Raw genomic sequence first — 106,202 nt, forward strand, 5'->3', positions numbered from 1 at the left:
GATTGTGCTGACGGTCTGGGGTTGCTTGTCAAGGCGGGAAAGATGCCTTGACAAGCAACCCCAGACCGCAGGGAGGCTTCGTATCGGGGTGCAGGCCAGGGTCTGGGTGCCTGGTGAGTGGGGTGCGTCGGCTGCGGTTGGGTGGGTGGCTGAAAGGCCGTGAGGGGAACCCTGAGGGAATCTGATTCCCTCAAGGTTCCCCTTCACGGACAAGTGGGTCAGACGGTGCGGAGTGCGTGGATGGGGCGGCCGCCCAGAGCGGAGCGGCCGGTTAGGGCTGCCAGTTCCAGGACTACTGAGATGCCGGTGACGCTCGCGCCTGCGTCTTCCAGGAGTTTTGCGGTCGCTGCCACTGTGCCGCCGGTGGCCAGGACGTCGTCCATGATGGCGATGCGTTGGCCTGGCTTGACTACGTTTGCGGGTAGTTCGACGCTGGCGGTGCCGTACTCAAGGGAGTAGTCGACTCGGCCCGCGATGGACGGGAGTTTGCCTGGTTTCCGGACCAGGACTACGCCCATGCCGCGGGAGTAGCCGACCGCCGCCGCGAGGAGGAAGCCGCGGGCCTCGACGCCGGCGACCGCGTCGGCCGCCGGGTCGAGGGTGTCCGCCAGTGCGTCGGCGACGGCGGCGAAGCCGGGGCCGTCGGCGAACAGCGGGCTGAGATCGCGGAACAGGACGCCTGGTTCCGGGAAGTCCGGGACTTCGGCGATCAGGTCCAGTGCCTCGTCGAGCTTCATCGGGCTCAGCGCTTCTTCTTCCCCGACGGACGCTGCTTTGGGTGCCGCGCGGGGACGCCGGCCGCTGCGGCCATTGCCTTTTCCTTGCGGAGTTCGGCGGCCAGCTGGTCCTCGTCGTTGGCGTCGAAGTCGTCGTCGGCTGCTTCGCGCTTCGCGGCCTTCGCCCGGCGGGCGGCGACTCGGTCGGCCTGCTGGCGATACTGCGGGTCGCGCATCTTGAAGTCGACCAGCAGCGGCGTCGCCAGCGCGACCGACGACAGGACGCCGACCAAGGTACCGGTGAGCTGCACCAGCGCCAGGTCTTGCAGCGTGCCCGAGCCGAGCAGGATGTAGCCGACGATCAGCAGGCCCAGGATCGGCAACAGGGCGATGAACGCCGTGTTGAACGATCGCATCAGGGTCTGGTTCAGCGCCAGGTTCGCCGCTTCGGCGTACGTGCGCCGCGAAAGGCCGAGCAGTCCCCGGGTGTTTTCCCGGACCTTGTCGAACACCACCACGGTGTCGTACAGCGAGAAGCCGAGAATCGTCAGCAAGCCGATCACCGTCGCGGGCGTGACCTCGAAGCCCACGAGCGAGTACACGCCCGCGGTCACCACGATGTCGTGCAGCAGCGAGACGAGCGCCGCGAGCGCCATCCGGGTGTCGAAGTAGATCGCCAGGAAGATCACGACGGCGACCAGGAACACGGCGAGCGCGATCAGGGCCTGGCGCGAGATCTCGTCGCCCCACGACGCGCTGACGGCGCTGTCGCTGATCGCCTGCTCGCTCGACTTGCCGTTGCTGCCGACCGGGCCCAGGTCCTCGAAGATCTGCTTCTTGACCTTCGCCACCTGGTCGGCGGTGAGGGCCTCGGAGCGGGTCTGGATGGTCGCCGCGTTGCCGGTGCCGACCGTCTGGGTCTCCGCCGGGGCCTCGCCGAGCGCGGTGTTGAACGACTTGATCACCTGGTCCTGGGTGATCTGGCCGTGCGAACCGTGCGCGGGCAGCTGGATCTGCGTGCCGCCCTCGAATTCGATGCCGACATTGAAGCCGCGGAAGATCATCGAGCCGATGCAGACCAGCAGCAGCAGCGCGAAGAACGTGTACCAGCGCTTGCGCGAGCCGACGATGTCGACCGCGCCGGTGCCGACGTAGAGCCGGTGGAAGAAGCTTTCCTTCTTGCCGGGCTTGGCCGCGGCGGCTCCGTTTTCCGGGCTGTCCGGGCTTTCCGAGGTGACGCCCGAGGTTTCGTCGCTCACGTCAGGCCTCCTTCACGTTCGCGCGGCGGCCGGGAGCGGGGCGCGAGGCTTTGCGCTGCGCGCCGAGCTTCTGGACGGCGCCGAGGCCGAGATTCCGGGGATTGGACAGGAACTTCGACTTCGAGGTGGACACCATCGCCACGAGCGGATGCGTGACCAGGTAGACGACCACCAGGTCGAGCACCGTCGACATGCCGAGGGTGAACGCGAAGCCCTGCACGTCGCCGACGGCGATGATGTACAGGATCGCGGCGGCCAGGAAGCTGACCGCGTCCGAGGCCAGAATCGTGCGCCGCGCCCGTGCCCAGCCGCGCGGCACCGCGGACCGGAAGGTCCGGCCCTCCCGGATCTCGTCTTTCAGCCGTTCGAAGTAGATGACGAACGAGTCCGCCGTGATGCCGATCGCGATGATCAGGCCGGCGACGCCCGCGAGGTCGAGCGTGTACCCGATCCACCGCCCGAGCAGCACCAGCACCGCGTACACGAGCAGGCCGGACAGCACCAGCGACCAGATCGTGAGGATGCCGAGCAACCGGTAGTAGAAGAGGCAGTAGACGAACACGACGGCGAGGCCGATGGCGCCGGCGATGAGGCCGGCCTGCAGCGAGGCGTAGCCCAGCGTCGCGGACACCGTGGTGGCGTCCGAGGAGTCGAACGACAGCGGCAGCGAACCGTACTTGAGGATGTCCGCCAGGTTCTTCGCGTCGGTCTGGGTGAACTTGCCGGTGATCTGCGTGTTGCCGCCGAGGATGGCGTTCTGCACGGTCGGCGCGGACACGACGTCCGTGTCGAGCACGAACGCCGCCTGCTTGCCGATGTTGGCCGACGTGAAGTCGCCCCAGGTCTTGCCGCCCGCGCCCTTGAAGCTCAGGTCGACGATCCACTGGCCGCGCTGCTGGTCGTAGCCGGAGTTCGCGCTGGAGATCTCGGTGCCGGGGATGAACTCCGGGCCGAGCACGTACTTGGTGGCGTTCTTGTCGCCGCACGTGACCAGCGGCTGCTTCGGCAGGTCGTTGCCCTCCAGCGGGTCGGCTGCGTTGGGGGCGCAGGTGAGGGCGGCGAGCGCCTTCTGCTGCGCGGCCTGCGCGGCGGCGGCCTCCTGCTGGTTCTTCGGGTCCTTCGGCATCAGCGCGGGAGCCTGGCGCACCGCGCGGGCCGCCTCGATCGGGTTCTTGCCCGCGTCGCCGCTGCCCGTCGCCGGGGCCGACGGCGTCGTGCTCGGCGGCTGCTGCGCCGGGGCGCCTTCCGCTCCCCCGCCGCCGGCGGGCTTGCTCGGCGCGGTCGCCGGAGCGCTCGGGGCGCCCGAAGCGGGAGCCGAGGGCGGCGCGGCCGGGGTGTTCGGGACCGAGGTGATCACCTCGCGGATCCCGAGCTTGGCGGTCCGGCCCAGGTTCTTCGCCTCGTCGCCCTGCTCGCCCGGCACGGTGATCACGATGTTGTTGCCGTCGAGCACCACCTCGGTGCCGCCGACGCCGATCCCGTTGACCCGGGTCTCGATGATCTGGCGCGCCTGGTTCAGCGAATCGCGGGTGGGCTGGCCGCCGTCGGGCGTGCGCGCGGTGAGCGTGACCCGGGTGCCGCCCTGGAGGTCGATGCCGAGTTTCGGCGTCGCTTTGCCGCTGCCGGTGAAGAACACCAAGGCGTACAGCACGACCACGATCAGGGCGAAGAAGGCGAGATAGCGTCCCGGGCGGAGATGCCCGGCCGATGGTGCCACGGTGCTTCGGTCTCCTCGAACTGGCACGGACTGGATGGACCCCAAGTGGTTCGGGTGCGCGAGCCGGAAGGGGGTCCCCCGGACGCGGCTGGGCGTGAACTATGACGGCGGACACGCACGCAGCACCGAGACAGTACTCGGTGCTGCGTGAGCCCGGCGTTCGCCCGTACCGACTTTCGTAGGCTGTGGGCGGATCACTGCCCGGTGAAGCCCGGAGGCTACTTCTTCCCGTGCTCCAGCGGGGGCGCCACCTGCGCACCGGAGGTCTGGCTCTCCTCCGCGGAGATCGACTCCTGGGCCGGGGCCTCCGAAGACGCCGCGGTCGCCGGGGCCGGCTCGACGGCCTCGGTCTCGGCCGAGTCCTCGTTCTCCTCGGTCTCGACGACCGGCTCGACCTTCTCGCGCACCGCGAGCCGCAGCCAGGTGGTGACGACGCCCGGCGCGATCTCGATGTCGATCGTGGTGTCGCTGCTGGTGTCGGCCACCGTGCCGTACATGCCCGACGTGGTCATCACGCGGTCGCCGGCGGCGATGCTGTTCTGCATCTCCTGCTGAGCCGCCTGCTGCTTCTTCTGCTTGCGGGTGCCCATGACGAGCGGCACGGCCACTACGAGCAGCAGCAGCAACGGCAGCAGTAACTGGTTCATGACTCTCCTCGACGGACGCCTTTCTCGGCTGCCCGCGTCCGGTTTCGACGGATGTGCTGTGTTCGAGTGTGCCAGGTACCGGCGGAAACGCCACCACCCGGGCCGCTGTCCGCCCTTGTCAGGCCTGGTCGAACAGCGTCGGACCGCCCGCGTCGGGCCGTCCGGCCTCCGGCGGCGGCACCAGTCCGAGGTGCAGCCACGCGGCCGCGGTCGCGACCCTGCCGCGCGGAGTGCGGGCGAGCATACCGGCCCTGACCAGGTACGGCTCGCACACCTCCTCGACTGTAGTGGCCTCCTCGCCGACAGCGACCGCGAGCGTCGAAATGCCCACCGGCCCCCCGCCGAACGAGCGGGTCAGCGCGCCGAGCACGGCCCGGTCCAGCCGGTCCAGGCCCAGCTCGTCGACGTCGTAGACCTTCAGCGCGGCTTGCGCGACCTCCAGCGTGACCTTGCCGTCGGCGCGCACCTCGGCGTAGTCGCGGACCCGGCGCAGCAGCCGGTTCGCGATCCGGGGCGTGCCGCGCGAACGGCCGGCGATCTCGGCGCAGCCGTCGCGGTCGATCTCGATGCCGAGGATCTTCGCCGCGCGGCGCACCACCAGCTCCAGCTCGGCCGCGGAGTAGAACTCCATCTGGCCGGTGAAGCCGAACCGGTCGCGCAGCGGACCGGTCAGCGAACCGGACCGGGTGGTCGCCCCGACCAGCGTGAACGGCGCGATCTCGAGCGGGATGCTGGTCGCCCCCGGCCCCTTGCCGACCACGACGTCGACCCGGAAGTCCTCCATCGCGAGGTACAGCATTTCTTCTGCGGGGCGGGCGATGCGGTGGATCTCGTCGATGAACAGGACATCGCCGGGCGCCAGGTTGGACAGCATCGCGGCCAGATCGCCCGCGCGTTCCAGAGCGGGCCCGGACGTGATCCGGATGGCCGCGCCCAGTTCGGCCGCGACGATCATCGCCATGCTCGTCTTGCCGAGGCCGGGCGGGCCGGACAGCAGCACGTGGTCCGGCGGCACCTCGCGCCGCCGGGCGCTCTCCAGCACCAGTTCCAGCTGCTCCCGGACGCGTTCCTGGCCGACGAACTCGTCCAGTTTCCGCGGCCGGAGCGAGGTCTCCAGGTCGCGTTCGCCGGTCTGGGCGAGCGCGGACAGCGTTTCGTCGTCCGCCTCGTAGCCGCCGGTGTCGAACTCGGTCACTTCGTGGTTCATCGGCGGCTACCGCTTGCGGCCCAGCGCGGCCAGCGCCGCGCGCAGCACCGAGGACGTGGTGTGCCCGTCGCCCTCGGACAGCACGCGGTCCACCGCCTGCTCGGCTTGTTTGGCCGGGAAACCCAGTCCGGCCAGCGCTTCCACGACCTCGCCGCGCAGCGCTCCGGGCGCGGTGACGACCGGAGCGTCGGCGGTTCCGCCGAGCGCGGTGACCTTGTCCCGCAGTTCGAGGCTGAGCCGCTCGGCCCCCTTGCGGCCGATGCCGGGCACCTGGGTGAGCACGGTGATGTTGCCTTCGACGAGCGCCGCGCGCAGCTTGTCCGGCTCCAGCACGGCCAGCGTCGCCAGCGCGAGCCGAGGCCCGATCCCGGACACCGTCTGGAGCAGGCCGAACAGCTCCCGCGCGTCCTCCTCGGCGAACCCGAAAAGGGTCAGCGAGTCCTCGCGCACGACCAGCGCGGTGTGCAGCCGCGTCTGCTCGCCGCGGCGCAGCGTGGCCAGCGTCGCCGGGGTGGCCTGCACGGCGAGGCCGACGCCGCCGACCTCGACCACCACGTGGTCGAGCCCGACGGACAGCACTTCGCCGCGTACCGAGGAGATCATCGTCGTGCTCCTGTTTCGTTCTGCTTCGTGGTGGTTCCGGCCGCTTTGGCCGCGGCCGCCAGCCGGGCCTTGTGGGCGCGGACCAGTTCGGCCGCGCGGGCCTCGGCCTCGGCGAGCCGGACCCGCATCGGCTCGCGCCAGAGGTGGCAGATGGCGAGCGCGAGCGCGTCGGCCGCGTCCGCCGGATGCGGTTTGACCTCGAGCCCGAGCAGCCGCATCACCATAGTGGTGACCTGCGCTTTGTCCGCCCGGCCGGACCCGGTGACCGCGGCCTTGACCTCGCTGGGCGTGTGGAAGACGACCGGCAGCCCGCGCCGCGCCGCCGACAGCGCCACGACCCCGCCCGCCTGCGCGGTGCCCATCGCGGTGCGGACGTTGTGCTGCGCGAAAACCCGCTCGACGGCGACCGCTTCGGGCCGGTACTTGTCGAGCCAGCGCTCCACCTCGTCGGCGACGCCGAGCAGCCGCTGCGCGAGATCCTGGTCGGCGGGCGTGCGCACGACCCCGACCGCGACCGGGCGCACCGACCGGCCCTTGCCGCCGTCGACCACGCCGAGGCCGCACCTGGTCAGACCGGGGTCGACCCCGAGCACCCGCACCGTTTCTCCTTCGCCCGCGCGAACATCAGTTCGAGATGCAGGCTAACGGTCGCGGCGCGCGGCTCGGCGGACGGACACGCGAAAACGACGACTGACGTGGACGCCGGACCCGTCCGTGAGCACGATGGAGGCATGCCGGGACCGGAGGACTACGTCGCGCACCTGGGTCTGGAGCCGCTCCCGGTGGAGGGCGGCCGGTTCGTGCAGAGCTGGCGCGCGGACGAGGGTTCGGCGATCTATTACCTGCTCACCGCGCCCGAGATCTCCGCGCCGCGCCGCCTCGACCGGGTCGAAGTGTTCGTGCACCACGCGGGTTCGCCCGCGCGGATGCTCCTGCTGCATCCCGGCGGCGAGGTGACGCGGCCGGTGCTGGGCAGCGATGTCGCCGCCGGAGAACGTCCACAGGTGGTCGTGCCTGCCGGGACATGGCAGGCGACCGTGCCACTGGGCGCGTGGAGCCTGCTCGGCACCGTGGTGGTGCCGCCTTATGCCGACGACTGCGTGGAGTTCGCGGATCCGGCGACGCTGGCCGCCCGGTTCCCGGACGCCGCCGACGACCTGGCCGCACTGAGCGGCTGAACGAAAGCCCTGGTCAGGGACCGTCGACGCCGGGCGTCCAGCTTTCCGGGTCGCCGCTTTCGGTGAGCACCGGCTGCCATTCGGCGAAGCCCTCGGGCGCGTCGGCGTGCCACGGGAAGTATCCCTCCGGCGTCGCGACGATCATCTGCAGCGCCGGGAAGTCGCCGTCCGGGTAGACGAGGAACGCGGACCCGAAGTACTCCGGGTAGTGACCTTTCGCCACGCGTTCGAAGATCACCGGCGCGCCGTCGAAGAAATCGTCGTAGCGTTTGCCGACCTCGAAGATCTCGCCGTTGGCGGACCGGTCGACGTACGCGTCGAGCAGCACCGGGGCCATGTGGTCGGGCAGGCCGATCACGACGGCCTCGGGCACGTTGTGCAACGCCCACGCGCACGCGGTGAAGCAGTAGCCGGCCCCTTGGTCGTCGGCGGGCACGGCGATGACCGCGTTCCCTCGTTCCCTCGCCTGGGTTTCGATCCAGGCGATGAGGCTCTGCTCTTGCTCGGTGAGGGCGGAGGTCGTCACGGCGGACATTCTGCCCCACCCGCGCGCCCGAGCCCAGTCCCCGCGCCGGTCATTTTCCCGCCGCCCCAAGGATTTTCGCGTTTTCCCTTGCGCGCCAACGGAAATCGGAACGAAAACGGCCGCGCCCCCGGGAGTGCCGGGGGCGCGGCCGTGTCGCGGGGATTGGATCAGTCCACCGCGGCCATGACCTCGTCGGACACGTCGAAGTTCGCGTAGACGTTCTGCACGTCGTCGCAGTCCTCGAGCGCGTCGATCAGCTTGAAGACCTTCTTCGCGCCGTCGACGTCGAGCGGCACGCTCACCGACGGCAGGAAGGTCAGCTCGGCCGATTCGTACTCGAACCCGGCCTCCTGCAGCGCCTTGCGCACCGGCACCAGGTCGCCGCCCTCGGAGACGATCTCGAAGCTCTCGTCGAGGTCGTTGACCTCCTCGGCGCCCGCGTCGAGGACCGCCATGAGGACGTCGTCCTCGGTCGCGTCCGCCTTGGGCATGATCACGACGCCCTTGCGGTTGAACATGTAGGCGACCGAGCCCGGGTCGGCGAGCGAGCCGTTGTTGCGCGTGAGCGCGGTCCGGACCTCCATCGCGGCGCGGTTCTTGTTGTCGGTCAGGCACTCGATCAGCACCGCCACGCCGTTCGGGCCGTAGCCCTCGTACGTGATGTTCTGCCAGTCGGCGCCGCCCGCTTCCTCGCCGGCGCCGCGCTTGCGCGCGCGTTCGATGTTGTCCTGCGGGACGGAGTTCTTCTTCGCCTTCTGGATCGCGTCGTACAGCGTGGGGTTGCCGTCCGGGTCCCCTCCCCCGGTCCCGGTGCGGGCGGCGACCTCGATGTTCTTGATCAGCCGCGCGAAGAGCTTGCCCCGCTTGGCGTCGAGGTTCGCCTTCTTGTGCTTCGTCGTGGCCCACTTGGAGTGGCCGCTCATCTTTCCTCCATCTGTTCCCGCGGCCGCGTGCCTCCCGGCGCGGCCGCCGCAATCCTTTGCTCAGGCTTTCCGCACGAGCTCGACGAACAGCCGGTGCACGCGCTCGTCCCGGGTGATTTCCGGGTGGAACGCCGTGGCCACCACCGCCCCCTGCCGGACGGCGACGATCCTATCCGCCCTCGGCCCGTCCGGCGGGTCCTCCGGGTCGGGCACGGTGGCCAGCACCTCGACGCCGTCTCCCGCCTTCTCCACCCACGGGGCCCGGATGAACACCGCGTGCAGCGGCCCGCCGAGCACGCCGGCGAACGGGAGGTCGGCTTCGAAGGAGTCGACCTGCCTGCCGAACGCGTTGCGCCGCACGACCACGTCGAGGCCGCCGAGCTGCTGCTGGTCCGGGCGCCCGTCGAGCACCTGGCGGGCCAGCAGGATCATCCCGGCGCACGAGCCGAAGGCGGGCAGGCCGCCCGCGATCGCCTCGCGCAGCGGTTCGAGCAGCTCGAAGGTCTCGAGCAGCCGCGACATCGTGGTGGACTCCCCGCCGGGCAGCACCAGGCCGTCTATTTCGGACAGCTCGGCGGGGCGGCGCACCGGAACCGCGCGGGCGCCCGCGCTTTCCAGCATCGCGACGTGCTCGCGCACGGCGCCTTGCAGGGCGAGCACGCCGACCGCCGGCCGTGCTCCCGTAGCTGTCGCCACCCGACCTCCCGTGAGACGTTCGCACCAGCTTAGGGGGACCGCCCGAAGCGCAACCGGGCAGGTCAGGCGGGCAGCACCGGGGCCGCCGCCCACCCGGAGGACGCTCCGGCGGCCGGTCCCGCGCCGGCGTGAAGTGGACTGCTGAAATCTGTCGCCAGTGGCCACCTCGAAGGTGGTCTCCACCGGCACCGGTCCAGTGTGCCGTTCCCGGCCTAGACCTGTTCTTCCATGGTAGGCCGATCCGGAAGCCCCAGGTCAACGCATCCCGGAGGAAAAGTGACCGAGCCCAAGTGGATCTTTCCGCGCGCAGAGTGGCCTTCTGAGATACCCGGGCAATGGCCTGCCTCAGCGGTCCACCGCCGCCTTACGCTGGAGGGCAAGAAAGCTTCCGCTCCCCCGAGAAAGGCCCGAAGGTGTCGCAGCAGCAGAACGCCGAACCCCAGACCGTCACCGGCACCGCCAAGGTGAAGCGCGGCATGGCGGAGATGCTCAAGGGCGGCGTCATCATGGACGTCGTCACCGCCGACCAGGCCAAGATCGCCGAGGACGCGGGCGCGGTCGCCGTCATGGCGCTGGAGCGCGTCCCCGCGGACATCCGCGCCCAGGGCGGTGTCGCCCGGATGAGCGACCCGGACCTGATCGACGGCATCATCGAAGCGGTGTCGATCCCGGTGATGGCGAAGGCGCGGATCGGCCACTTCGTCGAGGCGCAGGTGCTGCAGTCGCTCGGCGTCGACTACATCGACGAGTCCGAGGTGCTCACCCCCGCCGACTACGCGAACCACATCGACAAGTGGGCGTTCACCGTCCCGTTCGTGTGCGGCGCGACCAACCTCGGCGAGGCACTGCGCCGGATCACCGAGGGCGCGGCGATGATCCGTTCGAAGGGCGAGGCCGGCACCGGCGACGTCTCCAACGCGACCACGCACATGCGCAAGATCCGCGGCGAGATCCGCCGCCTGCAGAACCTGCCCGAGGACGAACTGTTCGTCGCGGCCAAGGAACTGCAGGCGCCGTACGAGCTGGTCCGCGAGGTGGCCGAGGCGGGCAAGCTGCCGGTCGTGCTGTTCACCGCGGGCGGCATCGCGACCCCGGCCGACGCGGCGATGATGATGCAGCTGGGCGCGGAGGGCGTGTTCGTGGGTTCGGGCATCTTCAAGTCCGGGAACCCGGCGCAGCGCGCGGAGGCGATCGTGAAGGCGACGACGTTCCACGACGACCCGGACGTGCTGGCGAAGGTGTCGCGCGGACTCGGCGAGGCGATGGTGGGGATCAACGTCGAGGACGTGCCGGAGCCGCACCGTCTCGCTGAGCGCGGCTGGTGATGGTTCGGCGTTTAGTCTGATTCAGCTTCTACTGCGAACGGCGAGGGCATGGTGCCCTCGCCGTTCGCGTTGAACCGGCCGGTTCGCCGAGTGTCTATTGTGGACCATCGCGGCAAAGACCGGCCTCGATCGACGGGGTCCGCTCCCCCTGGCTCGACCCGCCGGTCGCGTTCTTCACTGGCCTCGCCCCGGCCGGCGGCTCAGCTGTCCGCCGACTCGGAGGCAACGGCGTCCCATCCGGCCATCGCACAGGTGATCACCGCTTCCAGTTCGGCGCGGTCGGCGCCGTCGCGGGCTTGTACGGAGAGGCCTTGCACCACCGTCGTGTAGTAGCGAGCGGCGGCGTCCAGGCCGGTCTCCGACAGGGCGAGATCGCCGTCGGCGACACCGCGCGCTAGCCGGTCCCTGACGGCCGTGAACTGCGAGCGCCGGATGTCGGCCAGGAATTCGCGGACAGCGTGGTTCTCCACCGCTCCAGTGGGTGCGGCGAGGATCAGCATGCAGTAGTGCGGCGCGTCGGAGAGAGTGATCTGGTCCGCGGTGGCCCGCAGCATGGCGTGGATCGCGGCGCGGGCGGTCAGGTGCTCGACCAGGGCGCGCCTGGGCGGTCCGCCGTATGTCGTGCCGTAGAGCTCCATGACCTGGCGGAACAGGTCCGCTTTGCTGCCGAAGCAGGCATAGATGCTGGCCGAGGCGACCCCGGTCGCCTCGGCCAGGTCGCTGAGCGAGGTGCCCTCGTAGCCCCGTTCCCAGAACAGATCGAGCGCTTGCCGCAGGGCGGTGCCGGGGTCGAACGTGCGCGGCCGGCCGCGAGTGGTCATCCGGATGCGCCTCCGTAATTGTTTGTCGGTCGACCAAGTTTATGTTGACCCGCCGGAACGGCCGTGACAAGGTTTGTTTATCGATCGACAAACAAATCGAAGGGGCAGCCATGGCCATGACTCTCGAGGACGCCGCCGTGCTGGTGACCGGAGCGAACCGCGGCATCGGCAAAGCGCTCGCCGAGGAAGCTCTCGCGCGAGGCGCCAGAAAGGTCTACGCGGGCACCCGGCAACCCTTGAGCCACCCCGATCCGCGGGTGAGACCTGTCCTCTTGGACGTCACCGACCCCGCGCAGATCCGGGCGGCCGCCGGCGAGGTCGAGGCGCTCGACATCCTGATCAACAACGCCGGCGTCATGCTGCCCGACGCCCCGTTCGACCCCGCGGTGCTCGACCGTCACCTCGCGGTGAACCTCTACGGCTCCAACGCCGTGACCCAGGCCTTCCTGCCCGCGCTGATCAGCTCGCGCGGGGCAGTCGTCAACCTTTTGTCCTGCGTCGCGCTAGCCCCGTTGCCGATGTTCACGTCGTACTCGGTCTCGAAGGCGGCGGCGTTCTCCTTGACCAAAACCCTTCGCGCCGCGCACGCGGAACAGGGCGTCAGGTTCCATGCCGTGCTCGCCGGCCCGGTCGACACTGACATGACACGGGAACTCCCCGTCCCCAAAGCTTCGCCGGAAGCGACGGCGCGAGCCGTCTTCGATGCGGTGGAGAAGGGGGACGAGGACATTTTCCCCGATCCCGCAACGACTTTCCTGACGGAAGCCTGGGCCGCCGGCGCCGACAAGATCCTCGAACGCCAGTTCGCGCAGCTCGTGCCGGCGAGGGCCGCCCGGCCCTGAGCCGCCGGGACGGCGGCGATCCCGCGCCGCAACCGTCGCCGTCCCCGTGCCCCGCTTTCGACGACCTGGCAAGGAGAACAAGGACATGCCGAGCAAGGAATGGTCCGAGTTGCGCGAGACGTTCGCGGCGTGCGCGCCCAAGGCCGTCGCCGCGGCCACGGCGGCCGTCACCGCGATCGACCCGGGCATCGACCTGGGCGGCGCCGACCGGTTCCACGGCCTCGCCAAGGAGCCGACCGACGTCACTTACGAAGAGGTCACCGCGGCGGGCTTGCCCGCGCTCTGGGCGAACCCGCTGGGCAGCGACAACGGGTGCGTGCTGGTCTATTTCCACGGCGGTGGCTTCGTCAGCGGCTCGAAGGACAGCTACCGGAAAATCGCCGCGCATCTGGCCAAGGCGGCCGGCGTCCGCACTTTGATCCCGGACTACCGGCTGGCGCCGGCGAACCCGTTCCCCGCGCAACTCGAGGACGCGCGCTCGCTGTATGACTGGCTGCTCGCCCAGGGCTGCCCGCCGTCGAAGATCGCGTTCGCCGGCGACTCGGCCGGCGGCAACATCGCCACCAGCGCGGCGCTCGCGCTCCACCAGGACGGCGCGGTCCCGCTCGCGGCGATCGTCGCGTTCTCGCCGTGGTACGACATGGAGGCGAACGGGCCGACGTTCGACTCCAACGCGGACGTCGACGTGGCGATCTCCCGGCAGTTGGTGCACGCCTTCGCGCCGCTGTTCCTCGGCGGGCAGTCCCCGGCCCATCCACTGGCCAATCCGACGCACGCCGATCTGGCCGGGCTTCCTCCGCTGTTGCTGACCTGCGGCGGCGACGAGACGCTGCGCGACAGCGTGGAGCGGTTCGCCGCGAAGGCCGAACAGGCCGGCGTCGAGGTCGCCTTGCACGTTACGGACGGCATGCCGCACGTCTACCAGCTGCTGGCCGGACGGATGCCCGAAGCCGACGCCAGCATCGCCGCGGCAGGCAAGTGGCTGCGCGGCAAACTCGGCGACTGAACAGGTCCCCCGTCATGCGATTCGCGATCTCCATCCCGCAAACCGTCGCCGGCGGCTCGTTCGATCCGGCCGCGACGGACGCCTTCCTGGCGCACGCCGAAGAACTCGGGTTCGAGAGCGCCTGGACCGGCGAGCAAGTGCTCGGCACGCAGCCCCTGCTCAGTCCGCTGGAGACGCTGGCCTACGCGGCGGCTCGCACCCGGCGGATCCGGTTGGGGTGCGCGATGCTGGCCAATCCCCTGCACAATCCGGTGCACCTGGCCAAAACCATCGCGAGCGTGGACCAGCTCAGCCAGGGCCGCCTCGAGATCGGGCTGGTCACCGGCGGCCCGGGCCGCATGTTCTCCGCGTTCGGCGTCGACCAGTCCGGCTACGTGGCCCGGTTCGGCGAAGGGCTGCGGCTGATGCGACAGCTGTGGACCCTGCCGCGCGTCGATTTCGACGGCCGGTTCTGGCAGTTGCGCGACGCCGCGATGGAACCCAAACCAGTCCAGCGACCGCATCCGCCGATCTGGTTCGGCGGCATCCACCCCCACGCGCTGGCCCGTGCCGTCCGGTTCGCGCACGGCTTCATCGGAGCCGGATCGTCCGCCACCGCGGCGTTCGCCCGGCACGCCGGGATCGCCGGGGAACAGCTTCGCCGGCAACGACGCGACCCCGGCAGTTTCACTCTCGCCAAGCGGGTCTACATCGCCGTCGACAACGACCGCGACAAGGCCCGCCAGCGGATCGCCGACGCCCTCGAACACCGGTACGGCTACTTCGGGATGACCGGCCTCGCCGCCGTCCCGGTCGCCGGCACGGTCGACGACTGCGCGGCCGGCCTGCGCGAGGTCGTCGCGGCCGGAGCGCAGATGATCCTGCTCAACCCGCTCTTCGACGAGGTCGGCCAGATGCACCGGCTCGCCGCCGAGGTGATCCCGAAGCTGGCTTAGAGGGCCTCTCGGACCGCGTCAACGGCGAGGATCAGCGAGGCGAAACACCAGACCATCGCATCGGACTTCACTCATCGTCTTCGTCGTCGGGAACCGGGTCGCCGATCCGGTGCAGATCGATCCACAAGGCCTGGACCGGCCGGGCTGAGCCGTTTCCGGTGACCGTCATGCGGTAGATGCCAGGGCCTTCGGGGAGGGTGTACGGGCCATGGGCGCCGCCGGTGATCTGGCTGATGAGCACGTCGTCGACGGGGAGTTCGATGGTGACGGCGCCGAGCACGCCCAGGCCCTCCGGGGCGGTGGCGGTGGTGAAATGGAGGGTGACCGGGCCGACGGTCTGGCCGGTGCGCAGATAAGCCGCGTACTCGGTCGCGACCACGACTGCGGCGGGGTCGGCGGACGCCGGGAAATCCAAGACCTCGAATTGGCTGCCGAAGACGGCGATCATCCCGTAGTCGGGATACACCTCGAGGGACCCGAGCAGTGGTGTCATGAGGAGAATTGTGCCCGCGCACGTCCCCGCCAGGACCAAGCGCAGACGGCGAGGGCATCGTCCCCTCGCCGTCTGCGCGACGCCTCGCGAATCATTCGCTGTGCCGCCCCCTGGCATAGCTGTACGACTCCAGCACCACCCGCCACACGACCTCGATCTCCTCCCGGTCCCGAGGTCCGTACACGAGCTGCGTGTTCTGGATCGGGTGCGGCACGCCCCAACCAGCCTCGGTCACCAGTTTCTTCGCGATCGGCGGGAGCGTCATGTGCAGGCTGCCGTCCTGCTGCGGGTGCAGGTGGGCGAATTCGCGGCTGTGCTTGATGAACGCGTCGTCGGGGCCGGTGCCGAATTCCGGGGCCAGGTGGATCGCCCTTGCCTCCGGGTAGGGCACGTGCGTCGGCGCCAGGTAGACGCCTGCCAGCGAGCGCATCCGCTGCCACAGTTCTTCCTGCAGCGTCGTCGGAGCGATCTGGTTGAGCTGGCCGTGCGGGATCGGGCCGCGGGTGCGCGGGGCGGGGCCGGGGCGGTCGGGGATGTCGAACATGGTTCCTCCAGAGTGAGTGGTTCAGACCGGCCGGGTGCGCTGGTAGCGCCTGCCGTGGTAGACGAGGGGGTCGCCGGGCCGGGTGGTGGCCGCGCGGACTTCGCCCAGCAGGAGGCCGTGGTCGCCGGCGTCGACGGTGTCCCGGCGGCGGCACTCGATGGCGGCCAGTGCGTCCGGGTGCAGGAGGGTGCCTTCCTCGCCCGGTTCGAAGCCGGTGCCGCCGAATCGGTCGGCTCCGGGCGTCGCGAACAGCGCGGCCAGTTCGGTTTGTTCCGCGGCCAGGACGTTCACGCCGAATCGCGAGCAGCGCGAGAAAACGTCGTAGGAGCTTGACGTTTTCGCCTGGCAGACGAGCAGCAACGGCGGGCGCATCGACACTGAGGTCACCGAGGTCGCGGCGTATCCGCGCGGCGTGCCGTCGTCGTCGAGCGCGGTCACCACGCACACTCCGCCGGCCAGTGCCGACATCGCGTCCTTGAACTCGTCGAGCAGCGCCGCGGTCATCGGGCATCACCTGCCGGGGCGGGGACGGCGGCGGGCTTGAGCCATTCGCCGTCCGGGGCGCCGAAGCCGTGTTCCCGGCGGAAAACCGTGCGGCCCCTTCGGATCGTGCGCGCGACGCGGCCGGTGAACATCCAGCCGGCGTAGGCTGTCCAGCCGCATTTCGCCTGGACGTCGCCGGGGCCGAACGACCAGTTCTCCGCCGGGTCGAACAGCACGAGGTCGGCGTCGAGGCCGGGGGCGATCGCGCCCTTGCGGTCGGCGACCCCGAACAACCGGGCGGGTTCGGCGGCCAGTACGCGAGTCACGATCGGCAGCAGTTCGTCCGGCGTGGCGTCCGGGGCCTGGCGGCACAGGCCGGTGTACAGGGCGGGGAAGAGTTCCTGCACGCCGGGCAGCCCGGGCGGGGCGTCGGGAGCCGCGACCGTCTTGTCCGCGAAAGCGTGCGGCGCGTGGTCACTGCCCACAGTGGACACTTCGCCGCGGAACACCGCGTCCCACAACCGGTCTTGGTCGGCCTGCTCCCGGATGGCGGGGCTGAGCCGGATGCGCGAACCGCAGCGAGCGGTGTCGGCCGCGGTGAAGGACAGGTGGTGCCCGGTGGCCTCCCAGGTGACCGGCAGCCCGGCCGCGCCCGCCGCGGTGAGCAGGTCGGCCTCCTCCCGGCTGGACACGTGCAGCACGTGCGCCGCGGTGCCGTGCCGGCGCGCCAGCTCGATCAGCTTGGCCACGGCGACGATCCCGCCCGAGCGCGGCCGGTACCGTTCGTAGTCGCGGTAGGTCTCCGGGGCGCCCTGCCACTGGTCGAGCAGCGCGAAGACGTCGTCGTCCTCGGCGTGGAAGAGCAGCCGCAGGCCCTGCCGTTTCGCGACGGCGAACAGGTCGTCGAGCCGTCCGGGGTCGCGCAGCACGTGCGGTGCGGTGTGGTGCCCGGTGAGGAACGCCTTCGCGGTCATCGCCTCGGCCGGTTCGAACGCCTCCAGCGTTTCGACGGCCTCCGGGTCGACGCCGGCGTGGAAGCGGTAGTCGACCAGGCTGGTGCCGCGGATTTCCGCGTCCTTGGCCCGCGCGTCGGCCGGCGTGAACGTCGCCGGGCGGGTGTTGGGCATGTCGAACACCGTCGTGACGCCTCCCGCCACGGCGGCGCGCGACGCGTGCGCCCAGTCCTCCTTGTCGGTCAGGCCCGGCGTGCGGAAGTGCACGTGGGAATCGATCAGGCCGGGCAGGACGTGCCGCCCGGCGGCGTCGATCTCCTCGGCTCCGGACACGGTGCTCCCGGCGGGGAGCACGTCGGCGACCTTCCCGTCGGCGACGGCGATGTCGGCGACGCGGACGCCTTCGGGTCCGGTCACCCGGCCGCCCCGGACGACGAGGTCGCAGTTCTTCACGCGGCCCATGGCAAACTCACCAGCTCTCGGCTCAGGTCGTTGGTCGGGCCCATCAGCGCGACGGCGCGGGCGTCGCGGGCCATCCGGTTGATCGGGTTCGTCACCACGTATCCGGCGCTGCCGAGCAGCCGGGCGATCGCGGCGACGACTTCCTCTGCCGTCTGCGAGGCATGGATTTTGCTGTGCAGCGTCACTTCGCCGGGGTCGGCTCCGTCGCGGCGTCCGGCCCGTTCGACCAGCGCGCGGGCGGATTCCACCTGCCCGCGCAGGTCCACCAGCCGGTGCCGGACGGCCTGCAGACCGAGCAGGGATTTCCGTTGTGCCGCTTGGAAACCGAGGTCCCAAGCGGCTTCGGCGATCCCGGCCGAGACCGCGCCGAGGGTCGCCCCGGACTGCCTGACTCCCGCGATGATCGTGCTCGCGGTGTCGCGCGGCCCGAGCAGCGCTTCCGGCCCGAGACGGCAGTCCTTGAGTTCCACGAACCCGGTCGCCGAGGCGCGCATGCCGACCAGGTCCAGGCTCAGGTCCGGTTCGATGCCCGGGTTGTCGGCGGGCACCAGGAAAAAGCTCTGCCCGCCGGATCCGTACGCGGCATCGTCGGACTCCCCCACCGGAGTGCTCTGCGCGAGCACCAGATAGACGTCGGTGATCCCGGCGCCGGTGGTGAAAGCCTTGCCGCCGCTGACTGTCCAGCTGCCGTCAGGCATTTCGTCGGCGACGGTCGAGAGGTTCTTCTTCGCCGCGCCGGCCCCGGACTCGCTCCACGCGGACGCGGCCAGCCACTCGCCGGAAGCGAGTTTCGGCAGCAGTTCCTCGCGCTGGGCGTCGCTGCCCCATTCGGCGATCCGGCTGCACACGGCCATGTGCTGGAACGCGATGATCGCGGTGGACGGGTCGTGCCGCGCGATCCGCGCGATCATCCGGTTGCCTTCGAGGGCGTCCGCCCCGGCTCCGCCGTACCGGCGCGGGACGACGAGGCCGGGCAACGGCGAGTCCCGCAGCGCGGCCAGCACCTCGGGGGCCGGGCGGCCGGCTTCGTCGGCCGCCGCGGCGTGCTCCGCGAGGACGTCGACCAGTTCGTCGACGCCGAGGCGGACGGGGGTGGTCAGGTCGACAGCAGACACGAATCCTCCTTCAGGGCATGGGGATCGAACGAATCGATGGTCACCGCGCCGGTGAACGACACCGCCTTTTCCGGGACGCTGACCCAGGACAGCTCGCTGTCCCGGTCGTGGCCGGACACCGCGGCGTCCGAAGTGGTGCAGCCACCGGCAGTGCGGATCCGCAGCGACGCGGTGCGCCGCGTCTCGCCTCCAGCAAGCTGGAACGGGATGGTGCCGCGGATTCGGCGGGCCGCGCCGAGACAGACGGCACCGGTCAGCGCGAGCGTCGGATGCCAGGACGGCACGGAGACCGCACGCGCAGCCAGTCCGTTCTCGCCGTCCGGCAGGACCGCGGCCACCTTCGGGAACGCGCCGTCGACGGGATAGCCGTACTGCCGCGCGGCCGAGCGTCGGATCGCGCTCATAGTGCGGAACAGCGGCTGCCCCGCGGCGAAGAGCTCCTCCGGGGTGTCGACGCCGAGGTCGTGGCCGGACAGGAACAGGTACGGGTTCCCGACCGAGACCGCGGAGACCCGGATCGCGCCGTCGTCGAAGGGCAGGTCCGTGGTGGTCTCGCCGAACGGCAGCAGCTCCCCGAGCGGCACCGCGGGGTGGTTGAGGAAGTGCGCGGTGAACGTCGTCCGGTCGCGGACGCATTCGTCGACCTCGCACACCACGTGGTCGTCGTTGTTGAGCACGCGCACCCGGACGCGGTGTCCGGGCGCGAGCCTGCCGATCCAGCCGAGCCTGCTGGCGACGACCACCGACGAGAGCACCGAATGCCCGCAGCTGCCGCGGAAGTCGAACCGCGCCGGGTCGCCGGGAATGACCTGCACGAACCGGTAGTCGAGATCGAACAGCGGATGCTCGGAGACCGACACGAGCGCGATCTTCGTGACCGCGGCGAGGCCGTGCTCGGCGAGCCAGGCGACGCCGTCGGACAGCGCGCCGGCGAGCGCTTCCTCGGACGTCGGCAGCCGCTCGGCGGGCAGCACCAGCGTGGAACTCGGGCTGCCGTGGGCATGGGCGATGTGGGCGAGCATCAGGCCGCGCTCCTTTCCCTGGCGCCGCCGGCCACCAGCTGTTCGCTCCAGATCCGGTGGATGAGCAGCGACCAGATGGCCAGCGCCGATTCGTCGTTCGGCCGGGCGGCCTGCGCGTCGAACAGCCCGGCCACGGCCTTCGGATCGAGCTGCCCGCGGTCGGCGAGCGAAGGGCCGGAAAGCAGGTCGCGGGCATAGCTGTGCAGCGGCTGCCCGGCCGCGAGCATCGAGGTGATCGGCAGCGTGAACGGCTGTTTCGGCCGCTCCAGCACCGAATCCGGCACGAGGCCCCTGGCTGCCGCGTACAGCGCGCGCTTCACCTCCTGGCCGCGCACGCGCTGCTCGGCGGGCAGCCTCCGGGCCAGGCGAGTCACCGAGCGCTGGCAGAACGGCAGCCGCACCTCGACCGAATGCGCCATGCTCAGGTGGTCGACGCGGCGCAAGTGATAGGCGGGCAGGCGTTCGTCCACTTCGAACTCGGTGATCGCCGACAGCCGGTCCGGCCCGGCGCCGCGCAGCCGCCGCGTGATCCGGTCGGCCTCGGTTCCGTTGCGCCGCAACAGGTCCCGGTATTCGTCGGTGTACAGCCGGTTCCGCAGCGCGGCGGGCACTGCCGCGAGTGCTTCGACGTATCCGTTCGGCCAGTCCTCGGCCCCGGCCACCGCGTCGCTGATCCGGCGGTAGCCGCCGAAGATCTCGTCCGCGGCGTCGCCGGAGAGCGTCACCTTGAACCCGGCGTCGTGCACGCCCTGGAACAACAAGTAGGTGCTCAGCGTGATCGGGTCGGCGTTGGGCTGGCCGAGGTGCCACACGACTTCGCCGAGCAGGTCCGGGAACGTCGCCGGGTCCGCTTCGATCTGGTGATACGTCGCGCCGCTGCGGGCGGCGACCTCGCGGGCGTAGGCCTTCTCGTCGAACGGCCAGTCCCCGGTGTAGGCGATGTTGAACGCGTGCACGTGCGGGACCTTCTCCGCCAGCAACGCCGTCACCAGGCTGGAATCGAGCCCGCCGCTGGTGATCGTCGAGATCGGGACGTCGGCCAGCGCGAGCCGGTGGGTTTCGGCGCGCAGGGTGTCCCGCACGCGGCCGCCCGCCGCGGCGAGGTCGCCCTCCTCGACCGGGAACGCGCTTTCCGCGCGCCGCGAGATCTTCAGCCCGCCCGAGCGCGTGTAGACGGCGGTGGCCGCCCGCGGCAGCACCCGGACGCGGTCGAACATCGTCCGCTCCCCGAAGGGCGTTTTCGTGGTGAGGTAGCTGTCGAGCCCCTCGTCCCGCTGGTCCCACCCGACACCGGGGACGCTCAGCAGGGCTGGCAGCTCCGAGGAGAAATACAGCTCCCGGCGTTCCGGGTTTTCGTGGTGGTACAGCGGTTTCATGCCCGAGTCGTCGGTCACGAGCACGAGCTTCGGCTCGGCACGCAGGTCCAGCACCGCGATGGCGTACATCCCGTCGAGGTGGTCGACGAAGTCCAGGCCGTACTTGTGGTACAGCGCCGGGAGCACGTTGCCGTCGCAGTGGTCGTGGAAGACGTAGCCCGCCGCGTGCAGGTCGCGGCGAAGCACGTCGTGGTTGTAGATCTCGCCGTTGAAGACGACCTGGATCTCGCGGCCGAGCCGGTAGGGCTGTTCGCCGCCGTCGAGGTCCACAATGGCCAGCCGGTTGTTGCCCAGCGCCCAGCCTTCGCCGGCCGCGCTGAACCGGGCATCCGGGCCGCCGTGCCGCTGCAGCGCCGAAACCGCGCGCAGATGGTGGTGCGCGAGGCTCCCGCCCAAGTGTCCGTATATCCGGCACATGACGACTACTTCACCTCCGCGGAAACGCCCGCACGGGCGTAGAGGACAGGGTCGAACGGCGTCGGGCCGCCGCACGTGGCGAACCGCTGCGCGGCCGACTCCGGATTGCGCGTGCCGTGCGGCACGCCGGGAGCGGCGAACAGGACGTCGCCGGGAGAGACGTCGTGCCAGCGGTCGATCAGGTACATCTGGCCGTCGCCCTCGAAAGCGATGAAAGCCTCTTCGCTCTCCGGGTGGTGATGGACGTTGAAGGTCTGGCCCGGGTCCTGGATCCCGCAGTGCAGGCACAGCCGCGCGCTGCCGGTTCCGGGCCAGAAAAGGAAATTCATGACGGCGGTCTTCTCGTCGGCGGCGATCTCGCCGGTGCCGCTGAAGCCGTGCAACTGCGTCTCGGTGTTCCACAGTTCGTTTTCCAGCCGCGGAGCGGAGCCGGTGGGTTCGTTGCCCGCCAAGCGGGTTCGCCATACATACGCGGTCAAGCCGTCGTCGCCTGCCTCGAGTTCGAGCGTCCGCCCGGTCGGCGAGTGCAGGGCGGAACCGCGGGCGATTTCCGTGCGGTGGCCGGTGACGTCGCCGTGGCCGGAGCCCGCGAAGACGACCGCGACGTTCTCTTCCTCCAGCGCCCAGCCGAGGCGCCACGCCTTCCCCGGCGCGACCTCCACGACGAGCAAGGTCACCTGCTGCGCCCCCATGGCCGGGCCCACGGGCTCGGCGACGCGGCCCCAGTCGAACGGCGAGAAGACGAAGTCCGCCGCGCGGACGATCGTTCCCTGAATCTGGTCGACAAGCATCCTATGTCCCATCAGGTTGCCGATAATTCCCCATTGACGGAAGCTGAATTGATCAACGCGATTCGATTCCGCGTTTCGCTTCCGGTGGCGACCGTACTGCCGACCGCAGCGCGCCGCAAAGCCGTCAACGGGCCGGTCGAATCGGCGCAAATTACGCAGCAGTCATTGACTGTATCGATCCAGTAAATTTCCCGCTCCGCCGAATGCCGCAACCGCGGCGTCCACTAGTGCCCGGAGGGCAATCGAAAAGTCGGCGCAGATTTTCCTGTGAGCGTCGCCACAGTTTGAAGCGGCGAAACATTGGCATTGCCATCACGACTTCGCGAACTCCCGTGCGATATAAGCGAAAAAGTCAACCACTGACCACATAAGACAGTCGGAATTTACCTTGAAGACGACGTGACGCCGAGAGCGGAGCCAACACTTTCCGACATGGCGGAACATGATCGACAAGGGAACTCGCGGAGCGCCGGAGACCGTCTTTTCGGCATGAAAAAGAGGCGACCATCCTTGAGATGATCGCCTCCGGGAACGGAAATGGAACTATTCCGGAATAGCGTTCAGCGCGGTGTCGACAACCTGGCCCAGCAACGTCTTGTCGCGGCAGACCGCACTCATCACGCGCAGCCCCTGAATCATCGTCACCAGGAAATTCGACAACGCCGGGATATCGGCTCCGGGCGGCAGCTCGCCCATGCTGCGGGCCAGGTGCAGCGTTCCGTAGAAGGAATCCTGCAGCGCGGCGATCGCGTCGCACACGATCCGGTTGGCCGCGTCGTCGTGCGGCACGCGCTCGGTGATCGCCATGACGAGCAGGCACCCCGGCCGGCCGGGCTCCTTCATCGCGTCGTCGATCCGGCCGAGCAGCAGGTCGCGCATCACCTGCCGGATCGGCACCCGCTGCATCAGCGATTCCCGGGTGGCGTCGGTGGTCTGCCGGACGTACCGCTGCAGCGCTCGTTCGTAGAGGCCGTGCTTGCTGTCGAACGCGGCGTAGAGCGAACCGCGGCCGAGCCCGGTCGCCTCGGCGAGGTCCTGGATCGAGGTGGCTTCGTAGCCCTTGCGCCAGAAGACCTCCATGGCCTTCTGGATCACCTCGTCGGTGTCGAACTCGCGAACTCGGGGCATGCCTCCAGGGTAAGGAAGCTGGAACGACAGGTCAACAATAGAGCGCGCTATCTGGACTGATCAGTCAACTATAAGCACCTCAAATTTCTTCTTTTGCTTGCCGCACAAGGTATCGAGCGCTTCAGGATGGTCCCGATACTCGGATATTATTTGCCGATCGTTCCAGATTTGGTACCGTCGAGGCGACCGCCGGATGCGGTCCGTGTGCGACCGGTCCCGGTGCGCACCCTCCTGTGGCCGGCGGCACCGAAGAAGACAACCGCACTCGCCAGACAAGGAGAGTTCTCATGCCTCACGTGCAGCGCCGGTCGTCCGTCAGCGACGAATTGGCCTGGCAGATCGTCCGCGCCGCCGACGAGGCCGCGAAGGCGACCGACAAGCGGTTCGCCCTCGCGGTGGTGGACGAAGGCGGCAACCTGAAGGCGTTCCTGCGCCAGGACGGCGCGAAGCTCAACGCCGTGCAGGTCGCGCAGGACAAGGCCTACACCGCGGCGTCCTCGGCGATGCCGACGGAGAAGTGGTCCGAGGTGCTCGACGCCGACCCGGTGCTGCGGACCGCCGCGCCCACGGCGATCGACCGCCTGGTCGGCATGGGCGGCGGCCTCCCGATCGTGGTCGGCGGCGAGCTGGTCGGCGCGATCGGCGTCTCCGGCGCGCATTGGACCGACGACGTCAAGATCGCCGAGGCCGGCCTGTCGGCGCTCGAGTCCTGATCATCGCCCGAACCCTCCGGGAGTAACGATGCCCATCGCCCTGTTCGTGCTCGGGCTGACGGTGTTCAGCCTGGGCACGACCGAGTTCATGATCGCCGGCCTGCTGCCGGAGCTGTCCGGCGCGTTCGGCGTCTCCCTGCCGCAGGCCGGGCTGCTCATCTCGCTGTTCGCGGTCGGCGTCGTCATCGGCGCTCCGCTGATCACCGCCGCGACGACCAAGGTGCCGCGCAAAACGGCGCTGGTCGCGCTGCTCGCGGTGTTCATCGCGGGCGAGGTGCTCGCCGCCGCCGCGCCGTCGTTCGGCGTGCTGATGGCCGCCCGCGTGGTCACCGCCGTCGCGCACGGCTCGTTCTTCGGCATCGGCGCGGTGGTGGCCTCGAACCTGGTCGAACCGGGCAAGCGCGCCCGGGCCATCGCGATCATGTTCGGCGGCCTGACCATCGCCACCATCGCCGGGGTTCCGCTCGGCACGTTCGTCGGCCAGCACTTCGGCTGGCGCGCGACGTTCCTCGCGGTCGCGATCCTCGGCGTGATCGACCTGGTCGGCGTCCTCGCGCTGGTGCCGCACCAGCCGCGGGCGGGCCACCTCGGCCTGCGGCACGAACTGGCCGCGTTCCGCAATCCCAAGGTGTGGCTGGCGCTGGGCACCACCACGCTCAGCCAGGCGGCGCTCTACACCGCCTACACCTACATCGCGCCGTTGCTGACCGACCTCACCGGGTTCTCCGCCGGGATGGTGCCTTTGCTGCTGGCGCTGTTCGGTGTCGGCACGTTCCTCGGCAGCGTGCTCGGCGGCAAGCTCGCCGACCGCTCGCTGATGGGCACGCTGTGCGCGGGCCTGCTGCTGCTCGCGGTGATGCTCGGCGTGTTTTCCCTTACCGCGCACAGCAAACCGGCCATGGTCGTGACGCTGTTCCTGTTCGGGATCGGCAGCTTCCTGATCAACCCGGCGCTGCAGACCCGGGTGATGAACGAGACCGAAGGCGCGCCGACGCTGGCGAGCACGAGCAACATCTCGGCGTTCAACGTCGGCAACGCGCTCGGCCCGTGGCTCGGCGGCATCGGCCTCAGCGCGGGAGCCGGGCTGCTGTCGCCGAGCTGGATCGGCGCCGGGCTGGCCGTGGCGTCGCTGGCCGTCGCGCTCGCCGCGGCCGGCCTGGACCGCCGGACGGGAAAGGAGGTGAACGACGATGCCGGTCGTGCACGTGAACTGGTGGAAGGGAGCCGGTGAGGCCGAGCGCCGCCAGCTCGTCGAGGAAGTGACGGGCACCGTTTCGCGGCTCGCGAAGTGCCCCGAAACCGCGGTCACGGTCATCATCACCGACGTCGAAAAGGACCACTGGGGCCTCGGCGGGAAGCTCGCCGGAGACCTCTGAGCGGAGGCCGGGGCGGGCTTGCCGTCCCGGCCTCCCCTTCCGGGAGGAGCCATGAGCGGACGCGTGATCGGTCCGGAAGACCCGCGCTACGCGGACTTCACCGCCGGGATCAACCAGCGCTACACCGCGAAACCGGCGGCGGTGCACCTGCCGCGGACCGCCGACGAGGTCGCTTCAGCGGTCTCCGGCGCGAGCGGACGGCTCTCGATCCGCAGCGGCGGCCACTGCTTCGAGGATTTCGTCCACCACGAGGGGGTCGACGAAATCCTCGACCTCAGCGAACTGTCCGAAGTGGACTACACGGACGGCCTCTACTCGGTCGGAGCCGGGGCGCGGCTGCAAGATGTCTACGAGCGGCTGTACCGAGGCTGGGGCGTGACGATCCCCGGCGGGATCTGCTATTCGGTCGGCACGGGAGGACACGTCACAGGCGGCGGCTACGGCATGCTGTCGCGGCGGGACGGTCTCACCGTCGACCACTTGCACGGCGTCGAGGTCGTACTGGCCGACGGCCGGACGGTCGTGGCCACCCGCGATTCGTCCGGTCCGGAGGCCGATCTTTTCTGGGCGCACACTGGGGGTGGCGGCGGCTCGTTCGGCGTGGTGACACGGTTCCTGTTCCGTGCGCCGCTCGTCCGACCGCCGTCCGAAGTGCTCGTCGCGGCGTTGTCGGTGCCGTGGGCCGATCTCGACGAACGACGGTTCGCCCGCCTGCTCGGCGGTTACGCCCGCTGGCACCACGAGCACCGCGCGCCGGACTCGCCGGGCACGGCGCTGTCGAGCCTGCTGATGCTGAACCACCGCTGCAACGGGACAGTCGGCCTGGTCGCGCAAATCGACGCCGACGCCCCGGACGCGGAGCGGGTGCTCCATGAGTACCTTTCGCAGGTCCTCGGCGACCTCGCGACGACCGGGTTCGCGCGAGCCGGCGAGTTCGGCCCGATGCCCGGACTCGCCCCTCCGCGGCGACTCCCCTGGCTGCAGGCGACGCGGCTCCTCGGCACCAACACGCCGGTGCTCACCGACCCGACGCTGCGTGCCGAGCACAAGTCGGCCTATGTCCGGAGCACTCTGCCGGAATCGCAGCTGCGCACCGCCTACGAGTACCTGACCCGGCCGGACGTGACGAACCCGGAGACGATGCTGGTCGCGTTTTCCTACGGCGGCGCGATTTCGGCGGTCGCCCCGGCCGCGACCGCGGTGGCCCAGCGCGACAGCACGTTCAAGCTGCTGTACCAGGCCTTCTGGTCCACAGTGGACGCGGATGCGGCGAATATCGGGTGGGTGCGGGATTTTTACCGCTCGATGTACGCGGAGACCGGCGGAGTGCCGGTGCCGGGCGAGGTCGCCGACGGGTGCTATGTCAACTATCCGGACGCCGATCTGTCCGATCCGGACTGGAACACGTCCGGAGTTCCGTGGCATGACTTGTACTTCAAGGGTAATTACGCGCGGCTGCGGCGGGCGAAGACGCGGTGGGATCCGGGGGGCGTGTTCCGGCACCGGCAGTCGGTGCGGCCTGCCTAGCGCGGGGCGGACTTCGCGGCGAGGGCCGCGGCTAGCCGCATTCTGCCAGCGGGCGTTTTCCGGCACCGCCCGTCAGTCCCGGCCCGCCAAAATACCCGGCGAGAGCCGCGATGAGCCGCTCCCCGCCCTACCCTGCGGATGTGTCCCGGCGCCGCCCATCAGTCCGGCCGCCGAGCCCAGCCCGAACCGCCGCCCACGCCTCCCGGCACCGCCCCTCAGTCCAGCCCGCCTAACGCGGACCGAACCACCGAGCCAGCGCCGCAGCGAGCCGCTCCGCATCCTGCCCGGCCCAAGCGACATACCCGTCCGGGCGCAGCAGGACCGCCGGTTCGCCGAGGTCCCCGTCGTGCGCGACGACGTCAACGCCGTCTTTCCACTTCGCCGCCACGTCTTCAGCCCCGGCCGCACCGGAGCCGAGCAGCAGCACCGGGCGGCCCGGATGCAGCAGTTCGGCGACAGTCCGCCCGCCGAGCGGGAGGTTCGGCAGGAACTCCCCCGCCATGCCGCGGCCGTGGCCGTAGCGCACGCCCTGCGCGCTCACCCGGTCGCTGAGCAGCCGGTTGCCGTCCGAAGTGGACAGAAGGTCGGCGACCAGCGCGCGCAGCGGTTCGAACTCCGGGCCCGGCCGCATCAGCGCGGCCTGGGCCCGGGTGTTCTCGATGACGGCTTCGGCCACCGGATGCCGTTCCGCGTGGTAGGTGTCCAGCAGTTCGTCCGGAGCCGCGCCCGCGACGACCATCGCGAGCTTCCAGCCGAGGTTGAACGCGTCCTGCAGGCCGAGGTTGAGCCCCTGCCCGCCGAGCGGGGCGTGCACGTGGGCCGCGTCGCCGGCGAGGAAAAGCCTGCCGCGGCGGTAGGAATCGGCCAGTCGCGTGAAATCGCTGAACCGGCCGACGAACGTCGCATCGGACATCGGCACGTCGTGGCCGAGGATGCGCGAAGCCGCGGCCCGCAGCTCCTCAAGCCCTGCCGGGGCGCCGCGTTCCGGGAGCGGCTCGGTGAACTCGTGCGTGAGGATCCGGCTGTGCCCGGACGGGTTGACGTTGATCAGCGTCCAGCCGGTCGGTCCCTGCGTCCAGCCGCCGGGCACCCGCGCGGGGTCGCCCAGCCTGGCCAGGCCGAGGAGCCCGGCGAATGTGGCCGGGTGGGTGGTCCCGGTGAACCCCGCCGCTTCACGGACGATGCTGCGAGCCCCGTCGCAGCCCACGACGTAGTCGGCGGTGAGTTCGCCGTGGTCGGTGGAGACGCTGACCTGCCCGCCGTCGTCCCGGACCCCGGTCACCCGGTGGCCGCGCAGGATCGTGACGCCGAGCGAACGAGCCTTCGCCTCAAAGAAACGCTCGATGTCGGACTGCGCCTGCCCGACCATCGGCGCGCCTTCGAGAGCAGGCGATTCCAGCGTCAGCACCGGACGGCCGCCGAAGTGGAACGGCGTCTCGACGATGGCGCGCGGGTCGCGTGGCGGCTGCGGCACGGGAAGATAACCGCGCCGCAGCAACGACTGTGCGGTACGCGCGTGCAACGTCCCCGCGCGCGGTTCGTCGTGGGTGGCAGTGAGTTTCTCGACGACTGTCGTGGGTATGCCGTGCCTGCCGAGTTCGGTGGCCAGCAGCATGCCGACCGGCCCGCCGCCGACGACGATCACTCCGGGCATCTTCCCTCTCCTTCGCTGCGGAGCCGAAAGGTACGGGGTCGTAATATCCGTCATTGTATAGTACGAGGATGGAGCGTGACTTCGTCGACGACGTCCTGGACCAATGGCGCGCGCAACGCCCGGACCTCGACCCGGCCCCGTTGTCGGTGCTGGCCCGCCTGACGCGGATCGCGCGCCGGGTGACCCGCCGCCTCGACGAAACGCTGAAGGACTACGGCGTTCTCCACGCGGACCTGGACATCCTCGCCACCCTGCGGCGCGCGGGGGCGCCGTACGAGCTGACCCTGTCCGAGATCGCGCGCTGGATGCTGGCCGGCAACAGCACCATGACCAGCAGGCTGGACCGGCTGGTGGCCGCGGGCCTGGTCGACCGCAAGCAAAACCCGGCGAACCGCCGCACCGCGCTGATCCGGCTCACCCCCGCCGGACTGGCCCTCGTCGACGAGGCGGTCGCCGTGGAACTGGCCGAGCAGGAGAAGCTGGTGAGCGGTTTGAGCGGCGAGGACCGGCGAGAACTGGCCGATCTGCTGCGCCGCCTGTGCCGTTCGATGGGCGAAATCCCGGGCTGAGGGAGCCGCGGATCAGGGCTGCCGCTCGGCGAGGTTGACCATCCACGTGATCCCGAACTTGTCCACGAGCGAACCAGCCTCGTCGCCCCACGACTGTTTCTCCAAAGGCAACGTCACGGTGCCGCCGGCGGACAGCTTCTCGAAGGAGTGCCGGAGTTCGGTGTCGTCGCCCGCGAGGAAGAGCGCGACGTTGGTGCCCGGGCGGAAAGGCACCCGCTCCGGGACGTCCCAGGCCATCACCGTGCAACCGGCCGCCGTGGTGAGCACGGAGTGCATGATCTTCCCCGCGTCGCCGCCGGGAGCCTCCGGCGAGCCGAAATCGCCGTACGTGCCCAGGTCCAGCTCGCCGCCGAGGACCTCCCGGTAGAACTCCATCGCCTGGCGCGCGTTCCCGTCGAAAGCGAGGCACGGGTTGAGCTGGGTTCCCATCTGGTACTCCTTTGGTGCGAGCGGATTGCGGAAGCCAAGGCTCCCAGGCGAATCACGACACCCTGTGTCGTGTATTCCGCGAAGTCCACTGTGGACCGAAAGCAACCCCTATCGCGCCCCCTGAACCCCGGGAACCACCGGTGTCCTGTCAGTTACCAGCAGTAACGTCGGCCGCATGAAGATCGGACTCAACATCGGTTATTGGGGCGCGGGCAACGATTCGACGAACCTGCAGCTCGCCCAGGAGGCCGACCGGCTCGGGTTTTCCGTCGTGTGGGTGGCCGAGGCCTACGGTTCGGACGCCGCGACAGTGCTGGGCTGGCTCGCCGCCCGCACCGAACGCGTCGACCTCGGCAGCGCCATCCTGCAGATCCCGGCCCGCCGCCCGACCATGACCGCGATGACCGCGGCGACCCTGGACAACCTCTCCGGCGGCAGATTCCGGCTCGGGCTCGGCGTTTCCGGCCCGCAGGTGTCCGAGGGCTGGTACGGCGTCCCGTTCGGGAAACCGGTGCAGCGGACCCGCGAATACGTCGACATCGTCGGCAAAGCGCTGCGCTACGAACGGGTCCGCCACAACGGCGCGCACTTCCAGCTTCCGCTTCCCGGCGGCCCCGGCAAAGCGCTGCCGCTGGCCGTGCCGCCCGCCCGCGAGCACATCCCGCTCTACCTCGCCGCCCTCGGCCCGCAGAACCTCGAGCTCACCGGCGAAATCGCCGACGGCTGGCTCGGCCTGTTCTTCTCCCCCGACCACAGCGCCGAATCCCTCGACCGGATCCGGGCCGGACGCGAGAAAACCGGCGCGACGCTCGACGGGTTCGACGTGGCGATCACCGCCCCGCTCGCCGTCGGCGACGACTGGCGCGACGCCGCCGACCACGCCCGCCCCTACGTCGCCGGATTCGTCGGCGGAGCGGGCAGCCGCGAGAAGAACTTCTACCGCGACCTCATGGCCCGGATGGGATACGAGGCCGCTGCCGACGAGGTCCGCGAGCGGTACCTGACCATGGACTACGCCGGTGCGATGGCCGCTATCCCCGACGAATTCCTCGATGCGACGTCGCTGCTCGGCCCGAAACAGCGCATCGCCGACCGGATGCGAGCCCTCGCCCAAGCCGGCGTCACCACTCTCGCGCTCTCCCCCACCCATCCGGACCCGGAGGCCAGCAAAGCCGCGCTGCGCGTCGCGGCCGAAGCTCTCGACGCGTCCGGCGTCGGCGATTGATCCACAGTGGACAGAACTCTGAAATAAGTCCCCAGGACGGCCGGACCTTGACATACTCGGCCGCATGGCCGTGACCCAGCAGCTCGCCCGCATCCCCGCCGCGCAGCTCGCCGCCTGCCGGCGGTCGGCGGACGCGCTGAACGAACTCTGTTCCTTCGCCGCGGCTCCGGAGGAGGACCACCTCGATCTGAATTGGTGGCCGACCACCCTGAAATCCGCTTGGCGGCTGGCCGGAGCTGACGAGCGGACTTTCTCCCTGCTGCGGCGCGGGTTCGACGGCGACGAAGAAGTCAATCCGGCTTACCGGGACAATCCCTGCGGGATCTGGGACCACCCGGTGACCGCGCTGGAGCCGCCGGAGGTCGGAGCTGTCGCCGAAGCGCTGCGTTCCCTGACGCCCGAGGCGATCTACACCGTCGTGCCGTCGGACCCGGACCAGATCGAGGCGAAACTGGGCGCGACCGCGCGCGAGGTGATCGGTGATCTGCCTCAGCTAGTGGCCGAGCAGCACACCATCGTGCGCGACTTCTACGAAGAGGCCGCGCGTCGGCAGCTGGCCGTCGTGCTGTGGTGGGACTGACCCGTCAGAAACCCTTCAGCACCCGGTCCAGCGCCGCCCGGCCCGCGGGCCCCCAGTGCGGTTTGCCGCCGGGAAGGCCGCGATCCCCGTTCTGCCCCATGAGCATCAGGAAAAGGCTCTTCATCGCGGCGAGCCCGCGGGCTCGCCGGATCGCGGACTCATCCGCCTGCGCGTAGCTGTCGAAGAACCGCGAAGCCATCCCCTCCGGCAGCAACACCCAGGCAGCGGCGAGATCCCACGCCGGATCGCCTGCGAACAGGTCCCCGAAATCGACGATGCCCGAGAACGTTCCTTCCGAGACAACGACATTCGCGGGATGGAGATCGCCGTGCACCCACACGGGCGGGCCTTCCCACGCACCGGCCGCGACGGCGTCGTCCCAGACGGCCCGGACGTCGGCAGCGAGATCATCGAGGACCACCGCCTGGAGGAATTCCTTGAACCCGTCCGTGCAATCCCGGGGATGGGCTCCGCGATCCGTGGCGACCGGTGCCTCGGCGGGGGCCGCCACGTGAAGCGCCCGAAGGAAATCCGCCAAGATGTCGGCCGCGTGGGCGCCCCGGCTGATCGTGCTGTAGTCCAGCGGTTCGCCGGGCACCCACGTCATCACGGTCCAGTGCTTGGGGAAACGCCCGGACGGTTCGCCGAACCGCACCGGTGTCGGCACCGGGAGCGGCAGGCTCGGGGCCAGCACGGGCAGCCACCGCCGCTCCTTGAGCTGGAATGCCGGGGTCGGGTCCATGCGCTGCACGCGCACGGCCAATTCGTCCCCGAGACGCCACATCTGGTTGCCCCAGCCGCCCGGCACTTCGCGGATCGCCAGTCCGGCGAGGTCTGGATGCTGCTCTCGCAGGAGGTCGCGGACCAGGTCCGCGGTGATCACGATCTCGGCGCCGGTCATGGGAAGCGACAGTACCGAGACGGCCGTCTCCACCTCCGCCCGGCAGGCAATCCCGGTGCGGCACAAGGGAATTTTTCGCGAATCGCCGCGGCAGTCACCGGTCGCCGAGCCGGGCGCTGACGGCGGGAGCAGCGGCGATGCCCGCCGCCGGAGCGTTCCGGCCGCGGCGTCAAGCCCGGCCATGCGCACCTCTTCTCCGGGAATGGCCGAGATTATCTCTCCCCGATGCTTGACACAATCTGCAGTCCGCGCTATAGAAATTGCTGGACGCGGTAGCTGACCTGGGTGCTGAGACGACGTAGCCGGGGAGGGATCGACGATGTCGGACACCATCAGCCGCCGGGGCGCGACCGCCGGCGAATTCGCCGAGCTGGTCTGCGCCGATCCGGCCTGGCTGCACGCCGAGTTCGAGGCGATCGTGGCCGCGAGCTTCGGCGAGGTGCCGTTGCGCGGCGACCAGCCCCGTCCGCGGAGCACCCCACGCGCCGAGCGACACGGTACGACGAGCGTTTGGCGGGCCTGGCCGCCGGAACACCGGGAACGATCCCCTCCGATGCCGAGCGGAAGCACGACAGCGGCGACCTCGTGAGGGAGGTGATAAAGCGACGCCACACGCACAGAGCAGCACAATCGCTTTTCACCCGAACTGGTTCCGGCCCTGCCGCCCTGTCCGGCGACGGGGCCGGATCTCCGCGGCGGCCCCGGTCCGGCAGCCGCCGGAAACCACGCGACAGCCCGCCTCCGGCCGAGCGCGCCGGACAGCGGGATCAGGAAGGAGAATGGAGGCGCATGGTCATGTTGATGCGAACTGACCCGTTCCGGGAGCTCGATCGGCTGACCCAGCAGTTCTTCGGCGGCAACGGCACCACGACCCGCCCCGCGGTGATGCCGATGGACGCCTACCGGTCCGGCAACGACTACGTCGTGCAGTTCGACCTGCCCGGGGTCGCGCCGGAGTCGATCGATCTGGACGTCGAGCGCAACGTGCTGACCGTGAGGGCCGAACGCCGGCCCGAGTACGGCGAGGACGCGGAAGTCCAAGTCTCCGAACGGCCGCGCGGGGTGTTCTCCCGGCAGCTGTTCCTGGGCGACACCCTGGACGCGGACCGCATCAAAGCCGACTACGACGCGGGCGTGCTCACCCTGCGGGTGCCGATCGCCGAACAGGCCAAACCCCGCAAGATCGCCATCGGCGGCACCAGCGAAGCCAAGCAGATCAACGCCTGACTGTCCCGGAACCGGCCCCGCCCGCGACGGGCGGGGCCGCGAACCCCGGCGATTCCATTGCCGCCCACCGCTTCCGGGAGCTGGCTCGGCGGCGCGCGCAGAGCCGTCACTCCCCCACCGCGGCACGGCCGCTCGTACCGGACTGTGCCGGAAGGACTAGTACCTTCACGGCTTCCCCGACCGCGAGCTCGCCCGCATGATCCGCTTCTCCCTCTCCAGACGGGCTCGCCGCTGGTCGATCGCCGTGGCCGTGGTGGTGATCGTGCTCGGCGTCATCCTGCTGGACCTCTATCTCCCGGGCCTGGACGGAATCGAAGTCCTGCACCGGATCCTGCAGCGAGAGGGACCGAAATCCGGCGCGCACTGGCCGCGGGAGCGAGCGGATTCGTCCTCAAGGACAGCACCGGAACGGAACTCGCAGCCGCGGTCCGCACGGCGCACGAAGGCATCACGGCCATGAGCCCGGCGGTGGCCGCGACGCTCCGTGCACCGACCGTCGAGAGAGTCACCCCACGGGAACGCGACGTCCTGCTCCTGCGCGGCCGAGGCCTGTCCACTCGCGACATCGCCGCTGAGCTGGGCCTGGCCGAGCGCACGGTGAAGGTCCATGTCGGCCACCTGCTGGCGAAGCTTCAGGTGAGCAGCCGGACGCTGGCCGCGCTGCTGGCCGAGGACATCCTGGGAAACCCGGCCCGGCTGGGCGATTCCCGCTGGCCAGAGATTCCGAGTGTGATCTGCGGCGATCGGGACGCTTTCGGGAACGGGGGCGCCGAGGTTCGGGTGCAAAGCAGCGGATACCCGCTGTCGCCAAGAATCTCTTCCCGGCAGTGAACGGCCGTTATCCGACAGTCATTTTCCGCGCTCTCCAGCCATTCTCAACGAAGGTCGTACTGGATGTCGATCCCCGCGCCCGGGCCGCCGTTGCTGTTGACCGTCAGCCATCCGTGGTCGTACACGTCCGCCAGTTTGTACTCGAATCCGAAGTCGTACTTCTTGTCCCGCCCGAACGTCCCCGGCATCTCCCCCAACTGCATCGCCCCGTGCGGCGACTTGCTTTCCCCGCTGTCCGGATCCGTCACGTAGACCACCGGACCCAATGCCTGGCTCAACTCGCTGTTCAACTCGGAGTCGGTGCTGGTCTCCGCGTGCACCATTACGGCCATTACCTGTTCGGAGCCGTACTTCGACCGCTGCTTGGCGATCTTGATGACCGCGAACGACGGATCAGTCGGCGCGGCAGCCGAAGACCGCGAGAAGCGCACGACCTCGCCCACCTTCTTCACCGGGTTTCCGCGCGGACCCGTCGGCCCCGCGGCCTGCGCTGTCTCCGATGTAACCGGAGCGGAGGACGATGCCTCCGTGGTTACAGTCACGGTGACTGTCGTCGGCGCGCTCGCGGCAGCCGCATCGCCGTTCCCGGAACAGCCAGCAGAAAACACCGCTGCGGTCGCCAGGGCGCAAAGCAACAGCGGCGAACTCGTTCTCATCAAGGAACTCCTGATCGATCAGCATCACAACGCGATCTCACCGAAGACACCGTTCGACTGCCCAAAGAAACCGTTACGCCACGCGGCTGCTTCTTGATCGCAACACACACGTCGTCCTGATCCGACCGGCTGTTACGGAGACAAAGTCGAAACGCGAACGCCGATACCATCTCGTCACCAATCACATCGCGCACCCGACCCCGAGGTCCCATCCGAACCGTCCGCACCGGACACCAACCAAGCACGGCTGTCCGCACACTCGCCCCCAATGCCCCGACTGCCACCCCTCCGCTCGGCGGTAGCGCCCCAAGCCACTCTCCGCCACCCTGAGTCAATCGACGACAGGGAGGTTCGCGGTGAAGGTCGTGATCGTCGGAGCGGGGATCGGCGGGCTGACCGCAGCCCTGCGGCTGCACCGCGAAGGCGTCGAATGCGCCGTCTACGAACAAAGCGCACGCAACGGCGAACTCGGCGTCGGCATCAACGCCCTGCCGCACGCCGTCAAGGAACTGGCCGCGCTCGGGCTGCTCGACCAGCTGGACGAGATCGGGATCCGCACCCGCGAGCTGTCCTACACCCACCGCCTCGGGCAGGTGATCCTCCGCAAGCCCTGCGGTCTCGACGCGGGCTTCACCCTCCCCCAGTACTGCCTGCACCGAGGCAGGCTGCGCGACATGCTGCTGCGGGCAGTCCAAACGCGGCTCGGCCCCGACGCGGTGCGGACCGGATACCGGCTGACCGGGTTCGACCAGAGCGCGCAGGGGGTCCGAGCGCACTTCGCCGAACGGGACAGCGGCACCCCGGTCACCGCGTCCGGCGACGTCCTCGTGGCGGCCGACGGGATTCACTCGGCCGCGCGAGCCTTGTTGTTCCCCGACGAGGGACCGCCCCGCTGGAACGGCGTCCTGATGTGGCGCGGGGCCACGGACTGGCCGGAGTTCGGCGGCGGCGCTTCGATGATCGTCTCCGGCGGCACCGCGGCCAAGCTGGTGATCTACCCGATCGGGCCGGGCAAAACCGCGGGCAGCAGGCTCACGAACTGGGCGGTCTGCATCCGGACCGGGCAGCCCGGCTCCCCGCCCCCGGACCGGCAGGACTGGGCCAAACCCGGCGACCGGGCGGAGCTGGCCCGGCATCTCGGGCGGTTCCGGTGCCCGGCGGTCGATCACGCGGCGCTGGCCGGGGCCACCGAAGAGATCTTCGAATTCCCGATGTGCGACCGGGATCCGCTGCCCGCGTGGTCGCGCGGACGCGTGACGCTCCTGGGCGACGCCGCCCATCCGATGTACCCGATGGGTTCCAACGGAGCCGGCCAGGCGATCCTCGACGCGTCCAGTCTCGCCTGGCACCTGACGCGGCGCTCCGATCCCGTCGAGGCGCTTCGCGCGTACGAAGCCGACCGCCTTCCGGCTACCAGCGACATCGTGCTTCGCAACCGCCGGGGCGGGCCGGAAAACGTCATCGACGAAGTCGAACGGCGCGCCCCGGACGGCTTCACCCGCCTCGAAGACGTGATCGACGCGGCGACGCTCGAGGCGATGGTCGCCGGCTACGCCCAGGCTTCCGGCGCGTCCCAGCAGCAGGTGAACCGCGCCTGAGCCGGTTCAGGCGCCCTCCACCGAACCGGGCGGCAGAAATTCGACGTCGTGCAGCGCCGACACCCGGACCACCTCGGCCGGGTCCGTCAGGTTGTGCAGCTTGTCGAACAGCGTCGCGAGCTGCCCGGCCGGGCTCACCCAGAACAGTCCGCGGGTCAGGCCTTCGCTGCGGTTGTAATACGCGTGCGGGAGCCCCTTCGGCATCCGCACGGTGTCGCCGGGGCCCGCGGTCTCCCACTTGCCGTCGAGGTAGAGCGTGAACACGCCTTCCAGGATGTAGATGTGCTCGTCCTGGGTCGGATGGACATGCGGCGGCACCCCGGTCCCTGGCGGGTCGAGAGTCTCGAACGCGAAGCTCGACTCGCTGGCCGCCTTCATCGAGTAGGTGTGGCCGAGCACGTTCCACACCTTGTTCCGCATGCCCTCGCGGGCGGGCGTGATCCCCTTGGGCAGGGGACCGAGCACGATTTCCTCGCCGGTCATCACACCTCCTGGCCGATGGTTTCCCTCCGCCAGGGACTCTGCGCCATCCGGCCGCCGGTGTACAGCCGCCATTGACGAGAACGCGAGAAGGCCGTCCGCGAGGACTGGTGTCCCGTCCGTCGTGCGCACGTCGAAGGCGACGGCGCCGGGAAGTGTCCGGCCCGCGTGGACCGACAGCGTCGTCCCGGGGAAAACCGGGTTGGTGAAGCGGCATTCGACCCCGGCGAGGTCGCCTGGGTAAGCGCGGGTCACGGCGGACACTGCTCGCGCGAGTGTTTCCGTGCCGTGCAGGACCGTGTCGGCCAGGCCTGCCGCACGCGCGACCCGGATGTCGGTGTGGATGGGATTCCAGATCCTCGCGCATTCGCTGTAGACGACCGCGTTGGTCGCGCCGGCCTCGAACGTCTCGATGCAGGTGAGGTCAGCAGCCGAGGCTCGGGATTTTGGCGCTGGGGCGGCAAGTTCGCCGCCTTCGAGCCGAACGCCGCGGTACAGCGTGCTCACCTGCGAAGTGACGAGAAGCGTTCCGTCGGACGCGGTGGTGCGGAACTCCGTGACGATGAGCGCTGCGCCGGTCCGCGCCTCGGCACGGTGCAGCCGGGCCTCGGTCCGCACCCGCTCGCCGGGACGCAACGGCGCCCGCAACCGGATCCGGTGCCCGACGTGCAGCCCCAGCCTCAGGGTGTCCTCGGACAGCTCGATCCCCGGAGCCCCCTGTTCGATGAGCGGCCATTCGACGCAGACCGGGAACACCGGGTGGCCGACGATGCCGCGGTCGAGATCGAAGAACTCGTCGCGGGTGTCGCCGACGGCGGCCGCGAAGGCGCGCAGCCAGCGCTCGTCGATGCGGCTCTCGGCCGTCCGGACCAGCCCGGGGCTGTCGGTCGGCAGTACTCGGATCACGTGCTCGGTCGCCATCGGCCGTCCGTCCTCGCTTGCCAAAAACTGAACAGTCGGTACAGTAACAGAACCTCGCCGAGCCCGGTCCGCCCTTTTCCGCGGACCGGCCGGCCGCAATCCGATTTGAGGGAGCACAGTGCGCGCGATCCAGATTTCCTCGCTCGACGGACCCGCCGCGGTGGAGCTGGTCGAGGTGGCCGAGCCCGAGGCCGCCGCCGGCGACATCGTCATCGACGTGAAAGCCGTCGGCGTCAGCTTCGTCGACGCCCTGATGACCCGGGGCCAGTACCAGGTGCGGCCCGAACTCCCGTTCGTTCCCGGCGTCGAGGTGGCCGGGATCGTCCGGTCCGCCCCCGCGGGCGCGGCGGTGAAGACCGGAGACCGGTGCGCCGCCTACGTCCCGCGCGGCGGATACGCCGAGGTGGTCGCCGCCAAGCCCGCTGTGACGTTCCCGCTTCCCGGCGAACTCTCGTTCGAGCAAGGCGCGGCCTTCGCGATGAACTTCCAGACCGTCCACTTCGCCCTGGTCCGGCGCGGCCGGCTGCGAGCGGGCGAGCACGTGCTGGTGCACGGCGCGGCGGGCGGAGTCGGCACGGCGGCGATCCAGGTGGCCAAGGGTCTCGGCGCGACCGTCGTCGCGGTGGTCGACTCCCCGGGCACAGTCACTGTCGCCGAGACCGCGGGCGCGGATCACGTCGTGGTCGCCCAAGAAGGCTGGGCCGGCGAGGTGCGCGCCGCTGCCCCGCAGGGAATCGACGTCACGGTGGATCCGGTCGGGGGCGAGTATTTCGCGGACTCCATCCGGCTGCTGCGCCCGGAGGGACGGCACCTGGTGATCGGGTTCGCAGCGGGCGGGATCCCGGAGATCGCGGTGAACCGGTTGCTGCTCAAGAACATCGAGGTCGTCGGCGTGTACTGGGGCGGTTTCGTCGAGCGGGACGACACCGTCGCCGCCGCTTCCGCCGCGGAGCTGACCCGGCTCGCCCGCGAGGGATTCGTGCGGCCGGTGGTGGGCCACGTCTTCCCGCTCGCCGACGCCGCGAAGGCGCTGCAGGCCATCGAAGACCGCGCCACGTCCGGGAAGGTCGTTCTCGACGCCGCGGCGATCGGCTAGCCTCGTCTCCTCTCCTCGACCAGCGAAGGAAGCGTTCTATGCCTGTGAAGCCCGGCGGCACCGCACGACGCACGAACCGGGCGGGGACGGAAGCCAGGCAGCGCATCATGACGTCCGCTGTCCGGCTGTTCGCCGAGAACGGCTACCACGCCACCGGGATCGAGATGATCTCCCACGACACGGGGATCGGCCGGGGGGCGCTGTACCACCACATCGGCAGCAAAGAGACGCTGCTGTTCGAAATCTGCCACACGCGGCTGTCGGATCTGCTCGAACAGTCGGGCTGGATCGTCGCGACCGAGACGACGTACCGGGAACGGTTCCGGCAGCTGATGCGGTCCACCATGCGCAATCTCGCGGAGCACGCGCTGGAGTGGACCGTCGCGTTCCAGGAGTTCAAGGCCCTCACCGGGCAACGGCACGCGGTCATCCAGGACGCGCGCGACCGGTACGAGACGATGGTGGCCGGGATCCTCCGCGGCGGCGCCGAGGCAGGCGAGTTCCGCGAGCTGGATCCGCTGGTGGTCAAAGGCATTCTCGGGCACTACAACTACTCGTACGCGTGGATCCGGCCGGACGGCGAGCGCACCCCGGAGGAGATCGCCGACCTCTTCACCGACACGCTGCTCAACGGGATCCGCCAAGACCCTCGGTAGCTCACGAAAAAAGCGGGGCCGATGCCGATCGGCCCCGCTTTTTCGCGCTCCGCGCTTACCAGACCGCCTCCAGCAGCTCGCGGATCACCGTTTCGTCGACCGTCCTCGGCGATTCGCGGACCACGATGTCGCCCAGCGCGGCCCGCGCGACACCGTTCAGCTTCTCGCGCCCGACGCCGAACTCGGACACCCGGCGCGGCACGGCGAGTTCGTCGAGAATCCTCTCCAGGCGGTCCGCCGCGGACAGCTCCTCGGCGTCCCCCTGGACCCTCCGCAGCGACTGCGCCATCCGGGCCTGCTCCGCCGACGTGACCGGCTCCAGGAAGCGCATCACGTGCGGAAGCATGATGCAGGAGGTGACCCCGTGCGGGATCCCGACCGCACCGAGCTGGTGGCCGATCGCGTGCGAGAGGCCGAGCGAGACGTTGTGCACCCCGATGATCGACATCCACGCGGCCTGCAGGCATTTGAGCGCTGCCTCGTGGTCGTGCGGATCGCGGACGGAACGCGGGAGGTACTCGGCGAGGATGGTCAGCGCGCCTTCGGCCAGCGCCGTGGTGAAGGGGTGGGCGTTCTTCGCGTAGGCGGTTTCGACCGCGTGGTCCAGCGCCCGCACGCCCGTGGTGGCCCACAGGTCGCGCGGGGTGCCCGCGCAGAACTCGGGATCGAGGAAGACCACGCGGGGCGTCGCCTCGAGGTAGACCGTCAGGTCCTTGGTGTCGCGCGATTCGTCGACCGACCCGGCGAACCCGTCCCATTCGGCCGCCGACAGCGTCGTCGGAACCGCGAAGACGGGCATCGGCGTGCCGGTCAGCGGACGTTGCCGGATCGTGCTCGGATACTCGAACTCCAGGTAGTTGCGGGCGAGGTCCTCGACCGAACCCGAACCCTCGCTGAGGCCGATCGCGGCCAGTTTCGCGGCGTCACACGGCGAACCGCCGCCCACCGCGACGAACGCGTCGGCCTCCGCGGCGCGCGCCTGCCCGATCAGTTCCACGATCAGCTCGACCGGATTGTGCGCCTTGATCCGGGAAAACGTCCCGGCGACCCGGTCGCCGAGGCCGGCGGCCAGTTTCGCGAAGGCCTCGCTCCCGCCGACCGACCTGCCGGTCACGAGGAACACCCGCCGCAGCCCCCGGCGGTCCAGCTCCGCGCCGATCTCGCGCACCGCGCCGGCGCCTTGGACGACCGTCTCGACCCGGGGCATCTCGAACGTCAGGACTTCGGGCATGGGCAACCTCCGGGGTTCGCACGTCGTCGTGGCCGGCCCGACCGGGCCGCGCAGAACTGTACCGGTCATCCGGTATTTCGTCGAGACCCCGCGCAGCGTTCGCGCACTTGACGCCGTACTCTGAGCATGAAACTGTACCGACCGTTCGAGAAGTGATCCGAAGGGAGCCCGCCGTGCCTGTGGATCCGAGGGTCCCGCCCCGCGAGGAGCTGGTGCTGAGATACCTGCTCGAAGACCGCGCGGCCGAGGACCCGGGCAAGGTTTTCGCGGTCTTCGCCGGAGGGCCGGCCTGGACGCGGGCGGACCTTCTGCGCGAGGTCCGGCAGACCGCGGCGGCCTTGGAGGCGCTCGGCGTGCGGCAGTTCGACAACGTCGTGTGCTGGCTGCCCAACGGACCGGACGTGCTGCGGTTCTGGTTCGCGATCAACTATCTCGGCGCGGTGTTCGTGCCGATCAACACGGCGTATCGCGGCGGTCTTCTCGCGCACGTGCTGGACAACTCCGAGGCCGAGATCATCGTCGCGGACGCCGACCTGCTCCCCCGGCTGGCCGAGATCGGCCCGCGCGAAGGCCTCCGTCTCGCGATACAGGTCGGCGACGGCGAACTCGACCTCGACGGCATCTCGGTGATGCGCGCCGCGGAACTCCCGAACCTCGACGGCGAAGTGTCCGAGCCGAGCGTCCCGATCGAGCCCTGGCACACGCAAGCGATCCTCTACACGTCTGGCACGACCGGCCCGTCCAAAGGCGTTCTGACGTCGTACATGCAGGCGTGGTCGGCCTTCGGCCCGGTGTCGATGCCGATCATGACCGCCGACGACCGGTTTCTCATCAACATGCCCGCTTTCCACGCCGGCGGCTCGACCTTGCTCTACGCGATGCTCCTGAACGGCGGCTCGGTCGCGGTGGTCGAGCGGTTCAGCGGCGAGCACTTCTGGCGGCAGATCCGGCAGACCGGCGCCACCATGGTTTTCCTGCTCGGCGTGATGGCCAATTTCGTGAACCGCCGCCCGCCTGATCCCGGCGACGCGGACAATCCGCTGACCAAGATTTTCGTCGTTCCGCTCCTCGACGACATCGCGGCGTTCTCGAAACGGTTCGGTGTCGACGTCTACACGATCTACAACATGACGGAATTGTCCGCGCCGATCGTGTCCGGGCCGAATCCGGCCGAGAAAGGCACGTGCGGAAAGGCCCGGCCCGGGGTCGAGATCCGGCTGGTCGACGAGGCCGATCGCGAGGTTCCGCTCGGTTCGGTCGGAGAGATCGTCCTCCGCACCGACGCGCCGTGGGCGTTGTCCCACGGGTACTTCCGGATGCCGGAGGCAACCGCGAAAGCCTGGCGCAACGGCTGGTTCCACACCGGCGACACCGCGCGCAAGGACGCGGACGGCAACTACTACTTCGCCGACCGGCTCAAGGATTCGATCCGCCGGCGCGGCGAAAACATCTCGTCGATGGAGGTCGAAGCGGAGATCATGGCGCATCCGAGCGTGCGCGAAGCGGCCGTCGTCCCGGTGCCGAGCGAGATTTCCGAGGACGAGGTGCTGGCGGTGATCGCGACCGTTCCCGGAGCACGCCTCGACCCGGTGGAATTGATCCGTTTCCTCGAACCGCGGATGGCGTACTACATGGTCCCCCGGTATCTGCGGTTCGTCTCGGAACTGCCCAAGACACCGACCGCCAAAATCCAGAAAGCGGTCCTGCGGGAATCGGCCGTCACCGCCGACACCTGGGATTGCGAAGCCGCGGGAATCAAGCTCGCGCGCTGAGAAGACAATGCTCGGAAAGGGTTATTCGTGAAGGCAGTGGTCTACCGCAGCACCGGCGGTCCCGAAGTGCTCCGGCTCGTCGAGCGGGACGTTCCCGCCGTCGCCGCCGGACAGGTCCGGGTCCGCGTCGTCGTGTCCGGCGTGAACCCGACCGACTGGCGCAGCCGTTCCGGCCAGTCGTCGGGACTGCGGTTCGAGGAACAAGTCCCGCACCAGGACGGCGCCGGAATCGTGGACGCGGTCGGCGACGGCGTCCGGGATTTCTCGCCCGGCCAACGGGTCTGGCTGTGGGATGTCGCGTTCGACAGCCCGGTGGGCACCGCGCAGGAGTTCGTCTCGGTGCCCGCCCACCACGTGATGCCGCTGCCGGACGGCGCGAGCTTCGACGTCGGCGCGAGCCTCGGCATCCCGGCTCTGACCGCGCACCGCACCCTGACCACCTCAGCCCGAGGACCGCGCCGCCTCGGCCCCGGAACCATGGCCGGCCGCACCGTGCTGGTCCAAGGCGGCGCCGGTTCAGTCGGACACGCCGCGATCCAGCTCGCGGCGTGGTCAGGCGCGACCGTCCTGGCGACCGTCAGCAGCCCGGAAAAAGCGGAGCTCGCCCGCAGCGCCGGGGCCGACCACGTCATCGACTACCGCACCGAAGACGTCGCCGCGCGCGTCTCGCAGCTGGCGCCCGCCGGAGCACACCACATCGTCGAGGTCGACCTCGGCGCTAACCTGACGGCCGACCTGGCCGCGCTCGCCCACGGCGGCAACATCAACGTCTACAGCTACGGCAACGCCGACCGCCTCCCGATCCCGTCGCGGGAAATGCTGGTCAAAAACGTGCAGCTGGATTTCACCTTCACCTACACGACCGATCCGGAAAGCAAAGCGAACGCCCTGGCCGACGTGCACGCCGCCGCGGCGGACGGCGCGCTGGAGGTCGGCGCCGAGCACGGATTGCCGATCCACCGGTACGAACTCGGCCGAATCGCGGAGGCCCACCGCGCGGTCGAACGCGGGACCCTGGGAAAGGTCCTGGTCGACGTCGCACCGGCGTAACCCGGTTTCGCGGTCTGTGAGGGGAACCCTAGGGGAATCTGATTCCCTCAGGGTTCCCCTCACAGACTTGAAGCTGTACTGGCGAACAACCGCTCAGTTGTACTCCGAGATCTCCACCCCGAACGTCCCCGGCTCCAGCGCCTCGAAGATGTGCGGGACATCCCCCGGGTAACAGATGTAATCCCCCGGCAGCAGCTCCACCGGATCGTCCATGATCCCGATCCGGGCCCGTCCCGCACACAGCACGGTGTGCTCGACCACGCCGCTCATGTGCGGATCCGACCGCCGCGGGACGCCCGGCTCCGCGCTGACCAGGTAGATGTCCCGGCGCGCCGCGGACGGGCACGCCGACAGGAGGGTGCACGCGTAATCGGCGTGTTCGGCGAACACCGTCGGGCCCTTGCCCGCGCGGATCACCTTCACCTCCTGCCGTTCCGGTTCGACCAGCCGGGAGAACGGCACGTCCAGCGCGACGCCGAGCGCCCACAGCGTCTCGACGCTCGGGTTGCCGGACCCCGATTCCAGCTGGGACAACGTGGATTTCGCCAGGCCGGCGCGCCGCGCGACCTCGGTCAGCGAGAGGCCGGCGCGGGCCCGTTCGCGGCGCAGGGACGCCGCGATGATGTCCAGCGGCGCGCCCGTGCTCTCGTTCGGCATGTGTGTTCGCTCCATCAGTCTTCTCGTTCGCCTTGACGAACAGGCCCCGACGTGTTCAGCATAGGACACTATGCGTTCGATTTGGCGAACACTCGATCGCGGCCTCGCCCGCGACATCGGTCTCGTGTGCCTGGCCGACGCCCTCGTGGCCGTTTCCTACGGTGCCATCGCGGTGAGCTCCGGCTTTCCGCTGTGGGCGCCGATGCTCCTGTCCCTGCTGGTTTTCGCCGGCGCGTCGCAATTCATGTTCGTCGGCATCGTCGCCTCGGGCGGCAATCCGTTCGCCGCGGCCGCTGCCGGGCTGCTGGTGAACGCGCGGCACGTGCCGTTCGGGTTCGCGGTCGGCGACGCGCTCGGCCGCGGACTGCTCGGGCGGCTGGCCGGAAGCCACCTGATGATCGACGAATCGGTGGCGTTCGCGCTGGCCCAGCGCGAGGCGGACCGCCGGCGCGCGGCGTACTGGGCGTGCGGCATCGGGCTGTTCGTGTGCTGGAACCTCGGAGTCGTGGCCGGCGCGTTCGCCGGGTCCGCGATCAGCGACACCGACGCGTTCGGCCTGGACGCCGCCTTCCCGGCGGTGCTGCTGGCGCTGGTGCTGCCGTCGCTGAAAGACCGGGCCGCGCGGCTGCCGGCGCTGATCGGCGTCGTGGTCGCACTCGTCGCCACTCCCCTGCTGCCGGCGGGCCTGCCGGTGCTGCTGGCACTGGTCGGAGTGGTCGCCGGAGCCGCGGCGAAAGAGCCGAAGACACTGGAAGGAGCGCACTGATGGACGGCGCGGAACTGATCGTCGCGACGCTCGTGCTGGCGGCGGGAACGTTCGCGTTCCGCCTCGCCGGGCCGCTGCTGCGCACGAAAGTGCGGTTGTCCCCGCGGGCCGAGCGGCTGATGACGCTCTCGGCGGTGGTGCTGCTCGCCGCGCTGGTCGCGACCAGCGCGCTGACCGAGGGGCACGAATTCGCCGGGATCGCGCGGCCGGCCGGAGTGCTGGTGGGCGGGGTGCTCGCGTGGCGGAAGGCACCGTTCGTTCTGGTGGTGATCGCCGCCGCGGCGACCGCCGCCTTGCTCCGGCTCGCCGGAGTGCCGTAACCGCGCCCGGGAAATTGCGCGGCGCCTTTCGGCGCGGAGTTCACGGCGAGCGAATGAATAGATTTTCGCTCGGCCCGCAATAACGATCGGGAGGAGGAGACGAGTGCTCGTCTCCTCCTCCCGCCGGCGGGGAAATCAGTTTCGGATCAGCGAGCGGCAATCGCCCGCGAACCGGTCGCGCCGACCGCGCCGCACGTCGGTTCGTCCGGCTGGGCGGACACGCTCACCGCGTCCCAGGCCGCCTTCACCGAGTTGAACTCGGTGCAGCCGTTCGGGAAGAGGCTCTTCGCCGCGGTCAGCGTCCAGGTGCGGTAGCTCTGGTAGGAGCTGCCGCTGGTCTTGAGCAGCATCGCGTTGTAGAAGATCTTCACCGCGGTCTGCACGCCGACCCCGGTGACCGTCGAGTTGTTGCAGGTCGGGCTGGCCGGCTGGCCGTTGGTCGGGTTCGATCCCTCGGCGAGGAGGTAGAACCAGTGGTTGCCGGGGCCGGCCGCGGCGTGCACCTCGGTGCCCGGGATCGAGTCGTCGTAGCAGTTCGCGTGGCCGAGCTGCGACGGGTCGTACATGTTGCGGATCGGCCCGCTGCCGACGAGGTTCACCTGGTTGCCGACGAGGAAGTCCGGGACCGCGTAGGGCGAGGGCTCGTTGGCGAACCATTCGGACGAGGCTCCGAAGACGTCCGCGACGAATTCCTGGGTGCCGCTGCCGGACATGCTGCCGGGAGTGTGGTCGTCGATGCCGTGGCCGAACTCGTGCCCGATCACGTCGAGCGAGCCGATCCACTGGCCCGCGGTGTTGTTCCCGACCTGGACCTGGGTGCCGTCGTAGTAGGCGTTCTGCTCGTTGAGGCCGACGCGGATCGGCCAGCCGCCGCCGTTGCCGTCGAAGCTGTTGCGGCCCAGCCATTGCGTCAGCATCTTGTTCTCTTGCTGGATGCCGTACAGGGCGTCGGCGCAGCCGGTTTCCTTGTCGGTCTCGTCGCCGTTGCCCCAGCTGTCCGTCGACTTGGTGAAGGTCTGCTGGGTGGAGGCGTCCTGGCAGCTGAGGTTCCCGATGGTCGGATCGGTCATCGAGAAACCGCCGGCGCCGTCCGAAGACGTGTCGAGATGCAGCGGCTCCGGGCCGTTCCACACGCCCTGCGCGTCGCCGTAGGCCACGTGCTCCTGCGTGTGCAGGACCTTGCCGCTCGCCGCGTCGACGACGACGTCCAGCTTGCTCGGGCCTTCCGCGTTCCGCCCGGTCACACGGGTCGTCCAGGCGAGTTTCGGGCTTCCGAGCGCGTATGCGGCGAGCGTCGCGGGCTGCACGCTGTCCACAGTGGGCACTTGGGTGCGGGCGATCGCTTCGGCCTGCTTCGCGGTCAGCTTCGGCGACGTGCTGGGCAGGTCGATCGCGGCGGTCTGCGCGACCGAGGTGGCGAGAACCTGTCCGGCGGAGTTCGTGGCCACGACGAAGTCGCCGCCCAGGACCGGCATTCCCTTGTAGGTGCGGTCATAGGGCACGTACTTCAGCCCGTTGGTCGACGAGATCACCTTGTGCTGCTGGAAAACGTCGTCCTTGCTGGCGTGCAGCGCGGCGGGACGGGAGGCGACCAGCGCCTGCGCGGCGTTGGCGGCCATCGCCTCGGCGGCCTGCGGACTCTGTGGTTCGAGCGGTTGTGCGTGGGCGGCGGTGGCCGTGGTGACGGCCCCGGCCAGCACCCCGGCTGCGAGCAGCACGAGCGGTCGGCGCGATTTCATCGGCGGTGTTCTCCTCCGGACAGGCCGGATCAGACCCGGGGGTGGGGGCCGGATTCGGAAGTGGAATGGGATCGAACCCCGCCAAGAGTCGGGTTTTTCCCAACTTGGGACAACCGACGAAGGTCGTTAATTTATCAACTTCGCCGCATGAGTCCCGATTTCCGGTTCCCGTTTTACGGGAATTCCTCTTTCCGCCCAAGAATCGCTACTCGCCCACCTCGGCAGCAGACCGGCGTTAAGGATAAATCCGGCATCGATTCCCCGGTCAGTCCTTTGTGGATAGCCGAGTCCGGATCGTCCACAGTGGAATCCAGGGTCTCGGACGCCGGGCGCCGGAGGCGAGCGAACGGCTGGTCCCGGGCTGTCCGCCTTGCCTCCCGGCGGGTCGCGGGTGTGTGATCGGGGACACAGTTCTTCCATCCGCCGTCGCTGAGGAGGCCGTCATGGCCGACAAGCAGAACAGGAGTACCGACCCCGGGGCCGCCGTCGCTGTGGACGACCCCGCCAAGGTGCGCAACGTCGTCCTCGTCGGGCCGTCCGGTTCCGGGAAGACCACGCTCACCGAGGCCTTGCTCGCCGCGTCCGGCACCGTGCCGCGCGCCGGTTCGGTCGTGGAGGGCACCACGGTGTGCGACCACGACCCGGCGGCCGTGCGCCAGCAGCGCTCAGTCGGGCTTTCCGTCGCTCCGGTGCTGCACGCCGGGCACAAAATCAATCTCATCGACACCCCGGGGTACGCCGATTTCGTCGGCGAGCTGCGCGCCGGGCTGCGGGCCGCGGACGCCGCGCTGTTCGTCGTGTGCGCCGCCGAGGGCGTGGACGCCGCCACCGTCGCCGTGTGGGAGGAATGCGCGTCGGTGGGCATGCCGCGCGCCGTCGTGGTGTCCCGGCTCGACCACCACCGCGCCGACGCGCTCGCCGAGATCGCCGCCTGCCGAGCCGCCTTCGGCGCGGGCGTGCTGCCGCTGTACCTGCCCGCGCCGGACGGCCTGGTCGGGCTCGTCACCCAGCGCCGGTACGACTATTCCGCCGGCTACCCGCCGCGCGTGAGCGACCCGGACCCGGCCGCGCTGGACGGGCTCGCCGACGCCCGCAACGAGCTGATCGAGGGCATCATCGCCGAGAGCGAGGACGAGACCCTCATGGACCGCTACCTCGGCGGCGAGGAGATCGCCGAGGACGTGCTGATCGCCGACCTCGAGACGGCCGTCGCGCGCGGTTCGTTCCACCCGGTCATCCCCGTGTGCGCGACCAGCGGGATCGGCCTCGCCGAGGTGCTCGACGGCATCGTGCGGGCCTTCCCCTCGCCGCTGGAACACCAGCCGCCCGGCGTGACCAGTCCCGACGGCGCCGCGCACGCCGCGCTGTCCGCCGACCCGGCAGGCCCCCTCGCCGCCGAGGTCGTGCGCACCGCGGTCGACTCGTACGTGGGAAGAGTTTCGCTCGTCCGGGTGTTTTCCGGGACGCTGCGCCCGGAGAACGCCGTGCACGTCTCAGGCCACGGCCTCACCGAACGCGGCCACGAAGACCACGACGCCGACGAACGCGTCGCCCATTTGTATTCCCCGCTCGGCGCGAACCTGCGCGAGGTGCCGTTCTGCGTCGCGGGCGACCTGTGCGCGCTCACCAAAGTGGGTTCGGCCGAAACCGGCGACACCGTGTCTTCGCCGGAGGATCCGCTGCTGATGAAACCGTGGCGGATGCCCGAACCGCTGCTGCCGGTGGCCGTCGTCGCGAAGTCGCGCAGCGACGAGGATACGTTGTCCCGCAACCTTTCCCGCCTCGTCGCGGGCGATCCGACCCTGCGCTTGGAACGCAACGCGGAGACCGGGCAGCTCGTGCTGTGGTGCATGGGCGAGGCGCATTCGGAAGTCGTCCTCTCACGGCTGCGCGCGGGCGGAGCGGACGTCGGCACCGAGCCGGTGCGGATCAGCCTGCGTTCCACGTTCGCGAAACCCGCCCGCGGGCATGGACGGCACGTGAAGCAGTCCGGCGGGCACGGGCAGTTCGCGGTGTGCGACATCGAAGTCGAGCCGCTGCCGCGCGGCGGCGGGTTCGAGTTCGTGGACAAGGTGGTCGGCGGCGCCGTGCCGCATCAATTCATCCCGAGCGTCGAGAAGGGCGTGCGCGCACAACTGCAACGCGGCGTCCAGGACGGCTATCCGGTGGTGGATGTCCGCGTGACCTTGACCGACGGGAAGGCGCACAGCGTCGACTCGTCGGATGCCGCGTTCCAGACCGCGGGCGCGCTGGCCCTGCGGGAAGCCGCGGCGGCGAGCCGGATCTCGTTGCTGGAACCGCTGGACGCCGTCGAAGTGAGCCTGCCGGACGAACACCTGGGCACGGTGCTGGGCGACCTGTCGTCCCGCCGCGGCCGGGTCCTGGGCACGGAATCCGGGGACGGCGGGCACACCGTGGTGCACGCGGAGGTGCCCGCGGCGGAGCTGCTGCGGTACGCGGTGGACCTGCGGTCGCTGACGTCGGGGACGGCGACGTTCACACGCCGGCACGCCCGGTTCGAGCCGATGCCGGAGGGCGCCGTCGTCCCGACCTGACCCGAGCGGCAGAAGTCAGTGAGGGGAACCCTGCGGGAATCAGAGTCCCTCAGGGTTCCCCTCACGGACAGTCCCGGGAACGGTCAGAACTCGAACCCTCCCGGCCGCCCGTTCCGGTCCGCCACCAACCCGGCCAGCGTCGCGATCGCGATCTCCGCCGGAGTTCGAGACCCGATGTTCAGCCCGACCGGCCGGTGCACCCGCGCGATGTCCGGTTCCGCCACGCCCAGCCCGCGCAAAGCTTCCACGTGCGGCCCCGGATGCCGCGGGTTGCCCAGCACGCCCACCCACCGCGTCGGCACCGCCAGCGCGGCCTGCAGGACTGTCCCGAGTTCCGGCCGGTGGTGGTCGGTCACCACGACATCCGCGTCCGGCCCCGGAGAAGGTGCGGTCGTGCGGACCTCTACGCCCTCGGGAGCATCGCTGGCCCGCGCCTCATCAGGCTCGAACAGCACGGCGCGGTAACCCAAATCGGCCGCATAGCGCAGCAGGTACTGGGCCACCGGCGAGGCGAACACGGCCACCAGCGTCCGTTCGGCGGGAGCCTCTTCGGCCTCGCCGTGTGCGACGGCGCAGGCATCGGGTTCGGTCGTCATGCGCCTCAGTCTGCCTCAGAGGTCCGGTTCGGCGAATTCGAAGTACTCCGGCAACGGCGCGGTCCCGGCCAGCTTGAAATACCGCACCTTCCGGCGACGCCGCAGCGCCAGCGTGTCCCGCACCGCGTCGTTGTGCACGCGGCGCGCGATGACGACCCGGTGCTCGGCGTCGGTCAGCTCCTCGGCGAGCACCAACGGCAGCCGGGACCGGTCGATTCGCGCCAGGACCAGCGTCAGTTCGTTCTCCGCTGCCTCACGGTCGGGCCGCGGGGCATCTTCCGCCCGCGCCGCCGCGGCGTGCAGGTCGGCACCGTCGTGCAGTACCGCGGCGACCGCGCGCGCTACCACGGCCCGGCGCGCGAGAGCAGCTTCCAAGGCAGCCCAGCCCGCGTCGGTCCGGACGTGCAGGCGGTCGAGGCGGTTCGCGGTCGCGACCAGGAACAGCCCGCCGAGCACCACGATCGCGGCCGCCGACACGAGCAGCCACACCAGCACCGTCACGCGAGCTCCCGCTCCCCCGCCGCGACCAGCCGGGGGTCCGCCGCGATGGCCGTCTCGTACACCCGCAGCACCTGGGTGACCACGACCGCCCAGTCGTACGCCGTCACCCGCTCGCCCGCCGCGGCCGCGAGCGACGCCCGGCGCGCCGGATCGCCCAGCAGTTCGCGCAGGCCGTCAGCCAGGGAGGCCGGGTCGCCGGTGGTGGTGAGCAGCCCGGCGCGGCCGTCGTCGAGCACGCGGCGGAACGAGTCGAGACCGCTGGCCAGCACCGGGGTGCCCGCGGCCATCGCCTCGGTGAGGATCATCCCGAAGCTTTCGCCGCCGGTGTTGGGCGCGCAGTAGACGTCCACGCTGCGCAGCGCCCGGGCCTTCGTCTCGTCGTCGACCTGGCCCAGCAGCTCGATGTGCGGCCACAGCTGCGGCCCGGCCATCCGCCGCAGCTGGTCCGGTTCGCCGCGGCCGACCACGAGCAGCCGCAGGTCCTCGAATTCCGGCAGCAGCCGCCGCGCGGCCTCCAGCAGCACGTCCATGCCCTTGCGCGGTTCGGTGAACCGCCCGACGAACCCGATCGTGCCGCCCGCACGCGGGTAGCCTTCCAGTGGCAGCGCCCGCGAAAAGAACGCGACGTCGACGCCGTTCGGGATCTCGACCGCGTCGCCGCCCGCGTGCTCCACCTGCACCCGCCGGGCCAGCGCGGACACCGCGATCCGCGCGGTGATCTTCTCCAGCAGCGGACGCAGCACCGGCTGGAACGCCGCCAGCGTCCGCGAGCGGGTCGTCGCGGTGTGGAAGGTGGCCACGATCGGCCCGTCCGCGACCTTCAGCGCCAGCAGCGACAGGCTCGGCGCGGCTGGTTCGTGCAGGTGCAGCACGTCGAAGCCGTTGTCCCGGATCCACCGTCGCACCCGGGCGTAGGAAACCGGCCCGAACTGCAGCCGCGCGACCGAGCCGTTGTACGGAATCCCCAGTGCTTTGCCCGCCGGGTGCACGAAATCCGGCAGCTGCGCGTCCTCGTCCGCCGGGGCCAGCACCGACACCCGGTGCCCGCGGTCGAGCAGCGCCCGCGCCAGGTCGATCACGTGGCCCTGGACCCCGCCGGGAACGTCGAACGAGTACGGGCACACGATCCCGATCTTCAACCCGCGCGCCACCCGGGTCAGCTCGCTTCTTCCAGCGTCGTCGCCGCGGCGTCGGCGGGCCAGAACGGCTGCAGCATGTGCCAGTCGGCCGGATGCGCGGCGATGTCGCCGGCGAACACGTCGGCCAGCGCCTGCGTCGCGGCGGGCACCTCGGCCCGCTGGGTGACGCGGATGCGTGGGTGGATCCGGATCTCCCAGCCGTCCTCGGTGAACCAGCAGCCGGTCGGAAGCAGCGCGGCGCCGGTGGTGGCGGCGAGCCGCGCCGGGCCGGGCGGCAGGTGCGTCTGCTCGCCGAAGAACCGCACCGGGATCCCGGACGACGTCAGGTCCCGGTCCCCCAGCAGGACCACCACCTTGTTCTCGCGCAGCCGCCGCAGCAGCAGCCGCATCGCCGCGCTGTCGCCGGTCAGCGGCACGATCTCGAAGCCGAGCGATTCCCGGAACGACACGAACCGGCGGTACAGCGATTCGGGCTTGAGCCGCTCCGCGACGGTGGTGAAGGTGCCCGCGTAGCTGGCGAGCCAGACTCCCGCGATGTCCCAGTTCCCGCTGTGCGGCAGCGTCATCACCGCGCCGTTGCCCTCGGCGAGCGCGGCGTCGATATTCTCCGCGCCGGTCACCGTCACCTGCTTCGCGACCGCCGCGTGGTCCATCGCCGGCAGTCGGAACGTCTCGAACCAGTACCGCGCGTACGACCGCATCGCGCGCCGGACCAGCTCGTCCAGCTCCGCTTCCCCGGCCTGCGGCACGACGCGGGCAAGGTTGGCGCGCAGCTGCCGCACGCCACCGCCGCCGCGCCGGGCGGCCATGTCGGCGCCGAAGGCGAACGTCGCCGACCCGAACGACCGCGGCAGCCGCCGGACGAGCCGCCAGCCCGTCGCGTAGCCGAACTCGCCGAGCCGCTGGGACAGTGTGCTCACGGTTGCGCCCCGCCCGCCGAGGAGTCGGCCTGTTTCGCCGCGACCGCCCGCGCCGCGCTCGCCACCGCCGCCGCCCGCTGCAGCAGCGTGATCACCGACAGCACGGCGAGCAGCCACAGCGTGATCTCCACGGTGTAGGGCACGCCCAGGCCGTGCAGCCCGGTGCCGACCAGGGCGATGATGAGCCGCTCCGCGCGTTCGACCAGCCCGCCGTCGGCTTCGAGGCCGGACGCTTCGGCGCGGGCCTTCACGTAGGAAATGACCTGGGCCAGCACGAGACAGATCAGCGCGGCGGCCGCGGCCCGGTTGTTGTGGTCCTGCACGAAGCACCACCACGCGATCGCGGCGAACAGCGCACCGTCGACCAGCCGGTCGCAGGTCGCGTCGAGCACCGCGCCGAAGGGCGTCCCGTACCCGCGGGCGCGGGCCATCGCGCCGTCGAGCAGGTCGAGCATCGCGAAGCCCCACACGGTGAACGTGCCCCACAGCAGCATGCCCTGCGGGAAGAAGACCAGCGCGCACGCGACAGCTCCCGCGGTGCCGAGCACGGTCATCGCGTTCGGGGTCAGTCCGGCGCGGACCAGGGTGGCGCCGATCGGGTCCGTCACGCGGGAGACCGAGGCACGGGCGAAAATGTTGAGCATCTTCCTCGTCTGTGCACCTGATTCGGGGGCGGGTGGGCGACGAAAGCCTATCGACCCCGCTCTCCGGACCGGACGTGCCCGCCCGCGACCCGCCGGAACGTCAGCCGGATTTCGGCAGTTCGACGACCGGCGCGCCGAATTCCGCAGCCTCTTCCGCCTCCCGGACGGCCTGGCATTTGGGCCGCAGCCCGGCCAGGATCGCCTCGGAAATCTCGCCGAGCTGGCGCACCTGCTCGGCGCTCAGCTGATCGAACAGCGTCTCCCGGACCGCCTCGACGTGCCCGGGAGCAGCCTCTTCCAGTGCGGCGAACCCGGAGTCGGTGAGCACCGCCCACGACCCGCGCTTGTCCGTGGGGCACGACTCGCGCTGGACCCAGCCCTTGGCCTCCAGCCGCGCCACCGCGTGCGACAGCCTGCTGCGCGACGAACCGCGCACCGACGCGAGCTCGCTCATCCGCAACCGCCGTCCGTCCGCTTCGGACAGCGCGACCAGGACCTCGTAGTACGTGTGCGGCATGCCCGACTCGTGCTGCAGCTGTCCCTCGAGGTGTGCGTGCAGCAGCGAACTGGCCTGGGCGTAGGCGCGCCAGACCCGCTGCTCTTCGTCGGTCAGCCAGCGTGGTTCGGACATATCGTCATCATACGCTGGTTGAGCACTCAATTACTGCTGCGCGACGGGCCTCACCACGCGCCCGCCAGCAGGTCGCGCGTTTCGCCGAGCAGCTGCGGCAGCACCTTCGTGTGCCCGATCACCGGCATGAAGTTCGCGTCGCCGCCCCAGCGCGGCACCAGGTGCTGGTGCAGGTGCGCGGCGATGCCCGCCCCGGCGATCACGCCCTGGTTCATCCCGATGTTGAACCCGTGCGCCGCCGAGACCGCCCGGATCACGCCCATCGCGTGCTGCGTGAACTCCGCCAGCTCGCGCGTCTCCTCAGGCGTGAGGTCGGGGTAGTCCGCGACGTGCCGGTACGGGACCACCATCAGGTGCCCCGGGTTGTACGGGTACAGGTTCAGCACCGCGAACACGGTTTCGCCGCGGGCGACGATCAGCGCGCGCTTGTCGTCGCCGAGGCCGGGCAGGCGGCAGAACGGGCAGCCGTCGGACTCGTCGCCCTCGGGCTTGTCCTGGCCGCGGATGTAGGCCATCCGGTGCGGGGTCCACAGCCGCTGCAGCGCGTCCGGGACCCCGACCCCGTCCTGTTCGACGAGTTCCGGCTCGGTCACTTCAGGATCTTCTCCACGGCCTCGGCCGACGGCGACGCGTTCTCCCGCCGCGCGACCCATTCGGCGATCGCCTCGACCGCCTGCTCCACCGGGACGCCGTTGATCTGGCCGCCGTCGCGGAACCGGAACGACACCGCGCCCGCCTCCGCGTCCTTCGCGCCGGCCAGCAGCAGGAACGGCACCTTCTGCGTGGTGTGCGTGCGGATCTTCTTCTGCATCCGGTCGTCGCTCGCGTCGACCTCGACGCGGATCCCCTTGGCGCGCAACGCCTTCTCCACGCCGCGCAGGTACTCGACCTGGTCGGCGGTGATCGGGATGGCGACCGTCTGCACCGGCGACAGCCACGCCGGGAACGCGCCCGCGTAGTGCTCGGTCAGCACGCCGAAGAACCGCTCGATCGACCCGAACAGCGCGCGGTGGATCATGATCGGCCGCTGGCGGCTGCCGTCGGAGGCGGTGTATTCCAGGCCGAAGCGCTTGTTCTGGTTGAAGTCCAGCTGGATGGTCGACATCTGCCAGGTGCGGCCGATGGCGTCCTTCGCCTGCACCGAGATCTTCGGGCCGTAGAAGGCCGCGCCGCCCGGGTCCGGCACCAATTCGAGGCCGGAGTCGACGGCGGCCTGGCGCAGCGTCTCGGTGGCCTCCTCCCACTCCCAGTCCTCGCCGATGAACTTCTCCGAGTCCCCGCGGGTGGACAGTTCGAGGTAGAAGTCGGACAGGCCGTAGTCGGCGAGCAGGTCCAGCACGAACTTGAGCAGCGACCGCAGCTCGGACGGCATCTGCTCCTTGGTGCAGTAGATGTGCGAGTCGTCCATCGTCAGGCCGCGCACGCGGGTGAGACCGTGCACGACGCCGGACTTCTCGTAGCGGTAGACGGTGCCGAACTCGAACAGCCGCAGCGGCAGTTCGCGGTAGGACCGTCCGCGCGAGCGGAAGATCAGGTTGTGCATCGGGCAGTTCATGGCCTTGAGGTAGTAGTCCTCTTCGTCGAACTGCACCGGCGGGAACATGGTGTCCGCGTAGTACGGCAGGTGCCCGGAGGTGTGGAACAGGTCGCCCTTGGAGATGTGCGGCGTGTTCACGAACTCGTAGCCGGCCTCCTCGTGGCGGCGGCGCGAGTAGTTCTCCAGCTCGCGGCGGATGATGCCGCCCTTGGGGTGGAACACCGGCAGCCCGGAGCCGATCTCCTCGGGGAAGGAGAACAGGTCGAGCTCCGCGCCGAGCTTGCGGTGGTCGCGGCGCTCCGCCTCGGCGAGGCGCTCGAGGTGGGCGTCCTGCGCCTCGGCCGATTCCCACGCGGTGCCGTAGATCCGTTGCAGCTGCGGGTTTTTCTCGTTGCCGCGCCAGTACGCGGCGGCCACCCGGGTGAGCTTGAAGGCCGGGATGAACTTGGTGGTGGGCACGTGCGGGCCGCGGCAGAGGTCGCTCCACACGCGTTCCTTGGTGCGCGGGTCGAGGTTGTCGTAGATGGTCAGCTCGCCGCCGCCCACCTCCATCACCTCGGTGGTGTCCACATCGGACTTGAGGTCCACCAGTTCGAGCTTGAAGGGCTCGTTCGCCAGCTCTTCCTTCGCCTCGTCGGTGGAGGCGAAGACGCGGCGCGAGAACTGCTGCGCGCCCTTGACGATCTGCTTCATCCGCTTCTCGAGCTTCTGCAGATCCTCGGGCGTGAACGGCTTTTCGACGGCGAAGTCGTAGTAGAAGCCGTCGCGCACCGGCGGGCCGATGCCGAGCTTGGCGTCCGGGAATTCCTGCTGCACGGCCTGGGCGAGCACGTGCGCGGCGGAGTGCCGGATCACGCTGCGGCCGTCCTCGGTGTTCGCCGCGACCGCTTCGACCAAGGCCTCCGCTTCCGGGGTCCACGCGAGGTCGCGCAGTTTCCCGTCGGCGTCGCGGACGACGACGATCGTGTCCGGGCCCTTGGTGGGCAGCCCGGCTTCGCGCACCGCGGCGCCCGCCGTAGTGCCCGCCGGCACCACCACGCGCGGGGCGGGTACGGCGGCTACTGACGACGGTTGGGACACGATCGGGCTCCTTCGGGAGAAGTGACTGAAACGGCTTCCGCTGATGCTAGTCGGCGGCGACGAACCCGATTCGACCGCCGTCAGCCAACACTGCCCGCGGACGCCGAAAGGCCGCCCCGGGCGTGCGGGGCGGCCTCACGGCGGCGAAACGAGGGTCAGAGCGTGTCGACGACCTGGTCGAAGTCGAGCCGCGGCAGGCGGTCGTACCACGGGTTCTCGCCCGGCTTGCCGACGTTCACCACGACGAGCGAACGCCAGTTGTTGCCGGAGAAGAACTCCTTGTCCACGCCCGCGGCGTCGAAGCCGGTCATCGGGCCCGCGGCCAGTCCGGCGGCGCGCACGCCGATGATGAAGTAGCCGACCTGCAGCAGCGAGTTCAGCTTGGAGAACTCGACGCGCCCGGACTCCTCGGCGAACATGTCCTTCACGCCGGGGTTGTGAGGGAAGGTCTGCGGGATGTTCTCGTGGAAGTCCACGTCCGCGGCCAGGATCACGGTCAGCGGAGCGGCTTCGGTCTTGGCGCGGTTGCCCTCGGACATGTGCGGCAGCAGGCGCTGCTTCGCCTCGTCGCTGCGGATCACCAGCGCGCGCAGCGGCTGGGTGTTCATCGAGGTCGGGGCCCACTTGACGAGGTCGTAGATCGCGCGGACCTGCTCGTCGGTCACCGGCTCGGAGCTGAAGCTGTTGGCCGTGCGCGCCTCGCGGAACAGCAGGTCCTGCACCTCGGCGGGCACCTGCAGCTGCTGGGACTCTGCGAAAGTAGTCATCGGTCCGTCGTTCCTTCCCGTGCTGTCGCCTACGCACGGCACCAACATGGTTGAACGCTTGACTATTTCTCGTCCGGCGCGGTTGTGACTCAGCGCACGGGCGGCGGCCGCCGTCCCTCTCGGACCGGCGGCCGCCGTCAGCGGGTTTTTCCCAGGTCAGTAGGCGCCCTGCCCGGCGAGCACGGCGCGGAAGGTCTTCCAGAGGATCACCAGATCGAGAGCCAGCGACCAGTCCTCGACGTAGCGGAGGTCGAGGCGGATGCTCTCCTCCCACGACAGATCGCTGCGCCCGCTCACCTGCCACAGCCCGGTCAGCCCCGGTTTCACCAGCAGCCTGCGGCGCGCGGCCGGGGCATACGTCGCGGTCTCCTCCGGCAACGGCGGCCGCGGCCCGACCAGCGACATCCGCCCGGCGACGACGTTGAACAGCTGCGGCAATTCGTCGAGCGAATACCGGCGCAGCAGCCCGCCGACCTTCGTGACCCGCGGGTCCTTCTTCATCTTGAACAGCGGCCCCGCGCCTTCGTTCGCCTTTTCGAGGCCGTGCCGGATCAGGTGCGCGTTCACGACCATGGTGCGGAATTTGAGCATCGTGAAGGCTTCGCCGTCCTTGCCGATGCGCCGCTGCCGGTAGATCACCGACCCCCGGTCGCCCGCCTTCACCGCGACCGCGATCGCCAGCAGCAGCGGCGAAAACAGCGCGAGCAGCAACGCCGCGCCGCAGCGGTCGACGACTTCCTTGACCAGCCGGCGTCCGCCGGTGAACGCGGGCGCGGTGACCCGCAGCAGCGGCATGCCCAGCACTCCGCTGACGTTCAGCCGCGGTCCGGCGACCTCCATCAGCATCGGCGCGACGACCATTTCCGACGACGTGCCTTCGAGATCCCACGCCAGCCGCTGCAGCCGCTCCGGATTCCAGTACTGGTCGGCGGTGATGGCCACGACCCGGTACCCGCCCCGGCGCACGTGCCGCGAAAGCTCCTCGAGCCGTCCGACGACCGGCACGCCGTCGATCTCGCCGTGCCCGGTGGACGTGCAGACCGCCTCGACCCGCCATCCGACGTGCGCTTCGGTCCGCGTCCGCTTGATCAGGTCGGCGACGGTTTCCGCGCTGCCCGCCGCCATCACCGGCAGCAGGCACAGCCCGCGCCGCCGTCTGCGGTGCAGAATCTGCCTGAGCACATATCGCTGCGGAAACAGTACTAATGCCACGGCCGGAACTACGAAAAACACCCAGGGCTGCACTTCGAGGGCGCCGAACAACAATCCGCCGAAAGCGACCAGGACCGCGGCGGTAATCAGCGCCCGGCCCAGCGTCCGGTACTCCTCGGGGCCCTCCCCCAGCACCCGCGCGCTCCACGCCCGGCTGACCGGAAGGGCGCAGAGGATCGCGAACGCCGTGCCGAACGCGTGCATGTCGTGCGGAGCGAGCCGGTCGATGACGAAGGCGCTGATCGCGATGACCGCGCAGGCCGCGATGAGATCCGCCGCGATCACGGTCCTGCGGTAGCGCTTTTCCCACTCCGCGGCGTGGGCTTTCGGCGGATCCCCCTCCGCCGGGCAGACACCAGCCGGGTCGAGCCGGTCGTCGGCGGCGCGGCCGGGCGGCGGGGCCGCCACGTCGACCGGCGGCGCGGGGACCGCCCTGAGGTCGACCCGCGGCAGCGCCATGCCGTCCGCGGGCCAGGGCCGCACCGGTTCTTCCATCAGTCCTCCCGCGCTACGCAAGCTCCCCGGATCTGATCGCCACCGGCACGCTGGGCCAGGACCGACGATCACAATCAGTGATCATCAGGCGGTCCGGGACACTGTCGCCGAAGGTGTGACACTCGCCAAGGTATCGGGTGGTCAGCGAGCGGTGTTACAGAGATTTTCCAGCCACAGCCTGCGAGTCTTCCCCGTCAAGAAGCACCGGGAAGATAACGGGAATGTCACGATGGGTCACACTGGCTCGGCAACCGAAACTACCGGCAGTAGTCAAGTTTCCCACTAACTACACCGAACGGCCCAGCAGGCCCGCAGCCGATTCAGCTCCCCCGCACGGGTCACCGGCCGCGGACGAGCCCGCCCCAACCGCCGTTCGGGCACAAACTCTCCGCCGACCCGCCGATTTCCTTTGCCCGCAGCGCAATCCGCTCCGAAATGCGCGGGGCGTCCTGTCTTCGACCATTTGGGTGGTCTGAACCATTCGCCGCCGGGCCTTCCGCCGGGCCGGGACCCCCGCCGCACATTTCTCCCGGACTAGCCCGGACTCCGCCTTCCCGGCCGGGCCGGGTCCACACTGGACACTCGAAAAGCGCAGGTCTTCGCTCAGGTCGTCGGCGGCGCCGCGGCCGTCGCGTTGAGCGCGGTCACCACGGCCCGCTCCTCGAAGTCGAAGTGCGCCTCCAGCTCACCGGCGAGCCGCTCCAGCTCGGTCCGCAGCCTCCCCGGGTCGGATTCGCCCGGGACGAAGCCGTCGACCAGTTCCCGGATCGAGTCCTGCAGTCGCGCCACCACGTGATGCTGCTCGGCGAGCTGCGCGATGGCCGGGGCGAGCGCCGGGAACTGCTCCGCCAGAGAGGGGAACACCACCGAGTCCTCACCGACGTGATGGCGGCGCAGCGCGGTACAGAAGCTGAGGCAGTGCGTGCGCATCTCCTGCGCCAAATCCGGTTTCGGCCGGACGATCGCAGTCGCGGCGCCGTCGACCAAGCTGTCCGCCTGCTCGCGCAGCGTCCGCAACTCGCTCCGAAACCATTGGTGCACTTCGACGAGCCAATCCCCCATGCCTTTGACGCGCTCGTCGATTCGATGCAATACGACCACCGGAATCTCGCGGGACGTCTTCGCCTGATAATCGCCGTAGCCCGGAGCTTCCGAGACCACTCGCGCGAAAAGCTTCTCGTACGCTGTTCCCCGCGGAATGGCCGCCATCGCCTGATACGTGTCGCTGCCGGTCTCGACGGTCACCCTCGGATTCCGCCGAATGTTGTGGTACCAGGCGGGATTCCGGTCTCCCCCGTTCGCCGACGCGACCACCACGCCGTTGCCGTCGATCCGCAGGTAGCCGAGGAGCACCTCCCGGCTCAGCCCGGTCTTCGCGCCGGTCGTCGTCAGCACGGCCAGCGACCAGCCCTCGAACATGCCGCTCAGCGCACCTCGGTTCGCGCGGAACTCAGCAATCAGCCGGCGGTGAAAATCGTTGCTCACACAATTCCTTTCGGTTGTTTCCGGAAAGGAGGCATCGAGCACAGGACAGGACGCGAAAAGACCCCGCAGGCACAGGCATGGCGCAGCGATCCGGCTGACGGATCCGTGGAACTGCGAGAGACGGAGAGCCCGATCTCTGTGCTGGCTGGTTAGCCGCTACCTCCATGCATAGGCCCATACGGGGCGCACGGCTAAGTTAGCACAGCCGCGGATCTTCGCGCGGCTGAATCCTTTCGCCGGGCCGGTCGCTCTTATGGACGTGCGGCCACGAGGCCGACGCGTCGAAGGAGGTTCGATGACCGTAGTCATTGTCGCGGTGGCGGTCGTGGCGGTTCTGGTGTGCAGCTGCGTGGTGTTCCTGCGAGCGCGCGGGAGGTCGAAGCGTGGCTGAGTCCTGGCCCGCCGACCAGCTCGTGCTGGCCGCGCAGCGCGGCGACGAGGCGTCGATCGCCGTCCTGGCGTCCGGCGCGTACCCGCACGTCCGGAGGTTCGCGTTCTCGTTGTGCGCGAGCAGCCAGGACGCCGAGGACGCGGCGCAGGAGGCGATGATCGTCCTGTTCCGCAAGATCGGAACGCTGCGGGCGACGGCCGCGCTCGCGTCGTGGATGTTCCGCATCGTGCGCAACGAATGCCTGCGCCGGGCGCGCGCCCTGGTGCGGCGCGACGAGCCGATCCCCGACACCGCGGGCCCGTCCGCCGAGGACGACGTGCTGAGCAGGCTGGAGGTCGAACGCCTGTCCGCCGCCATCGCATCGCTGCCCGACGATCAGCGCGGCGTGCTGATCATGCGCGACATCCAGGGTCTGCCGGGCAAGGCCGTCGCCCAGTCGCTGGGGTTGAGCACCGCGGCGATGAAGTCGCGGCTGCACCGCGCCCGCGCCGCTGTCCGGGCGTTCCTGGATCTCCCGGAGGAAGGCCGATGAGCACGTCGTTCGCCAGCAAGTCCCTGTCGGTCCATCTCGCGCGCGGGATCGTCGGATTCGGCCTGATCGCCGCGTCGATCGCACTGGCCCCGGTCGTCGGGTGGGCCAGCCTGGTGGCGCTGCCGGCGGGCGTGCTGGCACTGCGCGGATGCCCGACGTGCTGGGCGATCGGGCTGGTGCAGACCCTGTCGCGCGGGCGTCTGGAGCGGAGGTGCGAGGACGGGGTGTGCCGGTTGGAGCCCGCCGGGGGACGCTGACCCGAGGGGCGCCTGAGGATTCCTCGGCGAGGAGGACGTCGCCGCGCTCGAAGGCGCGGGAAGCACCGCCCGGTCGCGCACCCCTTCAACGCCGAAGGCCTGCCGACAAGGATCGTCGGCAGGCCTTCGGATGGAGCTGGTGGGCGATACTGGGATCGAACCAGTGACCTCTTCGGTGTGAACGAAGCGCTCTCCCGCTGAGCTAATCGCCCGCTCGCGGTGCGGTTCCAGCCTACCCCACGACTTTCGGGGGCCTGCAAACGGGTGGTTTGATCCGACTACAGCGCGTCTGCCAGCGAATACCGTCCGAACAATCCCGAGCTAACCAAGGCCTTGCCCGGGCGGGGGCGCGTGCGGCCGTCCGCGACATCCGTGCGACGGTGCTATCGCACAGCGGCCGAACCGCGCAAGATGTACTGGTGGCTCCCCACCGGGCGCCCGCTGAAGGCTGCGCGGCACGGACGGCGACGGACCGGACGGACCTCGGGGCAGACGGTCTCGAACGGGTGATCTCGAGCGCACTCGCGACGGATCCGGGCTCCTGGTGCGTCTCACCGTTGTCCTCGGTCGTCCGGGCCGGGAAGGGAGACGAAGGGTAGGACGATGCGCAACGATCACGTGACGCTCCGCTCGACGGCGGTCTTCGACCTGCTGGCGCCGCGGACCCCGGCGGTTCCGGTGAAGGTGGAGCTGCGCTACGACACCCGCGACCCCTATGCCGTCGTCGCCGCCTTCCGCACCGGGCGGGCCGGCTGGGTCGAATGGGTCTACGCGCGCGACCTGCTCGCCGACGGCCTGCTCGCCGACGCCGGCGACGGGGACGTCCGCATCCGGCCCTCGGTGGAGGACCCGGAGTCGGTCCTGATCGAGCTGAACTCGCCGTCCGGGCACGCCATGTTCGAGGCGTCCGCGCAGGAGCTGGCCGATTTCCTGGACCGCACGTACGACGTCGTGCTGCCGGGCAACGAGCACCTGTGGGTCGACGTCGACGACGCGCTCACCCACCTGATCCCGAACGATCTGGCCTGATCACCGCCCCGCGAGCGGGCCAACAACCCCCCGGTGCCGCGGCGGTCGCCGGGGTCGGATATGGTTCTTTCACACCACGGCGACGGGGTTCGGGCTTCCGGCCCGCGACCTCAGAGCCACGGTAGTGCGGACGTAGCGCAGCTGGTAGCGCATCACCTTGCCAAGGTGAGGGTCGCGGGTTCGAATCCCGTCGTCCGCTCGGAGGGCTCAAGCCCCATGCGGTGGAGTGGCCGAGAGGCGAGGCAACGGCCTGCAAAGCCGTGTACACGGGTTCGAATCCCGTCTCCACCTCGCGCGATTAGCTCAGCGGGAGAGCGCTTCCCTGACACGGAAGAGGTCACTGGTTCAATCCCAGTATCGCGCACCAGCGTTGCCCGGAAGCCCTGCTTCTCTTCGGAGAGGCAGGGCTTCCGTCGTTTCGGGCACCCGCTCACGACGGGAACAGGGCCGAACCCAGCGGACGGCGCTCGTCGAAGCCCGGGAGGATCAGGAAGGTCCCGCTCGCGGTGGTGGTCGTGAACGGCAGCAGCGCGTCCGCGGCCTCCATGCTCGCCAGGGTGGCGGTGAACGTGTGCAGGTCGTTCTGGAAGCTCATGAAGAGGAGCCCGGGCACCGGCGTGTCCATGCTGTAGCTGCGGCGCAGCATGAGCCCGGCCCCGACGACGTTCGCGTGGGCGCGGCGGATGTGGGCGTCGGCGGGGACGAGGTAGCGGCCGTCCGGGGTTTTCGCGCCCAGGTCCGGGCCGTCGGCGATGGAGCCGCCGGACAGCGGGATCCCGGTGTCCCTCCGGCGGCCGAAGACTGCTTCCTGCGCGGCGACCGGCAATGCGGCGAATCGCGCGACGTCCAGCGCCATCCGCCGGACGACGGCGATCGTGCCGCCCGCGACTGGCGGCGGGCCGGCGAGCCACAGGTCGCGCTGCTGCTCGGCGGGAGTGTGCGGGCCGATGATGCCGTCGACGAAGCCCAGGACGTTCCGGGGCGCGGTCAGCCCCTCCGAGACCGGGAGGTGCGGCCCCCGTCCGGCGGACTGCCGCCAGCGTTCGCGTATTCCGGGTTGAGCCAGCAGCGCGGCCGCGGCGACGGGCGGGACGAGCGGGTCGCTCGCGCAGAGTTGAAGCAGCAGATCGCCGCCTCGGTCGGACGGAGCGATCGCTTCGCGGGCGGACGGCGGGAGGTCTTTCGCGCCGGGCAGTTGCGGGTCGCGGGTCTGGACCAGTTTCGGACCGACGCCGACTGTCACGGTCAGGTCGCCTGGGGGCAAACCCAGCAGGCGGCCGTCCGTTCCAGCGGTCAAAGCCAGGGTGCGGCGGCCTAATTCGGCGAGAAGCGGGCCTGGCGCAACGGAAACGTCTGCGGTGACGACCAGCAGATGCGATTGCGGTTGTTGCGGCGTGGTGATTCCGGCTTGGTGGGCGCCGGTGGGAGGGACCGGGCTGGGCTGGGTCCCGGCGGAGTCGGGCGCGGAGTCTGGCGCGGAGGCCGCGTGACAGCCGGCGGCGAGCCCAGCGGTCACCGCGGCCCCGAGAAAAGCGCGGCGGGAAGGGCGGCGCTCAGCGGAATTCACGACGGGCAGCGTGACAGATTCCGGTGCGCCAGGCGAATTCGGCTCGGCGGAACGGCTGTTTTGGCCGGGTGATGGGGTGTGAAGTCGCTCCGGCAACCGGGTCCGACGAAGCGGCCCGATGAATTCACCACGCACAGCCCGACCACCATGGCTCCCACGAATCCGGCGGAGCACGACCCGCAACGACAGCCCCGCTGATCCGGCTCGCCCATCGCGGCTCCCACGAATCAAGCGAAGCCCCGTCGAGCTCACAACCCGCACGACAGCACCGCCGATCCAGCTCGCCCCTCACGGCTCCCACGAATCAGGCGAAGCGCCGTCGAGCTCACGACCCGCACGACAGCACCGCCGATCCAGCTTGCCCTCACTGCACCGAGGCGCAAAGGCAACAGCACCCCCATGCGAATCCGGCAGGACAGCGCCGGAGGAAGCCACTCCCCCGCAGCCGGGCCGACTGCAGCGCCCAGGCCACTCAGCACCAACCAAGCGCACGACCGCCACACCGGTCAACAATCACCCCAACGGAATCCGGCCTCCGTGCCAGACTGTGCGCATGCGTTTTCCCGCCATGGTGGCGATCCTGGGGCTGTCCGCGGCGGTGGTCAGCGGGTGTGGTTCTTCCTCCGCCGAGGGGCATCGGCCGGACGGGGCGGGGGTGACGATCCGCGTTCCCGCCGACGCGCCCACCATCTCCGCCGCCGTTTCCCTGGCACAGTCCGGGGATCTCGTGCTTGTCGCGCCTGGCGAGTACCACGAAACGGTGAAGATCACGACGCCGAAGGTCACGCTGCGCGGCGAAGTGCGGGAGCAGGTGGTCGTCGACGGGCAGCTGAAGCGGGACAACGGCGTCGTCGTGTCCGCGCCGGGCGTCGCGGTGGAGAATCTGACTGTCCGGAATCATACGCAGAACGGCGTCCTCGTCACGGGTTCGGTCAAGGCCGCCGACGCGCTGCCGGGGCACGGCGGCGGGTATGACACCGGCGACGAGCCGATTCGCTTCCTCAGCTCGTTCCTGGTCTCGCACGTCACCGCCACGCGCAACGGTCTCTACGGAATCTATGCGTTTTCCGCGCAGAACGGGGTGATCGAGCAGTCATACACGTCCGGCGGCGCTGATTCCGGAATCTACGTCGGGCAATGCAAACCGTGCCGGACGGTCGTGCGGGACAATGTCGCGGAACTCAACGCGGTCGGGTACGAGGGTACGAACGCGAGCGGCGAGATGTACGTCGTCGGGAATCGGTTCAGCGGGAACCGGGTCGGGCTCACCACCAACTCCGACCACCAGGAGAAGCTGTTGCCGCAGCAGGATTCGGTGGTCGCCGGGAATCTGGTGGCGGCCAACGGGCAGGCGGCGACGCCGGAGCAGGCCGACGGCGGCTGGGGCATCGGGATCGGCATCGACGGCGGCAGCGGCAACCAGGTGCTGCGGAACCGGATCGCCGGGAACCCGAACGCCGGGCTCGTGCTCACCGCGACCCAGGACGTGCCGCCGAAGGGCAACCAGATCGTCGGCGACGTCTTCGCGGCGAACGGCCTCGACGTCGGCTGGACGTTCCCCGGTGCGACCAAGGGCAGCGGAAACTGTGTCGATTCCGGGGCGCTGCACACGATTCCGGACGGATTGGCCACGAGCGCTGCTTGTCCCGCAGCAGCTGCCTCGCCGTCGGGAGTCTGGAACCGGGTCAAGCCGCCTCCGGGCATCCCGTTCACCGAGGTCGCGGCGCCGCCGCTGCAGCCGCAATTTCCGGGCGCGCGCACGGCTGGTCCCACGGTTGTCCCGGCGGTGCCGGGGTTTCCGGACGTCGCGAAAGTCCAGGCGCCAAGCGCGTTGCTGCTGGCGGACCGGGCCTCGGTGGCTGCCGCCTAGGGGCGCCGATCGCAGTGCCGCGATGCCCTTGCGCTGACAGCTGCAGCGCGGCCGTCCCAGCGGGACCAGCGCTTCCCCGCATCGAGAGAGGCCGCCCCGCTGACAGACCGAGTCTCACCAGCCGCATCCTGAGGAAACGTCAGCGGCCAGACGGCACAGCAGTGAATTCATGCGTATCGAAATCAATGACAACCGGATTCGTTTCCCCCGGAACCGAAGTCCGCACCCGGTACATGACTCCGTCGCCGTCGAGCCAGTACCGGACAGATTCCGCGCTGCCCGGCCGTTCCCGGGAATCCGGGCCCGTGAAGACGTCGACGGCATGGCCGTTCACCTGATCGGCCGATACCCATTCAGCACCGTTCTGCGGCAGCAATTGCGCGTTGTCCGGCCGATCGCTGCCGAGGCCGAGAAGAATGGCCAACGACCGGTCCAACGTGCCCGCTGTCGGATTGATCGGGCGGCCGACCCAGCCGTCGGCGGGCGGGTTCGCCGGGGGCAGGTCGGGGATCGCGGGCAGCGGGCGGAGTTCGACGCGGGTCGCGGTCCACCGGATCAGACCATTGCCGGAGTCGTTGCGCCCCTTTCCTTTCAGCACTCCGTAACCGGCCTTGGCGCGGTAATCGGCCGAACCGGTGATCACGAGTTCGCCCGCCGCTGCCGGGACACTGATCGTCACCGCGCGGCCTTGTTTCTGGTAATTGCGGAATCGTGCGATCGCGAGCCGGCTTGCCTCGTCCGCGGTGACCGCGCGCGGGCCGGAATCGGGGGAACTGGCGGCGACGTACGAGAATATTCCCGCGCCCAGCGCGACTGTCACCGCGGCGGCGACGACAATCCAGCGGCGCGCGATCCGTTTGGCAAGCACAGCGAGTGACCGTAGCAGGGATTTCGATTCACCCGGTCCGTTTACTCCGGCGCCGTACCCGGAAAGGTTGTTTTCTGCTTCACTGTTACAGCTTTGCGGCACGCCGCGCGAATATTCCGCGCAGAGAACGGAGATCCGCAGTCATGACCCGAGGTGGCAGAAGAACCAGCGGCAGATTCAGGCTGGCCAGAGCAGCCGCTGCTGCCCTGATGCTGGGCGGCAGCGCGGTGACGGTCACCGCCGGCACCGCCGGGGCCGCGGAGGACGGCACATTGACCGTCCAAGTGCTCCGGGATTTCTTCGGCACCGGAATCGTCAACGCCACCATGGACACCCCGCAGCCGGGCATGTCGGTGCTGGTCACCGACCCCGCCGGGCATCAGGTGCGCGGACGCACGGACGCGGCGGGCAAGGTCGTGGTGGACCCGGCCGCGCCGCTCGCCGGCGGCCGGTACCGCGTCGACGTTTCGGTTCCGGATCCGTATCGCGCGTATTTGCAGGCCGCGCCCGCGTCCACGGAGAAAAACCACTTCGACAGTTTCACGACGTTCGTGGATCTGCGCGAGGCCAAGGACGTTTCGGTGATCACCGGCGTCTGGAACCCGGCCGACCACACGCCGCCCGACGCCCGTTATTACGTGCCGGTGCAAAGCCCGGCGGTGAACAGCGACGGCAGCAAGCCCGATCCGAACAGCCGCGCGCTCGTCGCCTTCGACCGCGGCCTCCGCGGCACCTGCCCCGCCGACTCGGCCTGCCCGACGGTGCTGAACACTCAGGCGCAAGTCGGCACCACGTGGGGTTTGGCGTACGACAAATACCGCGACCGCATTTTCCAGTCGGCGTTCGCGAAACGCTTCACCACCTACGGGCCCGAAGGCGGCGGCGCGATTTACACGACGCCGCTCGGCGGCGGCGCGCCCACGCTGTTCGCGAAGGTGCCGGCCGCCGAGATCACCGCGCACGGCGCGGTGGACATGCGCAAGGACGAGCATTTCGTGGACGTCCCCGGAAAGGAAAGCCTCGGCGGGATCGCGCTCACCGAGGACGGCAAGACGCTGTACGCGATAAGCCTGGTGACCCGGAATCTGCTCCGTTTCGACGCGACCGGAGCCACCGCGAAGATCGAAAAGCAGACGCCGATCCCCATGCCGGACTGTGCCAGCCCGGACGATTGGCGGCCGTTCGCGGTCGCGGCGCACGACGCGAAACTGTACGTCGGCGGCGTCTGCTCGGCGGAAAGCACGAAGCGGCGCGAGGACCTGAAGGCCGTGGTCTACACCTACGACGGCACGAAATTCACACCGGTGGTCACGCATGGCCTCGACTACCGGCGCGGCTACGTCATCACCGTCCCGGACCCGGACGACAGCATGGACCACTGGAATCCTTGGGACACCTCGTTCGCGTCGTGGGACAAGTTCATCAGAAAGGGCGCGGGGATCAACCCGCAGCCGGAGCTGGCGAGCCTGGCGTTCACCCGCGACGGTTCGATGATCCTCGGCTTCCGCGACCGGTTCATGGACGTCTTCGGCTCCGGCATCGACCCGCGCCCAGGGCACAACGAGGTCTCGACCGGCATGTCCGGCGGCGACATCACCATGGCCTGCGCGGCCCCGGGCGGCGGATACGACTGGGAAGGCACCGGGGCCTGTCCGAACCACGGCAAACCCGAGACGAACGGCCACGAATCGGCAGGCGTCGTCGAGTACTTCCCCGGCGACTTCTACGATCCGAGCCACTCCGGCACCGGTGTGCACCAGGAGGCCGCGCAGGGTTCGGTCGCCTACATCCCGCAGCAGCAGTGGGTGATCAGCACCGAACTGGACCCGGCGCAGCACGTCAGCTCGGACGGCGTCGGCTACTACGACGTCGACAGCGGCGTCGGGCCGGGGCAGGACAATCCGAAGCACGGGTACGCGTTCGTCGGCCCGGCCAACAGCTTCGGCAAGGCGGGCGGGCTCGGCGACATCGCCTACCAGGCGGCGAACGCGCCGATCCAGATCGGCAACCTCGTCTGGTTCGACGGCGACCACAACGGCGTCCAGGACCCGAACCGCACCGACGAGGTCCCGCTCGCGAAGGCGACGGTGAACCTGCTCGACACCGACGGCAAGAAGGTCGCCACCACCCAGACCGACAAGGCGGGCGAGTACTACTTCGGCGGCGTCGGCGCGGAGTACCAGCTGAAGCCGGGCGAGAAGTACACCGTGCAGTTCGACGTCTGCACCGCGGCCACCGACAACGTGCCGGGGACGCCGCCGCCGACCGATCTGCGGTTCACGCTCCCGACCGCCGGACCGGACCGGGCGCACGATTCGAACGTCGTGCCGCCCAAGACCGGACGGCTCTGCAACGGCTACGCGCCGGTGACCGCTCCCGCCCAGGCCGGCGGGGTCGACCACACCATCGACGCCGGCGTCTACCTGCCGGCGCCGCCCGGCCCGCCGACGTCGTCCGCTCCCCCGGCGACGAGCCCGAACCCGGTTCCCCCGGCGGCCCACCCGCCCGCTCCCGGCGCGACGGACACGGATTCGCTGGCCTCGACCGGGATTCCGCTGCTGCCGATGCTGCTGATCCTCGGCGGAGCCCTCGTCGCCGGAGGCACGGCCTTCCTGGTGGCGAGCCGGAGAAGGCGGTTCAGGCGGGAATGATCGCCGCGGTGGCCGAGGTCCGCGATGAGCGGGCCTCGGTCACCGTGCTCGCGTCAGCCACTCCGCCAGGTCGGCGATCACCGCCGGGTCGACGTGCTGCGGTTGCCGGTAACTGTCCGGAGTGGACGGTTCGGTGCCGGGAAAGAACTCGTGGTCGTCGACCGGATAGACGCGGATGTCCACCTCGGACCGTCCGCCCAGCCCGTCCCGCCATCGCGAGAGGTCGTCCTCGACGGTGACCTGATAATCCCGGCCGCCCTGCATCAGGAACATCGGCGCCGGCAGCGATGCGGCGGTCGCGACGGGGTCGTACTCGCGCAGCTCCAGCCAGTACGACCCGGGATAGCCGAACAGCAGCCCGTCCCCCGGCGCCGACGGCGACAGCGCCGGATCGGCGACCGCCTCGGCCTGCCGGGTGATCGGCTCGACGAGCGCCTCGACCTTGGCGTCCACCGCGGCCAGATGCCGGACCACCCGAACGGCGGCCCGGTGCATCGGCTCGGCATCAGCCGCCAGAAGGACCAGCCCCGCGACCGACGGCTCGGCGATCGCCACGAGCGGCGCGACCTTCCCGCCCATGCTGTGCCCCGCCACGAACACGCGCGCGGCATCGACACTCTCCTGCGCCTGCAGAAGACGAACGGCCGCGGCGGCATACGGCACGTACTCCGCGGACATCGTGAAGCCGGGCGCGCTGGCCAGCTCGGGATGGGCGTGCGTCACCTTGTCGAAGCGCAGCACCGCCACGCCCCGGGAAGCCAAGCCCCACGCGAGATCCTTGAGCGGTTTGTTCGGCCCGGCCGTCTCGTCGCGGTCGAAGATCCCGCCGCCGCTGAGCAGGACCACGCCCGGCCACGGCCCCTCTCCTCGCGGCACGGTCAGCGTTCCCGGCGCCGAATGGGGTTCCGCGGAAAGAACGACGTCCTCTTCGCCGAACGCTGATTCGTCCACATAGGACGGTTCAGTCCACGCCGCGGCGGCAGCGAGCCGAAGCCCGGCAACGGTTCCCGCCGAATCAATGGACATCACCACGAGAAACGCGCCCCGCGAGCAGACGACCGGCACCTGCACCCGGGTCAGCCCAGGACCCGCCGGCTCGGCAACCGGCTCGCCGAGCGAAGTCACCGGACCGTGCTCGCCGATCTGCGCGGCCCATGCGGCTTCCAGCGCCGCCGCGGACACCGCCGCCCGCAACTCCGGCGAAAACCGGATCGCGAACTCCTCGAACCGCCCGCCTCGTGCCTGTTCGACGACAGCCGTCGCCAGTTCGCTCGCCTTCATCCCCGCCCCCAACGTTCTCAAGTTGTGCGAACGGTAGCACCTTATGAGAACATTGGCGAGTGGACGTATTGACTCTGCTAGGACACCCGGTACGGCTGCGGATCGTGCACGCGCTGCGCGGCGACCGGACGCTCACCACCGCTCAACTGGGCGCACTGCTCCCGGACGTCTCGAAGGCGACGGTCTACCGGCACGTCGACCTCCTCGCCGACGGCGGCATCCTCGAAGTGGCCGACGAACAACGCGTGCGCGGCGCGGTCGAGCGCACTTACCGGCTGCGCAAGGAAAACGCGTCGATCGGCCCGGACGCGATGGCTGAACTGACCCCGGACGACCACCGTCGCGGATTCGCCGCCGCGACCGCCGCGCTGGTCGCCGAGTTCGACGCGTACCTCAGCCGGGACCAGGCGAATCCGGTCGAGGATCTCGTCGGCTACCGGCAGCACGCCGTCTGGCTGGACCGCGACGAACTGCTCGCGATGATCGGCGGCATGCGGAAAGCCATCGCGCCGATGCTCGCCAACGCTCCCGCGCCGGGCCGCACGCGATACCTGCTCAGCCCGATCCTCTTCCCCAGCGAAGACTGAGACCCCCGCCCAGCCGAAGCCGGACGGGGGTCTCGTACGCCCAAGGTCAGGACAGCGCGCGCAGCCGCGGCAGCACGTCCTCGGCGAACTGCGACAGGTACCGCTCCTGGTCGTGACCGGGGCCGTGGAACACCAGGTGGTTCAGGCCCGCGTCGAGGTACGGCTTGATCTGCGCGACCGCCTCGTCCGGGTCGGAGGCGACGATCCACCGCTTCGCGACCTGCTCGATCGGCAACTCGTCGGCCAGCCGCTCCATCTCCTCCGCCGAGGAAACCGTGTGCTTCTGCTCCGCGCTCAGCGACAGCGGGGCCCAGAACCGCGTGTTCGCCAGCGCCTTCTCCAGATCCCGGTCGTACGACATCTTGATCTCGATCATCCGGTCCACATTCGACGCGTCCCGCTCACCCGCGGCCGCACCCTCGGCCATCGCCGGCATCAGCTTGTCGGTGTAGAGCTCCATGCCCTTGCCCGACGTGCAGATCATCCCGTCGCCCGCGCGGCCCGCGTACTTCGCCACGACCGGGCCGCCCGCCGCGATGTACACCGGCACCGGACGCTCCGGCCGGTCGTAGATCTTCGCGTTCACCAGCTGGTAGTAGTCGCCCTCGAAGTCGACGCTGTCCTTGCTCCACAGCTCGCGCATCAGCCGCACCGACTCCCGCAGCCGCGCGAACCGCTCCTTGAACTCCGGCCATTCCCGGCCCGACACCGCGATCTCGTTCAGCGCCTCGCCGGTGCCCGCACCCAGGATCACGCGGTCGCCCGACAGCAGCGCCATCGTCGCGAACGCCTGCGCGATCACCGCCGGGTTGTACCGGAACGTCGGCGTCAGCACGCTGGTCCCGATCAGCACCCGGCTGGTCCGCTCCGCCACCGCCGGCATCCACGCCAGCGCCCACGGCGCGTGCCCGCCTTCGTGGCGCCACGGCAGGAAATGGTCCGACACCCACACCGAGTCCAGCCCCAGCTCCTCGGCCCGCACCGCGAACTCCACCAGCTCGCGAGGCCCGAACTGTTCCGCCGACGCCTTGTACCCGACCTTCAGCTCCACGATCGCCCTTCCCCGTCCGCATGAACCACGCAGGATTCCGTGGCACCGTCAACCGTACCCGGATGGGCCTTGCGGAGACGGGTGTGCTGTCGATCACTAACCGGGCTAGTACGTCGCGTTCATCAACCCCAGCGCCGCGGCCTGGCAACCCGGCCCTTTCTCCGCGCTGCCGGACCACGAACGCGAGTACTGGTCGAAGTCGTTTCGGGAGTGGGCATAGGCGGAATCCGCTTGCCTGGTCAGGAAATCCCGATACGGCGCGTCGGACGTCGCGGCGTCCAGTTCGGACAGTCCGCGGACGAGTCCGGCTTTGAAGTACGACCCGTCGTCGCTGCAGCTGCTGCCCTCGCCGGGGTCGTGGACGATGCCGTCGGCGCCGGTGAAGAACGACCCGGTGCGGGTCGTGGAGTAGGCGACCGACCGGGCGGTGCCGATCAGGTCCTGGTCGCCGGTCACCTTGGACAGCGCGGTGAGGCCGGAGACGAACACGCCCTGGTTGTAGGTGTAGCGCTGGCCGACCGCGGCGCAGCTGGTGCCGTCGACGCCATCGACCACGAGGCCGTCTGAGCCGATGAGTCCCTTGCCGCGGAACCAATCCCAGCCTTGCTGCGCCCGCGTCCGGTAGGTCGCGTCGCCGGTGCGGTCGGCGATGGTGGCGTTGACCTGGATGTACAGGCTGTTGGAGATGGATGCCTTGTAGGTCAGGCCTTCCTTCCACCGGATGCCGCCGCCGCAATCGCCGGTCCAGAAGGTCTGCATGTGGTCGGCGCCGGCTTTGGCGGTGGCGAGGTAGCGCTGCTGGCCGGTGCGGTCGTAGGCGTCGAGCCATGCCATCGCCCACCAGCCGGTGTCGTCGGAGAACTCGTTGCGGAACTGGCCGCGGCCTGCGTTGACGTTTTTGTCGTACGTCGTGGCCATCGCGTAGTCGTAGCTGGCCATCCGGCTGACCGCGGCGTTGCGGACCACCGCGGCCAGCGACACCGCGCTCCCCCAGCCGCCGCCGTTGCGGAAGTAGCCGGTGCCGTTGTCGTAGAGCGCCATCAACGCGGTCGCCGCCGCTTGCGAGCGGTTCGCCGCGTTCCAGCGGGTGCGAGCCCAAGGCGTGCAAGCGATCCGGCCGGTGTCGACCGCGCTGCCGCACGCGCGCAGGGCGCCGACGCCGCGGTTGTTCCAGTCGTCGTTGTTGTACATCTGCGTGCGCCAGCCGCCGACGCCGGACGGCGCGGTGGTCAGGCCCAGCTGCGCGCCGCCGTCCCAGGTCGCGCCGCCGTCGAAGGACCGGTCGAGCCACACCTGGTCGCCCGGGCGCGAGTGGTCGACGACGGCCCAGCCCATCGGGTCGCCGTCGGCGAAGTGCAACTGGAGGACGCGGTCGTCGAGCGGCGCGGTGACCGCGATCCGATCGCTGGACGCCTGATCGGCGGCGCGGTCGTCGCAGTATTTGTTGCACACCACGATGTTCGCCGCGGGTCCGGCCGGTTTCGCCTGGATCGGCGCCAGTGCCGACATCGTTGTCAAGACCGCCGTGAGCATGACCCGCACCGCTGCCTCCTCGGACCCCGCCCTGTTCCCAGAACGAAGATCCGCCCCCGGCGCGGTGCGGGTCAACGAATGACAAAGACTTGGCGCGCGAATAGGCCGGATGCCCCGCGCACTGGGCTATTCCGCGCCCATGCCCTCGATATCCTCGAACTCGACGACCTGGCGGACCTCGACCTCGATCTCGTCGAACAGGTCCGCGTACTGGCTCGCGTACTCGACCGCCTGGGCCCGGTCCGCGGCGTTGACCAGGGCGAACCCGCCGATGACCTCCTTGGCCTCGGTGAACGGCCCGTCCGTCGCGGCCGGCGTCGCACCGCGCGGCTTGCGGACGATCGCGCCCTTCTCCGACGGATGCACGCCCTCGGCGGTGATCAGGATGCCGCGCTCGGTCCAGTCCTGGATGAAAGCGCCCATCTTCGCGATGAACTCGGGGCTCGGGTTCCAGGCCTCGGGGGCGCTCTCGTCAAGCCGGTGCATCATCAGGAAACGCATTGCCCGCTCCTCGGGGTCAGTGGCTGGTTTCGTCCAGCTGTCACATCCTCGTCGAACGGGCTCGCACGGCATCGACACCGCGCCGGACTTTCTTTCAGCAGCGATGCGAGGACGACCTTCGCGGCCGGGCGACCCAGCCCCCGACGCCCGCGGCGAGGATCGCCGACGTCACAGCGACGCCCGCGATCGGGCTGTCCATCAGCACGAGGCCGGTGAGGAACGCGGTCCCGGCGAGGAGGAGCAACGCCATCCGGAGCGTGGACGCCCAGGCGACGACGAAATCCGCGGCCCGGGACGTCCAGGGGTCGCGGGTGTCGGGTTTGCGGTGGCGGCCGTGCTCGCGGCGGGCGAGAACCCGGTGCGCGGAGTCGACCATCTCGTCCCGGGTGGCGATCCGGCGGGGCGGGCGGGAGAAGGGGTCCCAGTCGACCACTACGCGGACCCGGCTGGGGTGGTCGGGGTCCGGGTGGAGGGGGTCGGCTGGTTCGGGCTCGGCTGCGTCGGTTGCGGCCGTGCGGGCGGCGGCCACATCGCCCTGGTCGGCAGCCGCTGCGTCGGCTGCGGCCGCGCGGACGGCGACCGCATCGCTTCGATCGGCGGCGGCTTTATCGGTTGCGGCCGTGCGAGTTGCGACTGCATCGCCCTGGTCGGCAGCGGCTGCGTCGGTTGCGGCCGTGCGGGCGGCGACCGCATCGCCTTGATCGGCGGCGGCTGCGTTGGCGCTCGCGGCGTCGTTCGGGGCTGCATCGCCTGACTGGGCTGGCTCGGTTGACCGAGCCGGTTCCCGTGGCTGAGCCTTCTCGGACGGCGTCTTTCCAGCTGACTGCTCGGGGCTGCTGTGCTGAACCGAGGTGCCTGATTCCGCCGCGCCGTCCGGCTGCTGCGGCATTGCCTGCTCACCAGCGCCACCAACCGGCGCGTCCTCAGCAGGCTGGGCCATTCTCGCCAGCCTCGCCGCGCCGCGGGGTCGCGGACCTGTCTCCGGTTCGCGCTCGCGATCCGGCTGAGGCGCCCGGACCAGCACCGCTTCTTCCGGCTCGGGCGCCCCGCCGATCTGGCGCGGCTGCCCGGTTCGGCGAGGCTGGTCGGCGAGGCAGGGAACCACCGTCATGAGGTCGTCATCCCTTTCTCTTCCGTCCGGCGGACCGGTTCCGACGGCTGCCCGGACCCCGGCCGTTCGTGCGGCGCGAGCCCGGGATGGGCTCATCCTGGCGAAGACGGTGTGTCACCGACCAGTTCTACTGGCAGTGTCGCGGTGAACGGTCCTTCAGCGTCGCCCAACGGTTCGAGTGACGGTTTTCGCTACTCTTCGCTGTCACCGATTCGACACCCGGCGGCCACTCTCCCGCCCGCTGGTCCAGACCTCTTGACACATCCGCGAACTGCGAAGAAGCGGCGCTGACACGGGAATATGCACGTTCATCCGCACATTCGCCAGGCGGGCAAACTCGGGTTCGCCGAAGGAGATCGCCGACAGTGATACACAGAGTGTCACGGCCGGTCCATTTATTGAGCGGTCAACCGTCACCCACACGAGTGACACGGAGCGTGATCATCGAGCGTAAGCAACGCTCGGCAAACTGGCCCGGATGGAGGTATCCGCCGGAGGCGAGGAGCACGGACGGGTGCATTCGGGGCGAGTTCGCGCGTCCTTGCCGTTCCCTCGAGGAAGCGGCTAACGTTCAAGAGGTAAGCCTTACCTAACTGAATCGGGACCACCATGCCGACCCTCCCCCAGCGCCGCACGCCCGACACCAGGCGGCTGCTCCGGACGTCCGTGCTGCGCGCCGAACGGACGTCCACGCATTTCGTGACCCTCACCGTCGGCGGGGAGGACCTCGAGGACTTCGCCCCGCTCGGATTCGATCAATGGTGCCGGCTGTTCTTCCCGCGCGAGGGGCAGGGCGAGCTGCGCCTCCCCACCGCGTCGAGCAATCGCTGGCTCGCGCAGCACATGCTCATGAGCAGCGCGTCGAGGCCGTGGGTGCGGAACTACACGATCCGCGCGACGCGGCCCGGCGAGGTGGACATCGAGTTCGCGGTGCACGGCGACGGCGGTCCGGCGTCGAGGTTCGCGGAGAACGCGCGGCCGGGCGACGAGATCGGCATTCTCGACGAGGGAATCACTTACCTGCCGCCGGAAGGCGTGAAGCAGCTTCTTCTCGCCGACGAAAGCGCGATTCCGGCGGCGCTGGCGATCCTGGAGTCGTCGCCGGGTCTGCGGGCCACGGTCTTGCTGGAGGTCGGGGCGCGGGACGACATCCACGCGGTCGACGTGCCGCTCGGCGCCGACGTCCAATGGCTCGTTCGCGAGGACGACCGGCTGCCCGGCCGGCTCGCGCTCGACGTCCTCGCCCAGCTCGATCTGTCCGATCCGCCGGGCTACACGTGGGTCGCCGGCGAAAGCGGGCTGGCCACTGGCGCGCGGCGGTTTCTCACGCGGGAGCGCGGGGTGCCGAAGCACGCGATCGCGTTCCAGGGGTATTGGAAACACGGCCGCGCCGCGCTGGGGTGAGCCGTTAGAACAGCCGTCCGGCGTCGTCGGCGGGCGGCTCTTCCAACTGCAGCAGGAAGCGTTTCCGGTCGACGCCGCCCGCGTAGCCAGTGAGGCCGCCGCTGCTGCCGACCACTCGGTGGCAGGGCACGACGATGCTCAGCGGATTCCAGCCGTTCGCGTTGCCGACCGCCTGCGCCGCGCCGGGTTCGCCCAGTTCGACGGCCAGGTCGCGGTAGGTGCGGGTCTCGCCGTAAGGGATGCGGGTCAGCAGCTGCCATACGCGGCGTTCGAACTCGGAGCCGCGCAGGTCCAGTTCGAGGTCGAAAGTCCGCCGCCGGCCGGTGAAGTACTCGGCGAGCTGCTCAGTCGCAGGGGCGAAACCGTCGTCGGCGCGCGGGCCGAGGTCGGGGAAGCGCGGGGTCCGGCTGTGGCCGTCGAAGTAGACGGCGACCAGCGCGCTGCCGTCGGCGACCAGGGTGAGGTCGCCGACCGGTGACGCGACGACGGTGTGCCGGAAAGCCATCTTCTCCTCCGTGATCGGTGCCACGGAACGGTATCCGGCCGGGCCGCGCGTGAGAGCATCGCCGTCCATGGACGACGGTTTCGCCGACATTCCGACCACGACGCTCGCCGACCTGCTCGGCCGCGGCCAGGTGCTCGACTACGGCGTGCGCCCCTTGTGGGGGCCGGTGCCGCGGATCGCCGGGCCCGCGTACCCGGTGCGCTGCCCGCCGGGCGACAACCTGATGCTGCACGCGGCCATCCACCGCGCGCCCGCCGGAGCGGTGATCGTGGCGGAGTCCGGCGACGTCGACTACGCGCTGGCCGGCGGCAACGTCTGCGCGACTGCTCAGCGACGCGGCATCGCGGGCTTCGTCCTCGACGGCGTGATCCGCGACCTGGCGGAGGTCCGCGAGGCGCGTTTCCCGGTGTTCGCGCGCGGCGTGATCCCGATCCCGGGCACGAAAGCCGCGGTGACGCCGCTGGGCGAGCCCGCGCGGTGCGGCGGGGTGACGGTGCACGCCGGGGACATCGTCGTGGCGGATGAAGAAGGCGTGGTCGTGGTGCCGGGACCGGACGCGGCGCAGGTGCTGGCGGACGCGCGGGCGAAGCTGGCCAAGGAGGAGGCGCAGACGCTCGACGAGTGGGCGGAGGCGCACCGGGCGAAGGTGGACGCGGCTCTGGAGGCAGGCGGGTTTCGCGGCTGAGCCGGAGGCGGGTGCCGTCTCGGAGGGCTCAGCCGAGGCCTGGCGCGGAACCGGTCGGCGGTGGGGTTGAGCGGCGGATCTCGGATGGCCGGTGACTTGGCTGGCCCGTGCCTTAGCTGGCCCGGCAACTCGGCTGGTCGGCGACTCGGTTCTCCTGTGACCCGGCTGGGCGGTGACTTGGCTCCGGAATCAGCCGAAGACGCGGTCAGGCGATCTCTCCCGCAAACCCGGGTGGCGAGAGCCTCGACCGGATCGGCCTGCCTGGCCGCGAGTCCCAGCCCTGGCCACCGGCCGCTCCCCCGCATCGGACAAGCGGTCCCGGCAGGCTTCCGCGCTGCCGGATCATTCCGGCCGGACTGTCCACAACGGACCCGCCAGCGCCAGTTCGGGGCCGGGTTCCGAGTCGGGCGGGAGCGGGTCGGGGTCGGGCAGCGGACGGTCCGGTCCCGGCGTCACCGGGTCCGGCTCCACCGGGCCGGGCGGGACGGGCTCGGGCGGGGCGGGCGGCGCGGTCGAGCGGGGGCGAAGCATCGCGGTCTCCTTTCACTCCCCGATGGGCTACCGCAGTCCGGCGGCGGCGAAACATCCGCCTGTCGCCGCCGGGGTCGGCTAGGGTCGAAGGCGGAGCCGACGAACCGAGAAGAGGCGAGACGATGAGCGCGGACAAGCCGGGCGAGCAGCAGCCGCTCGACGCGGAGATCGTGGAGACCCCGGGGCCGCCGCCCGCGGACCTGCCCGAACCCGACTACAGCGAGAACGGCGCCCCGTCGTTCGACTTCGTGCGGGACCGGATCGAGAAGCGGTACACGACGTCGGTGGGCGCGCAGGAGATCGCCGGGATCGGCGGGCCGGAGGATCTGCAGTCGCTGGACAAGAAGATCGCCGACCGCAAGGAGGCGGCCAAGGACAAGCTTGCCGAGATTCGGCGGGCGATGGGGAAGGAATAGCTCCCGCTCGGCGGGAATTCCGGCCGGGGACTGGGCCCGGGCGGAATCAACGCCTGCCCGGGCGGGTCGAGGTGAGACGCCTCGGCGAACAGGCCGCCGCGAACGTTGCCGCGCCCATGCTGGTCCTCGTCGCGGACGGGCTCGGCCGCCGCAGGACCCGGCAACGCCGAAAACCGCTCCGCACGCGCCAAGCCGACCCGGCATGCCCCGGCAGGAAGCCGCGCCGACGCTCGTCCTCGCCGCTCACGACCTCGGCCGCCACCGGCAAAGCCTCGGGTTCCCGCAAACACCGCGGCGGACCGCCCGAGAATCCGGCTCACTGTCCACAATAGACCCGAGCCGTCGAATTCCCGTGGCCTCCCCCGCGCCCGTTCTGGTTGAATCGCCCGTATGGCAACCACCGTGCGCATTCCCGGACTGGTGCTCACCGAGCACGAGTTCTCCGTCCCCCTCGACCATTCCCGCCCGGAAGGCGCGAAGATCACCGTCTTCGCCCGGGAGGTCGCGGATCCCGACGGGCTCGACCGGCCGTTTCTCGTTTATCTCCAAGGCGGTCCCGGGCACGAGGCGCCGCGGCCGTCGCACGGGTCGCCCAGCTGGTTGCCGCGGGCGTTGCGGGAGTACCGGGTTCTCATGCTCGACCAGCGCGGCACCGGACGGTCCACGCCGGTCGGCGCGCTCGCCGGCACTCCCGCCGAGCAGGCCGAATACCTCACGCACTTCCGCGCCGACGCGATCGTGCGCGACGCGGAGTTCGTGCGGCGGCAGCTGGGCGTCGAGAAGTGGAGCGTGCTCGGCCAGTCGTTCGGCGGGTTTTGCACCCTCAATTACCTTTCCCGGTATCCCGAAGGCCTGGCCGAGGCCTTCTTCACCGGCGGGCTGCCGCCGATCGCGCAGCATCCGGACGACGTTTACCGGGCGACGTTCGCCAATCTGCTCGAGCGCAACCGCCGGTACTACCTCCGCTACCCCGGCGATCGCGCCCGCGTCGAGGCGCTGTTGCCGTTGCTCGACGACGGCGCCGTGATCCTGCCTGACGGCAGCCCGCTCACCGCTCGGTTGTTCCAGCAGCTCGGTTACGTCCTCGGCGCCAGCGGCGGCGAGGAAGCGCTGCACTACCTGATCGAGCGCGACCCGAAGTCCCCGGCTTTCGCGCACGACGTCGCCAGCTCGCTGCCGTTCAGCGCGCGCAATCCGCTGTACTCGGTCATCCACGAGTCGTCCTACTCCGACGGGTTCGCCACCCGCTGGTCCGCCGAGCGCGTGCTGCCGGACGAGTTCCGCACGGACCGGACGCTCTTCACCGGCGAGCACGTGTTCCCCTCGCTCTTCGACGACCTCCACAGCCTCCGGCCGATGAAGGAGACCGCGGAACTGCTTGCCGCGCATGAATGGCCGCGGTTGTACGACGCCGACGTCTTGCGCGAGTGCACGGTTCCGGCTGCAGCCGCGATCTACGCCAACGACATGTACGTCGAGCGGGTGTTTTCCGAGGCGACAGCCCAGCTGATCCCGACGCTTCGGCCGTGGATCACCAATGAGTACGAGCACAACGGCCTGCGCGCGTCGGGCGATCACGTGCTCGGGCGGTTGATCGATCTCGTGCGCGGACGTGTCTGACCTGCGGTGAGGGGAACCCTCAGGGAATCTGATTCCCTGAGGGTTCCCCTCACGGACGGCGCGAGCGGGGTCAGGCGACGGTGACGCCGCCGTCGACGGAGTCGGTCGAGAGGGTCAGGTCCTGCCAGGCGTCGAAATCCTCCTGCACGCGCTGGCGTCCGGCCGTGACCAGCCGCAGCGCGTCCGAGCCGAGCAGCAGGTGCACGGGCGGGTTTTCCACGTCCAGCAGGCGCAGAATCGCGTCGCCCGCGCGGTCGGGATCGCCGATGCCCTGTCCAGCGAGAGCCTGGCGGCGGGTCCGGATCGGGTCGAACAGGGCGTCGTAATCGGCGATGCTGCGAGGGGCGCGCACCAGCGACCGGCCCGCCCAGTCGGTCTTGAACGCGCCGGGCGCCACGGCGGTGACCCGCACGCCGAACTGGGTGACCTCTTGGGCGAGGGTGTCGGTGATGCCTTCCAGCGCGTGTTTGCTGCCTTCGTAGAACGCCAGGCCGGGGAAGGTGGTGTGCCCGCCCATCGAGGTGATGACGAAGATCTGGCCGTCGCGCCGTTCGCGCATAGCGGGCAGGACCGCCTTGATGGTCGCGACTGTGCCGAAGACGTTGACCTCGAACTGGCGGCGCAGCTCCGCCATCGACGATTCTTCGAAGGTGCCTTCGAGCCCGTATCCGGCGTTGGCCACGAGCACGTCGATCGGGCCCAGTTCCGCTTCGACGGCCCGCACGGTGGGTTCGATCCGGTCCGCGTCGGTCAGGTCGAGGACGAACGCCCGGGCGCGTTCCGGGTCCAGCGCCCGGAAATCGGCCGCGTGCGCTTCGGTGCGGACGGTACCCGCGACGCGGTGTCCGGCGGCGAGGGCTCGCTGGGCGACGGCCCGTCCGAGGCCGGTGCTGACGCCGGTGATCAGGAAGATTTTGCTCACTGCGGAACATCCTTTCGTGAAGATGGCATGACGGCATGGACCCCGCGCGGTCAGCGGGGCCTGATGGCGGGCGAAGGTCAGGACTCGGCGATGTCCCGGGCAGGCGCGGCGGCGGGCTCGCGGCCCCAGCTGGCCAGCAGCCGCAACCGTTCCTGCGAGGGCGAACCGGCCGGTGCGCTGTAGACGACCATCGACTGGCCCGGGTCGGCGACCGCGGTGAAGATCTCGTACTGCAGCTCGAGATCGCCGGCCACCGGGTGGCGCAGGCGTTTGAGACCGGTGCTGCGTTCCTGGACGCGGTGTTCCGACCACCACGCCGGGAACTCGGGCGACCGCATCATCAGCTCGCCGATGAGGTTGGCGATGTGCTGATTCCGCGGCTGCGCGGCGGCGGCCAGCCGCAACCCGTGCACGTAGTCGCGGGCGACGCGTTCCCAGTCGCGCCACACCAGGCGGGCGCGCGGGTCCAGCAGCGTCCAACGCGCCATGCTGCGTTCCCGTCGCGGCAGCTCCGCGACGTCGGGAAACAGCAAGGCCCACAACGCATTCCCGCCGACGACCGTCAGGTTCCGGTCGCTGACGAACGCCGACGCCAGTTCCATCGAGTCCAGCACCTGCCGCAGCGCCGGACGCAACCGGGACGAATGCTCGGCCCGGTCCAGCCGCTCGGCCGTGGCTCCGGCGAGAGCGAACAGATGCCGCCGCTCGATGTCGTCGAACCGCAGCGCGTCGCACAGGGCGTGCAGCACCTGCTCGGACGGCTGCCGGGCACGGCCTTGTTCCAGCCGGGTGTAGTACTCGGCGCTCACCCCGGCCAGCTGCGCGACCTCGCCGCGCCGCAGGCCCGCGACCCGTCGTCCCGCACCGACCTCGGCCGGAAGACCGAGGTCGTCCGGCGTCAGCCCGGCGCGGCGGGCCCGCAGGAAATCGCCCAAGTCGTTCTTGCCCATGCCTCGAGTCTGCCCTCCGCCCGGTCGATCACCAAGGCTCTAGCTGGTCCTGCCAGTACTACTCAGCGGACCGGGCGAGAATCACCGCGCGGGCGGCCAGATGCAACGCCAGCCGCTCGTCCGGACGCGACAGATCGACCTGCAGCAGCTGCTCGATCCGGCCGATCCGCGCAGCCACCGTGTTCCGGTGAATCCCCAGCACCGTCGCCGTTTCCGCCAGCGAAGACTCTGCGTCGAGATACGCCGCGAGAGTACGGATCAAGTCGCCGGGCGCCGAGACCAGCGGAGCAAGCAACGCACGCGCGGCAGGCTCGAACGTGTCCGTCCGCGTCCACTCCAGCAGCAACTGGGCCATCCCGAGCTGGTCCACGTGCAGGAAATGCCCGGTCTCGGGACGAGTCGCGGCAAGGCGCGCCGCGTCGGTGGCTTCGGCGACTGTCGCGGTGAGACCGTCGGCGTGCGGGCGGCCGACGCCTAGGTGCGCGTCGAGCGTTCGGCGGAGGCTGCGGTGCACGGCGCGCAGCCGCGCGGACAACGCACGTACGCGTTCCGCGGTCGGCTCCTGTTCGAAGGTGACCCAGCCGGTCCAGCCCTCGCCGTGTTCGACGGTGACCGCGTCGATCGACTCTGCCCGGAGTGCGCGGACGACTTCTTGCGTGCGGGAGACGGTGTCGACGTCCGCGGGCACGCCGATGCGCAGGCCGACGTGCCAGCCGCCCAGTCGCCAGCCTGCGTCAGCGGCGCGGCGGCGCAGGTCAGCGCCGGGTTCGGTGTCTTGGCGCAGCAAATCGCCCAGCAGCGCGGACCGGGAACGGGCGTCGCGTTCCAGTTCCAGGCGGTGGGCCAGCAGCCAGCGCTGCACGGCGCCGGCGGCGACGGCCAGGGTCGCGGCGACGACGTCCGCGCGCGGGGACTTGGCTCCGGGCAGCTCGGCGGCCAGCCACACCGAGGGCTGCGGCAGCACGGCGGGATGTGCGAGCAGGACCCCGTCCGGGAGCGTGACGCGTTGCGGGACCGGCTCGTGCACTCGCACGCGGGCGGCCTCGGCGAGTTCACCGGCGAGCACCTCGCCGCGGTCGTCGAGGACGGCGACGGGAGCGTCCAGCAGCCGCCGCAGCACGGTCACGATCTCTTCCGGCGGACGCAACCGCTCCCCCAGCGCCCGGTGCGCGGCGAGCACGGCGTCCGCGCGGTCGATGTCCGGGGCGGCCAGCGCGAGGCGGGCGTCCACGAGCAGATCGAGCGGATCCGACGAAGCGACGAGCAGCGGCACCGACAGCCGTTCGGCCAGAAGCCGTGACGCGGCAAGCGGTTCGGCTCCGGGGAGCAGGACTCCGGCGGCTCGGGTGTCCGCGCAACGGCGCAGGAGGGCGTCGATCTGCCAGTCGGATCCGAGCGGGCGGACTACCACCACCAGCTCGCCGGGTGCGGGGGTGCCGGAGGCGTCCAGCGCGGCTTTGACTGTCCGCAATGGACGGTCCAAACCGGACTCTCCGGAGCACACCTTGACAAGGCCGGCCCACGAGGGCAGCGCGAGCAGCTGACGGAGAATCACTGGGCTGCCACCGGATCGCAGTCGATCCCGTACGCGCGCGGTTCCAGCAGCGGACGGCGTCGCGGATCGGTCCAGAACGGGGAAGCGGCGAGGCACACGACGTCCACCTCCACGCCGGCGCGGATCATGTCGCACTGCAGCGGGACGCCGGTGCGGCGGTCGAGCACCGACAGAACGTCCGGAGTGGACGCCACCGGCAGCCCGTCTCGCAGGGCCAGCAGGTACTCGTTCTCCATTTCCAGCCGCAGCAACGCGCCGTCGCGATGATCGGCCAGCGTCGCCGAGCCGCGGCCGAAGCCGGGGTGCCCGTGCTGTCCGGGACCGATGTGCCGCGACACCTCCAGCACCCGGCCGCGGGCGAGAACCTGGCCGTCGAGGGCGGTTTCCAGCGTGGCGAGGTCCGGGCTTTCCCCGGCGGCGAGAACCCGAGTGCCTAGGGCAAGTGCTTCGCTCGTCGTGTCGAGGACGGCGTGTTCGGCCAGTTCACCGGCGGGGATCGGGGCGAGCGCGATCGCTGCCCAGCCGCCCGAGCTGGCCAGGAACGCGCGGATCCCGCTCTCGACCACCGAGGCCGCCGCGGCGGCAAGCACCACCACCCGGCCGCCGGGTTCGGCCATCGCCGCCGGAGCGACGCCGCGGCCGGTCGCGGCGACCGAGAGCTGGTCGAGTCTCGGCAGCCCGCGTCCGGACAGGTCCGCGTCCACATAGGCCAGGCCCAGATCCTGGGCGGCCACCAGCGGCAGCAGGCCGTTCAGGCCGCCGATCTCGATGGACATCAGCGCCTGCGCGCGCTGCCCGGTCCAGCGTTCGATCGCGGCGATCGCCGAGGCGAATTCCTCGCCGCTGGGCAGTTTTTCGGCGAACGCGGCGGTCGCGCCTACGATCCCGGTCGGCACCACGAGGGTGTCCGGCGGGAGGTCGGCGGCCGGGTGCACGACGGGTTCCCGGCCGGATTCGGTCAGCCGCCGCAGCAGCACCGCCGCGGTGACGGTGTCCCCGCCCCCGCCGGACCCGAGCAGCGCGACGCCGCGTTCGAGTGCCGGCACGTCCGCGGCGGTGATGCGCATGGCTGGTCAGCGTATCAGCGGAAGCTGTACCCGCCGTCCGGATACAGCGTCGAACCGGTGGTGTAAGTGCTGGTGAACAGGTACAGCACGGCATCGGCCACTTCGGACTCCCGGCCGACGCGGTGCAGCAGGGTGTCCGCGCGGTACTGCGCGAAACTCGCCTCCCGCGCGGCGGACGGACGCCCGGCCCACAGGTTTCCGTCGATCGTGCCCGGCGACACGACGTTCACCCGCACCGGGGCCAGCTCCACCGCGAGCCCGCGGCCGAGCCCCTCGATCGCCGCGTTGCACGCGATGTACGCCGGGGCCGCGGCGGGCGGGCGCACGCTCGCGACGCCGGACATCAGCACCACCGAAGCGTCGTCCGACAGCTTCGGCGCGGCGTGTTTCACCGCGTGGTACTGGCCCCAGAACTTGGTGACGAACGGGCTTTCCGCCTCCTCGTCGCTCAAGTCGCGCATCGGGCCGACGGTGTAGGACGCGGCGGGCGTGAACAGGTGGTCGACCCGCTCCAGCGCGCCGAAGAACTCGGCCAGCGACGCCTGGTCGGTAGTGTCCACGGCCTGCCAGGTCGCGGTCGGGCCCAGTTCCGCGGCGGCCGCGCGCAGCTTGTCGCCGGTCCGGCCGCCGAGGTGGACGAGCGCGCCCGCCGCCGTCGCGCGCCGGGCGACTTCCAGCCCGATCCCGGAACCGCCGCCGAGCACCACGACCACCCGGCCGTCGAGCGAAGTCACGAAGCCACCTCCACGGGTACGAAATCGTGCGCCAGCCCGAAGGCCGCCGGGCCGAACGTGGCCAGCGCCTCCGGGGTGCGCATGAGCGGCGGCGTCGAGATCCCGACCACGGTGACGCGCTGGCCGTAGCGCAGCGTTTCGGTGGTGATCGGCTCGGCGGATTCCGCCTCCAGGACGCAGATCAGGTCGGGGACCAGGCAGCGGACTTCGCCGTCGACGAGCGCCACCAGGTTTTCGTTCTGGAAAAGGATTTCCAGTTTGCGGTCGCCGTCGAAGGACACTATCGCGGCGCGTCCGCGGGCGAATCCTTCTTCGGTCCGTCGCTCCACATCGGACACTTTGCCGCGGAACAGCACACGCAGATGCGAGTACAACGTGTCGCCGAGCGCGGTCGCCAACGCAGCCACTGGGTCGGCATTCTCTTCTCGCGCAAGGCGAATCGCCCGGCCGACGCTCAGCGCGAGCGAAAGCGTCCGTGGCACGGCCGTGCGCTTTACGTCCGCGCCGCTCATCGAGTACTCCGCGATGTGCGCGACGCCGCCGAGCCGGATGGTGATCCCGCGCGCGAGCCATTCCATCCGGCGGTTGTCGGCGCCGGTGTCGATCAGTGTGGTTTCGCCGCGTTCCCCGGCGATCCCCATCGGCGAACCGGGGACGCCGTACACGCCGAAGGTTTCCATCTGCAGTTCCGGAAACGCCCGGCCCATGCCGTCGGCGTCGACCACGGGCAGTCCGAGCCGCGCGCCGACGACCAGCGGGATCATCGAGTTGATGCCGCCGCATTCGATCGGCATCGTCGCGTCGGCCTTCGCGCCGAGGTGTTTCTCCAGCGCCCGCAAGGCAAGCTCGGGTTCGGCGCCGTTCGGGAGCTTCTCGTGCACGACGGTCGGCGCGCCCATTTGCGCGGTCGGGATGACGAGGGCGTCGTCGTCCAGGTCTTCCGGGTCGAGCACGGTGACGGGTCCGTGCTCGCGGATCGCCTCGCGCACCAGCAGCCGTCCGACATACGGGTCGCCGCCGCCACCGGTGCCGAGGACGGCCGCGCCGCGGGCGAGATCTCCGAGATGGTCTTCGGTCAGCATCCAGCTCATCCCGCGACCCCGATCGGGTCGAGGTCGTAGCCGAAGTACCTCGGACCGGCCAACGCGATGCCTTCCGGGGTGTGCCAGCGCGGATCCGCCGGAGCCGCGATCACCGTCACCCGCTGGCCGTAGCGCAGGCCCTCGGTGGTGACGGCCTCGCCGGACTCTCGGTCGAGGGTGCAGATGAGGTCGGGCACCGAAGCGCGCACCTCACCGTCCACCTCGGCCACCAGATGCTCGTTCTGGAAGCGCAGCATCATCTCCGCCCCGGTGTCACCGTCCATTCCGGACAGCCGGGCCTCGCCGCGGGCGAACCCGGTGACGGTGCGGCGGGCGACGTCGACGACCTTGCCGCTGAACAGCGTCCGGCCGCGCAGCCGCGCCACGACGCGATCCACCGGATTCTCGTGCGCCTCGCGAGCCTGCCGCACGAGCGCGCCGAGCTCCGCGCAGAGCGTCAGCGTGCCGGGCACCATCGCCTCGCGGGCCTGCGCGCCGGACATCGCGTAGTTGCTGATCATCGCCGAACAACCCATGTCGATGGTCGCCGACCGGGCCAGCCGCTCCGCCCAGTGGTTGTCCACAGTGTCCAGTACGCCGCGGTTTCCCTTTTCGTCCGCGATGGACATCGGGGTCGCCCGGATTCCGTACAGGGTGGGCAAAACCATCTGCAGCTCGGGGAACGCCCGGCCCATCCCGTCCGCGTCCACCAGCGGCAGGCCGAGCTGCGCCGCCGCGACGACCGGGATCAGCGAGTTCACGCCGCCCGCTTCGGCGCAGGCGATGTGCGTGAGTTCCTTGCCCAGATAGGTGGCCAGCGTCCGGGCGGCGAGCCCGACCTGTTCGGCGGACGGCAGTTTCTCCACCATCACCGTCGGCGCGCCCATCATCGCGACCGGCAGCACCACGGCGTCATCGTCCAATTCGGACAGCGCCACCAACGGAACCGAACCGTGCTCGCGGACCGCGGAGTGCGCCAGCAGCCGTCCGATGTACGGGTCTCCCCCGCCGCCGGTGCCGAGAATCGCCGCGCCGCGCGCGATGTCGTCCAGGTCGTGCGCAGTAATCTCAGCCATCGTTCACGCCCCCAGCTGCAGGTCGCCGACCGCCTTGACCCGGATCCGGGTGGCGTTGCCGGGCAGGTACGGGATCGGCACCTCGTCGAAGTCGACGATGCCCACGGACGCCGGGCTCGCCCCGGCGGCCACCGCGCGGTCGACCGCTTCCTGCTTCGCCTCGTCCACCACGGCTTCGCGACGGCCGGGCTCGATCACGTACACCCGGTCGACCTCGCCGCCGATCTGCGCGATCGCCGCGCCGATCGCGTTGGCCACCGCGTAGTGGTCCGGCCGCCGCACCTCGCCGGAACCGGCAAGCTCGTCCGGCAGCAGCACCGAACCGCCGCCGACGGCGACCACCGGAAGCGGTTCGGACGACGTGCGCATCCGGTCCACGACGTCGGAGACGTCCGCCGCGATGCGGTCCAGCGCCGCCTTCACGAAGTCCCGGTCGAGATGTGCGACCAGCGACGGGTCGCCGATCTCGGCGCGCCCGGCGGCGACCGCGATGTCCGTGGCGGTCAAGGTGTCTCCGCCGAAGACGAGCGCTTTCGAGGTCAGCTCGTAGCCGACGGAATCCGGTCCGACAGTCACGCCGGACGCGTCGCCGCGGACCCGGCTGCCGCCGCCGATGCCGATCGACAGGACGTCCGGCATCCGGAAGTTCGTGCGGATCCCGGCCACGCTCACGTCCGTGGTCGCCTCGCGCGGGAATCCCTGGCGCAGCACGCCGACGTCGCTCGTGGTGCCGCCGACGTCGACCACCGCGCAAGTGTCCAAACCGGACAGTACTGCCGCGCCGCGCATCGAGTTCGTCGGGCCGGACGCGAAGGTCGCCACCGGGTAGCGGCGCGCGAAGTCGACGTCCATCAGCGTGCCGTCGTTCTGGCTCAGGTACAGCGGCGCGGTGATGCCCGCGCCGGTGACCGACGCGGCCAGACCGTCCACAATGTGCGCCGCCAGCTCGCGCAGCGCGGCGTTGATGACCGTCGCGTTTTCCCGCTCCAGCAAACCGATCCGGCCGATTTCGTGGGACAGCGAGATCGCGACGTCCGGCAGCTGCGCGGCGATGATCTCGGCCGCCCGAGCCTCGAACTCCGCGTTCACCGGCGAGAACACCGACGTGATCGCGACGCTGCGGACGCCGGCCGCGCCCATGTCGTCGGCGGCCTTGCGCAGTTCGCTCTCGTCCAGTTCGGCGATGTGCCGTCCGTCGAACTCGTGGCCGCCGTGCACCAGGTAGCTGCGCCCGGACACCGCGTCGACCAGCCGCTGCGGCCAGTCCACCATCGGCGGCAGCGACGCGCCGGCGGGCAGGCTGAGCCGCACCGCCGCGGTCGGGGCCAGCCGGTGCGCCTCGACGAGCGCGTTGATGAAGTGCGTGGTGCCGATCATGACCGCGCGCACCGCGGCCGGGTCGAACGCCCGCTGCCGCTGCAGCCCGTCGATCGCGGCGACGATGCCCGAGGTGACGTCCTCGGTGGTGCTGGTCTTGATCGAGGCGAGCACCTCGCGGCCGTCCAGGAGGACCGCGTCGGTGTTGGTGCCGCCGACGTCGATGCCGATGCGCACGAAGAAATCTCCTTCCAGGTAACGGAATCAGGCGGCCGGGGCGGGTTCGGCGTCCGCGGTGGCACTCCGGCCGACCCCGCGGACCAGGCCGAGCTTCCCGGCGGCCACGTACAGAACGAAAGCGACGACGAGCGAGTTGATGCTGGGCAGGCCCCAGTCCACGAACTCGCCGAAGAGCGCGGCGGCGATCCAGACGACGATCGTCGCGGGCACCCACACCGGAGCGTCGGTGGGCACCGCGCCGCGGGACCTGGCTTCCTCCAGGACGCCGCGCCACTGCTTCACCACGAAGTACTCGGCCACCATGATCCCGGCGATCGGCGGGAACGCGACCCCGAGCACGGTCAGGAAATCGGTGAACTTCGAGAGGATCCCGGCCGCGGCGAGCACGCTGCCCACCACGCCGAGCACGGCGGTGACCAGGCCGCGGTGCGCCCGTTTCCCGGACACGGTGCCGATGAAGTTCACGACGCCGAGCCCGGACGAGTAGAGATTCCAGTCGTTGATCTTCATCGTGCCCGCGATGACGATCAGCAGCCCGACCCAGCCGACCGACGACGTGACGATCGTGGTGATCTGCGCCGTGCCGACCGCGTGCGCGAGCAGCACGCCGGCCAGGCCGATCACGTACTCGCCGAGCGTGACGCCGACGAGCGTCTGCTTGACGACGTCGCCGGTGGTGCGGTTGAACCGGGTCATGTCCGGCGTGATCACCGCTCCGACGATGAACCCGCCCGCCACCAGCGTCGTGCCTTGCAGCAGGGACAGCGACGGGCCGGGCGGCGCGGACGCCACGAGCGCGCCGAGGTCGTGCCGGGTCAGTTCGGAGACCACCGACCAGCCGACCAGGATCAGGAACGCGGGCACCATCAGGTAAGCCGTCCACGCCATCGAGTGGAAGCCGCGGACCACGATCGCGGTCACCACCAGGCCGAACACGAGCGCCCAGCCCCATTCCGGCAGGCCGCCGACCAGCGCGGCGAGGCCCTGCGCGGACACCGCGGACTGGATGCCGAACCAGCCGATCAGGCTGATCCCGATGGCCAGCCCGATCAGCGCGGAACCGCCGCGGCCGAAGCCCGTCCAGCGCGCGATCATCGAGGTGGTCAGGCCCTCGCGGACGCCGATCACGCCGACGAGAATCGTGATCAGCTCGAGGATGACCGAGCCGAGCGTGAACGCCAGCACGGCGTTCCCGAAGCTCATCCCGAAGCCGATCGTGGCGCCGAGCAGGAACTGCGACAGCGCGGAAACCTGGCCGAACCGCTGCACGGCGACCGACCACCACGAGTAGCGGGCGGAATCGGGCACCCTGGTCAGCGCGTAATCGTCGACACCGACAGCCGAGGCCATGGCGACCTCCTCATCCTGGAGGGGAACGGTTCCCAGCACCGTAAGCAGCGGCTCCGGCGAGGTCACCGTGCGATCCGCACAGTCCGGCCAGCCCGGCTGTGCAGATCGCATTCCTACCCGACCAAGGCGTGGACAGCCTCGTACGAGAATGCCGCCGCGCCCACCCCCGCCGCGATGCTGACGACGACGTTCGCCGCCGCGGCGAAGTACGACTGGCGCTCGACCAGCCGGACGGTTTCGTAGCTGAAGGTGCTGTAGGTCGTCAGCGCACCGCAGAATCCGGTGCCGAGCAGCGAATAGACCGCCGCGGGCAGCGCCGTCCCGGCACCGGCGAGACCGCCGAGCAGGACACAGCCGACCAGATTGACGGTGAACGTGCCCCACGGGAACAGGCTCTGGTGCCGGGACTGGACGGCCCGGTCGGTCAGGTACCGCATCGGTGCTCCGACCGCGGCTCCGACGAAAACGAGAAGGACGGTCATCAGACAGCCACCTCCGCCGGGACCAGCTTGCGGGTGATCGCGTGTCCCAGCAGGACGGCGAGCAGCGCGGCGGCGAGCGTTCCGCCGAGATAGCCGAAGGCGAGCGGCACGGTGTCCGGCTGGAGGAGGTTGCGCGCTTCGACCGCGTACGTGGAGAACGTGGTGAAGCCGCCGAGCACGCCGACGCCGAGGAACGGCCGCACCAGCCGGTGCGCCGACCACGTCTCGGTGACCAGCACCATCAGCACGCCGATGAGGAAACAGCCGGCGACGTTCGTCCAGAAGGTCGCCCACGGGAAGCCGCCGGGCTCGGCGGGAAGGGCCTGCGCGAGGCCGTAGCGGGCCAGTGCGCCGAGCCCGCCGCCGAGCGCGATCACGCCGAGCACCGACACGTGGTGCCGGACGAGTTCGCGTTGCTGCGCGGGATCGCGGAGATCGACATCGGGGTCGAGAGGTTCTTCAGGCACAGTCTTCTCCTACTCCAGGGACACACGGGTCACCATTCGAGTAGGGACTGTTGGCGGCCTCGGCCGCGGTTGTCCGGGAAATTTCCGGAGCGGCGAGCCCCACCGCCGCGCGTACGCGAGCCTACCTGATCAGTTCCCCGCCTCCCGCAACGCGGTCAGCGCCGGACCGAACATAGTGGACTTGATCGCGGCGAGTGTGCCGCGGTCCTTGCCTGCCAGCGGGGCGACTCGTTCGACCGCCGCGGCTTGCAGGTCTTCCAGCACGGCCGTCGCGTCGACCAGGCCGAGCGCTTTCGCTTGCGGACCGCCGAAGCGGCTCCCGGTGGTCATCGACGCGACCGCGGCGGCCGGGGTGAGCTTCGCTTGGACGAGCGCGGCCATGCCCGGGGTGAACGGGAGGTTGATGTCGGCCTCGGGGAAGCAGAAGTAGCCGCGATCCTCGCGCATGAGGCGGAAATCGTGGGCCATCGCGAGCATCGCGCCGCCGCCGAAGGCGTGCCCGTTGACCGCGGCGATCGTCGGGACCGGCAGCGCGAGCACGCGGGCGAGGAGTTCGTGGATGCTGGTGACGTACTTGCCGGCCTCTTCGGGATGACTGGTGAACCAGTCGAGGTCGAGGCCGTTGGAGTAGTACTTGCCGCTGCCGGTCGTGACGAGCGCGGCGGGTTCCTTGCCCGCTGTGACGGTGTCGAGGTGAGTGTGGACTTCTTCGAGCCACGTTGGGGCGAAACGGTTTTCGTCGGCGCCGAAGTCGAGCACGTGGACGGCGCCGGCGGTGGTGAGAGTGGGCATTTCAGTCCTTTCTGGACTTTTTCGGTGGTTCCAGGGCGAGGACGGCGCGGACCGCCGCGGCCAGCCGTGCGCGACTGTCCGCGCTGGCGGGTCCGGTGGCGAGTTCGCGGCGGAGCAGGGCGGTCGGGAGGTCCACGACGCAGGCGGTGATGACCTCGACCGCTTGACCGTCGCCTCGGTTCCAGAGCTGACGGGCAAGGCGGACCAGAAGTCGGACCAGGCGCTTGTCCAAGGCGTGCAAGGCTTCCGCGACGTCGTCGGGAAGTTGCGGACCCAGGACTCGGTGCGACGGAACGGTGATCATCATCCGTGCGGCGTCCGGACGGGCGTCGGCTACCACAGCGGGGGTGTCGGCGGCTGCGACTACCGCTTCGATCGGGTCTGGCGCTTCGTCTACGAGCCGCTCTTGTTCGTCGAGGAAGAAAGTGGCGGCGCGCAGCCAGGTCCGGCCGATCAGGGCGGGGAGGTTGGTGAAGGCGTGGTAGATCGTGCTGTTCGGGACGCCTGCTTCTTGCGCCAGCCGCCGGACGGTGAGCGCCTCGGGGCCGATGTCGGCGATGAGGCGTTCGGCGACGTCGAGGATCAGCTCGGGGTCGTGGATCCGGGGGCGGGGCATGGGGTCGAGGATAATGGAGCGGGTGCTCCAAAACTAGGGCGGGGTGAGGTGGGACTCAGGGAGGGGACTGGATTTCGCGGCTGGTGATCACGGTGAGAACCGGGAGTGCCGTGGACGAGACGTCGCGTTTCGGCTGGCAGCGGCGGAATCCGCTCGCCGGTGCCAGCGGAGCCCCGTCTGGCGAGGCGAGATCTGCTTGCGGACGTCCGGCTTCCGCGATCCGTGCTGCTGTTCTCGCCCCGGCGCAAGCCGTTCGCCGCGTTGGGTTGAGTTGGGCCGTTCGCAGGGCAGGGCCGGACGGGGCCGGGCCAGTTCGAGCAGGGCCGGGCCAGGGTCGAGCAGGGCCGGGCAGGGTCTGGTTGGGGCTGGGCCGGGCCAGGCCAGGCCAGGCCGGGTCGAGCCAGGCCAGGCCGGGTCGAGCCAGGTCGGGTCGGGCCGGGTCGGGCCGGGCCAGGTCGGGCAGGGCAGGGTCTGGCCTGGTCGCGGCTGGGCCACGGTCAAGTCAGGTCGGGCAGGACCAGGCAGGGTTGAGTCTGGTCGGGCCAGCGCCGGGCAGGATCGGCTCGCGGAACCGACGCGGTCCGGGTCAGTCCGCGATGTACAGGCAGTCCCGGCCGTCGCGGGCCGGGGCGTCCGGGTCGTCCAGCCAGCGGCCGCCGTCGGCCAGGTAGCGGAAGCGGAGCCGGGCGCCCGGCGGGACCTCCACCGCGGCCGAGCGCGTGCCGTTCGAGCGTTTGCGGAGTTCGTGGCGGCCGGGCTGCCAGTCGTTGAAGTCGCCGACCACGCTCACCGGGCCGGGCGGGGTGTCGAGCGGGAGGACGAACGTCACCCGCCGGGCCTGCGAGCCGCTGCTCCGGCTGGTCTTGATCACGGCGTTTCCCTTTCCGGTTCCGGCGAATCGGTCTTTCTGAATCGTTTCACGACCGACGCCGGAAACCCGGACGCGACGAATCCCGCGTCCGGGTGAAACCGGGATCAGGTGGTGGAAACGTCGTCCAGCTGCTCGGCCGCCGGGCGCACCGGGAACAGGTCGCCGCCGGGCGGGGCCGGGATGCGGCCGACCGCGGCCCGGGCTTTCCAGTCGCCCGCGTCAGCGGCGGCGTGCACGCTGTCGAGGGCGGCGTACTGGATGAAATGGATGTCCGGCAACGGCCACGGCGCAGCACCGGTGGCCGCCGGCAGCAGGTGGTCGACGGCGGCGAAAATGCTGCCGCCATTGGGGTTCCGGTACGACCACAGGTCGACGCCCAGGTGCCGGCCCAGCTGTGCGAGCCGAGTCAGCGCGACCAGGTTGAACGTGTGGTAGTGGTACGTCCGGGTTCGGGTGGATTCCTCGGGCTGGCCGCCGTCCGCGGCGATCTGGTGGTCGATCCGGGCTTTGCCGGAGTCTCGGACGATCTGCCGGGCCAGGTCGCGCTGGCCGACGTAGCTCGCGGTCGCCGCGGTGAGCAGGTCGTAGAACGTGCCGTGGTTGTTGGTCGCCTTGGCCTCGTCGGTGCCGTTTTTGCTGGTGCGCAACCAGGTCAGGAAGTCCGACGACCAGCCGCGGAACGCTTTGCCGTCGGCCTTCGTCCAGCCGGGCGCGCCCGCTTCCAGGATCCGGGCGGCGTCGAGGACCTGGGTGAAGGTGTAGGAGAACTCGATGATGCCGATCCCCCGCCCGTCGGTCTTGCACGGGATGCCCTGCGCGAAGTTCAGGTTCGGGTTCATTTTCGTTGCCGCGTCGAGGAACCAGGTGCGCAGGTCGAGCGCGGCGCGCTGGGCGTACTCGGCCTTGCCGGTGTAGTACCAGGCGAGCGAAAGCTGGTAGATCGAGTTGAACGCGACGAGCCGCTCGGCTTTGTCCGGCACGTTCTTCATCTCGGGGTTGACCTGGCCGTCGCGGTCGACGTACGGGCAGCCCTGCGGGTTTTCCGGCGTTTTCGGCTGGCTGGGCCAGTAGTACGGGGCGAGGCTCAGGTAGTCGTGCTTGTCGCCGCTCGGCGGGACGCGTTCTTTGTCGACGACCGTCCACGGACCCTTCGTCAGCGCGTCGTCGGCCTGCTTCAGCAGATTCGACAGCGACGTGCGCAGCGTCGGATTCCCGGCCATCAGGCCGATCTTGTTGCCTGCCAGGTGCAGACCGTCGAGCACCACGGTGTCCGGCACGCAGACGAACGAACACGACCTCGGCGCGGGCGCGGCGGTCGCCGCTCCGGCGGTGGTCGCGAACAGCCCCGCGACCGTCGCGAGAACCGCCGCGAGACGACGCGGACGGGAAGACCGGAAAGGAGGCAGCACCGCAACTCCGTTCAAGGATATAAATACTCCACAGATATGTGAACTGAGATTGAATAGCCGAACGCGCGGGGCCGCGTCAAGGGGACGTCAGGCGGAGCGGCCGCGCCGGACCGGGTTCCGGAGGGCGCCGATGCCCTCGATCATGATGGTGACCTCGTCGTCTGCCTCGAGAGTGACGTCCGGGCCGGGGACGGCTGATGTACCGGTGGCCAGGACGGCGCCGCGCGGGAAAACGTCGCCGCGATAGAGCCACGACACCAGATCCGCGAGCCGCCGGTGGAGCCGCGCGGTCGACGTCTCCCCTGCCCAGCGCAGTTCTCCGGCGCGGCGGATCTCCACGGTGACGCCGAGTGCGTACGGGTCCGGGATGTCTCGCGCGGGCACGATCCACGGCCCGGCCGCGCACGAGCCGCGGTACATCTTCGCCTGCGGCAGGTACAGCGGGTTCTCGCCTTCGATGCTGCGCGAGCTGACGTCGTTGACGATCGTGTAGCCGGCGATCTCCCCGTTTGCGTTGCACACCAACGCTAGTTCGGGTTCCGGAACGTCCCAAGTGGAATCTTCGCGGACGCCGATCGGCTCGCCTGGGCCCCGCACCCGACGTCCGACGCTCTTGAAGAACAGTTCCGGACGCTCCGCGTCGTAGACCCGCGCGTAGACGTCGGCGTCGCCGCTTTCCTCCATCCGCGCCTCGCGCGACACCTCATAGGTGACTCCGGCGGCCCACACCTCGGTGTCGTCGTCGACCGGCGCTCGCAGCTCGCCCGGTTCGCCCGGGGTCAGCTCGATCGCCAGCGCTTCGGCGAACTCTTCGGCGGACAGGGCAAGCAAGGAGCCGAGTCTGGTGCCGCTCGGGAGCGCGCCGATGGCTTCTCCGTCGGTGACCTGCCAGCCCGCGCCGGTCTTCACGAGGCGGCGCATCAGTGCGAGTCCCTCGGCACGGCGGAACCGCGGGTGCCGTGCAGGAAATCGAAGTCCGCGCCGAGATGCGCCTGGGTGACGTGCTCGCGGTAGAGCCAGGCGTAGCCGCTGCGGTACGGGCTTTCCGGCGGAGTCCACGCCGCGCGGCGGACGGCGAGTTCGTCGTCGGGCACGTGCAGGGTCAGCCGGCGCGCCGGGGTGTCGAGCGTGATCCGGTCGCCGGTGCGGACGAGCGCGAGCGGGCCGCCGACCGCCGATTCCGGGCTCACGTGCAGCACGACCGTGCCGTAGCCGGTTCCGGACATCCGGCCGTCGCAGATCCGGACCACGTCGGTGATCCCCCGGTCCAGCAGCTTCTTCGGGACCGGGACGTTCGCCACCTCCGGCATGCCCGGATAGCCCTTGGGGCCCGCGCCGCGGATCACGAGGACGGTGTCGGGGGTGACTGGCAGGTCTGGATCATCGGCGACGCGGTGGTAGTCCTCAGCGGTGTCGAAGACGAGCGCCGGGCCGGTGTGCGTGAGCAGTTCCGGGGACGCGGCGGATTGCTTGATCACCGCGCCTTCCGGGGCGAGATTTCCGGTGAGCACAACGGTTCCGGTGCCGGGCGGCTGGAACGGCGCCTCGACCGTCGTGATGACCTCGTCGTTCCAGCATTGCGCGGCTTCCCGGGCCGCGCCGGTGACCGTGCGGACGTCGGCGCGGAGAAGCCCGGCTTCGGCGAGCCTGCTTTGCACCACGGGAACTCCGCCCGCGTAACAGAAATCCTCCATGAGGAATTGCCCTGACGGCATCAGGTTCACCAACGTGGGGACGGCACGGCCCAGTTCGTCGAAGTCGCCCATGGAGAGCGGGACGCCGACGCGCCCGGCCAGCGCGAGAAGGTGCACGATCGCGTTGGTGGACCCGCCGATCGCCGCGTTGACCCGGATCGCGTTTTCGAACGCCGCGCGGGTCAGGATTTCCGACGGCCGCAGGTCTTCCTCCACCATCGCGACGATGCGCTGACCGGCCGCCTGCGCGGTCTCGAAGCGGCGTGCGTCGACTGCGGGCCAGGTCGCCGAACCGGGCAGCTGCATGCCGAGCGCTTCGGCGAGACAGGCCATCGTCGAGGCGGTGCCCATGGTCATGCAGTGGCCGTTCGAGCGGGCCATGCAACCTTCGGCGAAGAAGCACTCCTCCTCGGTCATCCGGCCCGCTTTGAGTTCTTCCTCGAACTTCCAGACGTGCGTTCCCGAACCGACGTCGCCGCCGCGGAACTTGCCGTTGAGCATCGGGCCGCCGGTGACCATCACCGCGGGCAAGTCGACGCTCGCCGCGCCCATCAGCATCGCCGGGGTCGTCTTGTCGCAGCCGGAGAGGAGGACGACGCCGTCGAGCGGGTTGGCGCGGATCAGCTCCTCGACCTCCATCGCCATCAGGTTGCGGTAGAGCATCGCGGTGGGGCGCATGAGCGTCTCGCCGGTCGCCATCGTGGGGAACGCGAGCGGGAAACCGCCTGCTTGCCATACGCCGCGCTTGACCGCCTCGGCGACGCGGTCGAGGTGGACGTTGCAAGGGGCGAGTTCGGAGGCGCTCACCGCGATCCCGATCACCGGGCGGCCGTCGAACACCTCCGGGCCGAAGCCCTGGGACCGCATCCACGACCGGTGGATCATCCCCGCCCGGCCGGACGCCCCGAACCACGCCGCACTGCGCATCCGCCGGCTCCCTTCGCTGGAGTCTCCCTCGATACCCGATCGGGCGGATCCTGGCAATCGACTGAGAATTCCGGTGAACCGGACACTTCGCGGGAGCGCCGGGCGTTGGAGGGGGTGAGAGATGTCGCCGGACAACGCGAGGTGTGCGATGAGCCTGATCGGGACCCTGGTCGGGTACGTCCTGACCGTGTTCATCGTGGTGCTGATAGCGCGGATGGTGCTGGACTGGACCCGCGTGGTGGCGACCGGGCCCGCGTGGCTCGGCCAGGCGCGGCGGATCACCCACCGGGCGACCGAACCGGTGATCGCCCCGGTCCGGCGGGTGCTGCCGCCGATCCGGGCCGGAGGGGTCGGTATCGACCTGGCGTTCACGGTGGTTTTCGTGGCGGCGTTGGTGGTGCGGTCGGTCGCGTTCGCGTTGTGAGGGGCACGGTCGCGTTGTCGGCGGCCCGATCGCGTTGAGGAGCCCGGTCGCGTTTTGGGGAGCGCGTTCGCGTGGTGAGCCGTGCGCTCCCAGCGCGAGGCCGGGCCGGGAATTCCCGGACCGCCGGAGTGTCCACAGTGGAACGAAGCGGGTATTGCCGCCGCGATCAGCAGCACCCGCGTCCAGGCGACCCGTTACCGCCAGGAAGGGGCGAACGGCTCCGCGGGGCACCTTCACCGGTCACCGCCGACCGGCTCCGTGTCGCGACCAGGTGACCGCCGGCCTGCTCCTGGTCACCACGGCCCGGTTCCGTGCCTCGCCGCTGCGCTGACCACCAGCTTCGCGGTGCCGTCTCCCCCGGTCGCCTGGTCGCGACGCAGCCGGATCAGCGGGAGTCGAGCCGGATTTCCCGGGCGCTGGAATTGACGTCGATCCGTGAGCGCCGGGCGGCCCAGGAGTCGTAGCCGCGCATCAGGAAGCGGTGGGCGGGGCGTTCGACCAGGCGGGTCAGGGCCCAGCCCAAGAGGACGCCGGCGGTGATCATTCCCGCGGTTTGCAGCAGCGGGTCGAGGCCGAGGCCGGACAGCCAGTGCAGCACGAGGTAGCCGATGGCCTGGTGGATCAGGAAGACGCCGTAGGAGACGCCGGCGAACCAGGTGATCGCGCGCTGGGCGGACGGCGGGAGGAAACGGTTCCAGTCCGGGCCTGCCGCGGCGAGCGAGATCAGCGCGATTCCGATCGCGATGCCGATCGTCGAGCCCCATTCGACGTGGATTCCGGTCGGGGTGACAGTCGCGCCGTGCAGGGCGTGCGCGGCGACGCACAGGACTTCCAGCACCGCGAATTCCGTCGTGGACATGCGTTTCGTCGTCCAGAGCCGGATCGCGATGCCGGCGACGAAGAGGTGCCAGCGGTGGAAGCCGAAGCCGTCGACGACGACGCGGTACCACTCGGGCGGGCCGGCGATGCGCAGCGGCCATTGCGCGAGCGGGACGAGCAGCGCGGTCCACATGACGACGCGGAACTTGCGACCGTGGCCCCACCTGCTCCGGTAGAGCAGCGCGGCGACGGTGAACGCCATGAGCTGGAGGGGAATCGTCCAGTGGGAGCCGTCGAGGAAGGGGTACTGGGCGGGCTTCCAGTTCCAGAGCATCAGGAGGTTGCCCGCGAGGTCGCCGAACCGCGGACTGAACCAGCCGGGCGGCGAGAGGTACCGCAGCGCGAAGTAGATCGCCACGACGGCCGCGAGAAACGGCGGCAGCAACCGCGCGATCCGCCCCCACCAGTACCGGCCGAGCGACCCGCGCCCGATCGTGACGGCGGCGAAGTACGCGGAAATCACGAGCAGCAGGCTCGCCCCGATCTGATGCGGGAACACGAACCGCCGCGGCCCCAGTTCGGGATGCACGACGACGCTCATGAAGGTCGCGTGGTACAGCAGCACCAGCACGACGCACCCACCGCGCACGAGGTCCCAGCTGATCCGCCGGTTCCCCGAAGACACGCTCACCGGACGGAACGAGGACACGCGCGCCACCGTAACTGGTGGGCCTCGCGAGGCGGGGAGCGACCCTGGGGCGTGTTGGGCGGGGCATTTCCGGTACAGGGGCCCGGGTTCGCGGTGCGGAGGCGGGGCTGTTCCGGGGAAATCCGTGGTGGCGGAGGGGTTTCTGACCGGAGTGGCCGGTCGGCCGGGCTGTCGCTGGGCGGCGCGGGGTTCCGGTGAGTGAGAGGTTTTAGGTTGCGGGGAAGCAGGATTCACCCGTTGGATGTGACGGACAAATGCTTGCTTGGCGTTGCTGCCAGGGTGCCGGGAAGTGCCCGACTCCTCACGAGGATGACTAGGTCGTCGAGTCATCCTCCAAGGCACACCGCAGCGGGGTCAGGTCCGCGCCGGGCAGCCAGACGTTCGCTGTGCGGAATGTTCGCGCCCTGTCCATCGCACCGGACACGGCGCCTCGGTCCGGTACGGCGAAGCATTGCTCACGCTGGAACCGGCCAGTCGCATCTCCTCGCCAATGCCGCGCGATCTGCGGCGTCAACTCGACCTGTCACCCCGGGATCCTCGCAGGCAGAAGCCCCCTAGGCCGGAGTTTCGACCTCGTGCCCGCCGTCGGAGCGCTCGCCCGCCGGTTCGGGGGCGGCGAGCCCGGCGATCATCCGGTCGTAGACGCGGGCGGCGCGGTCGTCGAGTTCCGCCGGGGCCAGGTCGAGGTCGCGGGCGAGGGCGGTGCGGAAGATGCAGTAGCCGAAGTAGGCGGCGGCGGTCATGGCGTGCATGACCTCCCCGTCGGCGTCCGCGGGCAGGCTGCCGTCGCGTTTGTCGCGGTCGAGGGCGCGGCGGGTGAGGTCCAGCGCGGGGAACAGGGTGAGTTCAGGGTCTTCGTCGAGCGCGAGGAGCGCCTCGAGTTTGACCAGGTCGGGCTGGCGCAGCGCCCACCCCCACATCGCGCGGCGGCGGTCGGCGAAGGGCTGTTCCCAGTGCGTCTCGGGATCGGGCCGATCGCGCTCGAGCAACTGGGCGATGGCCGCACGCAGCAAAGCTTGACGGCTGCCGAAGTACACGTAGATCTGCCCGTGGTTGACACCGGCTTCCTTGGCGACCTCACGGAGGTTGATGCCCGCGAGCACTCCGTCGCGGCGAAGCAGCCGCAGAGCCGCGGCGAGGAGGTCGGCTTTCGTCTCTTCGCGGCTGCGCCGCCGGCGGCGGGCTGGTGCGGTGCTCGGCTGCTCGGTCACGCCGTCCCTCTCAGAAGTTACTCGTCAGTACGCCTTGTTGCGCCTCGGGCCACTCTATACGGTTCGTTACCAACGTTTCGTTAATAACACTTCGTTGGGAGTTGTGGTGGGAGCAGAGTTGCCGTTGCGGGGCGTGCGGGTGCTGGATGTGGCGACGGTCCTGGCCGCGCCGGTCACGGCGACGTTCCTCGGCGATTTCGGCGCCGAGGTGGTGAAGGTCGAGGAGCCGGGCCGCGGCGATTTCACCCGGGGCCGGGCCGCCGAGCCGGGCGGACGGTCGCTGCAGTGGCTGCAGGAGGGCCGCAACAAGAAGTCGGTCACGGTGGATCTTCGCCGGTCCGCCGGACAGGACCTGGTGCGCGCGATGGTGCCGCACTTCGACGTGGTGATCACCAACTACCGGCCGCCCACGCTGGAGAAATGGGGGCTCGACCCGGAGACGCTGCAGCGGATCAATCCGCGCGCGGTGCTGGTGTACCTGACGGGCTACGGACTCTCCGGCCCGTACCGCGACCGGGGCGCGTTCGACCGGATCGCCAGCGCCTTCGCGGGGCTGACGGACGTGAGCGGGGAACCGGGCCGCGCCCCGGTCCGGTCGGGGTACGCGGTGATCGACTACATGGGCGCGTATCTCTCGGCATTCGCGGCGATGGTCGCCCTGTACGAGCGCGACGTGAACGGCGGACAAGGCCAGGTCGTCGATCTCGGCCTGTACGAGGCGGGGTTCCGGGCAGTCGAGGACGCGCTGCTGGACTTCTCGGCCAACGGCCGGGTGCGCCAGCGCATGGGCAACCGCAACCCGCACGTGGTGCCCGCCAGCGACTTCGACACCGCCGACGGACGGCGGATTTCGGTCCACGCGGGCACCGACCCGTTGTTCCGCCGGCTGGCGACGGTGATCGGGCGGCCGGAGCTGGCCGCCGATCCGCGCTTCGCCACCCGCGTGGCTCGCACGGAACATGCCGACGAGCTGTACGCGATCATCGCCGGCTGGGTCGCCGAGCACCCGGCCGACGAAGCAACGCGAATGTTCAACGACGCGGGCATTCCCGCCTCGGCGATCATGACAATCGCCGACATCGCCGCCGATGCCCACTACCGCGAACGCGGGACGATCGTCGACGTCGAAGATCCCGAGCACGGCACCGTCTCCATGGCCGCGCCGATACCGCGGCTGAGCGCCACCCCCGGACGCATCGACTCCCTCGGACCCGCCCTCGGCGCCCACACCGACGACGTCCTCCGGCAGCTGCTCGCCCTGGACGACGACGACCTCGCGGCACTCCGCCGCGACGGCGTCATCTGAACCCGGACCGAGGAGCCGATCATGCTTTCAGCAACGCCGCTGTCCCCGGCCGGATCCCGCTCGATCCGCCGCCGGGCCTGGACGGTCACCGGGCTCATCGTCGTCTTCATGGTCATCAACTTCGCGGACAAGGCCGTGCTCGGACTCGCCGCGGTGCCGATCATGGCGGAACTGCACCTGACCAGCAGCGCCTACGGTCTGCTGGCGAGCAGCTTCTACCTGCTGTTCAGCCTCACCAGCCTCGCCGCCGGACTGCTTTCCGCGCGAATCGCCAGCCGCTGGATCCTGTTCGCGCTGGCGGTGTGCTGGGCCGTCGCGCAACTGCCGGTTCTCGTGTTCGCGGCGGCGCCCACGCTGTTCGCCAGCCGCATCCTGCTCGGCGCGGCCGAGGGCCCGGCCTCCGGGATGAGCATGCACGCGCTGTACAAATGGTTCCCCGACGACCGCCGCAGCCTGCCCACCGCCCTGCAGCTCACCGGCGGCTCGGCCGGCATCTTCATCGCCGCCCCGGTGCTCACCTGGATCATCACCGGCTACGGATGGCGCGCCGCGTTCGTCGTCCTCGCCGTGGTCGCCGCGCTCTGGGCGCTCGTGTGGCTGCCGGTCGGCCACGACGGGCCCTACGCCGCGCCCGCGACCGCCCCGGCGAACTCCGCACCGGCGCGGATCCCTTACCGCAAACTGCTTCTCAACGGCACCGTCCTCGGCGGATTCGCCAGTGCCTTCGGCGCCTACTGGTCGCTGGCGCTGGGCTCGTCCTGGCTGCCGGCGTACCTGCAAACCGAAGCAGGGCTTGGCCCGAAGACCTCGGCGATGGTGATCAGCCTGCACGCGGGGTTGAGCATCGCGCTGGTCCTCACCGTCGTGCCCGCCACCGGACGCCTGGTCCGGCGCGGGATTTCCAGCCGCTGGGCCCGCGGCGCGACCCAGGGAATCGCGGTCGTGCTCGCCGGCGGCTGCATGGCGGCGTTCCCGCTCACGACGTCGGGTCCTTTGCGCATCGTGCTGATCACGATCGCCTTCGCCGCGGGCAGTCTCGCCTATCCGCTGAGCTACCTCACCGCAGGCGAACTTGTGCCCGCCCGGCAACGAGGAACTGTGTTCGGGCTGGCCGTCGCGATCAGCACGTTGCCAGGGATTCTCGCGCCCGCAGTCACCGGGAGCCTCATCGACGGCTACGGCTATCCGGCGGCTTTCGCTTTCGGCGCCGCCATCATGGTGCTGACCGGCGCTTACGCCGCGTTCTCCGTCCGGCCGCAACGCGACGCCGCCCGCATCGGGGCAATCGACACCCGACCTTCGACCAGCCCGACTCAGGAGCACGCGTGACCGATCTGTCCTTCGCCTCGGCAACCGAACTCGCCGCGATGATCCGGGCCCGCGAACTCTCGCCGCTCGAACTCATGCAGCACACGCTGGATCGCGTCGCCCTGCTCAACGGCGACCTCAACGCCGTCGTGTCACTCGACCCCCAGCGCGCCCTCGACGAGGCCACCGCGCTGACGGACCGCATCGCCCGCGGAGCCGATCCGGGTCCTCTCGCCGGAATCCCGATCGCGGTCAAAGACCTCGAAGACGCCGAAGGATTCCCGACGACCCGAGGGACCAAAGCCTTCCGCGACGCCCCGCCCGCCGTCGCCGACAGCGTCCACGTCGCCCGGCTCCGCGCGGCCGGAGCCGTCGTGATCGGCAAGACCAACACGCCCCCGATGGGCGCCGCCATCTCCACCCGCAACGAAGCCTTCGGCACTACGCGGAATCCTTGGCAGCTCGAGAAATCCGCGGGCGGATCGAGCGGCGGATCCGCCGCCGCGGTCGCCGCCGGCCTGGTTCCGCTCGCCACCGCGGGCGACGGCGGCGGTTCCACCCGCATCCCCGCCGCGCTCTGCGGCGTCCTCGGTTTCAAACCCACCCGCGGGCGCATCCCGCACGGCCCGGCCGCGATCCCGTCCTGGACCCACCACAGCTGCCTCACCCCGATGACCCGCACCGTCCGCGACGCCGCCCTGCACCTCGACCTCGCCTCCGGGCACCATCCCGCGGACCCGTTCTCCCTGCCGAAGCCAGCACAGTCCTTTGTGGACGGACTGACCGAAGCACTGCCTCCGCTGCGGATCGCGGTCGACCGCACCCTGGGCATCGCCGACCCCGAACCGGCCGTGCTGCACGCTCTGGACCGCGCGGCCGAGATCTTGCGCGGCCTCGGCCACCGCCTCTCCGACGACGACTTTTCCCATCCGCACGCCGAAAACTTCCCGGCCGCCGCCCAGCTGCGCCAGAAAATCCTTGCCTACCAGCGATTCACCCACGTCGCCGAGGAGTTCACCGCCCGCCCCGACCGTTTCGAACCCTGGTTCGCGGACATCCTCGGCCAGGGACGCTCGGTCACCACCGCCGACCTCGCCCGCTACTGGGAATACCGCGGACAGCTGGACGCCTGGGCCGCCGGGCTTTTCCGGCACCGCGACCTGCTCCTCACCCCGACGACCCCGACCACCGCCTGGCCAGCGGAAGGCCCTGACCTCCGGGAGGCAGTACAGCGGAGGACGATCCCGATCGCCTTCACCGCGCCGTTCAACGACACCGGCCACCCCGCCGTCAGCATCCCGATCGAAACCAGCCCCGGCGGACTGCCGTGCGCAGTCCAGCTCGTCGCCCCGCACCACCGCGACGATCTTCTGCTCCGCGTCGCCGCCGCCATCGAAGAGGAAGTGGGCCCCCTCCGGCCGGCGCGACCTCGCTAGACCCGTCGCCGTCTCGTCCGGCATGCCGGACGAGACGGTCGTCCTCGCGGGCATTCGGCGCGACAACCAGTCGCCCGGAGCGCTCGCTCGAGACGGAGAGTCGTGCTGCCAGGCCACGGAACCCGTTGTGCTCGCGCGGTCGGCCCGCTACGCGAGGGCGATCGAGCACGCTGGCAGCGCCGTGACGGACACCGGAGTGGGTGCCGGATCGGGTTGCCGCGCTGCTCCCGCTGCTCCCGGCTCCCGGCTCCCGGCTCCCGGCTCCCGGCTCCCGGCTCCCGGCTCCCGGCTCCCGGCTCCCGGCTCCCGGCTCCCGGCTCCCGGCTC

At 70.2% G+C, this 106,202-nt stretch carries 108 protein-coding genes and 4 tRNA genes; 44 read left to right on the plus strand and 68 right to left on the minus strand.

Translation table 11 applies throughout. The features are described from left to right. Positions 1 to 218 precede the first annotated feature (218 nt). The 7 genes from ACZ7OI_RS47360 to ruvC form a co-directional block, all read right to left on the minus strand. Entirely contained in the window at positions 219 to 737 is a 519-nt protein-coding gene (locus ACZ7OI_RS47360) for an adenine phosphoribosyltransferase (protein WP_470270670.1), read from the minus strand. Between the two features lie 5 nt (positions 738 to 742). Continuing rightward, positions 743 to 1,975, minus strand: a complete 1,233-nt coding sequence (secF, locus tag ACZ7OI_RS47365) for a protein translocase subunit SecF (RefSeq protein ID WP_470270671.1) — start codon at positions 1,973 to 1,975, stop codon at positions 743 to 745. Position 1,976: 1 nt separating this feature from the next. Beyond that, positions 1,977 to 3,692: a protein translocase subunit SecD gene (gene secD, locus ACZ7OI_RS47370; protein ID WP_470270672.1), complete on the minus strand. Its 1,716-nt coding sequence runs from the start codon at positions 3,690 to 3,692 to the stop codon at positions 1,977 to 1,979. Between the two features lie 218 nt (positions 3,693 to 3,910). Continuing rightward, positions 3,911 to 4,339, minus strand: a complete 429-nt coding sequence (gene yajC / locus ACZ7OI_RS47375) for a preprotein translocase subunit YajC (protein ID WP_470270673.1) — start codon at positions 4,337 to 4,339, stop codon at positions 3,911 to 3,913. Positions 4,340 to 4,457: 118 nt separating this feature from the next. Further along, a complete protein-coding gene (ruvB, locus tag ACZ7OI_RS47380; protein ID WP_470270674.1) occupies positions 4,458 to 5,546 on the minus strand; it encodes a Holliday junction branch migration DNA helicase RuvB in 1,089 nt (362 codons plus the stop codon). Positions 5,547 to 5,552: 6 nt separating this feature from the next. After that, on the minus strand, positions 5,553 to 6,149 hold the full coding sequence (gene ruvA / locus ACZ7OI_RS47385) for a Holliday junction branch migration protein RuvA (RefSeq protein WP_470233040.1): 597 nt from the start codon (positions 6,147 to 6,149) through the stop codon (positions 5,553 to 5,555). Then, on the minus strand, positions 6,146 to 6,748 hold the full coding sequence (gene ruvC / locus ACZ7OI_RS47390; protein WP_037811289.1) for a crossover junction endodeoxyribonuclease RuvC: 603 nt from the start codon (positions 6,746 to 6,748) through the stop codon (positions 6,146 to 6,148). Before ruvC ends, ruvA begins: the two co-directional genes overlap by 4 nt. A gap of 132 nt (positions 6,749 to 6,880) precedes the next feature. Between ruvC and ACZ7OI_RS47395 the strand changes: the two genes are divergently transcribed. Next, on the plus strand, positions 6,881 to 7,327 hold the full coding sequence (locus ACZ7OI_RS47395; protein WP_470270675.1) for a cupin domain-containing protein: 447 nt from the start codon (positions 6,881 to 6,883) through the stop codon (positions 7,325 to 7,327). Positions 7,328 to 7,340: 13 nt separating this feature from the next. Here ACZ7OI_RS47395 and ACZ7OI_RS47400 read toward each other — a convergent pair whose 3' ends face one another. The 3 genes from ACZ7OI_RS47400 to pdxT form a co-directional block, all read right to left on the minus strand. After that, a complete protein-coding gene (locus ACZ7OI_RS47400) occupies positions 7,341 to 7,862 on the minus strand; it encodes a DUF4262 domain-containing protein (protein WP_344276943.1) in 522 nt (173 codons plus the stop codon). A gap of 158 nt (positions 7,863 to 8,020) precedes the next feature. Then, the gene (locus tag ACZ7OI_RS47405; protein WP_116204315.1) at positions 8,021 to 8,776 is read right to left on the minus strand and encodes a YebC/PmpR family DNA-binding transcriptional regulator; all 756 of its coding nucleotides are present in this window, start codon (positions 8,774 to 8,776) and stop codon (positions 8,021 to 8,023) included. A 60-nt stretch (positions 8,777 to 8,836) separates the two neighbouring features. Beyond that, a complete protein-coding gene (pdxT, locus tag ACZ7OI_RS47410) occupies positions 8,837 to 9,472 on the minus strand; it encodes a pyridoxal 5'-phosphate synthase glutaminase subunit PdxT (protein ID WP_470270676.1) in 636 nt (211 codons plus the stop codon). 413 nt (positions 9,473 to 9,885) lie between these two features. Here pdxT and pdxS point away from each other — a divergent pair, with 413 nt between their 5' ends. After that, positions 9,886 to 10,797 carry a pyridoxal 5'-phosphate synthase lyase subunit PdxS gene (pdxS, locus tag ACZ7OI_RS47415; protein WP_344276953.1) on the plus strand — a complete coding sequence of 304 codons (912 nt, stop codon included), beginning with the start codon at positions 9,886 to 9,888 and terminating at the stop codon, positions 10,795 to 10,797. Positions 10,798 to 10,997: 200 nt separating this feature from the next. Here pdxS and ACZ7OI_RS47420 read toward each other — a convergent pair whose 3' ends face one another. Next, the gene (locus tag ACZ7OI_RS47420; protein ID WP_470270677.1) at positions 10,998 to 11,618 is read right to left on the minus strand and encodes a TetR/AcrR family transcriptional regulator; all 621 of its coding nucleotides are present in this window, start codon (positions 11,616 to 11,618) and stop codon (positions 10,998 to 11,000) included. 41 nt (positions 11,619 to 11,659) lie between these two features. On the opposite strand from ACZ7OI_RS47420, the gene ACZ7OI_RS47425 reads away from it, so the two are divergent. The 3 genes from ACZ7OI_RS47425 (at position 11,660) to ACZ7OI_RS47435 (ending at position 14,401) form a co-directional block, all read left to right on the plus strand. Then, positions 11,660 to 12,460, plus strand: coding sequence for an SDR family NAD(P)-dependent oxidoreductase (locus ACZ7OI_RS47425; RefSeq protein ID WP_470270678.1), 801 nt, complete (start codon positions 11,660 to 11,662; stop codon positions 12,458 to 12,460). An 85-nt stretch (positions 12,461 to 12,545) separates the two neighbouring features. Further along, positions 12,546 to 13,466 carry an alpha/beta hydrolase gene (locus ACZ7OI_RS47430; protein WP_470270679.1) on the plus strand — a complete coding sequence of 307 codons (921 nt, stop codon included), beginning with the start codon at positions 12,546 to 12,548 and terminating at the stop codon, positions 13,464 to 13,466. Between the two features lie 14 nt (positions 13,467 to 13,480). Then, the gene (locus tag ACZ7OI_RS47435; RefSeq protein WP_470270680.1) at positions 13,481 to 14,401 is read left to right on the plus strand and encodes an LLM class flavin-dependent oxidoreductase; all 921 of its coding nucleotides are present in this window, start codon (positions 13,481 to 13,483) and stop codon (positions 14,399 to 14,401) included. Positions 14,402 to 14,468: 67 nt separating this feature from the next. On the opposite strand, the gene ACZ7OI_RS47440 is transcribed toward ACZ7OI_RS47435, so the two are convergent. The 8 genes from ACZ7OI_RS47440 to ACZ7OI_RS47475 form a co-directional block, all read right to left on the minus strand. Further along, the gene (locus ACZ7OI_RS47440) at positions 14,469 to 14,894 is read right to left on the minus strand and encodes a hypothetical protein (RefSeq protein ID WP_470270681.1); all 426 of its coding nucleotides are present in this window, start codon (positions 14,892 to 14,894) and stop codon (positions 14,469 to 14,471) included. 91 nt (positions 14,895 to 14,985) lie between these two features. Then, positions 14,986 to 15,438: a luciferase domain-containing protein gene (locus ACZ7OI_RS47445; RefSeq protein ID WP_470270682.1), complete on the minus strand. Its 453-nt coding sequence runs from the start codon at positions 15,436 to 15,438 to the stop codon at positions 14,986 to 14,988. A 21-nt stretch (positions 15,439 to 15,459) separates the two neighbouring features. After that, positions 15,460 to 15,942, minus strand: coding sequence for a flavin reductase family protein (locus ACZ7OI_RS47450; RefSeq protein WP_470270683.1), 483 nt, complete (start codon positions 15,940 to 15,942; stop codon positions 15,460 to 15,462). Then, positions 15,939 to 17,327: a dihydroorotase gene (locus ACZ7OI_RS47455; RefSeq protein ID WP_470270684.1), complete on the minus strand. Its 1,389-nt coding sequence runs from the start codon at positions 17,325 to 17,327 to the stop codon at positions 15,939 to 15,941. Before ACZ7OI_RS47455 ends, ACZ7OI_RS47450 begins: the two co-directional genes overlap by 4 nt. Then, entirely contained in the window at positions 17,324 to 18,451 is a 1,128-nt protein-coding gene (locus tag ACZ7OI_RS47460; protein WP_470270685.1) for an acyl-CoA dehydrogenase family protein, read from the minus strand. The genes ACZ7OI_RS47455 and ACZ7OI_RS47460 overlap by 4 nt, the downstream gene beginning before the upstream one ends. Then, entirely contained in the window at positions 18,433 to 19,473 is a 1,041-nt protein-coding gene (locus tag ACZ7OI_RS47465; RefSeq protein ID WP_470270686.1) for a PrpF domain-containing protein, read from the minus strand. The genes ACZ7OI_RS47460 and ACZ7OI_RS47465 overlap by 19 nt, the downstream gene beginning before the upstream one ends. After that, entirely contained in the window at positions 19,473 to 21,266 is a 1,794-nt protein-coding gene (gene asnB, locus ACZ7OI_RS47470; RefSeq protein WP_470270687.1) for an asparagine synthase (glutamine-hydrolyzing), read from the minus strand. The genes ACZ7OI_RS47465 and asnB overlap by 1 nt, the downstream gene beginning before the upstream one ends. A gap of 5 nt (positions 21,267 to 21,271) precedes the next feature. After that, positions 21,272 to 22,069, minus strand: coding sequence for a cupin domain-containing protein (locus tag ACZ7OI_RS47475; RefSeq protein ID WP_470270688.1), 798 nt, complete (start codon positions 22,067 to 22,069; stop codon positions 21,272 to 21,274). A gap of 21 nt (positions 22,070 to 22,090) precedes the next feature. Here ACZ7OI_RS47475 and ACZ7OI_RS47480 point away from each other — a divergent pair, with 21 nt between their 5' ends. Beyond that, positions 22,091 to 22,243 (plus strand): hypothetical protein, encoded by a 153-nt coding sequence (locus tag ACZ7OI_RS47480; protein WP_470270689.1) that lies wholly within the window; start codon positions 22,091 to 22,093, stop codon positions 22,241 to 22,243. Positions 22,244 to 22,600: 357 nt separating this feature from the next. Here the strand turns inward: ACZ7OI_RS47480 and ACZ7OI_RS47485 are convergent, their stop codons facing one another. Next, positions 22,601 to 23,185: a TetR/AcrR family transcriptional regulator gene (locus ACZ7OI_RS47485; protein ID WP_470270690.1), complete on the minus strand. Its 585-nt coding sequence runs from the start codon at positions 23,183 to 23,185 to the stop codon at positions 22,601 to 22,603. A 287-nt stretch (positions 23,186 to 23,472) separates the two neighbouring features. On the opposite strand from ACZ7OI_RS47485, the gene ACZ7OI_RS47490 reads away from it, so the two are divergent. From ACZ7OI_RS47490 to ACZ7OI_RS47505, 4 genes are read left to right on the plus strand one after another with little or no spacing between them, the layout of a single operon-like run. Continuing rightward, positions 23,473 to 23,898: a GlcG/HbpS family heme-binding protein gene (locus tag ACZ7OI_RS47490; RefSeq protein ID WP_470270691.1), complete on the plus strand. Its 426-nt coding sequence runs from the start codon at positions 23,473 to 23,475 to the stop codon at positions 23,896 to 23,898. Positions 23,899 to 23,926: 28 nt separating this feature from the next. After that, complete coding sequence (locus tag ACZ7OI_RS47495; protein ID WP_470270692.1) at positions 23,927 to 25,129, plus strand: Cmx/CmrA family chloramphenicol efflux MFS transporter; 1,203 nt, start codon at positions 23,927 to 23,929, stop codon at positions 25,127 to 25,129. Further along, positions 25,089 to 25,274, plus strand: a complete 186-nt coding sequence (locus ACZ7OI_RS47500) for a tautomerase family protein (protein WP_470270693.1) — start codon at positions 25,089 to 25,091, stop codon at positions 25,272 to 25,274. The genes ACZ7OI_RS47495 and ACZ7OI_RS47500 overlap by 41 nt, the downstream gene beginning before the upstream one ends. Positions 25,275 to 25,325: 51 nt before the next feature. Then, entirely contained in the window at positions 25,326 to 26,801 is a 1,476-nt protein-coding gene (locus ACZ7OI_RS47505; protein ID WP_470270694.1) for an FAD-binding oxidoreductase, read from the plus strand. A gap of 229 nt (positions 26,802 to 27,030) precedes the next feature. Here the strand turns inward: ACZ7OI_RS47505 and ACZ7OI_RS47510 are convergent, their stop codons facing one another. Further along, positions 27,031 to 28,455, minus strand: a complete 1,425-nt coding sequence (locus ACZ7OI_RS47510) for an FAD-dependent monooxygenase (RefSeq protein WP_470270695.1) — start codon at positions 28,453 to 28,455, stop codon at positions 27,031 to 27,033. A gap of 68 nt (positions 28,456 to 28,523) precedes the next feature. Here ACZ7OI_RS47510 and ACZ7OI_RS47515 point away from each other — a divergent pair, with 68 nt between their 5' ends. Beyond that, the gene (locus tag ACZ7OI_RS47515; protein WP_470270696.1) at positions 28,524 to 29,024 is read left to right on the plus strand and encodes a MarR family winged helix-turn-helix transcriptional regulator; all 501 of its coding nucleotides are present in this window, start codon (positions 28,524 to 28,526) and stop codon (positions 29,022 to 29,024) included. Positions 29,025 to 29,036: 12 nt separating this feature from the next. Here ACZ7OI_RS47515 and ACZ7OI_RS47520 read toward each other — a convergent pair whose 3' ends face one another. Continuing rightward, positions 29,037 to 29,453 (minus strand): VOC family protein, encoded by a 417-nt coding sequence (locus ACZ7OI_RS47520; RefSeq protein ID WP_470270697.1) that lies wholly within the window; start codon positions 29,451 to 29,453, stop codon positions 29,037 to 29,039. 175 nt (positions 29,454 to 29,628) lie between these two features. Here ACZ7OI_RS47520 and ACZ7OI_RS47525 point away from each other — a divergent pair, with 175 nt between their 5' ends. Beyond that, positions 29,629 to 30,678 (plus strand): LLM class F420-dependent oxidoreductase, encoded by a 1,050-nt coding sequence (locus tag ACZ7OI_RS47525; protein ID WP_470270698.1) that lies wholly within the window; start codon positions 29,629 to 29,631, stop codon positions 30,676 to 30,678. Between the two features lie 64 nt (positions 30,679 to 30,742). Next, positions 30,743 to 31,258 (plus strand): hypothetical protein, encoded by a 516-nt coding sequence (locus ACZ7OI_RS47530; RefSeq protein ID WP_470270699.1) that lies wholly within the window; start codon positions 30,743 to 30,745, stop codon positions 31,256 to 31,258. 4 nt (positions 31,259 to 31,262) lie between these two features. Here the strand turns inward: ACZ7OI_RS47530 and ACZ7OI_RS47535 are convergent, their stop codons facing one another. After that, positions 31,263 to 32,159 carry an aminoglycoside phosphotransferase family protein gene (locus tag ACZ7OI_RS47535; protein WP_470270700.1) on the minus strand — a complete coding sequence of 299 codons (897 nt, stop codon included), beginning with the start codon at positions 32,157 to 32,159 and terminating at the stop codon, positions 31,263 to 31,265. A 319-nt stretch (positions 32,160 to 32,478) separates the two neighbouring features. Here ACZ7OI_RS47535 and ACZ7OI_RS47540 point away from each other — a divergent pair, with 319 nt between their 5' ends. From ACZ7OI_RS47540 to ACZ7OI_RS47555, 4 genes are all read left to right on the plus strand, one after another. Continuing rightward, positions 32,479 to 32,748 carry a hypothetical protein gene (locus ACZ7OI_RS47540; protein WP_470270701.1) on the plus strand — a complete coding sequence of 90 codons (270 nt, stop codon included), beginning with the start codon at positions 32,479 to 32,481 and terminating at the stop codon, positions 32,746 to 32,748. Between the two features lie 206 nt (positions 32,749 to 32,954). Further along, positions 32,955 to 33,386, plus strand: coding sequence for an Hsp20/alpha crystallin family protein (locus ACZ7OI_RS47545; protein WP_470270702.1), 432 nt, complete (start codon positions 32,955 to 32,957; stop codon positions 33,384 to 33,386). Positions 33,387 to 33,582: 196 nt separating this feature from the next. After that, positions 33,583 to 33,846, plus strand: a complete 264-nt coding sequence (locus ACZ7OI_RS47550) for a hypothetical protein (protein ID WP_470270703.1) — start codon at positions 33,583 to 33,585, stop codon at positions 33,844 to 33,846. Next, positions 33,843 to 34,217: a helix-turn-helix domain-containing protein gene (locus ACZ7OI_RS47555; protein WP_470270704.1), complete on the plus strand. Its 375-nt coding sequence runs from the start codon at positions 33,843 to 33,845 to the stop codon at positions 34,215 to 34,217. The genes ACZ7OI_RS47550 and ACZ7OI_RS47555 overlap by 4 nt, the downstream gene beginning before the upstream one ends. A gap of 44 nt (positions 34,218 to 34,261) precedes the next feature. On the opposite strand, the gene ACZ7OI_RS47560 is transcribed toward ACZ7OI_RS47555, so the two are convergent. Next, positions 34,262 to 34,669: a hypothetical protein gene (locus ACZ7OI_RS47560; protein WP_470270705.1), complete on the minus strand. Its 408-nt coding sequence runs from the start codon at positions 34,667 to 34,669 to the stop codon at positions 34,262 to 34,264. A 76-nt stretch (positions 34,670 to 34,745) separates the two neighbouring features. Here ACZ7OI_RS47560 and ACZ7OI_RS47565 point away from each other — a divergent pair, with 76 nt between their 5' ends. Together ACZ7OI_RS47565 and ACZ7OI_RS47570 are read left to right on the plus strand one after the other, a co-directional pair. Further along, complete coding sequence (locus tag ACZ7OI_RS47565) at positions 34,746 to 34,970, plus strand: hypothetical protein (RefSeq protein WP_470270706.1); 225 nt, start codon at positions 34,746 to 34,748, stop codon at positions 34,968 to 34,970. Between the two features lie 259 nt (positions 34,971 to 35,229). Further along, positions 35,230 to 36,471 carry a flavin-dependent oxidoreductase gene (locus ACZ7OI_RS47570; protein WP_470270707.1) on the plus strand — a complete coding sequence of 414 codons (1,242 nt, stop codon included), beginning with the start codon at positions 35,230 to 35,232 and terminating at the stop codon, positions 36,469 to 36,471. Positions 36,472 to 36,477: 6 nt separating this feature from the next. Here the strand turns inward: ACZ7OI_RS47570 and ACZ7OI_RS47575 are convergent, their stop codons facing one another. Then, positions 36,478 to 37,872, minus strand: a complete 1,395-nt coding sequence (locus ACZ7OI_RS47575; protein WP_470270708.1) for a cupin domain-containing protein — start codon at positions 37,870 to 37,872, stop codon at positions 36,478 to 36,480. Positions 37,873 to 37,990: 118 nt separating this feature from the next. On the opposite strand from ACZ7OI_RS47575, the gene ACZ7OI_RS47580 reads away from it, so the two are divergent. Together ACZ7OI_RS47580 and ACZ7OI_RS47585 are read left to right on the plus strand one after the other, a co-directional pair. Then, positions 37,991 to 38,968 carry an NADPH:quinone oxidoreductase family protein gene (locus ACZ7OI_RS47580; RefSeq protein WP_470270709.1) on the plus strand — a complete coding sequence of 326 codons (978 nt, stop codon included), beginning with the start codon at positions 37,991 to 37,993 and terminating at the stop codon, positions 38,966 to 38,968. Positions 38,969 to 39,006: 38 nt separating this feature from the next. Then, positions 39,007 to 39,624 carry a TetR-type transcription factor C-terminal domain-containing protein gene (locus tag ACZ7OI_RS47585; protein WP_344277027.1) on the plus strand — a complete coding sequence of 206 codons (618 nt, stop codon included), beginning with the start codon at positions 39,007 to 39,009 and terminating at the stop codon, positions 39,622 to 39,624. A gap of 55 nt (positions 39,625 to 39,679) precedes the next feature. On the opposite strand, the gene ACZ7OI_RS47590 is transcribed toward ACZ7OI_RS47585, so the two are convergent. Beyond that, positions 39,680 to 40,855, minus strand: a complete 1,176-nt coding sequence (locus ACZ7OI_RS47590) for an iron-containing alcohol dehydrogenase (protein WP_470270710.1) — start codon at positions 40,853 to 40,855, stop codon at positions 39,680 to 39,682. Between the two features lie 173 nt (positions 40,856 to 41,028). On the opposite strand from ACZ7OI_RS47590, the gene ACZ7OI_RS47595 reads away from it, so the two are divergent. Both ACZ7OI_RS47595 and ACZ7OI_RS47600 read left to right on the plus strand, forming a co-directional pair. Continuing rightward, entirely contained in the window at positions 41,029 to 42,627 is a 1,599-nt protein-coding gene (locus ACZ7OI_RS47595; protein ID WP_470270711.1) for an AMP-binding protein, read from the plus strand. Between the two features lie 27 nt (positions 42,628 to 42,654). Then, positions 42,655 to 43,677 carry an NADPH:quinone reductase gene (locus tag ACZ7OI_RS47600; RefSeq protein ID WP_470270712.1) on the plus strand — a complete coding sequence of 341 codons (1,023 nt, stop codon included), beginning with the start codon at positions 42,655 to 42,657 and terminating at the stop codon, positions 43,675 to 43,677. Between the two features lie 93 nt (positions 43,678 to 43,770). Here the strand turns inward: ACZ7OI_RS47600 and ACZ7OI_RS47605 are convergent, their stop codons facing one another. Beyond that, the gene (locus ACZ7OI_RS47605) at positions 43,771 to 44,334 is read right to left on the minus strand and encodes a helix-turn-helix domain-containing protein (RefSeq protein ID WP_470270765.1); all 564 of its coding nucleotides are present in this window, start codon (positions 44,332 to 44,334) and stop codon (positions 43,771 to 43,773) included. A gap of 70 nt (positions 44,335 to 44,404) precedes the next feature. On the opposite strand from ACZ7OI_RS47605, the gene ACZ7OI_RS47610 reads away from it, so the two are divergent. Next, positions 44,405 to 45,100, plus strand: a complete 696-nt coding sequence (locus ACZ7OI_RS47610; RefSeq protein WP_470270713.1) for an AzlC family ABC transporter permease — start codon at positions 44,405 to 44,407, stop codon at positions 45,098 to 45,100. After that, positions 45,100 to 45,420, plus strand: coding sequence for an AzlD domain-containing protein (locus ACZ7OI_RS47615; RefSeq protein ID WP_470270714.1), 321 nt, complete (start codon positions 45,100 to 45,102; stop codon positions 45,418 to 45,420). The genes ACZ7OI_RS47610 and ACZ7OI_RS47615 overlap by 1 nt, the downstream gene beginning before the upstream one ends. Positions 45,421 to 45,566: 146 nt before the next feature. On the opposite strand, the gene ACZ7OI_RS47620 is transcribed toward ACZ7OI_RS47615, so the two are convergent. Further along, a complete protein-coding gene (locus ACZ7OI_RS47620) occupies positions 45,567 to 47,159 on the minus strand; it encodes a M4 family metallopeptidase (protein WP_470270715.1) in 1,593 nt (530 codons plus the stop codon). Positions 47,160 to 47,602: 443 nt separating this feature from the next. Here ACZ7OI_RS47620 and ACZ7OI_RS47625 point away from each other — a divergent pair, with 443 nt between their 5' ends. Further along, positions 47,603 to 49,714 carry an elongation factor G-like protein EF-G2 gene (locus tag ACZ7OI_RS47625; protein WP_470270716.1) on the plus strand — a complete coding sequence of 704 codons (2,112 nt, stop codon included), beginning with the start codon at positions 47,603 to 47,605 and terminating at the stop codon, positions 49,712 to 49,714. A gap of 83 nt (positions 49,715 to 49,797) precedes the next feature. Here the strand turns inward: ACZ7OI_RS47625 and ACZ7OI_RS47630 are convergent, their stop codons facing one another. The 11 genes from ACZ7OI_RS47630 to ACZ7OI_RS47680 all read right to left on the minus strand — a co-directional run bounded on the left by ACZ7OI_RS47630 (position 49,798) and on the right by ACZ7OI_RS47680 (position 60,721). Further along, complete coding sequence (locus tag ACZ7OI_RS47630) at positions 49,798 to 50,310, minus strand: XdhC family protein (RefSeq protein WP_470270717.1); 513 nt, start codon at positions 50,308 to 50,310, stop codon at positions 49,798 to 49,800. A gap of 15 nt (positions 50,311 to 50,325) precedes the next feature. After that, complete coding sequence (locus tag ACZ7OI_RS47635) at positions 50,326 to 50,811, minus strand: NUDIX hydrolase (RefSeq protein ID WP_470270718.1); 486 nt, start codon at positions 50,809 to 50,811, stop codon at positions 50,326 to 50,328. Continuing rightward, on the minus strand, positions 50,808 to 51,950 hold the full coding sequence (locus ACZ7OI_RS47640; RefSeq protein WP_470270766.1) for a glycosyltransferase family 4 protein: 1,143 nt from the start codon (positions 51,948 to 51,950) through the stop codon (positions 50,808 to 50,810). The genes ACZ7OI_RS47635 and ACZ7OI_RS47640 overlap by 4 nt, the downstream gene beginning before the upstream one ends. A gap of 17 nt (positions 51,951 to 51,967) precedes the next feature. Then, positions 51,968 to 52,870, minus strand: a complete 903-nt coding sequence (locus tag ACZ7OI_RS47645; RefSeq protein WP_470270719.1) for a phosphatidylinositol mannoside acyltransferase — start codon at positions 52,868 to 52,870, stop codon at positions 51,968 to 51,970. After that, entirely contained in the window at positions 52,867 to 53,514 is a 648-nt protein-coding gene (pgsA, locus tag ACZ7OI_RS47650) for a phosphatidylinositol phosphate synthase (protein WP_344277063.1), read from the minus strand. Before pgsA ends, ACZ7OI_RS47645 begins: the two co-directional genes overlap by 4 nt. Positions 53,515 to 53,614: 100 nt before the next feature. Then, complete coding sequence (locus tag ACZ7OI_RS47655) at positions 53,615 to 54,145, minus strand: MarR family winged helix-turn-helix transcriptional regulator (protein ID WP_470270720.1); 531 nt, start codon at positions 54,143 to 54,145, stop codon at positions 53,615 to 53,617. Between the two features lie 50 nt (positions 54,146 to 54,195). After that, on the minus strand, positions 54,196 to 54,738 hold the full coding sequence (locus ACZ7OI_RS47660; protein WP_470270721.1) for an HIT family protein: 543 nt from the start codon (positions 54,736 to 54,738) through the stop codon (positions 54,196 to 54,198). Beyond that, entirely contained in the window at positions 54,735 to 56,762 is a 2,028-nt protein-coding gene (gene thrS, locus ACZ7OI_RS47665; RefSeq protein ID WP_470270722.1) for a threonine--tRNA ligase, read from the minus strand. The genes ACZ7OI_RS47660 and thrS overlap by 4 nt, the downstream gene beginning before the upstream one ends. Before the next feature lie 155 nt (positions 56,763 to 56,917). Next, positions 56,918 to 57,529 (minus strand): malonic semialdehyde reductase, encoded by a 612-nt coding sequence (locus ACZ7OI_RS47670; RefSeq protein WP_470270723.1) that lies wholly within the window; start codon positions 57,527 to 57,529, stop codon positions 56,918 to 56,920. Between the two features lie 156 nt (positions 57,530 to 57,685). Continuing rightward, positions 57,686 to 59,236, minus strand: a complete 1,551-nt coding sequence (locus ACZ7OI_RS47675) for a sugar transferase (protein WP_470270724.1) — start codon at positions 59,234 to 59,236, stop codon at positions 57,686 to 57,688. Between the two features lie 603 nt (positions 59,237 to 59,839). Continuing rightward, positions 59,840 to 60,721: a nitroreductase/quinone reductase family protein gene (locus tag ACZ7OI_RS47680; RefSeq protein ID WP_470270725.1), complete on the minus strand. Its 882-nt coding sequence runs from the start codon at positions 60,719 to 60,721 to the stop codon at positions 59,840 to 59,842. A 383-nt stretch (positions 60,722 to 61,104) separates the two neighbouring features. On the opposite strand from ACZ7OI_RS47680, the gene ACZ7OI_RS47685 reads away from it, so the two are divergent. Next, complete coding sequence (locus ACZ7OI_RS47685; protein ID WP_470270726.1) at positions 61,105 to 61,644, plus strand: RNA polymerase sigma factor; 540 nt, start codon at positions 61,105 to 61,107, stop codon at positions 61,642 to 61,644. After that, on the plus strand, positions 61,641 to 61,901 hold the full coding sequence (locus tag ACZ7OI_RS47690; protein WP_470270727.1) for a hypothetical protein: 261 nt from the start codon (positions 61,641 to 61,643) through the stop codon (positions 61,899 to 61,901). Before ACZ7OI_RS47685 ends, ACZ7OI_RS47690 begins: the two co-directional genes overlap by 4 nt. Before the next feature lie 137 nt (positions 61,902 to 62,038). On the opposite strand, the gene ACZ7OI_RS47695 is transcribed toward ACZ7OI_RS47690, so the two are convergent. After that, a tRNA-Val gene (locus ACZ7OI_RS47695) sits at positions 62,039 to 62,113 on the minus strand. Between the two features lie 391 nt (positions 62,114 to 62,504). On the opposite strand from ACZ7OI_RS47695, the gene ACZ7OI_RS47700 reads away from it, so the two are divergent. The 4 genes from ACZ7OI_RS47700 (at position 62,505) to ACZ7OI_RS47715 (ending at position 63,297) form a co-directional block, all read left to right on the plus strand. Next, positions 62,505 to 62,930: an SsgA family sporulation/cell division regulator gene (locus ACZ7OI_RS47700; protein WP_005159130.1), complete on the plus strand. Its 426-nt coding sequence runs from the start codon at positions 62,505 to 62,507 to the stop codon at positions 62,928 to 62,930. 126 nt (positions 62,931 to 63,056) lie between these two features. Continuing rightward, positions 63,057 to 63,129 (plus strand) — tRNA-Gly (locus tag ACZ7OI_RS47705). A gap of 21 nt (positions 63,130 to 63,150) precedes the next feature. Further along, a tRNA-Cys gene (locus tag ACZ7OI_RS47710) sits at positions 63,151 to 63,221 on the plus strand. Between the two features lies 1 nt (position 63,222). Continuing rightward, positions 63,223 to 63,297: transfer RNA gene (locus ACZ7OI_RS47715), tRNA-Val, on the plus strand. A gap of 63 nt (positions 63,298 to 63,360) precedes the next feature. Here the strand turns inward: ACZ7OI_RS47715 and ACZ7OI_RS47720 are convergent. After that, positions 63,361 to 64,497, minus strand: coding sequence for a Dyp-type peroxidase (locus ACZ7OI_RS47720; protein ID WP_470270728.1), 1,137 nt, complete (start codon positions 64,495 to 64,497; stop codon positions 63,361 to 63,363). Between the two features lie 553 nt (positions 64,498 to 65,050). Between ACZ7OI_RS47720 and ACZ7OI_RS47725 the strand changes: the two genes are divergently transcribed. After that, complete coding sequence (locus tag ACZ7OI_RS47725; protein ID WP_470270729.1) at positions 65,051 to 66,367, plus strand: right-handed parallel beta-helix repeat-containing protein; 1,317 nt, start codon at positions 65,051 to 65,053, stop codon at positions 66,365 to 66,367. A gap of 139 nt (positions 66,368 to 66,506) precedes the next feature. Here the strand turns inward: ACZ7OI_RS47725 and ACZ7OI_RS47730 are convergent, their stop codons facing one another. Further along, on the minus strand, positions 66,507 to 67,235 hold the full coding sequence (locus ACZ7OI_RS47730; RefSeq protein ID WP_470270730.1) for a hypothetical protein: 729 nt from the start codon (positions 67,233 to 67,235) through the stop codon (positions 66,507 to 66,509). 209 nt (positions 67,236 to 67,444) lie between these two features. Here ACZ7OI_RS47730 and ACZ7OI_RS47735 point away from each other — a divergent pair, with 209 nt between their 5' ends. After that, positions 67,445 to 69,886, plus strand: a complete 2,442-nt coding sequence (locus ACZ7OI_RS47735) for an SdrD B-like domain-containing protein (protein ID WP_470270731.1) — start codon at positions 67,445 to 67,447, stop codon at positions 69,884 to 69,886. 39 nt (positions 69,887 to 69,925) lie between these two features. Here ACZ7OI_RS47735 and ACZ7OI_RS47740 read toward each other — a convergent pair whose 3' ends face one another. Continuing rightward, positions 69,926 to 71,188 carry an alpha/beta hydrolase family protein gene (locus tag ACZ7OI_RS47740; protein WP_470270732.1) on the minus strand — a complete coding sequence of 421 codons (1,263 nt, stop codon included), beginning with the start codon at positions 71,186 to 71,188 and terminating at the stop codon, positions 69,926 to 69,928. Between the two features lie 38 nt (positions 71,189 to 71,226). On the opposite strand from ACZ7OI_RS47740, the gene ACZ7OI_RS47745 reads away from it, so the two are divergent. After that, positions 71,227 to 71,754 carry a helix-turn-helix domain-containing protein gene (locus ACZ7OI_RS47745; protein ID WP_470270733.1) on the plus strand — a complete coding sequence of 176 codons (528 nt, stop codon included), beginning with the start codon at positions 71,227 to 71,229 and terminating at the stop codon, positions 71,752 to 71,754. A gap of 46 nt (positions 71,755 to 71,800) precedes the next feature. Here ACZ7OI_RS47745 and fgd read toward each other — a convergent pair whose 3' ends face one another. The 4 genes from fgd to ACZ7OI_RS47765 form a co-directional block, all read right to left on the minus strand. Beyond that, positions 71,801 to 72,805 carry a glucose-6-phosphate dehydrogenase (coenzyme-F420) gene (gene fgd, locus ACZ7OI_RS47750; RefSeq protein WP_470270734.1) on the minus strand — a complete coding sequence of 335 codons (1,005 nt, stop codon included), beginning with the start codon at positions 72,803 to 72,805 and terminating at the stop codon, positions 71,801 to 71,803. A 105-nt stretch (positions 72,806 to 72,910) separates the two neighbouring features. Further along, positions 72,911 to 74,338 (minus strand): glycoside hydrolase family 76 protein, encoded by a 1,428-nt coding sequence (locus tag ACZ7OI_RS47755; protein WP_470270767.1) that lies wholly within the window; start codon positions 74,336 to 74,338, stop codon positions 72,911 to 72,913. A gap of 126 nt (positions 74,339 to 74,464) precedes the next feature. Then, entirely contained in the window at positions 74,465 to 74,839 is a 375-nt protein-coding gene (locus tag ACZ7OI_RS47760; protein ID WP_470270735.1) for a YciI family protein, read from the minus strand. 94 nt (positions 74,840 to 74,933) lie between these two features. Then, positions 74,934 to 75,272 carry a hypothetical protein gene (locus ACZ7OI_RS47765; protein ID WP_470270736.1) on the minus strand — a complete coding sequence of 113 codons (339 nt, stop codon included), beginning with the start codon at positions 75,270 to 75,272 and terminating at the stop codon, positions 74,934 to 74,936. Positions 75,273 to 75,305: 33 nt separating this feature from the next. Here ACZ7OI_RS47765 and ACZ7OI_RS47770 point away from each other — a divergent pair, with 33 nt between their 5' ends. After that, on the plus strand, positions 75,306 to 75,593 hold the full coding sequence (locus tag ACZ7OI_RS47770) for a hypothetical protein (protein WP_470270737.1): 288 nt from the start codon (positions 75,306 to 75,308) through the stop codon (positions 75,591 to 75,593). A 966-nt stretch (positions 75,594 to 76,559) separates the two neighbouring features. Next, positions 76,560 to 77,354 carry a siderophore-interacting protein gene (locus ACZ7OI_RS47775; protein ID WP_470270738.1) on the plus strand — a complete coding sequence of 265 codons (795 nt, stop codon included), beginning with the start codon at positions 76,560 to 76,562 and terminating at the stop codon, positions 77,352 to 77,354. Between the two features lie 4 nt (positions 77,355 to 77,358). Here ACZ7OI_RS47775 and ACZ7OI_RS47780 read toward each other — a convergent pair whose 3' ends face one another. Then, on the minus strand, positions 77,359 to 77,883 hold the full coding sequence (locus ACZ7OI_RS47780; protein WP_470270739.1) for a methylated-DNA--[protein]-cysteine S-methyltransferase: 525 nt from the start codon (positions 77,881 to 77,883) through the stop codon (positions 77,359 to 77,361). Positions 77,884 to 77,926: 43 nt separating this feature from the next. Here ACZ7OI_RS47780 and ACZ7OI_RS47785 point away from each other — a divergent pair, with 43 nt between their 5' ends. Beyond that, entirely contained in the window at positions 77,927 to 78,544 is a 618-nt protein-coding gene (locus ACZ7OI_RS47785) for an RraA family protein (RefSeq protein ID WP_470270740.1), read from the plus strand. A gap of 342 nt (positions 78,545 to 78,886) precedes the next feature. Here ACZ7OI_RS47785 and ACZ7OI_RS47790 read toward each other — a convergent pair whose 3' ends face one another. Beyond that, positions 78,887 to 79,075 carry a hypothetical protein gene (locus tag ACZ7OI_RS47790; RefSeq protein WP_470270741.1) on the minus strand — a complete coding sequence of 63 codons (189 nt, stop codon included), beginning with the start codon at positions 79,073 to 79,075 and terminating at the stop codon, positions 78,887 to 78,889. A gap of 122 nt (positions 79,076 to 79,197) precedes the next feature. Between ACZ7OI_RS47790 and ACZ7OI_RS47795 the strand changes: the two genes are divergently transcribed. Both ACZ7OI_RS47795 and ACZ7OI_RS47800 read left to right on the plus strand, forming a co-directional pair. After that, positions 79,198 to 79,491 (plus strand): hypothetical protein, encoded by a 294-nt coding sequence (locus ACZ7OI_RS47795; protein ID WP_470270742.1) that lies wholly within the window; start codon positions 79,198 to 79,200, stop codon positions 79,489 to 79,491. 390 nt (positions 79,492 to 79,881) lie between these two features. Beyond that, positions 79,882 to 81,111, plus strand: a complete 1,230-nt coding sequence (locus ACZ7OI_RS47800; RefSeq protein WP_470270743.1) for an alpha/beta fold hydrolase — start codon at positions 79,882 to 79,884, stop codon at positions 81,109 to 81,111. Positions 81,112 to 81,181: 70 nt separating this feature from the next. On the opposite strand, the gene ACZ7OI_RS47805 is transcribed toward ACZ7OI_RS47800, so the two are convergent. From ACZ7OI_RS47805 to ACZ7OI_RS47885, 17 genes are all read right to left on the minus strand, one after another. Then, positions 81,182 to 82,033: an oxidoreductase gene (locus ACZ7OI_RS47805; protein WP_470270744.1), complete on the minus strand. Its 852-nt coding sequence runs from the start codon at positions 82,031 to 82,033 to the stop codon at positions 81,182 to 81,184. A gap of 77 nt (positions 82,034 to 82,110) precedes the next feature. After that, positions 82,111 to 82,983 (minus strand): helix-turn-helix transcriptional regulator, encoded by an 873-nt coding sequence (locus ACZ7OI_RS47810; protein WP_470270745.1) that lies wholly within the window; start codon positions 82,981 to 82,983, stop codon positions 82,111 to 82,113. Positions 82,984 to 83,041: 58 nt separating this feature from the next. Then, positions 83,042 to 84,538 carry a helix-turn-helix domain-containing protein gene (locus tag ACZ7OI_RS47815; RefSeq protein ID WP_470270746.1) on the minus strand — a complete coding sequence of 499 codons (1,497 nt, stop codon included), beginning with the start codon at positions 84,536 to 84,538 and terminating at the stop codon, positions 83,042 to 83,044. After that, positions 84,535 to 85,605, minus strand: coding sequence for a DUF917 domain-containing protein (locus ACZ7OI_RS47820; RefSeq protein WP_470270747.1), 1,071 nt, complete (start codon positions 85,603 to 85,605; stop codon positions 84,535 to 84,537). Before ACZ7OI_RS47820 ends, ACZ7OI_RS47815 begins: the two co-directional genes overlap by 4 nt. A gap of 14 nt (positions 85,606 to 85,619) precedes the next feature. Beyond that, the gene (locus ACZ7OI_RS47825) at positions 85,620 to 86,339 is read right to left on the minus strand and encodes an SDR family oxidoreductase (protein WP_470270748.1); all 720 of its coding nucleotides are present in this window, start codon (positions 86,337 to 86,339) and stop codon (positions 85,620 to 85,622) included. Then, positions 86,336 to 87,430 (minus strand): DUF917 domain-containing protein, encoded by a 1,095-nt coding sequence (locus tag ACZ7OI_RS47830; protein WP_470270749.1) that lies wholly within the window; start codon positions 87,428 to 87,430, stop codon positions 86,336 to 86,338. The genes ACZ7OI_RS47825 and ACZ7OI_RS47830 overlap by 4 nt, the downstream gene beginning before the upstream one ends. Then, complete coding sequence (locus tag ACZ7OI_RS47835) at positions 87,427 to 88,497, minus strand: DUF917 domain-containing protein (RefSeq protein WP_470270750.1); 1,071 nt, start codon at positions 88,495 to 88,497, stop codon at positions 87,427 to 87,429. Before ACZ7OI_RS47835 ends, ACZ7OI_RS47830 begins: the two co-directional genes overlap by 4 nt. Positions 88,498 to 88,500: 3 nt before the next feature. Further along, on the minus strand, positions 88,501 to 90,051 hold the full coding sequence (locus tag ACZ7OI_RS47840) for a hydantoinase/oxoprolinase N-terminal domain-containing protein (RefSeq protein ID WP_470270751.1): 1,551 nt from the start codon (positions 90,049 to 90,051) through the stop codon (positions 88,501 to 88,503). 27 nt (positions 90,052 to 90,078) lie between these two features. After that, positions 90,079 to 91,404: a purine-cytosine permease family protein gene (locus tag ACZ7OI_RS47845; RefSeq protein ID WP_470270752.1), complete on the minus strand. Its 1,326-nt coding sequence runs from the start codon at positions 91,402 to 91,404 to the stop codon at positions 90,079 to 90,081. A gap of 113 nt (positions 91,405 to 91,517) precedes the next feature. Then, positions 91,518 to 91,886 (minus strand): fluoride efflux transporter CrcB, encoded by a 369-nt coding sequence (gene crcB, locus ACZ7OI_RS47850; RefSeq protein WP_470270753.1) that lies wholly within the window; start codon positions 91,884 to 91,886, stop codon positions 91,518 to 91,520. Then, positions 91,886 to 92,353: a fluoride efflux transporter CrcB gene (crcB, locus tag ACZ7OI_RS47855; RefSeq protein ID WP_470270754.1), complete on the minus strand. Its 468-nt coding sequence runs from the start codon at positions 92,351 to 92,353 to the stop codon at positions 91,886 to 91,888. The genes crcB (ACZ7OI_RS47850) and crcB (ACZ7OI_RS47855) overlap by 1 nt, the downstream gene beginning before the upstream one ends. Positions 92,354 to 92,482: 129 nt before the next feature. After that, positions 92,483 to 93,145, minus strand: a complete 663-nt coding sequence (locus ACZ7OI_RS47860) for an enoyl-CoA hydratase/isomerase family protein (RefSeq protein WP_470270755.1) — start codon at positions 93,143 to 93,145, stop codon at positions 92,483 to 92,485. A 1-nt stretch (position 93,146) separates the two neighbouring features. Further along, complete coding sequence (locus tag ACZ7OI_RS47865; protein ID WP_470270756.1) at positions 93,147 to 93,761, minus strand: TetR/AcrR family transcriptional regulator; 615 nt, start codon at positions 93,759 to 93,761, stop codon at positions 93,147 to 93,149. A gap of 586 nt (positions 93,762 to 94,347) precedes the next feature. Beyond that, positions 94,348 to 94,632 (minus strand): isoamylase early set domain-containing protein, encoded by a 285-nt coding sequence (locus ACZ7OI_RS47870; protein WP_378401357.1) that lies wholly within the window; start codon positions 94,630 to 94,632, stop codon positions 94,348 to 94,350. 104 nt (positions 94,633 to 94,736) lie between these two features. Further along, the gene (locus tag ACZ7OI_RS47875; RefSeq protein ID WP_470270757.1) at positions 94,737 to 96,041 is read right to left on the minus strand and encodes an alginate lyase family protein; all 1,305 of its coding nucleotides are present in this window, start codon (positions 96,039 to 96,041) and stop codon (positions 94,737 to 94,739) included. A gap of 87 nt (positions 96,042 to 96,128) precedes the next feature. Continuing rightward, on the minus strand, positions 96,129 to 96,962 hold the full coding sequence (locus ACZ7OI_RS47880; protein ID WP_470270758.1) for a fumarylacetoacetate hydrolase family protein: 834 nt from the start codon (positions 96,960 to 96,962) through the stop codon (positions 96,129 to 96,131). Next, complete coding sequence (locus ACZ7OI_RS47885) at positions 96,962 to 98,695, minus strand: IlvD/Edd family dehydratase (RefSeq protein ID WP_470270768.1); 1,734 nt, start codon at positions 98,693 to 98,695, stop codon at positions 96,962 to 96,964. Before ACZ7OI_RS47885 ends, ACZ7OI_RS47880 begins: the two co-directional genes overlap by 1 nt. A gap of 115 nt (positions 98,696 to 98,810) precedes the next feature. Here ACZ7OI_RS47885 and ACZ7OI_RS47890 point away from each other — a divergent pair, with 115 nt between their 5' ends. Continuing rightward, a complete protein-coding gene (locus tag ACZ7OI_RS47890) occupies positions 98,811 to 99,086 on the plus strand; it encodes a YggT family protein (RefSeq protein WP_470270759.1) in 276 nt (91 codons plus the stop codon). Between the two features lie 385 nt (positions 99,087 to 99,471). Here ACZ7OI_RS47890 and ACZ7OI_RS47895 read toward each other — a convergent pair whose 3' ends face one another. Both ACZ7OI_RS47895 and ACZ7OI_RS47900 read right to left on the minus strand, forming a co-directional pair. Beyond that, entirely contained in the window at positions 99,472 to 100,614 is a 1,143-nt protein-coding gene (locus ACZ7OI_RS47895; RefSeq protein WP_470270760.1) for an acyltransferase family protein, read from the minus strand. Between the two features lie 554 nt (positions 100,615 to 101,168). Continuing rightward, positions 101,169 to 101,825, minus strand: a complete 657-nt coding sequence (locus ACZ7OI_RS47900) for a TetR/AcrR family transcriptional regulator (protein WP_470270761.1) — start codon at positions 101,823 to 101,825, stop codon at positions 101,169 to 101,171. A gap of 106 nt (positions 101,826 to 101,931) precedes the next feature. On the opposite strand from ACZ7OI_RS47900, the gene ACZ7OI_RS47905 reads away from it, so the two are divergent. The 3 genes from ACZ7OI_RS47905 to ACZ7OI_RS47915 are packed head-to-tail and all read left to right on the plus strand — an operon-like array spanning position 101,932 to position 105,875. Beyond that, positions 101,932 to 103,131, plus strand: coding sequence for a CaiB/BaiF CoA transferase family protein (locus ACZ7OI_RS47905; RefSeq protein ID WP_470270762.1), 1,200 nt, complete (start codon positions 101,932 to 101,934; stop codon positions 103,129 to 103,131). A 21-nt stretch (positions 103,132 to 103,152) separates the two neighbouring features. Further along, on the plus strand, positions 103,153 to 104,460 hold the full coding sequence (locus ACZ7OI_RS47910; RefSeq protein WP_470270763.1) for an MFS transporter: 1,308 nt from the start codon (positions 103,153 to 103,155) through the stop codon (positions 104,458 to 104,460). Continuing rightward, entirely contained in the window at positions 104,457 to 105,875 is a 1,419-nt protein-coding gene (locus ACZ7OI_RS47915) for an amidase (RefSeq protein WP_470270764.1), read from the plus strand. The genes ACZ7OI_RS47910 and ACZ7OI_RS47915 overlap by 4 nt, the downstream gene beginning before the upstream one ends. The last annotated feature ends 327 nt before the right edge of the window (positions 105,876 to 106,202 follow it).

Source organism: Amycolatopsis sp. NPDC114503, assembly GCF_055633655.1.

Excerpts from the sequence above, each read along its gene's own strand:
- ACZ7OI_RS47360 (WP_470270670.1), bottom strand. The coding sequence starts at position 737 with ATGAAGCTCGACGAGGCACTGGACCTGATCGCCGAAGTCCCGGACTTC.
- yajC (WP_470270673.1), bottom strand. The coding sequence starts at position 4,339 with ATGAACCAGTTACTGCTGCCGTTGCTGCTGCTGCTCGTAGTGGCCGTG.
- ruvB (WP_470270674.1), bottom strand. The coding sequence starts at position 5,546 with ATGAACCACGAAGTGACCGAGTTCGACACCGGCGGCTACGAGGCGGAC.
- ruvA (WP_470233040.1), bottom strand. The coding sequence starts at position 6,149 with ATGATCTCCTCGGTACGCGGCGAAGTGCTGTCCGTCGGGCTCGACCAC.
- ACZ7OI_RS47395 (WP_470270675.1), top strand. The coding sequence starts at position 6,881 with ATGCCGGGACCGGAGGACTACGTCGCGCACCTGGGTCTGGAGCCGCTC.
- ACZ7OI_RS47400 (WP_344276943.1), bottom strand. The coding sequence starts at position 7,862 with ATGTCCGCCGTGACGACCTCCGCCCTCACCGAGCAAGAGCAGAGCCTC.
- ACZ7OI_RS47405 (WP_116204315.1), bottom strand. The coding sequence starts at position 8,776 with ATGAGCGGCCACTCCAAGTGGGCCACGACGAAGCACAAGAAGGCGAAC.
- ACZ7OI_RS47420 (WP_470270677.1), bottom strand. The coding sequence starts at position 11,618 with ATGACCACTCGCGGCCGGCCGCGCACGTTCGACCCCGGCACCGCCCTG.
- ACZ7OI_RS47425 (WP_470270678.1), top strand. The coding sequence starts at position 11,660 with ATGTTGACCCGCCGGAACGGCCGTGACAAGGTTTGTTTATCGATCGAC.
- ACZ7OI_RS47430 (WP_470270679.1), top strand. The coding sequence starts at position 12,546 with ATGCCGAGCAAGGAATGGTCCGAGTTGCGCGAGACGTTCGCGGCGTGC.
- ACZ7OI_RS47435 (WP_470270680.1), top strand. The coding sequence starts at position 13,481 with ATGCGATTCGCGATCTCCATCCCGCAAACCGTCGCCGGCGGCTCGTTC.
- ACZ7OI_RS47440 (WP_470270681.1), bottom strand. The coding sequence starts at position 14,894 with ATGACACCACTGCTCGGGTCCCTCGAGGTGTATCCCGACTACGGGATG.
- ACZ7OI_RS47445 (WP_470270682.1), bottom strand. The coding sequence starts at position 15,438 with ATGTTCGACATCCCCGACCGCCCCGGCCCCGCCCCGCGCACCCGCGGC.
- ACZ7OI_RS47450 (WP_470270683.1), bottom strand. The coding sequence starts at position 15,942 with ATGACCGCGGCGCTGCTCGACGAGTTCAAGGACGCGATGTCGGCACTG.
- ACZ7OI_RS47465 (WP_470270686.1), bottom strand. The coding sequence starts at position 19,473 with ATGCTCGCCCACATCGCCCATGCCCACGGCAGCCCGAGTTCCACGCTG.
- asnB (WP_470270687.1), bottom strand. The coding sequence starts at position 21,266 with ATGTGCCGGATATACGGACACTTGGGCGGGAGCCTCGCGCACCACCAT.
- ACZ7OI_RS47475 (WP_470270688.1), bottom strand. The coding sequence starts at position 22,069 with ATGGGACATAGGATGCTTGTCGACCAGATTCAGGGAACGATCGTCCGC.
- ACZ7OI_RS47485 (WP_470270690.1), bottom strand. The coding sequence starts at position 23,185 with ATGCCCCGAGTTCGCGAGTTCGACACCGACGAGGTGATCCAGAAGGCC.
- ACZ7OI_RS47490 (WP_470270691.1), top strand. The coding sequence starts at position 23,473 with ATGCCTCACGTGCAGCGCCGGTCGTCCGTCAGCGACGAATTGGCCTGG.
- ACZ7OI_RS47495 (WP_470270692.1), top strand. The coding sequence starts at position 23,927 with ATGCCCATCGCCCTGTTCGTGCTCGGGCTGACGGTGTTCAGCCTGGGC.
- ACZ7OI_RS47500 (WP_470270693.1), top strand. The coding sequence starts at position 25,089 with ATGCCGGTCGTGCACGTGAACTGGTGGAAGGGAGCCGGTGAGGCCGAG.
- ACZ7OI_RS47505 (WP_470270694.1), top strand. The coding sequence starts at position 25,326 with ATGAGCGGACGCGTGATCGGTCCGGAAGACCCGCGCTACGCGGACTTC.
- ACZ7OI_RS47510 (WP_470270695.1), bottom strand. The coding sequence starts at position 28,455 with ATGCCCGGAGTGATCGTCGTCGGCGGCGGGCCGGTCGGCATGCTGCTG.
- ACZ7OI_RS47515 (WP_470270696.1), top strand. The coding sequence starts at position 28,524 with ATGGAGCGTGACTTCGTCGACGACGTCCTGGACCAATGGCGCGCGCAA.
- ACZ7OI_RS47520 (WP_470270697.1), bottom strand. The coding sequence starts at position 29,453 with ATGGGAACCCAGCTCAACCCGTGCCTCGCTTTCGACGGGAACGCGCGC.
- ACZ7OI_RS47525 (WP_470270698.1), top strand. The coding sequence starts at position 29,629 with ATGAAGATCGGACTCAACATCGGTTATTGGGGCGCGGGCAACGATTCG.
- ACZ7OI_RS47530 (WP_470270699.1), top strand. The coding sequence starts at position 30,743 with ATGGCCGTGACCCAGCAGCTCGCCCGCATCCCCGCCGCGCAGCTCGCC.
- ACZ7OI_RS47535 (WP_470270700.1), bottom strand. The coding sequence starts at position 32,159 with ATGACCGGCGCCGAGATCGTGATCACCGCGGACCTGGTCCGCGACCTC.
- ACZ7OI_RS47540 (WP_470270701.1), top strand. The coding sequence starts at position 32,479 with ATGTCGGACACCATCAGCCGCCGGGGCGCGACCGCCGGCGAATTCGCC.
- ACZ7OI_RS47545 (WP_470270702.1), top strand. The coding sequence starts at position 32,955 with ATGTTGATGCGAACTGACCCGTTCCGGGAGCTCGATCGGCTGACCCAG.
- ACZ7OI_RS47550 (WP_470270703.1), top strand. The coding sequence starts at position 33,583 with ATGATCCGCTTCTCCCTCTCCAGACGGGCTCGCCGCTGGTCGATCGCC.
- ACZ7OI_RS47555 (WP_470270704.1), top strand. The coding sequence starts at position 33,843 with ATGAGCCCGGCGGTGGCCGCGACGCTCCGTGCACCGACCGTCGAGAGA.
- ACZ7OI_RS47575 (WP_470270708.1), bottom strand. The coding sequence starts at position 37,872 with ATGGCGACCGAGCACGTGATCCGAGTACTGCCGACCGACAGCCCCGGG.
- ACZ7OI_RS47585 (WP_344277027.1), top strand. The coding sequence starts at position 39,007 with ATGCCTGTGAAGCCCGGCGGCACCGCACGACGCACGAACCGGGCGGGG.
- ACZ7OI_RS47590 (WP_470270710.1), bottom strand. The coding sequence starts at position 40,855 with ATGCCCGAAGTCCTGACGTTCGAGATGCCCCGGGTCGAGACGGTCGTC.
- ACZ7OI_RS47605 (WP_470270765.1), bottom strand. The coding sequence starts at position 44,334 with ATGCCGAACGAGAGCACGGGCGCGCCGCTGGACATCATCGCGGCGTCC.
- ACZ7OI_RS47610 (WP_470270713.1), top strand. The coding sequence starts at position 44,405 with ATGCGTTCGATTTGGCGAACACTCGATCGCGGCCTCGCCCGCGACATC.
- ACZ7OI_RS47615 (WP_470270714.1), top strand. The coding sequence starts at position 45,100 with ATGGACGGCGCGGAACTGATCGTCGCGACGCTCGTGCTGGCGGCGGGA.
- ACZ7OI_RS47620 (WP_470270715.1), bottom strand. The coding sequence starts at position 47,159 with ATGAAATCGCGCCGACCGCTCGTGCTGCTCGCAGCCGGGGTGCTGGCC.
- ACZ7OI_RS47625 (WP_470270716.1), top strand. The coding sequence starts at position 47,603 with ATGGCCGACAAGCAGAACAGGAGTACCGACCCCGGGGCCGCCGTCGCT.
- ACZ7OI_RS47630 (WP_470270717.1), bottom strand. The coding sequence starts at position 50,310 with ATGACGACCGAACCCGATGCCTGCGCCGTCGCACACGGCGAGGCCGAA.
- pgsA (WP_344277063.1), bottom strand. The coding sequence starts at position 53,514 with ATGCTCAACATTTTCGCCCGTGCCTCGGTCTCCCGCGTGACGGACCCG.
- ACZ7OI_RS47655 (WP_470270720.1), bottom strand. The coding sequence starts at position 54,145 with ATGTCCGAACCACGCTGGCTGACCGACGAAGAGCAGCGGGTCTGGCGC.
- ACZ7OI_RS47670 (WP_470270723.1), bottom strand. The coding sequence starts at position 57,529 with ATGACTACTTTCGCAGAGTCCCAGCAGCTGCAGGTGCCCGCCGAGGTG.
- ACZ7OI_RS47675 (WP_470270724.1), bottom strand. The coding sequence starts at position 59,236 with ATGGAAGAACCGGTGCGGCCCTGGCCCGCGGACGGCATGGCGCTGCCG.
- ACZ7OI_RS47690 (WP_470270727.1), top strand. The coding sequence starts at position 61,641 with ATGAGCACGTCGTTCGCCAGCAAGTCCCTGTCGGTCCATCTCGCGCGC.
- ACZ7OI_RS47700 (WP_005159130.1), top strand. The coding sequence starts at position 62,505 with ATGCGCAACGATCACGTGACGCTCCGCTCGACGGCGGTCTTCGACCTG.
- ACZ7OI_RS47725 (WP_470270729.1), top strand. The coding sequence starts at position 65,051 with ATGCGTTTTCCCGCCATGGTGGCGATCCTGGGGCTGTCCGCGGCGGTG.
- ACZ7OI_RS47735 (WP_470270731.1), top strand. The coding sequence starts at position 67,445 with ATGCTGGGCGGCAGCGCGGTGACGGTCACCGCCGGCACCGCCGGGGCC.
- ACZ7OI_RS47755 (WP_470270767.1), bottom strand. The coding sequence starts at position 74,338 with ATGCTCACGGCGGTCTTGACAACGATGTCGGCACTGGCGCCGATCCAG.
- ACZ7OI_RS47760 (WP_470270735.1), bottom strand. The coding sequence starts at position 74,839 with ATGCGTTTCCTGATGATGCACCGGCTTGACGAGAGCGCCCCCGAGGCC.
- ACZ7OI_RS47775 (WP_470270738.1), top strand. The coding sequence starts at position 76,560 with ATGCCGACCCTCCCCCAGCGCCGCACGCCCGACACCAGGCGGCTGCTC.
- ACZ7OI_RS47785 (WP_470270740.1), top strand. The coding sequence starts at position 77,927 with ATGGACGACGGTTTCGCCGACATTCCGACCACGACGCTCGCCGACCTG.
- ACZ7OI_RS47790 (WP_470270741.1), bottom strand. The coding sequence starts at position 79,075 with ATGCTTCGCCCCCGCTCGACCGCGCCGCCCGCCCCGCCCGAGCCCGTC.
- ACZ7OI_RS47795 (WP_470270742.1), top strand. The coding sequence starts at position 79,198 with ATGAGCGCGGACAAGCCGGGCGAGCAGCAGCCGCTCGACGCGGAGATC.
- ACZ7OI_RS47800 (WP_470270743.1), top strand. The coding sequence starts at position 79,882 with ATGGCAACCACCGTGCGCATTCCCGGACTGGTGCTCACCGAGCACGAG.
- ACZ7OI_RS47810 (WP_470270745.1), bottom strand. The coding sequence starts at position 82,983 with ATGGGCAAGAACGACTTGGGCGATTTCCTGCGGGCCCGCCGCGCCGGG.
- ACZ7OI_RS47820 (WP_470270747.1), bottom strand. The coding sequence starts at position 85,605 with ATGCGCATCACCGCCGCGGACGTGCCGGCACTCGAACGCGGCGTCGCG.
- ACZ7OI_RS47830 (WP_470270749.1), bottom strand. The coding sequence starts at position 87,430 with ATGAGCTGGATGCTGACCGAAGACCATCTCGGAGATCTCGCCCGCGGC.
- ACZ7OI_RS47835 (WP_470270750.1), bottom strand. The coding sequence starts at position 88,497 with ATGGCTGAGATTACTGCGCACGACCTGGACGACATCGCGCGCGGCGCG.
- ACZ7OI_RS47845 (WP_470270752.1), bottom strand. The coding sequence starts at position 91,404 with ATGGCCTCGGCTGTCGGTGTCGACGATTACGCGCTGACCAGGGTGCCC.
- crcB (WP_470270753.1), bottom strand. The coding sequence starts at position 91,886 with ATGACCGTCCTTCTCGTTTTCGTCGGAGCCGCGGTCGGAGCACCGATG.
- ACZ7OI_RS47860 (WP_470270755.1), bottom strand. The coding sequence starts at position 93,145 with ATGCCCACTCTCACCACCGCCGGCGCCGTCCACGTGCTCGACTTCGGC.
- ACZ7OI_RS47865 (WP_470270756.1), bottom strand. The coding sequence starts at position 93,761 with ATGCCCCGCCCCCGGATCCACGACCCCGAGCTGATCCTCGACGTCGCC.
- ACZ7OI_RS47880 (WP_470270758.1), bottom strand. The coding sequence starts at position 96,962 with ATGCGCCGCCTCGTGAAGACCGGCGCGGGCTGGCAGGTCACCGACGGA.
- ACZ7OI_RS47890 (WP_470270759.1), top strand. The coding sequence starts at position 98,811 with ATGAGCCTGATCGGGACCCTGGTCGGGTACGTCCTGACCGTGTTCATC.
- ACZ7OI_RS47910 (WP_470270763.1), top strand. The coding sequence starts at position 103,153 with ATGCTTTCAGCAACGCCGCTGTCCCCGGCCGGATCCCGCTCGATCCGC.